Genomic DNA, 115343 nt, shown 5'->3' with positions numbered 1-115343 from the left:
CATTTCGAGGGGCTTGCAGCGGGCCGCTCCCACACGCAGGACGACGCTAGGCCAGGCAGATTTCGCCAGTATGTGCCGAATGTGACGAAATGTTTCGTTAACCCTCTCCATTGGGATGAGGGGGCCGGCAAACCGCCCGGCCACCCCCGTGTCAGAACCTGGGACAACACGCCGCGGACTGATCCGCAGGCGACAAACCGGCGTACTGGACAAGAATTGCGGGTGACTTATGTTGCCACAAAACAAAATGGCTGGCCGTTGGCCGCCTGCCGTGCCCCGGAGTACCCATGACATTCCAGTTCTCGCCCAAGATGCCGGCCAATGCCGCCGAAGAGATGCGCGCCGTGCGCCTGCCCGGGGATCACCCGCAGGTGAAGACGGGCAAGATCGGCGTGCTGATCGTCAATCTCGGCACGCCGGACGGCACGTCCTACTGGCCGATGCGCCGCTACCTGCGCGAGTTCCTGTCCGACAAGCGCGTGATCGAATGGCCGAAGGTGCTCTGGTACCCGATCCTCTATGGCATCGTGCTGATGACCCGGCCGAAGAAGTCCGGCAAGGCCTATGACGAGATCTGGAACAAGGAACTCGATGAGTCGCCGCTGCGCACCATCACCCGCAACCAGTCCGACAAGCTTGCCGCCCAGATGGGCGACCACGGCGGCCGGCTGGTGGTCGACTGGGCCATGCGCTATGGCAACCCGTCGATCCGCTCGCGCTTGGAAAACCTGAAGGCCGAGGGCTGTGACCGGATCCTGATCTTCCCGCTCTATCCGCAGTATTCGGCCGCAACGACCGCGACAGTGAATGACGAGGTCTGCAAGGCGCTGCTCGACATGCGCTGGCAGCCGGCGATCCGCACCGTTCCGCCCTATCATGACGATCCGGTCTATGTGGAAGCGCTGTCGCAGTCGGTGGAGCGCCATCTGGCCGGCCTCGATTTCGAGCCGGACGTGATCCTGACGTCCTACCACGGCATTCCGCAGTCCTACTTCAAGAAGGGCGACCCCTACCACTGCCACTGCATGAAGACGACGCGGCTGATGCGCGAGCGGCTTGGCATGGACAAGGAGAAGCTGCGGGTGACGTTCCAGTCGCGCTTCGGCCCGGAAGAATGGCTGCAGCCCTACACCGACAAGACCGTCGAGGCGCTGGCAAAGCAGGGCGTCAAGAACATCGCCGTGATGAACCCGGGCTTTGTCGCCGACTGCCTGGAAACGCTGGAGGAAATCGCCGGTGAAGCGGGCGAGATCTTCCATGAGGCCGGCGGTGACAACTTCACCCACATCCCCTGCCTGAACGAAAGCGACCTGGGCATGGCCGTGCTTGAGGCCGTGACGCGCCGGGAACTCTCCGGCTGGCTGTAACGGCAGTCCGATCCCGACCTTTTCGCGCGCCGCTCCTTTGAGAATGGGAAGCGGCGCGCAGGTACCTGTCGCATTTCAGCCTTTGCCGCTGGCCCTTGGGCGCGAACCGTCGCATACTCCGCCCGTTTTCCGGACGCGGAACACGGGAGCCCGGTATGCCGCAGATTGCTGGTTTTGATATTGCCCTGATCGTCCTTTTCCTTGTGGTGGTGCTGCTGTTCTTCGCCGGTGTGAAGACAGTGCCGCAAGGCTACAGCCTCACGGTCGAGCGCTTCGGGCGTTACCGCCGGACGCTGACCCCCGGCCTCAACATCATTGTTCCGGTGATCGACAAGATCGGCCGCAAGCTGAACATGATGGAGCAGGTGCTCGACGTTCCCTCGCAGGAGGTCATCACCCGCGACAACGCCACGGTCACGGCCGATGGCATCACCTTCTATCAGGTGCTGGACGCTGCCCGCGCCGCCTATGAGGTGGCAGGTCTCGAGAATGCCATCCTCAACCTCACCATGACCAACATCCGCTCGGTGATGGGCTCGATGGACCTGGACGAACTCCTCTCCAACCGCGACGAGATCAACACGCGCCTGCTGCGCGTCGTCGATGCGGCGGCAGAGCCCTGGGGCGTGAAGATCACCCGCATCGAGATCAAGGACATCAACCCGCCGCGCGACCTGGTGGATTCCATGGCGCGCCAGATGAAGGCCGAGCGCGACAAGCGTGCCTCGATCCTCGAAGCCGAAGGCAAGCGGCAGTCGGAGATCCTGAAGGCCGAGGGCGAGAAGCAGGCGCTGATCCTGCAGGCCGAGGGCCGCCGCGAATCCGCGTTCCGCGATGCAGAAGCGCGCGAGCGCGAGGCGGAAGCCGAGGCCAAGGCAACGAAGATGGTCAGCGAAGCCATCTCCTCCGGCGACATGCAGGCGATCAACTATTTCGTCGCGACGAAATACATCGAAGCCTTCAAGGAACTGGCGACCTCACGCAACCAGAAGACCCTGATCCTGCCGATGGAAGCAACCGCGCTGCTGGGATCGCTGACCGGCATTGGCGAGATCGCCCGCGAGGCCTTCACGCGCGACGGGGACAAGAGCAACGGCACTGGCAGTGGCACCGCGCCGCGCGTGCCGACGGTGCCGCCGAGCAGCGAGGCCTGAGCCATGGGCCTTGTGGAGCGGATCCTGTTCGAACTCGGTCCCTGGAGCTGGTGGGTGCTGGGGCTGGCACTGATCGCGCTGGAAGTCGTGCTGCCGGGAACCTTCTTCCTGTGGTTCGGCATCGCCGCGATGCTGGTCGGCGTCCTGGCGCTGATGGTGGACCTGTCGTGGCAGGTGGCGCTGGGGCTGTTCATCTTTCTCGCCCTGCTCAACCTGGTCGTCGGCCGCCGGCTGCTGCGCAAGGGCGAGGCCGTTGTCGGCGACCCGCATCTGAACCAGCGCGGCAGCCGCTATATCGGACGGGAGTTCGTGCTGGCCGAGCCGATCACCCAGAACGGCGGCAGGCTCTCCGTCGATGACACCGTCTGGCGCATCACAGGGCCGGAACTGGCCGCCGGAACGCGGATCCGCGTGACCGGCATCGACGGCGCACAGCTGGTGGTCGAGACAATCTGACCGGACGGACGGCCGCCGGCCTTCGCTCAAGGGTTATGGCCGAGCGGCAGCGGCGGCTCTTCCGACATCAGAAGAATGCTGACACGGCGGTTGGCAGCCAGGAACGGGTCGTTGGGGAAGAGCGGCTCGCTGTCCGCTTTGCCAACGACGGAAAAGATCTGGTCCTGCGGCACGCCATATTCGGTGAGAACCTGACGCGTGACATTGGCACGGTCGCTCGACAGCTCCCAGCTGGTGTAGGCCGGATCGACGGCTGAACTGCCGGTCGTTGTGTGGCCGGTGATCTGGATGCGGTTTGGCATCTCGGCCAGGACCGGAGCCATCTTGGTCAGGAGCTTGCGGGTGGTTTCATAGGGGTACTTCGCCCCTTCACGGAACATCGCGCGGCCATCCTGATCGACGATCATGATGTTGAGACCTTCCTCGGTCTCCTCGAAGATGATGTTCTGCGAAATCTCGGTGATTTCCGGCATTTCCTGCAGGGCCTGACGCAGGGAAGCTGCAGCCGTGGCGAACTGGCGCGACCGCTCGATGTCGGCTTCCAGCGTGTCATGGGTATTGGCTTCCGGGCCCTGCTTGCTCTTCTGCTCGTGGGCTTCGGAGGCGAAGTCGGAATCCATTTCCTGTTCGTTCTGGCTAACATTCTTCAGATAGTCGCGAACCGGAATGCCTTCGGACTCGATGATCCCGCTGCGGCGGGACGTTTCCTTCACGCCGAACGCATCCTTCATCGACCCCGAGACGATCTGCAGCTTCTGCTGGTTCTGGGTCGAGAAGGAGATGATGAGCACGAAGAAGCACACCAGAAGCGACATCAGGTCGGCGAAGGTCACGAGCCATTCGGGTGCGCCGCCGCCGCCTGATGGTTTTTTCCGGGCCATATCAGATTTCCTTAGGCATCAGGCTTCAAGCCGCATCAGCAAGGCTCGCCCTTGCCTTCTCCGGCAGGTAGGCAAGCAGCATTTCCTTGATCAACGCGGGCGACTTGTTTTCCCGGATCTGGCAAATGCCATCGATAAGCAGGGTCTGGTTGATTTCCTCGGTTTCCAGCTTGTCGTCGAACTTGTCGCAGAGCGGCAAGCAGACCACGTTGGACACGAGCGCGCCGTAGAGCGTCGTCAACAGCGCGACGGCCATGGCGGGACCGATGGCAGACGGATCGTCCATGCCGGCGAGCATCTGCACCAGACCGACCAGCGTTCCGATCATGCCGAAGGCCGGGGCACTGTCGGCCAGCGCCTTGTAGAAGCGCTTGCCCTGGGTCAGGCGAGTCAGCGTCAGATCACGCTCACGCTCCATGGACTCGCGGATGAAATCCAGTTCATAGCCGTCAGCGATGTACTGGGCACCCTTGGCAAGGCCCGGGTCAGAGACGTCAGCATTCTCGAGACCGAGCGGGCCGTTCTTGCGAACGATTTCTGCCAGACGGACGATCTCTTCGACCATGTCGCGCGGGTTCATGCCGCGTGACATGAAGCCGACCTTGACGCCGGCGCCTACGGCCGCACCGAGACCATTGAGCGGAAAGCGGATGATCGTTGCGAGAAAACCACCGCCGAACACGATGGCGATGGACGGGATGTCGATGAACTGACTGATCGTGCCACCGAACATGATGGCCCAGATCACAACGGCAAAACAGCCGACAATGCCGATGATTGACGCAAAATCCATGAGAGACCACACCCGGACTGGGGGCGAACATCGCCCATTCACGTGCGGCCAAATCTATGGCGGGTTTAGCTAATCAATCGCTAATGCTGTTGCAGATCGCAGTGAAGTGATTGCGCTGCGCACCACGATTTTTGCGGGGTCGCAATCTGCGCGGCGTCATGCCGCGCCGATGCGCAGAAGATCGTGCAGATGCAGGATGCCGACAGGGCGGCCGTCGTCGACGACAAAGACCGAGGTGATCGACGATGCGTTGATGAATTCGAGCGCGGCCGCCGAGAGCAGGTCGCCGGAAATCGACTTCGGCTTGCGCGTCATGATCTCGTCGACGGACTTGTCGAGGAAATTCGTCGAGATGTGCCGGCGCAAGTCACCGTCCGTGACGATGCCGACCAGTTTTCCGTCCTGATCGATCACACCGACGACGCCGAAGCCCTTCTGGGTCATCAGCACGATGGCATCACGCATCAGCGAGCCGAGCCGGATCAGCGGAACGCTGTCGCCGGAATGCATGATGTCACGAGCCAGACGCAGGCTGGCGCCCAGTTTGCCGCCCGGATGGAACACGCGGAAATCCTGCGCCGTAAAGCCGCGCGCCTCGAGCAGGGCGACGGCAAGGGCGTCGCCGATGGCGAGCTGCAGCAAGGTCGAGGAGGTGGGAGCCAAGCCATGCGGACAGGCTTCGGTCACCTTCGGCAGGGCAAGAACGATGTCGGCTGCCTTGCCCAGCGCGCTGGTTTCCGACGAGGTGATCGCCACCAGCGGCACACGGAAGCGGCGGGTGTAGGCGATGATGCTGGCGAGTTCCGTGGTTTCGCCCGACCAGGACAGGGCAAGCACCACATCATCCTGGGTGATCATGCCGAGATCGCCGTGGCTGGCTTCGCTGGCATGAACAAAGAACGCGGGCGTACCGGTGGAGGCGAGCGATGCGGCCATCTTGGTGCCGATATGGCCGCTCTTGCCGATGCCGGTGATGATGGCGCGGCCCCGAATGCCGCGCATCAACGCAATCGTGCGGGCAAAGGGATCGCCAAGACCGTTGCGCAAGGCAGCCCGCAAAGCGGTCAGCGCGGCAATTTCGGTCTCGATGGTGCGGTCTGCGGATGCAAGGCTTGCCTCTGCATCTGCGGCTGACACGGCATCCTGCGCCGGAAGATGTGCACTCTGCATCTGTCCTGTCCCGTTGGCTTGTTGTCGCCCTGGCCCCCGCCGTAACGAGGTTGTCTAAGCCAGCCGGACGTTTCAGGCAAGGGCCGCGCCTAACCGGCAAAGCATCCGCCTGCCGCGCCGCGTGTCAAGCGGTGCCATCCGCAGGCTTCAGGCGCGGCGCTTAACTGGTCAGCACATCTCGCCTGCGCGACGGCGTTCGCCGAACCAGCCCGCCAGAAAGTCGACGAAAGAGCGCACCTTGCCAGACAGATGGCGCCGGTGCGGATAGACCGCATAGATCGCAGGGCCGTCATGGTCGAAGCCCTGCAGCAGCGGGACCAGACGGCCCGACTGGATGTCCTGGTGCACGAACATGCGCGGCGTGCGCAGGAAGCCAAGGCCGCACAGCGCCGCATCGCGGGCGGCCGAGGCGCTGTTCACCTCAATCCGGCCACGCACGGGCACGGCAAAACGGTCGCCGTTTTCGGCAAAGTGCCAGTTGGACTTGTGCCGGTAATTGGTGTCGATGATGCAGGGCTTGCCGGAGAGTTCGCTCGGGTGTTCCGGGGTGCCGTGTTGGGCAAGCACGTCCGGCGTGGCGCAGACGACCGTGCTGAAGGGCGCGATCTTGCGGGCAATCAGACTGGAATCCTCCAGGTCCGTAACGCGGATGGCAACGTCGAAGCCTTCTTCCACCAGATCGACGAAGCGATCATCGAGGCGCAGGTCGATGGTGATCTCAGGCTCGGCGACGAGGAACTCCATGATCGCCCGGTTGATGAGGCCATCGCCCATTGACCGAGGAGCCGACACCCGCAGGCGGCCGCGTGCCTCGTGATGGGTGGACTGGACAGAGGCCTGCAGGTCGTCAATCCGCTGCAGGATGTCGGAGGCTTCCTTGTAGTAGGCCTCACCCACTTCGGTCAGCGAGATCTGGCGCGTGGTGCGGTTGAGCAGCCGGACGCCAAGTTCGTCTTCCAGTTCGCCGATGTATTTCGAGACCAACGCCTTCGAGCGGCCCATTTCCCGGGCTGCGGCGGAAAAGCCGTTGCTGTCCACCACCTGGATGAAGCAGCGCATGCGCGTGATGGCGTCCATTGCCTCGTCTCCCTTGCCCGTTCAGGTCGTCATCAGGCCGTCGCTGCGCCGCCGTCCGCGCGCGGGTCGTGTGCGCCTTCCAGCCCGCCCCGCGCATTGCGGATGATCATGCCCGCGTGGCCCATCGTATCGGAATAATCCTCGCCAAGCACCACCACCTCGTGACCGGCACGCTCCAGCGCCCGCACCAGATCGGGATCGAACCGGGCTTCCAGACGCAGCGCCGTCGTCGCATCGCCCCAGGTGCGGCCAAGCAGCCAGCGGGGTGCGTCGATTGCCTCGCCCAACGGCATGCCGTTGAGAATGGCGCGGGTGAAGATGGCTGCCTGGGTCTGCGGCTGCCCCTCCCCGCCCATGGTACCATAGGTGACCACGCGGCCATCGGACAGGCGGGCCAGCGCGGGGTTGAGGGTGTGGAACGGCAGCCGTCCCGGCTCCAGCGCGTTCAGCGCCTCGGGGTGCAGCGAGAAACTGGCCCCGCGGTTCTGCCAGAGGATTCCGGTTTTCGGCAACAAACAGCCGGAGCCGAACTCCCAGTAGACCGACTGGATGAAGGAGACGGCGCAGCCCTTTGCATCGACTGCCCCCATCCAGATGGTGTCGCCGAGCGCCGACTTGACCGGCCAGTCCAGGGCGCGGCTCAGCGAAATGCCGGCCGCTTCCGCATCGAGCCAGGCGGCATCGAGGAATTTGGACGGCGGTTCGGGCAGACGGTCCGGATCGGTGACGATGCGATCCCGGACAAGGAAAGCGCGTTTCGTCGCCTCGACAAGACCATGAAGCATCGGGAACCCTTCCCGTGCCGGGACGTTCAGCCGGTCGTAGAGGCCAAGGATGATCAGTGAGGCGAGCCCCTGCGTCGGCGGCGGGGCGTTGAAGATTGTACCTGCTTTCGTCTGCAGCTTCAGCGCATGGCGGATGCGGGCCTCGTAGCGCTCCAGATCGGCCTTGGTGACCGGCGCGCCGATGCGCTCCAGATCGTCGGCAATCGAGGCGCCGACGTCGCCGCGATAGAAGTCGTCAAAGCCGGCGACAGTGAGATGATCCAGCGTGTCGGCCAACCGCTCCTGGCGGATCACGTCGCCGGCCTCCGGCGCCTTGCCGTCCTTCAGGAACACGGAGGCAAATCCCGGCTGGGCTTCGAGCTCGGCCAGCTTCTCCGCCGTCAGATGCGCCTGGCTGCGCGAGACAGTAATGCCGTCCTTGGCGTGGGCGATGGCTGCCTGCATCAGCTCGCGGCGCGGCATGCGGCCGCCGAGGCTGGCGGCTGCCTCATAGGCCTTCTGCCAGCCACCGACCGTGCCGGCAACCGTGAGCGCGGCAAGCGGTCCGCGCGTCGGCACAGTGCCGTGACCTGCACGGTTGTAGGCGGCAATGGTGGCTTTTGAGCCAGCCGGACCACAGGCGGCGATCACCTTGGGGTCCTCGCCCGGAGGGGCAATGAGCCAGAAACCGTCACCGCCAATGCCGTTCATGTGCGGATAGACGACCGCGATGGTGGCGGCTGCCGCGATCATAGCCTCGATGGCAGAGCCGCCCTCGGCGAGGATCTCCGCCCCTGCCCGTGCCGCAGCCATGTGCGGAGCAACAACCATTCCGCCCGATGAGGTGACGGTATCCATCCTAGTCTCCGTTCAGGATTGAGGTCGGGGATCAGCGGGGGCGCGGAACCAGAACCCGCCAGAGCCCGCGCAGGAAAGCCCCGATGAGCCGCAAGAGACCGACACCGGCGAGACCGCCGACGAGAGCCGTGACGATGCCTTCTGCCGTTGCCGGAACAGCCGGTTCGAAGTCCTGATAGGTCCCGCGCACGACATCGGCATCGGATGTGGTCAGGAACAGAAGGATGCGTCCGAACTGATCGGACTGGTCATAGGCATCCCGTTCGGCGCGCATGTCGGCGAGACGTTCGCGCATGTCTTCAAGCGAATGACCCTGGGCTGCGACGAGCGGATCACTGTTGCGCTTCAGCCGGGCCAGCGCCCCATCCACATCCAGACCGTTGCGCGCCGCATCTTCAGCGGTGACGGCCATGACCTGCTGCAGGGCATCAATGGCCCCGCCAAGCCGCTGCCGGTACTGCTGGGCAAATTCGGGCAGCTGGGATGTCGTCACACCCGCCAGAATGCCAACGGCGATCACGAAAGGCCTGGCGAGCATGGTGATCTCCTCACTCCAAAGCGATGACGCCAGCTTCGCCGTCCTCGGTGCCAAAGGCAATGCGCAGTCCGTCCCGGTCCCAGGCAAGGGACGACACCGGAGCCTTGCCGGGCCGACGCATGAGAACTTCCGCGTTGTCCGAGAAGCGGCACAACAGGATCATGCCGTCCTGATAGCCGACCACGGCAACGTCCTCCTTGGGATGACAGGCCACTGCCGTCACCAGGGAATCCGACCGTGTGCCAAGCTGCAGCGGCGCCTGGCCCATCGGGCCCGTCTTGCCGAAGAAGGGCCAGACAATCGCGGCATTGGCGCCAGAGGTTGCGAGATACTTGCCCTTTTGCGACCAGCTGACGGACTTCACCTTGGCCGGATACCCGGTCATGCGCATGTCCTGGCCATCCGACAGCCGCCAGCCATGCAGGGCACTTTCCTGCATGGTGGTGACAACATACTTGCCATCGGGCGAGAAGGTGACCGCATGATGCGCGCCGGGCCAGTCGAGCTGCTGCGGCGCGCCTTGCGTGTTCACCCACCACAGGGTCACGCCCTCATAGCGGGCGACAGCCAGACGCAGGCCCTTAGGCGCGAAGGCAAGGCCGCCGACCGCGCGGGCATGAGCGAATTCCTTCTCCTTGCCATCGGAGAGGCGGACGAAGGCCGTGCGGCCACTGGCGAAGGCAACAGCGCCCGAAGGACCGCAGGCGACCAGATCGATCCACTTGCGCGGACGCTCAGACAGGACCGTGACGGATCCGTCTGTCCGGACCTCGACGACCCGGCCATCGTCACCGCCAGTCACCAGACCCGATCCGTCCGGGCGTTCATCAGCCGCCAGCAGGCCGCCGGAATGGGCGGCCGCGTGGATCTGGGTTCCGGCAAGAAACACGACCTCTCCGCCACCAAGGGCGAAATAGGGCGTGTCCTTGAGAAAGCCGGCCCGGACAACGAAGCCCGAGACGTCAGCCGCAGCAAGCGTCGTCACGTCGAATTCTCCCGTCAGACCGCGCAGGCGGCGAAGCCCTGCTTCAGGGCATCGAAGTCCAGCTCGCGGCCGATGAAGACCAGGCGGCTCTCATGCGGTTCGCCTTCCTTCCAGTCGCGCTGGTGATCGCCCTCGACGATCATGTGCACGCCCTGCAGCACGTAGCGCTGCGCGTCATCCTTGAAGGCCAGGATGCCCTTGAGACGCAGGATCTTGGCGCCGTCTTCCTGGGTCACGCGGTTGATCCAGGGGAAGAACGTGTCCGGATCCAGCTCGCCGGCGCGCAGGGAAATGCTGCGGACGGAATGCGGGTCGTCATGGTGGTGGTGATCGTGATCGCAGTCCGGGCCGCAGACGTGATCATGGTCATGGTCGTGGTCATGGTGATGATCATGCGCGTGATGCCCGTGATCATGATCGTGGTGGTGATGATGGTCATGCGTGCAGTCTGGGCCGCAGGCATGGTCGTGATCATGATGATGATGGTCGTGGTCGTGACCATGATCGTGGTCATGATGGTGGTGATGACCGTGACCGGTGTTCAGGAATTGCGGATCCAGCGACAGGATGCGGTCAAGGTCGAAGGCACCACGGTCCAGCACCTTGGCGATGTCGATGGCGCAGCGCTCGGTGCGGTGACGCACGGCATATGGGTTGATCTTGTGGATCCGCGCCTCGACGGCGGCAAGTTCCTCCGGTGACACGAGGTCGGTCTTGTTGAGAAGGATCACGTCGGCAAAGGCGATCTGGTCCTCGGCCTCGCGGGTGTCGGCGAGGCGCTGCAGCACGTGGCGGGCATCGACGACAGCGACCACCGCATCGAGGCGCGAGGCGGCGCGCACGTCGTCATCCATGAAGAAGGTCTGGGCCACCGGGGCCGGATCGGCAACGCCGGTGGTCTCGACGATGATGGCATCGAAGCTGCCGCGGCGCTTCATCAGGTTCTGCACGGTGCGGATCAGGTCGCCGCGCACGGTGCAGCAGATGCAGCCGTTGTTCATCTCGAAGATTTCCTCATCGGACTCGACGAGAAGATCGTTGTCGATGCCGATCTCGCCGAACTCGTTGACGATCACGGCATAGCGCTGGCCGTGGTTTTCCGAGAGGATCCGGTTGAGCAGCGTGGTCTTGCCGGCGCCCAGATATCCAGTCAGCACGGTCACCGGAATCTGCTTGGTCGGCTCGGGTGCGGCAGTAGTCATGTGAGTGGGTCCTGAGATTGGTCCTGTGCGGCGACCGGATGGCGGTACACCGCCGATCCGATTCGCAGCGCGGAAGCTGAGGTCGAATTTGGACGCAATATAGGGTGTTGCGCCGCGAAGTTCACGCCTTTCGCATCAAACGTCCGCAGCCTTCGAAAAAACACAGATGCACCGCCATGCTTCGCCATCCGACCGCATCGGACCAGTTAGGGCAGGAACTGGGAATTCGACCTGAAAGGATGCCGCGCATGACCGTTCATGATTCCCAAGCCCCAGCCCCGTCTTCCGCTCCCTCGCCGCGCAGCGCCGCATGGTTGCGCCTGACCGGAGCCGGCCTTGCCGCCGGAACGGTTGGACTGATTGTGCTGCTTGCCCCCTGGCAGAACCGCGGAGCAGATCTGCCCTTGCCGATGCCGGAGCCGCAACCGGTCACCGACGCCATCGCCCCGCCCATGCCGCTTCCCGTGGCTCCCTCCGGCCTGACACGGGAACTGGCGGCTGGCAGCAGCGGGTTGACGCCGATGGCGGTGCAGAGCGTGTCCAAGATGGGCAAGCCTGCGGCCCCGGCGCCGGGCGTAGCCTATGAGGAACAGGGCCGCGACCGGTTTCCACAAGCCGAGGACAACCCGGTGCACCGCGTGGCGGAAACCCCGGTCTCGACTTTTTCGGCCGATGTGGACACGGCCTCCTATGGCGTGATGCGCGCGGCGCTGATGGACGGTGTGCTGCCTCTGCCGGACGCAATCCGCACCGAGGAGCTGATCAACTATTTCAGCTATGACTATCCGGCGCCGGCGAAGGACGCAGCGCCCTTTGCCACCAGCCTGTCCATCGCACCGACGCCCTGGAACAAGGACACGCGGCTGTTGCGGATCGGGCTGAAGACGGCCTTGCCGGATAGCAGCGCGATGCCGCCGGCGCGGCTGGTATTCCTGATCGACACCTCCGGGTCGATGGATGCACCCGACAAGCTGCCGCTCCTGAAGAACGCCTTCCGCCTGTTGCTGACGACGCTGAAGCCGGAGGACACGGTGGCGATTGTTGCCTATGCCGGCAGCGCGGGAACGGTGCTGGAGCCGACACAGGCCAAAGAAGGAGCCAAGATCCTAGCCGCACTGGAGCGTCTGGACGCCGGCGGCTCCACGGCGGGCGGCGAAGGCCTGCGCCAGGCCTATGCGCTGGCGGAAGCCGGCAAGGCGGACGGCAGCGTCAGCCGCGTGATCCTGGCGACCGACGGCGACTTCAACGTCGGCTTCACGGAAGTCGCCGATCTGAAGGCCTTCGTCGAGCGGCAGCGGGCGAGCGGCGTGACCCTGTCGGTGCTGGGCTTCGGCCAGGGCAACTACAATGACGAACTGATGCAGGCGCTGGCGCAGAACGGCAATGGCAATGCCGCCTACATCGACAGCTTGACTGAGGCCCGCAAGGTTCTGGTGGAAGAGGTCGGCGCGACCCTCTTTACGGTCGCGAGTGACGTCAAGCTGCAGGTCGAGTTCAATCCGGCCGAAGTGAAGGACTACCGGCTGATCGGCTATGAAACCCGCGCCCTGCGCCAGGAGGATTTCAGCAACGACAAGGTGGACGCTGGCGACATCGGCGCGGGGCACACGGTGACAGCGCTGTATGAATTTACGCCGGCGAGCGTGACCGGTGGCCTGACCGAGCCCTTGCGCTATCAGGTGACGCCGCCAGCAGCGCCGGCCGGTTCCCCGGATGAGCTGGCATTCCTTCGTATCCGCTACAAGACGCCCGGCGAAAACGAGAGCAAGCTGATCGAGCAGCCGGTGACACAGGCGATGGCCGTCGACAGCTTCGAGGCAGCCGACGCGGACTTCCGCTTTGCCAGTGCGGTTGCGGCCTTCGGCGACATCCTCAAGGGCGGCCGTTTTACGAGGGACTACCGGCTTGAGGATGTTGCCGCCCTGGCCCGCAGCGCGAGGGGCGATGACAGCGCCGGCCACAGGGCAGCCTTCATTGGCCTCGTCGATCTCGCCAAGACCGCAAGGCCTTTGGCGCCGTTGCCGCAATAGTCGCTACCCTCACGCCCCGAGGCGGCGGCCGTGGCGGACGCCAGGAGGTGGGGAGGAGTCGCGGATCTTCACGTCCGGTTCGATCAGGTGGCGGGTGACGAGGACGTCCTCGCCGCCGATCTGGCGCAGCATCAGGGATGCCGCCATGGAGCCGATGCGGTCGGCATGGCTGGCAACTGTGGTCAGCGACGGGGTCCGCGCGGCGGCACCATCGACATCATCATAACCGGTGACGGCCATGCCAGGCCCGGGCTCGACACCGGCCCAGCGCAAGGCTGGCATCATGCCGAGCGCGACCATGTCATTGAAGCACATGACCGCCGACGGACGCTCCGGCGCCGCCAGCAGACGCGGCACCACCGACTGACCGTCGGTCTGGTTCATAAGCTCGGGGATATCGAGCTGCGAATCCGGATCGATGCCGGCTGTGGCCAGCGCCCGGCGCCAGCCGGCGTTGCGGTCACGGCCCGTCGAGGTTTCGCGCCGCCCGCCTGCCATGGCGATGCGGCGATGGCCCTGGCGGATCAGATGCTGGGTGACGAGGAAGGCACCGGTCTCATCGTCGCCGCGCACGATGGGGGCGTTCGCGCCCTCGACATCGCGGCAGATGAGGGTGACGGAAATGCCCTGATCGATCAGACGGTTGATTTCTTCCGGGGTGGTGCCGACCGACGCGCAGAGGATGAGGCCATCGGCACGGTGCTGCAGCAGCGTGTCGATGAACACGCGCTGACGCTCGACGTTGTCGCGGTGATTGCAGATGAAGACCATCTGCCCCTGTCGCTCCAGCTCGTCCTCCAGGGTGGAGAAGATCTCGGCGAAATAGGGGTTCATGATGTCATGCACGGCGACGCCGACGATCTGCGTGCGCGAGGTGCGCAGCGAGGCGGCGGAGCGGTTGTAGATGTAGCCCACCTGCCGCGCCATGTCCTTGACCTTGTCGCGGGTGGTCTTGGCAACAAGCGGAGAATCGCGCAGCGCGAGCGAGACGGTGGCGGTTGAGATGCCGAGCCGCTCGGCGATGTCGCCCAGCGTCAGGCGGCGGCCGCGCGGTTCGTCGGGGTGAACCCCTGAACCAGAACCCGGATTGTCGCTCATGCGCGCCACCTCAAACGTTCCCCGTGCGGGGCCTATCGCTGGCGCAGATACTCGCGCCGTCGTGATTCCCGCAAGGTGAAAGTGTGCCGCGCGATTGTTGCCGGTGCAACCGATGCCGCAACCTTAGCGCTGCGGCGCGGTGTCGTCATACTCTTCGCGCAGGTTGACGGTAACACGCCGGTTGAGCCGGGTGCACTCGGCAGGATCACAGTCCGTCTCCGGCCGCTCGATGCCATAGCCCTTGATCCAGATCCGCTTCGCCTCGACGCCCTCGGCGATCAGGAGGTCGTAGACGGCCTTGGCGCGGCGTTCAGACAGGCGCTTGTTGGCAGCCTCCCCGCCCGGTTCATCGGCATGGCCCTGGATCTTCGCCAGCCAACGCGGGTTGGCCTTGAGCCATGCCGCCTGGCGCAGAGCGATCTCGCGACCCTTCGCGTCAAGCTCGGCCACGCCTTCGGCAAAGAAGATGCGCCGGCCGATGTCGAGCATGAATTCTTCCTCGGTGCCCGGTGCAAAGCCGGCAGCCTGCGACGGGGTCTGCGGCTTTTCAGCTTCACTGATGGCCTGACAGCCGGACAGGATCCCGAGGCCGAGAACAAGCACGGCAAGGAAGCCGAAGCGGACTTGCGCAAAGTCATTCATCTTACGAACCGCCTGCATGTTCGCCCCCCGAAGCGCAAGCCTGAAATGTGGCGACATTTGGCAAGGCGATGGCAGCCGCGTCAACTCCAGAAGGGACGATCAGCTCACCTCTTCTTCACCACCTGCTCACGATAGAGAATGTAGAGCCCGGAGGCGACGACGACGCTGGCGCCGATGATGGTGGAGCTGCCGGGAATGTCGCCGAACACCAGGAAGCCAAGTCCGATCATCCAGATGATCTGCAGATAGGTGAAAGGCGCCAGAAGCGGTGCGGGCGCGCGGCGGTGCGCTGCGATGAAGATCCAGTGGCCAAGGCCACCCCAGACACCGGTCGACAGCAGCAGCACCCAGTGGAACAGGTCCGGCGGATTGACCCAGACGGCGAGCCCAGGCCCGGTCATGGCGATGGACGAGATGACGGCGGGGATGACCAGCATGCCGATAGTGGAGTTGGTCGCGGTCAGCATGCGTGTCATGAGCGCATAGAGCGCGTAGCACAGCATCGAGGCGACGGAATAGATCACCGCCCAGTGCATTGCCCCGCTGCCCGGCTGGACGATGATCAGCACGCCGATGAAGCCAACGAAGATTGCCACCCAGCGCCGGATGCCGGCCCATTCGCCGAGCAACGGCCCTGCGAGTGCGGTGACGACAATGGGACCGGCAAAGAAGATCGACATGGTTTCGGCCAGCTGCAGGTACTGCACGGCCAGGAAGTTGAACGAGGTGGTGCCGAGCATGGTCAGGCCGCGAACGAACTGCAGCCACGGACGGTCGGTGCGGAAAATCTCCGGATGCGCCCACATGCGGAACATGAAGAAGGCGATGACCAGATGGCTGACGAAGCGCAACCAGACAATCTGCAAGGGCGGCAGATGGCTGTAGGTGGTCAGATACTTGGCGGTGGCATCCAGGATGGAAAAGCACAGGCAGGTCAGCAGGATCATGCCGATGGCAATGAGCTGCGAACGCTTTTCCGCCGCTGCCTCGCGGTCGGTTGGCGCAGGCGGCGTAACAGGCTCGGTCATGGTCTTGTGTCCGCAGACGGGAGGGCGGGTCATCCGGCAGCGCAGAATGGCCACCGGATGAGTCTCACACTAGCCCTGTCCCCGCGCAGCCGAAAGATCTTGCGGGGCAAAAGCGGTACGCTGTGACCGCAAACCTGTCTCAGGCCTCGACAGCCAGCGGCACCACTGTGGCGATCGGCGCATCGTCGTCGAGATCGTCGGTGTCGTTGTCGAGTTCCGGATCGATCTCGGTGGTCAGCGACAGGTTCTTCTCGATCTGTCGCAGCAGCTTGCGCAGCTTCTTGCGATCCTTGTCGTCGAGACCGGCGATCGCTTCCTTCTCAAGGCGCTTCCAGGCCTTGTCCACGGACAGGACCCGGTCGCGGCCCTCATCAGTGAGGAAAACGCGGGCGAGACGGCCATCGGTCTCGGAAACCTGACGGCGAACGAGACCCTGGGCCGACAGCCGGGTCACCATCTTGGTGACGGTGGGCGGCTGCACGCCGAGAGCGAGAGCCAGCTGGCTCATCGTGCGGCCGTCCACGTCGGACAAAACCTTCAGCACCAGTTCCTGCCCCGGGTGCAGGCCAATGCGCATCAAATGACCGCCTGAGCGAGCCCGCTGGGCCTTGGCCGCCTGCAGCAGACGGAAAGTCACGCTCTTCTTGTAACTGAATGCCATCGTCGATCACTCCACTGCCGGTTGGCAAAGCCTAGCTTGCGACCACGCGGGAACCCAGTCCCGCGCGATTCGTCGCGACACTAGCCGCGTTCCTTAACCGTCAAATGACAACCGCGTGGCGGCGGCTCAAAACCGGGCAAGTTTCCTGCGAACCTTTTCAAGGTACTGCGCCCGGCTTGCCGGTGTCGAGCTGTCCATCGTGTAGTGAGCCAGATAAAGGGTCTTGCAACGGGGGGCACACAGGACGCGCATGCCGCGCAGGAGCGTCTTGCGGCCAGGCTCACCCATCAGCTTGGACACCCACCAGGTCGCACCGCAGGTGGTCACCACGGCAATCTTGCGGATGTGCTGCATCTTCGGCCGCATGCCGGTCGTCTCGGTCGGCATCTCGAAGGTGACATGCGGCACCCAGACCCGGTCGAGCCAACCCTTCAGCATGGCCGGCAGGCCGAACCACCAGGTCGGGTAGACGAAGGTGATCATCTCGCACCACAGGATCGCCTCGACGTGGCGCTCGACAGGGCGCACGTTGTCACCCTCGTCGTGATAGCCCCGCCGCTCGTCTGCACCCATGGCAGGCTGGAAATTCTCGCCATAAAGGTCAATGACCCGGAGCTCATGCCCGGACGACACAAGCGTCGAGAGCACGGTTTCCTTTACGGCGGCGTTGAAACTTTCCGGGCAGGGATGGCAATAGACAACCAGCACCCGCATGTTCAGAAGACCTCCATTGTCTTGCGGACTTTCATGAGAAAGGCGGACCGGGCCGCATCGGTTGCCCGGTTCATGTCGTAGAGCGCGAGATAGCGCATGCGAGCGAGGGGATGGATGACGGCCCGCAGAACGCGGGTGCCGAGCTTGCGCGGCGGATCACCAACAAGGAAGGCCCTCAGCCGCGAGCCGCCATAAGTGGTGACGATGGCCAGCTTGCGGATGTTGGCGAGCGCCGGCACGACCTTGCCGTTTTCCATCCGGAAGGACACGCCGGGCAGGAACACCCGGTCAAAGAAGCCCTTGAGGATTGCGGGATAGCCAAAATTCCACACCGGATGCACGAGGACCAGCGCTTCGGCGGCCAGAAGCCGCTGCACGTAAGGCGCAACGCTGTCCCGGTTGTGTTCCAGGTCGTGATAACCGAGCCGCTCTTCCCGCGTCAGGCGCGGATCGAAGCCCTCGGCGTAAAGATCGCAGTCGTCCACCTCATGTCCGGCGCGTTCGAGCGCCCCGCGCACCTCGGCATGCAGGGCCGCGGCGAAACTGGTCTCGACCGGATGCGCATAGAGCAGGAGCACTTTCATCAGACCACTCCAGGCGGGATCATTCTCGACTCGGCCTTGCGGGGAGCAAGGCACTGCTGCGGCCAGCCGTCAGGGACGGCCCGGATCCGGCGGGACCCAGGGCGGCCGTCTGACGGGACCGGACCGAAGGGTCAGGCCGGGGTGAGGCCTGAGAACAGGAAGACCTTGCCGGAGGTGAAATCGTAGGACGGATCTTCCCACGCGATCATCTTGCCCGGATTGAGCAGACCCTTGGGATCGGCCTCGCGCTTGAAGGCGAGCTGAACCGCATCCGTCTGCTTCATGCCGCCTTCTTCCAGCGTGTAACGATGCGGGTTGAAGATCGGGCAGCCTGCCTCCTCGTGCAAGCGGATGATCTCGTCGAGCCTTGCCTCCGTGGTGTAGCGCACGACCGGCAGGCCGAAGCAGGTGATCTTGCCATCAAAGCGCACGAACTCCAGATGGCCCGGCACCTCGTCGCCGAAGAGTTCGGTCATCTTGCGGACTTTGGCCACCTGGTCCGGATAGGGATAGAGAACCTGCAGATAGGTAATGGCCGGATCGACGCGCAGGCCGCGCAGGGTGGTGTGGTTCCACGCAAGTTCATAAGCCGGAGGCAAGGTCTTCAGCGTCGCCTCGTCTGCCTCGTCAGAGCGATAGAGGATCGAGGCGCGGCCATGCGAAGCCGTGAAGGTGGCGAAGGCATCCATCGCGAAAGGCGCGACCATGATCACCACGACCGACTGGTCCTTGCGGATGAACTTCTGGTGCCGGAGAAAATACTCATGCGGCAGCGGCGCGGCGATGGGAGCAAGCTGTTTCAGCAGGATGCCATCCTGATTGGCCAGCGCATCGGCATAGACGACGCCATCCATGAAGTCGTCGAAGCCAACGATGACATCGACCCAGTCATAGGCCGAGGTCAGCGGCATCTCGACCTCGGTGATCACGCCGTTGGTGCCATAGGCGTGCATGACCTTGGACAGGTCCGCGCCCTTGAGATGCAGCACCCGCGGTTCGGCTTCCATGGTGATGACCTTGAGGCCCAGCACATTGCCGAGATCCCTGAGGCCGCCCCAGGAAATGGAGCCGACCCCGCCAGATCCGCCAGCGATGAAGCCGCCGATGGTCGCGGTGCGATAGGTCGAGGGATGCAGGCGCAACTCCTGACCGGAATGGGCGCGGGTTTCCTCGTCAATCTTGGAGATGATCGCGCCGGCTTCGGCCACGACAACGCCCGGGCGAACCGACAGGATACGGTTCATTTCAGCCAGGTTGAGGATGACGCCGCCCGACAGGGGCATGGCCTGGCCATAGTTGCCGGTGCCGGCGCCGCGCGTCGTGACCGGAATGTCGAGGGCATAGCAGGCCTTCAGCACCCGGATGACCTCGGCCTCGGACCTTGGCGTCACGACGAGGTCGCCGGTGACGTGATCGAGCTGCTGTTTCAGCACCGGCGAGTACCAGAAGAAGTCACGGCTCTTCTGCTTAACGATCTGCGGATTGTCCTCGATGGCAAGGCCGGCCAGCTCGGACTTCAGGGTGTCGATAGCGCTCATCAGGCAACTCCTGCCAAGGCTTTGGCCAGGGCTTTGGGACGCGCCGCAAGGACGGCGTCCAGTTCACGGTAATCGGGCAAGGTCCGGTCGATGGATCGGCCGGAGCGGATGACGGTGCGCGGGCCGGACGGGCGGGCCAGCAGTTCGCTCCAGTCGCGGGCGCGGAACAGCATCAGATTGGCGGGAGCGCCCTCCCTGAGGCGGCCCTGTTCCGGGCGGCCGAGCAGCTCGGCCGGGGTGGTGCTGACAGTGCGGATCCAGTCGCCGACCGGATGATCCAGCTGCAGGATGCGGGTTGCCTGGGTGTAGACCTCGACCAGATCGAGATCGCCATAGGCGTAGAAGGGATCGCGCGTGTTGTCGGACGAGACGGCAACGGCAATGCCCCGCGCTTTCATCTCATGCAGCAGGGTGACCCCGCGCCAGCGCGGCGTGCGGCCGGCCTGCCGGTCCTGAAGATACATATTGCACATGGGCAACGAGACGATGCCGAGCCCGGCCTTTGCGACCAGATCCAGCGTGCGGTCGATCTCGTCTGGCTGCTGGCGGGCTAGCGAGCAGCAATGACCAACGACGATCCGGCCCTCGAAGCCATTGCGAATGGCGGCCTCGGCAATGTGATGCAGGGTGCGGGCGTTGCAGTCGCCGGTCTCGTCGGCGTGGAAGTCCAGGTCGAGGCCGCGATCCGAGGCGGCCACCATCATTGCATCGAGGTGTTCGTCAAGACGCGGGATCATGTAGGTGACGGCGCCCAGCACGCCCCGCGCCGCTGCGACCCTGTCGGCAATGGCGGTCAGGAACCCGTCATCCGTGTCCAGCCGGTCTATGCCAAACAGGCATGCGGCCTGCAGGTCGATCCGCTCGCGCCAGTCGGCACGCACTTCCTCGAACACGGGCCAGGAAATGCTCTCCTGCGGCGGGATGCTGTCGAGGTGTGTGCGGATGAGCGACGTGCCATGGGCAAAGGCGCAGCGGAGCGAGAACTCCATGCGGGCGCGCACATCCTCTGCAGTCCAGTTGGCGGTGCGATCCGCGCCAACCGCGGTGAGCGCCCCCATGAAGGTGCCATCCGGATTGGGCTGGCGCGGGCTGATATGCCCCTTGTCGAGATGGGTGTGCATGTCGACGAGGGTTGGCAGGACGAGGCCGCCGTCGAGATCATAACTGTAATCACCACAGACCGGTGCACGGCTGCCGGCGGGCGTGATCGACAGGATCGAACCGTTTTCGAACTCGATATCGACCAGAATGAGGGCGGCAGGATCAGGCCCGGCCACGGCTACCGGCAAAAGCGCGGCGGGAACGCGCGCCTGCCTGAGACAGGCGGTGCCGCGAATGGGAACAGCGAGGACTTCGCTCATCTCTCAATTCTCCCGGCGGATGGCACTTTCATGCCACCGGCGCAACAGAAGGTGGGAAATCGCGCTGGTGAGCGCAAAAATGACGACGCCCGTCAGGGACAAGAGCAGCAGGGCCGCAAACAGGCGGGGAATGTTGAGGCGGAACTGGGATTCCAGCAGCCGGTAGGCGAGGCCCGACTGGGCACCGGCAGAACCGGCGGCAAACTCGGCCACCACGGCGGCAATGAGCGCCAGGCCGCCGGCGATCTTCAACCCGGCGAGAAAGTAAGGCAAGGCGGCAGGGAGCTTGAGATAGCGCAGGGTTTGCCAGCGGCTGGCGCCATACATCTCGAACAGGTTGAGCAGGTTGTGATCCGTCGACTTCAGCCCTTGCGTCGTGTTGGACAGGACAGGAAAGAAGGCGACAATGAAGGCGCAGATGAGCAGGGCCGTCTGCGTCGTCGGGGCATAGATCAGGATCAGCGGCGCGATGGCCACGATCGGTGTCACCTGCAGGATGACCGCATAGGGGTAGATCGCAAGCTCGACCCAGCGCGACTGGGTCATGAGGATGGCGAGGCCAACGCCGCCGATGAGGGCAAGACCCAGCGCCATGAAGGTGATCTTCAGCGTCACCAGAAGCGCCGCCGAAAGGATCGGCCAGTCGTTGACGAGCGACTGCGCCACGCGTGCCGGGCTTGGCAGGATGTAATGCGGCACCTGATAGGCCGCGACATACCAGGCCCAGACCACCACCAGCAGCCCGAGCATCAACGCGGGAATGGCAAGACGCAGCAGCCGTTCGGCCAGATCATCGGAGCGGACGGGCAAGGGCGGGGTATCGGCAGAGGCGAGCACGGCACCCGTTTTCGGGCCAGACATTGGGCCAGACTTTGGGCCGGGAGCGGACCCGGCCTTTGCAGGATCAAGCAGGGTCATAGATGGTCCCTCGCATCCATGGCGGCGTGCAGCGCGGCCGATGCCTGACGGCAATAGTCATTGTAAACGGGAGAGGTGCGGAAATCCTCGTCCCGCGGGTAAGGCGCATCGATGCGCAGGTCACTGACCACACGCCCGGGACGCGCCGCCATGACGACGATCCGGCTGGAGAGATAGACGCTTTCGTAGACAGAGTGCGTCACGAAGAGCACGGTCCAGCCAAAGCGTTCCCACAGGCGAAGAAGATCATTGTTGAGCTTGAAGCGGGTGATCTCGTCGAGGGCGGCAAAGGGCTCGTCCATCAGGAGCAGCTTCGGCCGGGTGACCAGAGCGCGTGCGATGGAGACCCGCATCTTCATGCCGCCTGACAGCTCGCGCGGATAGGCATCGCGAAACTGATCCAGACCGACCATCGACAACGCCTCCATCACCGGTTCGTCTGCGGCCTTGCGCGACGCGCCCTTGAGGCGCAGCGGCAGCCAGACATTCTCGAACACGGTGGCCCAGGGCATCAGCGTCGGCTCCTGGAAGACAAAGCTGATTTCAGGCTCCGGCTGACCGACCGCATTGTGCTCGGAGGTTGGCCAGTCGAGGCTGCCGGAAGAGGTCTCGCCCAGCCCGGCAATGATGCGCAGGGCTGTGGACTTGCCGCAGCCGGAGGGGCCGAGAAGACTGATGAATTCGCCCTGCCCCACATCAAGGGTCATGTCCTTGAGGGCGATGGTGCCGTTGGAGAATGTTTTCGAGACACCGCTTAGACGGACAAGCGGACGGGATGACGCCATCACCGGCCCGGCGGCAGCCGGGCGGGAGGCTTCAGGAACTGCGGACATGAGACGCTCGGGCTCCGGTTGACCAAAAGCGAGGGAGGCAAAGGCAGCTCCGGCGGATCGAATCCCCGCCGGAGCTCACATCATCTCACTTCTTCAGGTTCATGCCGACGCCCTTGCAGACGAACTCGGTCGTGTAGATCTGCTTGACGTCGATGCCTTCCTTGAGGACGCCCGACTTGACCATTGCGTCATAGAAGGCCTGCTGCTTGGCGTCGGTCATGCAGCCGATGCCCTTGTCCAGAGCCTCGCCGGATTCAACCAGGCCAAAGGACTTCATCGTGGCGATCGAGAAGGCGATCTGGTCATCCGTCATCTCCGGATTGTCCTTCTTGATCAAGTCGTTGGCAGCCTTGTTGTCGCCATAGAGATAATTGTACCAGCCTTCGATGGTGGCATCGACAAAGCGCTGGGTGAGGTCCTTATTGCCTTCCACATAGTCCTTCCGCGCCTCGATCAGCGTGGAATAGGTCTCGAAGCCGGCATCCGCGAGCAGGAAGAGTTTTGGCTTGAAGCCACCCTCCTTCTCGATGCCATAGGGCTCGGACGTGATGTAGCCCTGCTGCGCCGACTGCTTGTCAGCGAGGAACGGACCCGGATTGAAGGCATAGGGCTTGTACTGCTCATCCTTGAAGCCCGGATAGGCGGATTTCATCCACTGGAAGTAGGACGCAAAGCCGTCCGTTCCCATGAAGATGGTCGGCAGTTTGGCGAGGTCCTCGAACTTGTCGATGCCGGTGTCCGGATGGGCGATGAGGACCTGCGGGTCCTTCTGGAAGATGGCGGCAACTTCCAGGACCGGAATGTCCTCCGCGAGCGCGCTGAGCGGCTGGAGCATGTTGCCGGCCATGTAGAACTGGATCTTGCCGGCAAGCAGCAGCGCCCGGTTGGCCGCCTGCGGCCCGCCCTGCACGATCTCGACCTTGAGGCCATATTTCTCGTAGGTGCCGTCGGCGACCGCCTGATAGTAGCCGCCGTGCTCGGCCTGGGCGAGCCAGTTCGTGCCGAATTTCACTTCGTCAAGAGCAAGAGCACTGGCGGTCAGGCCAGCGGTGAAAGCCAGGCTGGCGCCCAGGCCTGCAAGAGAAGTCATGATACGCATGTTGTCTTCCGCCTCCGTGTGCTTTTGTCAAAGCTCTGCCGCTGTGCCTCCTCAGGCCCTGGGAGCGGTTCAGGCAATCACGCTGAACACCTTTTGCAAGGCACGTGCCATATTCGCCTCACAGCAAGCTGCAGCCACCCTTGTCGCGGGACCTGCGGAAAAGTGCCGTGGCCCCTTGGTCAACTGTGCATAATTTCCAGTCATATGCCACTCACTTCGGCATGCCCACGCCTTGCGCAGCGCAGCATCCGTCCCTAGCCTTCGGTCAGGTTTCTTGCCATGCGCCTGCAACGCAAGGCATTTATTGCTTCGCACCGCAACCAACCAGAACTGGGCCCGTATGATGAGCCGCGCCGTGACACCGACGACAATCCGCCCGCCCTTTGCCCGCTACAGCCATGCCATGGAGGTGCCGGTCGGACACAGGCTGGTGTTCTGCTCCGGCCAGCTTGGCATCGGTGCCGATGACGTGATCCCGGCGGGCGTCGAGGCCCAGACCCGGCTGTGCTTCGGCAACATACGGCACATCCTGGAAGCGGCCGGCATGACGCTGGCCGACATCGTGCGGATCAACGCCTATGTCACGGCCCGCGACCACATGGCCGGCTACATGAAGACCCGGGACGAGTTCACCGCCCTGCCCCCGCCCGCCTCGACGCTGATGATCGTCGGCGGCTTCACGCGCGAGGACTTCGTCGTCGAGGTCGAGGTCATCGCGGCAAGGGCGGAGTGAGAAACGCCCATGTTCAACGAAAGTTATTTTTTGTTGAACATGGGAAATGGTGATATGTTCAACGAACATCCAATTCGTTGAACACGCGCGCCATGCTCAGGCATTCTCCGATCAGCCACGCTGCCTACCACGATCTCCTGCGCTCCCTGCTCGATGAGGCGGTAGCCGGGATCCGGGGCACGCCCACGCGTGTCGTCCGCGGCGGCAAGGCCTACTGGTACGACACCTACCGGGTCGGCACCGACGTGCGCAAAAGCTACATCGGAGAAGACAGCGAGGCCCTGCAGGCGCGGATTGCCCGGCATGGCGCGCTGAAGGAAGAGGCGGACGCGCGCAAGAAGGAACGGGCGCGGCTGATCCGGCTGCTGCGCGCGGAGGGCTTTCTCGGGACGGACGGCGCGACGGGCAGCCTTCTGGCGGCGATGGCGGGCGCAGGCGTGTTCCGCCTTGGCGGCACGGTGATCGGCACCCACGCCTTCCGTCTCTATGAGGGCGAACTCGGGGTCCGCTACCGGTTCGACCAGACGGCGATGACGCAGGATATGGACATTGCCAGTTTCGAGCGGCTGTCCCTGTCCCTGTCGCAGGACGATCAGGTGTCCACCTCGATGCAGGATGTGCTTTCCGGCTTTGCCTTTGATCCGGTGCCGAGCCTGGAGCCGGGCCAGGTGTGGCGCTGGCGGCAGACCCGCAACGACACGCTGGTGGAGTTCTTGACCCCGTCCTTCCGTCCCGAGGAGGATATCCGTCCGCTGGAAGCTCTCGGGGTCAGTGCCCAGTCGCTGCATTACCTGAACTACCTGATCGCGAGCCCCATCCCCGCTGCCGTGCTGTATCGCTCCGGCGTGCTGGTGCAGATCCCCAGGCCGGAACGCTTTGCCCTGCACAAGCTGATTGTCGCCGACCGGCGGCGGGAAGGCATGGACAGCCTCAAGTCCCGGAAAGACCGGCGGCAGGCCGAGTTCCTGATCGCGATCTTGCTGGAGGATCGGCCGGATGATCTGGCCGAGGCACTGGAAGACCTGCGCAGCCGCGGCCCGCAATGGAACGTCCGGCTTGACCGGAGCCTTGCCCGGATCCCGGAGACAGCGGCGCGGCTGCATGCTCTGGCAGCATGACCGGAGTGCGAGGATCGCCTCCCCCGCTAATGGAAGTCCCGGCTTTTAGGCAGGATGCGGACATCGCGGGGGTGGACGTGGCGGGGCGGGACGGCGAGCGTTGAGGTTGGGTGGGCAGCGGGTCGGACCGGCCGGCCCGGACCCTGCGACCGCGGCGGCTGCGGCGGGATCACCTCCGAGCCGGGGGCTTCGGCCGTCCACAGGGTGCCGAGCAGGGCGCTGCGGTCGATGACATTGCTCAGCATGAGATGGATCACCCCCTCGGCGGAACGCTGCACCCGGCCCTCCACCAGCATCAGCCGTGAGCCCATGACGGCCCCGCGCAGGGCCTCGAACCGGCGCGCCCAGAGCACGCAGTTGACGATGCCGGTCTCGTCCTCCAGCGTGATGAAGATGGCATTGCCCTTGCCCGGGCGCTGGCGCACCAGCACGAGCCCGGCCATGCGGGTGAAGCGCCCTTCGGCCCGGCGGCAGGTCTCGGCCGCGCTGCAGACCCCCTCCCGCGCCAGCCGCTCGCGCAGAAGCAGCATGGGATGCGCCTTCAGCGACAGGCGCAGGGTCTGGTAGTCGGTCGCCACCTGCTCGCCCAGCGCCATGCGCGGCAAGGCGGCATCGGCTTCCGCGCCCAGCTCGCGCGCATCGACGGCGGCAAAGAGCGGCAGCGGGTCATCCTGCGGCAGGCGGCGGACCTCCCACAGGGCCGAGCGCCGGTCGAGCCCGATCGAGCCGAAGGCATCGGCATCGGCCAGCGCGCGCATTGGCTAGGCCATAGAGCCGGGCCCGCCGCGCCACGTCCTCCACCACGGCAAAGCCGTTCTGGCGCGCGGCGACGAGACGACGGGCCTCCGCCTCGTGAATGCCCTCCGCCTGGCGGAAGCCGAGACGCAGGGCGAGCCGGCCGTCGCGGCCGCGCTCCAGCGTGTTGTCCCAGTAGCTCTCGTTGACATCGACGGCCCGCACCTCGACGCCGTGCTCCTGCGCGTCGCGCACGATCTGCGCCGGGGCGTAGAAGCCCATCGGCTGGGAGTTGAGCAGGGCGCAGGCAAAGATCGCCGGGTGATGGCACTTCAGCCAGGACGAGACATAGACCAGCTTGGCAAAGGAGGCGGCGTGGCTTTCGGGAAAGCCGTAGGAGCCGAAGCCCTGGATCTGGCGGAAGCAGTTTTCGGCAAACTCCCGGTCATAGCCGCGCGCCACCATGCGCTCGACCATCAGTCCCTCGAACTCACCGATGGTGCCGACATTGCGGAACGTCGCCATGGCGCGGCGCAGCTGGTTGGCCTCCACATCGGAGAACTTCGCCGCGACCATGGCGAGCTGCATCGCCTGTTCCTGGAACAGCGGCACACCCTTGGTCTTGCCCAGCACCTGATGCAGCTCGTCCGCCGGTCCGTGTTCGGGTGCGGGCGAGGGAAAGACCACGGCCTCCTCGCCGGAGCGCCGCTTCAGGTAGGGATGTACCATGTTGCCCTGGATCGGCCCGGGCCGGACGATGGCGACCTGGATGACGAGATCGTAGAACACGCGCGGCTTCAGGCGCGGCAGCATGTTGATCTGCGCCCGGCTCTCCACCTGGAAGACGCCGATGGAATCGCCCTTGCACAGCATGTCATAGGTGGCCCGGTCGTCCTGCGGCACATCGGCGAGCGTCATGTCGAGGCGCTCGTGATCCTTGAGCAGCTCGAAGGCCTTGCGGATGCAGGTGAGCATGCCGAGGGCCAGCACGTCGACCTTCATCAGGCCGAGCATGTCGATGTCGTCCTTGTCCCACTCGATGAAGGTGCGGTCCGCCATGGCGGCGTTGCCGACGGGCACCAGCTCGTCCAGCCGGTCACGCGTCAGCACGAAGCCGCCGACATGCTGCGACAGGTGGCGGGGAAAGCCGATGAGGCGGCGGGCAAAATCCACCGCCCTCGCGATGAGCGGATTGTCGGGATCAAGCCCGGCCTGGCGCACCTGGTTTCGTGTGATGTCGGAGCCCCAGCTGCCCCACTGGGTACCGGACAGAGCCGTGGTCACGTCCTCCGGCAACCCCAGCACCTTGCCGACCTCGCGGATGGCGCTCTTCGGCCGGTAGTGGATGACGGTGGCGGCCAGACCTGCGCGCTCGCGGCCATAGCGGGCATAGATGTGCTGGATCACCTCCTCGCGCCGCTCGTGCTCGAAGTCGACGTCGATGTCCGGCGGCTCCTTGCGCTCCTCGGAGATGAAGCGGGCGAAGAGGACATTGTGCTCGGCCGGATCGACCGAGGTGATGCCCAGCACATAGCAGACGGCGGAATTGGCCGCCGAGCCGCGCCCCTGGCAGAGGATGCCCTTCTCGCGCGCCACCTGGACGATGTCATGGATGGTGAGGAAATACGGCGCGTAGTTGAGCTTGGCGATGAGCGCCAGCTCCTGGTGCAGGAGCCGCTCGACCTTGGGCGGAATGCCCGCCGGGTAGCGCCCGGCCGCATGGCGGAAGGTCAGTTCCTCCAGCCAGGACTGCGCCTGCCAGCCGGCCGGCACCGGCTCGTCGGGATACTGGTAGCTGAGCTGGCCAAGGTCGAACTCCACACGGGCGAGAAGACGCTGCGTTTCGAGGAGGGCGGACGGGTGGTCGGCAAAGAGGCGGGCCATCTCGGCCGCGTGCTTGAGGTGGCGCTCGGCATTGGCCTCCAGCAGCCGGCCGGCATTTTCCAGCGTGCGGCCAAGGCGGATGCAGGTGAGGATGTCCTGCAGCGGGCGCTGCTGCGGATCGGCATAAAGCACGTCATTGGTGGCCAGAAGCTTCACGCCGGCCTGGTCGGCAAGGGCGCCCAGGGCTGCCAGCCGCATGGCGGTCATCGCCCCGGCGCGGCATGGCCGCCCCGAGCCAGACAGCGCCCGGCGCGGCCGCCTCGAGCTTACCAGGACCTGCGCCAGCGCCGGCTCGAGCGGGCGGCCGGGCATGACGAGGAAGAGCAAGCCGGCGGGATCCTCGAGCAGATCGTCGAGCGTCAGGTGGCAGGAGCCCTTCACCGCGCGGCGGTTGCCGGTGGTCAGGAGGCGGCAGAGCCGGGCCCAGCCGGCACGGTGCTGCGGATAGGTGACGATGTCCGGCGTGCCGTCGGCAAAGCAGAGCCGGGCCCCGGTCACGAGCCTGAAGCGCTGCGCGCGGGCCTGGACCTCTGCCCGCAGCGCCGCATCCTCACCGCCGGGAACGAGGGGCCGCAGCTCGATGCGGTAATCGCCCGGACTGCCGCCCTGGCGCAGCTTGAGCGGCGGCAGCGCGCCGCCCTCGCGCAGCTCGCGCAAGGTGCCCCAGGCCCGGACCACGCCGGCCACCGTGTTGCGATCGGCAATGCCAAGCCCGGTGTGGCCCAGCAGCAGGCTGGTCAGCACCAGATCCGCCGCCGGCGAGGCCCCTTGCAGGAAGGAGAAATTCGTCGCCGCCGCCAGCTCGGCATAGGCGCCGTGCAGCGGGAGACGGGCCGGGGCGGAACGGCTCATGCGAACAGCCCGTGCAGGAACCAGCGCGGCGGTGCGGCCGGATCCTCGTAGAAGCCTTCGCGGAACAGCCAGAAGCGCAGGCCCCGGGCATCCTCCACCCGGTAATAGTCCCGCGTCACGGGTACCGGCGCGAGGTGCTGCGCACCCGGCAGAAGCGGCAGGCGCCACCAGTCCGGCGCGATCCGCTCCGGCCCTTCGGCCCGCGTCACCTCATGCAGCACATGGCGCCAGCGGAACCGGAGCGGCGGACTGTCCGGCACCTCGGCCATGACCTCGATCGGCTGCGGCTGGCGGAACAGGGTGAGCGGGCGCAGGGGCACCTGCTCCTCCCCGCCTCCCGGGGCGGCAAGCTCCCAGGAGGCGCTTACCGCCGCCGACAGGTAGGGCACCACGGCGGCGGCGAGCGCCGGATCATGCGTGTCACGGGCCACATGGCGTTGCACGGCCTCGCGGCCAAAGCGGGCCATCAACCGGTCAACGAGGGCCGCGACCTCCGCCGCCTCGGCGGCAGCGACGCTGGAGCCGTCGAGCTGCGCCTGCTGCGGGGTGAGCGGATCGCTGCGCAGGACGGCGAGGCGCAGGGCGTCGAAGCCGAAACCGGGGTCGAGCGGATCGGCGAGGGCATCAATGCGCAGTTCCAGAAGGCGCACCAGCCGGACCGCATCGCGCAGGCCCTGCGCGGTTTCGAGACTGACCCGGCGCACCTCGCCGTCGCTGCGGAAGAAGGCCGCCTCGAAGGCGCGCCCGCCCGCCCCGCGCCGCTCCAGCGCGGCCATGGCATCGCCGGCGAGCGTGCGCAGCGCCTCAAGCAGCGCTTCGAGACCGGTGACCGGCTCGGGAAAATGCTTCTCCGCCATGATTTCGGGCGGCAGGCGCAAGGGCGTGAGGCGCAGGTCCTCGCGCCCCAGCACCCGGCGCAGCGCAGCCGGCAAGGCCTCCCCGAAGCGGGCGGACAGCATGTGCGAGGGCCGCTCGTCCAGATCGCCCAGGCTGCGGAACCCGGCGCGCTGCAGCGCCAGCGTGGTCTCCGCATCCTGTTCGAGCACGGCAAGAGGCAGGCCGCGCAGCAGGGCCTCCTCCTCCGGACCGGGCCGGGTGACCGTTCCCGGCTTTTCCCGCGCCAGCGCCCAGGCCGCCTGCGGCGTGCCGGCAATGGCGGCGCGGACAGTGAGCCCCAGCCGCTGCAGCCGGCGCGTCGCCCGGGTTCCAAGCCCGACCTCGCCGCCGAAGAGATGGGCGCAGCCGGTGATGTCGAGCAAGAGCCCCTCGTTGCCCCTCAGGGCCAGAAGCGGGGTGAACATCTCGCAGGCCGAGGCGGCGGCGGCCAGAAGATCCGCATCCGCCTCCGGGGCCGCCTCGCCAGTGAGGAGACCCGGCAGGACGGCACGCGCCTCCGTCAGCGCCATGCCGGTGCGCAGGCCAAGCCGCGCGGCATTGGCGTCGAGCGCGGCAAGACGCAGCGCCCCGCGCGCCTTCTCGACCAGCACGAAGGGACGCGTGTCAGCCGGCCGCGCCGCTGCGGACCTGATGGCGGCGTGCCCTGTCGGTCGACAGGAAGGGAAACCACAGCGCCAGGTAGCGCCGCCCGGCGTCGGGCTGCGGCGCTGGAGCCGGTTTCGAGGTCGCGGTCCGGGGCAATGCCGGTGAGCGGCCGGGAGACGAGTTTTGAGAGAGCACGATCCCACTCCACATGATAGCGCAGGCCCTCCTGGCCGTTGCGGGCCCGCAGAAGGGTCAGGTCGAAGGCCGGACGTCCCGGCGCATTGGCCGCAAGGGCAACCGAGGGCAGCGCGCGTACCTGCCAGCGGGTTTCCGCAGCGCTTGCCACAGCGGCAGCACCCACCCGCAGCACGAACACGGGCACGCCGGAATTGCGGGCGGCGAGCGCCAGACGGCGGCTGGCGGTCAGGTCATAGGCCCGGACCTCGCCCCACAGCTCGACGATCACCGCGTCCAGCGCCGCGCAGGCAGCCCCCTCCAGCGCGGCCTGCAGCACGGCCACGGGATCACGCAGGCGGACCGGCAAGAGGCGGGCCGGATCAAGGCCGAATTCGGCCAGACCCATGCCATGCAGCGGGCCGGTCTCGCCCTCGGCCAGGCTGCGCCCGACATGCAGCAGCGGACGCCGGCGGGCCGGACTGGGCCGCAAGCCCGAGCGCCAGCCCGGACAGGCTGACCGCATCGGCGGCTGCGGCATGAAACTCGTGCAGCCCCCGGGAGGGCAGCCCGGCGCTGGAGGGCCCGCTGCCTGCGGGCCTCGGCCCGGCATGCTGGCGCATCATCCGGGAGAGGGTCTCGAAGTCATGCATGGCGCAAAACCGGGTTGTTCCGGCCTTTCACGGGGGACGTGAAGGCAGGTCTGTCAACGTCAATGTTCCTATTTTGTTCTTTATGCGCCTGCCCTCCCCGAGAGTCAACGCCGCCCCCGGGGACAAGGTGAAGATTCCTTGAACCCGGACAAAAGCCGCCGTAAGCCCTTGAGAAACATGACAAGGACAAAGCGGGACGGAAACGAGAGGGCGGGTCAGCCCGCACTTCCCCCTTGCGCGGAAGCCTGTGGCAGACGAAGACTGGAGCCGCAGTCAGGTGACCCTGTGCGGAACTCGGGCGGTGAAATTGAGCACCGCTATCAAAGCCTGCAGGTCCAGATCATATCCCGATCAGAAGGACCGGATTTATCATGCGCTTGTGGATCAAGGACCCGATCGCCATCCTCGCTGAGGGCGCGGAACGGGGGATTGTCATTGAGGACGGCGTCATCGCCGAGCTGGTGGGGCGCGGCCGCACGCCGATGCTGCCGGTGGACGGCACCTTCGACGCCGGACGGCATGTCATCGTGCCCGGCCTCGTCAACACGCATCATCACTTCTACCAGACCCTGACCCGGGCTCACCCTGAGGCGATCAACAAGGAGCTGTTTCCCTGGCTGCAGGCGCTTTATCCGATCTGGGCGCGGGCCGTGACGCCGGAGACCTTCCGCCTCGCCACCCGTCTCGCCCTGACGGAGCTGATGATGTCGGGCTGCACCACCGCTGCCGACCACCATTACCTCTATCCGGGCGGGCTGGAAGCGGCGATGGACATCCAGGCCGAGGAGGCCGAGCGGGTGGGCCTGCGCATGACGCTGACGCGCGGGTCCATGAACCTCAGCCAGAAGGACGGCGGCCTGCCACCCGACAGCGTGGTGCAGGACACGGACACGATCCTGGCCGACTGCGAAAGGGTGCTGGCGAAATACCATGACCGGTCGAAGGGCGCGAAGCTGCAGGTGGCGCTGTCACCCTGCTCGCCCTTCTCGGTGACGCGGGAGCTGATGAAGGAAAGCGCGGTTCTGGCCGAGCGGCACGACTGCCGCCTGCACACGCATCTGGGCGAGACCCACGACGAGAACGCCTATTGCGAGGCCAAGTTCAACTGCCGGCCGGTGGATTATCTCGAGGACTGCGGTTGGCTGACCAGCCGGACCTGGCTGGCGCATGGCATCCATTTCAACGACGACGAGGTGCGCCGGCTTGGTCATGCCTGCGTCGGCGTCTGCCATTGCCCGACCTCGAACATGGTGCTGGCGTCGGGCCAGTGCCGGACGAAGGAGCTGGAGGCGGCCGGATCGCCGGTGGGCCTCGGCGTCGACGGCTCGGCCTCCAATGACAATTCCAACCTGATGGAAGGGCTGCGCCACGCGCTGATGATCAACCGGCTGACCTATGACGCAGCCTCGGTGACGCACCTGGATGCCTATCGCTGGGCCACGGAAGGCTCGGCCCGGTGTCTTGGCCGGGACGACATCGGCGCGATCGCCATCGGCAAGATGGCGGATCTGGCGTTCTACAGCCTCGACGAGCTGCGCTTCTCCGGTGCGGGAGACCCGCTGGCGGCATTGATCCTGTGCGGCGCGCACCGGGCCGACAGGGTGATGGTGGGCGGCGCATGGACGGTGACCGACGGCGAACCGGTGACCATCGACACCGCCCGTCTGCGCCACGAGCATGGCGAGGCAGCACGGCGGTTCCTCGAAAGCCTATGACGGAGGCAGGCCAGCGGGAGCGCCGCTGGCCTTGCCCTCATACGTCGCGGCGTTCCTGCCGGCGGCCGAGGAAGGCGAAGACGGCAATGAGGAACGACAACACGGCAATGAACAGGAACGAGGCCCGCAGCGACGAGGCTTCGGCAATGAAGCCGATCAGCGGCGGGCCGAACAGGAAGGCGCCGTAGCCGAGGGTGGAAACGGCGGCCAGCGCCTCGCCCGGCGACATGTCCGGATCAGCGGCGGCGCGGGAAAACGCGATGGGGAAGATGACCGCATTGCCGAGGCCCATGATGCCGCAGCCGAGCCAGATCACGTAAGGATCGCTGCCGAGCACGAAGATCATGGCGCCGATGCCGGCGGTGATGCCGCTGGCAATCGCGGTGTTCATCTGGCCGAAGCGGGCGATGATGAAATCTCCGGCAAAGCGCATGCCGACCATGGCCACCGAGAAGACCGAGAAGCCGATGGCGGCCATCGACGGCTCGATCCCCAGTTCCTGGATCTGGTAGAGCGCGGCCCAGTCGACGGCCGAACCCTCGCTGACGGCGGCACAGAAGGCCATGCCGCCGATGAAGATCAGTCCCCCGCGCGGCAGGGCCACCAGCGGCGGACGCTTGCCCGTGGTCTCGTGCGTTTCGGAGGTCCAGGGCACGCGGACGAAGATGAGGCAGATAACCGAGAGGGCGGCGAGCACGACCCAGATATGGGTCGTCACGCTCCAGCCTAGCGAAATCGTGAGACCACCAAAGCCAGCGCCCACGCCTGCGCCCAGACTGTACAGGCCGTGGAACGACGACATGATCGGCTTGGCCATGGCCTTTTCCACCTCGGCGGCCCAGGCGTTCATGGCCACGTCCGACGCGCCGATGATGGCACCGAAGGCGGCGAGGATCGGTGCGATCACCCAGACCGATCCGGCCAGCGGCACCAGCGCAAAGATGGCGAAACAGACCGCAACGCCCACCCGCGCACCGGTGACGCCGCCAAACCGGTCAATCGCCCGGCCGGACAGGGGGAAGGACAGGATGCCGCCAACCGCCATGATCAGGAGCAGCACCCCGAAACCCGCTTCGGACAGGCCGAGGTAGGACTTGATATCCGGAATGCGCGAGGCCCATGTGCCGACCAGACTGCCGACAGCAAAGAACACGATGGCCACGGCGAGCCGGGCGCGGGCGAGATGGGACATGGCGGGAATCCGGATGAGCGCAAAAGGAAGGCAAAACACGTATCGATGCTAATTGCGGCCAAGGGGTGACAAACTCAAGCGCCAGATGGCAGAAACAATCAGAACCAGTTGATCTCAGGCGAAAATACCCGTGCCTGCCGCAAGCCGGCCGGCCTCCACCAGCCGGTCTGCCGCCTGCCGATAGGCGCTGGCCGTCTCCTGCGAGCGGCGCTCCGCGGCATCCGAAGTGGGCCGGCTTTCAGCGTCTGCGGACCTTTCGTTGTCCTCATTTGAAGACTGACGCGATCCGGACGGCTCCGACTTGTCCGCAGGGGCAGTGGCTGTGGTCTGGCTGGTCTGCGCTACCCCTTCGCCCTCCCCTTCCTCGCCGCGCAGCTCGGCGGCGGCCTCGGTCCGGGCCTGCGACTGTGCTTCCTGCAGCTGCGAGCGGGCGAGCTGTGCCACGCGCAGATCCTGCGAGGACGGCTCGGCAGGGGCGAGCGCGGCACGGATGACAATCTGCATCTTGCGGACCGTGGCTTCCGGTTCGCTTTCCGGCGAGGTATCGATCTGGACCTCGCCGCCGATGGCATAGCGGCCACCGTCCGGCCCTTGCTGGAACGTATAACTGGGTGCACCGGCATAGGGGCCGCCGACCCGGGCATGCGCCTGCTCATGCGCCCGCACCTCGCGGTCACGCCGCTTCAGCTTTTCGACCTGGTCCTCTTCTTCCTCGGTCAACCCGTCCTGGTCCGGGTCTTCCTCTTCTGACGGACTGCCGGCTTTCTCTGCCGACGCCTCCAGCCCGGAAGACTGTGCAGTCGCGGTCTCGCCTTGCGGGCCGGATTGGCCAGCAGACGCATCGGACACGGGCGCGCTGGATTCCTTCGTCTTGCGATCTTCCTCCGGCTGCAGGGCTTCGCTGTCCTGCAGCGCCTGAAGGGCCGCAGCCGAGAAGGTGGCGACAGCGCCCGAGCGTTCAGCCTGGCGGACCGGATCGCTTGCACTTTGCCGGGCAGACACGACGGTGCCGTCCCGGTCACGCGGATCATGCGTGAGCGGTCCCGACTGGCCCTGGGTTCCACCCCGCTGGGTGGCCCCGACCGAAAGGGCAGACAGTGCGGTCAGCATGCAGCTGACTTTGCGGAAGGTACATTTCCAATCGGTTAACGGCGATTAACGGCTTTGATCAGTTTTGCGTGAGCCGCCGGGAGAGGCACGGACGCCGCAAGAACAGGCATGACGGCAGGGGATCAGGCGGCTAATCTCGGCGGACCTTCCGATTGCTCCAGCGAGGCCTTCCATGACCGCCCTGCCGCGCCGCTTCTGGCACGAGATGACCACGACCGATTTCTCCGGCTCCGACACCAGCGGCTGGATTGCCGTGCTGCCGGTGGCCGCGATCGAACAGCACGGGCCGCATCTGCCGGTCTGGACGGACACGGCCATCGCCAAGGGGCAGATCCGCCGCACCGTCGAGCTGCTGCCTGACGACCTGCCGGTGACCTTCCTGCCGGTGCAGCAGATCGGCAAGTCGAACGAGCACATCTCCTCGCCCGGCACGCTGACCATCTCCTGGGAGACGTTGACGCGGGCGTGGATCGACATCGGCGAGAGCGTCGCCCGCGCCGGCATCCGCAAGCTGGTGCTGATCAATTCCCACGGCGGCAATGTGCCGATCATCGACATCGTGGCGCGGGAGCTGCGCATCAGCCACGAGATGCTGGTGACGGCCACGGCCTGGTCGCGCTTCGGCCAGCCGGAGGGCGTGTTCCCGGCCGAGGAATTCACCTATGGCATCCACGGCGGCGACATCGAGACCTCGATCATGCTGCATCTGCACCCGGAGCTGGTGCGCATGGACAAGGCCATCGACTTCCCCTCGACACAGCAGGATTTCATCAAGGAGTTCAAATATCTGCGCGGGCATGGCCAGCAGCAGTTCGGCTGGAAGGCGCAGGACCTCAACCCGGCCGGTGCCGTGGGCAATGCCGCCCGCGCCACGGCAGAGAAAGGCAAGGCCTCGCTGGACCATGCGGCAGAAGGCTTTGTGGAGCTGCTGAAGGATGTGCATGCCTTCGACATGTCCCGGCTGTGGACGCCTGGTCAGTAGGCAGGCCGGAGTTCGTTCCGAAGGTCATCCCCGTGCGGGTGCGGAGGGGCGAGGCAAAGACGCTAAACTCTGGCAGCCGTCATGCCGTGGTCGAGCCATGGCATGACGAAGACATCAAGGTATCACCAGGCAGTGGGTACCAGGGTGAGGATGACGGGCTCGCCAAAGGGGAGACCCGGCCAGAGGCACCAGACCAGAGCCACAAGGGCGAGCGGCACCAGGAACACCGCCGCCCCTTCCGTGAATTCCGCAGGCTGTGACCGGGCCAGTCCCTGGATGATCAAGAGATTGAGCCCGGAGGGCGGCAGCACCAGCGCCGCCTGCAGCAGCATGACGAAATAGACCGCCAGCCACACCGGATCGAGACCCAGCACGAGCGCGGCCGGCAACAGCACGGGCAGGACCACCAGCAACAGACCGAGCCCGTCGAGCAGGAACGCCAGCACGATGACCAGCAGGCTGAGCAGGACGATGAAGATGGCGACACTGGAAAGACCGCCGGCAAGGCCGGTCAAGGCCCCCGGGAAGCCGGTCACCGACAGGCCGAGCAGCAGGGCCTTGGCCCCGGCGGCGATGGCCAGCAGGGATGCGGCGCCGAGCGTGCTTTCAAACGCCGTGTCGGCAAGCTGGCGCAGCGACAGGCGGCGGTAGACACCGCAGACGACCAGCACCGCGAGGGTGGCGGCGATGGCCGCCAGTTGCGCCGCCGCCAGCTCGCCAAAGACTGCGATGGACATCAGCACGCCGATCAGCAGCAGAAGAGGGACGCCGCCAATGAGCGCTTCCCGGCGGCGGGTCACCGGCATTTTCTTGTGCCGGCGGCCAAAGCGAGCCCCGAGGGCCATTGCCATCACGATAAGCACCAGGGACAGAAGCAGCCCGGGATAGGCCCCGGCGAGCAACAGGTCTCCGGCGGGTTGATCCGTGACAAGCCCGAGCATCATCAGTGGCATGGAAGGCGGCAGCAGCAGGGTCAGCGTGCCGCTGCCGGCCATGAGCCCCAGCACGAGCCAGCGCGGATAGCCGGCGGCAAGCAGGCCCGGCAAGGCAAGGGCGGCGAGCGAGGCCGTTGCCGCAACGCCCGATGTCGTGACGAAGCCGAGGAGAACGCTGGCAGCGACAGCGGCAACCAGAAGCCCGCCGGGCCAGTGCCCGGCAATGGCCTGACAAAAGCGGAGAAGCGTGTCAGCCGCAGCGCCTTTCACCATCACATGCGAGAAGAACAGGAACAGCGGAATGGCAAGCACGTCCTGCCGGTCGAGCGTTGTCAGCATCGCGGCCGGAATGCCGCCGAACGGCGCGCCGGCAATGCCAAGGAGCAGCACTCCGACCAGCAGCAGCGCGATGGCCGCCGGCATGCGCATGAGCAGAAGCGACACGAGAAAGAACAGGCCGCCCAGGCCAGTCATGGCATCCACTGTCATCGCGGAGCCTTGCGATTGACAGCAGGCGGGGAGCCAAAGCGGTGCAGCATCGTGTCCGAGACGGCCTGCAGGCCAAGCAGGGCAAAGCCCGCCGGCAAGGCCAGCGTGGCGAGGAAAGACCAGCCGCCATCAGCCGCGGCGCGGCCAAGCTGCACCGCGCCGATGCCCGTGACCCCGAGCGAGACAACAACGACGAGGATCTGGATGAAGCGTGGACCCGGCTTCAGCGAGCGCCGCCGCGCCGCACCGCGCCCCACGGGCTCGTTGAAATGCTGCGGCCCCCAGATCCGCCGGGAACTGTAGAGGAAAGCCAGGGGAAGCAGCGCACCCCAGAGCCCCAGCAATTGCGCGGCATCGACCGCATAGGGAACGGGACGATGCACGATGAAGCCTGACAGACCATCCAGCGCAAGCAGCAGCCCGGCTGCTGAAAACAGGATTACCGCCAGCCAGGCCGCGCCAACGGACAGACGGTTCATGAGGTCGGGCAGGCTCGGCATGCTTACTCCCGCGCCGGAAGCGGCCTGCTGCCCTGTCGTCTGGACACCCCGCCCCGGGCTTGTCGGCACTTTGTCAAAGCTCACAGGACCGGTCAACCACAGCGCGAACGGCAAGTCCTGCCGAAGGCCTTGCAAGCGCAGGCGCGCTGGTCTGTTATGCGGTCCTTGCCAGCGATCCGCCCGAAGGACATCTCCATGAGCCGCCCCGACATTCTCGTCCCTGCCCCGATGCGCGACATGATTCTCGACGGGCTGGAGCCGCATTTCACCCTACACAAGCTGTATGAGGCTGAGGACCGGGACGCCATGCTGGCCGAGGTTGCCGAAAGGATCCGCGGCGTCGCCATCTCGTTCCGGCCTGTCGACAAGGCTCTGGTCGACAGGCTGCCGAAGCTCGAGATCGTCGCCAACTTCGGCGTCGGCTACGACAATGTGGATGCGGCCTACTGCGGCACGAAGGGCATCATCGTCACCAACACGCCGGACGTGCTGACGGATGAAGTGGCCGATACGGCGATCGCGCTGATGATCATGACCATCCGCGAACTGCCGGCCGCCGAACGCTGGCTGCGGCAGGGCAAATGGGTGAGCCAGGGCGCGTTTCCCCTGACACGCGGCACCTTGCGCAGCCGCACGCTGGGCATTCTCGGCCTTGGCCGCATCGGCAAGGCGATTGCCGAACGGGCCGAAGCCTTCGGCATGGCGGTCCATTATCACGGCCGCAACCGGCAGGAAGGCGTTGCCTATACCTATCACCCCAGCCTCGTCAGCCTGGCCGAAGCCGTCGACACGCTGATGCTGGTCGCCCCCGGCGGCGAGGAAACGCGCCATATGGTTGGGGAGCGAGTGCTCGAAGCCCTCGGACCGCAGGGAGTCGTGATCAACATTGGCCGGGGATCGGTGGTGAACGAAACGGCGCTGGCCGAAGCGCTGCGCAAGGGAACGATCCTGGCGGCGGGGCTCGACGTGTTCGAGAACGAACCGCATGTGCCGCAGGCGCTGCTGGACCTGCCAAACGCCGTGCTTCTGCCGCATGTGGGCTCGGCGTCCGAGGCAACGCGCAACGCGATGGGGCAGCTGGTCGTCGACAACCTGACCGGCTGGTTCCACCAACGCCGGGTGTTGACGCCGGTCGCGGAGACCCCGGTCGGCTAACTTCTTCCGCAAGGGAAGTTTTGCGCAAGGTTCACGCAAGCCTGGCAGCGCAAGTTGCAGATCGATCTACGGTGCCACTGTTGCAGGCATCGGCGACACGGTTCGGCAGCGCGACCTGCCGGGGAGGCTTGCCATGCGATCTGTTTCCGCAGCGACCAAAGACCTGCGCCGTCATCCGCGCCAGCGCACGCGCCTCAGGGCTGGACGGCTGGCCGATGCCGACAACCGGTTCCTGTGCGATTGCGGCATCTATGACGTGTCGGCGGGCGGCGCGCGACTGACTGTCCCGGAGGGGATCACCCTGCCCGAGGAGCTGGTGCTCTATGACGAGCTCGACAACACCGTGGCGCTGGCCACGATCCGCTGGCGTGCCGGAACGCGGGTCGGCATTGCCTATGACGTCGCTCCGGCCAAGATGAAATACTTCTCCTCACCGAAGTTGCGCGCCTTGTCGCAGCGTTACTACGCGCTGGCCGATTGAGCCTTGGCTTGACTTGCGCCCGCTCCTGCCCCCAATTCGGGACAGAGCAAGGACCCATGGCCATTCCTGGCCTGCGACGTGAAGAGGCGCATTGATGTTCAAGCGAATTGCAGCGGCCCTGCTGACGATCTTCCTGGCGTTTCCCGCCGCAGCAGAGGAGTTGCAGATGAAGGACCTGATCGTAGGCACCGGCGAGGAAGCCGATGTCGGCATGACCGTGAGCGTGCATTACACAGGCTGGCTGATGGACGGCACCAAGTTCGATTCCAGTCTCGACCGGGGTCAGCCTTTCAGCTTCACCCTGGGCGAGCGCCGAGTGATCGCGGGCTGGGAACAGGGCGTGGTCGGCATGAAGGTCGGTGGCAAGCGCGAGCTGATCATTCCGCCGGAGCTGGCCTATGGCGAGCGCGGCGCTGGCGGCGTCATTCCGCCGAATGCCACGCTGAAGTTTGAAGTCGAGCTGCTGGGCGTGAAGAGCAAGAGCTTTTCCGAACTCACCAACGACAAGCTAAAGGAACGGATGGCCGCAGGCGCCACCGTGATCGACATCCGCACGCCGCAGGAATGGACCGAAACCGGCGTTATCGCCGGCGTCAATCTGGTCACGTTCTTCGATCCGGCCGGTCAGGTGAACCCGAACTTCGGTCCGGAACTGCAGAAGCTGGTCGATGATCCGTCGAAGGAACTGATCCTGATCTGCCGCTCCGGCAACCGCAGCTCGGTTCTGGCCAAGTATCTCGCCGACGACATCGGCTTCAGCAACGTTGGCCATGTCACCGCCGGCATGAACGGCTGGCTTTCCGCCGGCGGCCCGGTGGAAGCCCCGAAGATGCCGGAAAACTGCTGGCTCTGCTGAGAGGGTGGTTCTCGACATGGAAAAGCCGGCGCATGCGCCGGCTTTTTTGTTTCAAGGCAAAAAGACCAGAGGTCTCAGAGGACGCTGCTGAGCTTCATGGCGACGCCCATGGCGCCGGCGACCTTGATCTTGCCGGACATGAACGCCATCGTCGGGTTCAGGTCGCCAGCCAGGAGGTCAGCCAGGTTGTCGGCGGAAATGGTGATGGTGCAATCGGCGTCCGCGTCGTCATTGGTGACGTTCGTGCCCTGCATGACGATGACGCCGGCGTCGCCGAGGTCGAACTTCACGCTCTCGTCGATGCCGCCACCGGCGACCTTGCCACGCACAGCTTCCGTCAGTTGTTCCAGCGTCATGTCTCATCTCCCGAATGCCCGGCGCCTCTCGCCGGTTTGCACGGACCCAAGCATACCCTTTACGTAATCGTCAAGTGAGCTTTGCCTGTTGTCTGCAGATTACCGGGGAAGTGTAAGAACGGGATTACCAACCGGGGCGAGGAACTCCCGGCACGACCTGCTTACAGACCGCACCGGGAGGGATCCTGATCAGTGGTTGTTGCGCGGAAGTCCCTTGCTGTGGGCCACGTCCTGGTAGGCAACGGCCGGCTTCAGCACCATGCCCTTGTCGAACTGCTCGACCATGCCGCGCTGGATTTCCTGCCAGGGCGTCTGGCTGGGCGCATAGGGGAAGCCCCCCTTGGCCATCAGATCAGCCTTGCGGCGGGCCAGTTCCTCATCGGACACCAGCATGTTGGCCGTGCCCCGACCCAGATCGATGCGCACCCGGTCTCCGGTCTGGATCAAGGCCAGACCACCCATGGCGGCAGCCTCCGGCGCGGCGTTGAGGATCGACGGGGACCCGGACGTCCCGGACTGGCGGCCGTCGCCGATGCAGGGCAGCGCGGTGATGCCGCGCTTGATCAGGGCTGCCGGCGGCTGCATGTTGACCACTTCGGCCCCGCCCGGATATCCGATCGGGCCCGTGCCCCGGATGAAGAGCATGCAGTGCTCGTCGATCTCGAGCGCCGGATCGTCGATGCGGTGGTGGTAGTCTTCCGGCCCCTCGAACACGATGGCACGGCCATCGAAGGCCTCCGGATCGTTCGGGTTGGAGAGATAGCGGTCGCGGAACTCCTTCGAGATCACGCTCGTCTTCATGATGGCGCTGTCGAAGAGATTGCCCGAAAGATTGATGAAGCCCGCCTTCTCCTTCATCGGATTGTCGAAGCTGCGGATCACGTCCGGCAGATCGGTCGTGACGTGGCCGCAGTTATCGCCGATGGACTTGCCGTTGACGGTAACGGCATCGGGATGCGGCAGCTTGCCGTTGCGCATCAGCTCGGCAACGACGGCCGGAACACCGCCAGCGTGGTGATAGTCCTCGCCGAGGTAGGCGCCGGCCGGCTGCAGGTTGACCAGCAGCGGCACATCGAGACCCACGGCCTGCCAGTCATCATTGGTCAGGGTCAGGCCCAGGTGCGCGGCGATGGCGTTGAGGTGGATCGGCGCGTTGGTGGAGCCGCCGATGGCCGAGTTGACGACGATGGCGTTCTCGAAGGCCTTGCGGGTCATGATGTCGGAAGGCTTCAGGTCCTCCCAGACCATGTCGACGATGCGCCGGCCAGTCTCGTAGGCGATCTGGCCGCGCTCGCGGTAGGGCGCGGGAATGGCTGCCGAACCGGGCAGCTGCATGCCGAGCGCCTCGGCGAGCGAGTTCATCGTCGTGGCCGTGCCCATGGTGTTGCAATAGCCGACGGAGGGCGCGGAGGAGGCGACGAGATCCATGAAGCCGTTGTAGTCGATCTCGCCGGCGGCGAGCTGCTGGCGCGCCTTCCAGACGATGGTGCCGGAGCCGGTGCGCTCGCCCTTGTGCCAGCCGTTGAGCATTGGGCCGACCGACAGGGCAATGGCCGGGATGTTGACGGTTGCGGCTGCCATCAGGCAGGCTGGGGTGGTCTTGTCGCAGCCGATGGTCAGCACGACGCCATCGATGGGATAGCCGTAGAGCAGCTCGACGAGGCCGAGATAGGCAAGGTTGCGGTCGAGCGTGGCGGTCGGACGCTTGCCGGTCTCCTGGATCGGATGCACCGGAAACTCGAAGCAGATGCCGCCGGCCGCGACGATGCCCTCGCGCACGCGCTTGGCCAGCTCAAGATGATGCCGGTTGCAGGGGGAGAGATCCGAACCGGTCTGGGCGATGCCGATGATCGGCTTGCCAGACTGCAGCTCCTCACGGGTGATGCCAAAATTGAGGTAGCGCTCGATGTAGAGCGCGGTCATGCCCGGATCGGACGGATTGTCGAACCAGGCACTGGAGCGCAGGGGGCGGCGCTTGCTCTCGGTCATTCCAGTCTCTCCCTCAGAGTTTGCCCGAGGCGTCAGGCCGGGCGGTCGTGTCGGATGATCAGGTCAGGGACGGCCGCGCCGTCCCGCGTTGCAGGGCGATGGCGGTGTCGCGCTCGCCAAGGTCGAGGATATGGCCGGAGGCCCTGCGGGCGGCTGCGCTGTCGCGCAGGCGCAGGGCTTCGACCAAGGCGCCATGGGCCTCAATGGCTTCACCGGGAAGATCTGCCACCGCGTTGGAGGCATGCAGCGACAGGCGCATGGCGGTCTCGATGATGCCGGCCAGCTGCAGGAACACCTGGTTGCGGCTCGCCTTCAGGAGGGCAACGTGGAAGGCAACATCGGCTTCGGTGAAGCGCTCGAGGTCTCCGCCGGAGTCACGCATCGCAGCAAAGGCATGCTCGACATCGGCAATGTCCTGCAGCGTTGCCCGCTGCGCGGCGAGATCTGCGGCTGCGGGCTCGATGGCCCGGCGGGCTTCGAGGACATTGGTCAGAAGGCCGAAATCAAGGATCTGCGCGCCGATCCAGTCCAGCACCTCGGCATCCAGAATGTTCCAGGTTTCCCTGGCGCAGACCTGTGTGCCGACGCGCGAGCGGGTCACGACAAGACCCTTGGATTCCAGGGTCTTGAGCGCCTCGCGGATCACCGTGCGGCTGACGCCGTAGCGCAGGCACAGGTCATTTTCGGTCGGCAGCGTGGCACCGGGCGGAAATGCGCCGCCGCAGATGTCAGCGGCCAGCGCGCGCGTGACAATCTTGCGCACGCGCGGGCGGCGGGTCGGCGTCTGATCGTCATCGATCTCGGCAGCAGCGGGGCGGGAACTGGGCAGCACGAGGCGTTTGATCCTGTTGATCTGAATAGATCATACAGAAACAGTCATTCATCATACAAATGAAATCTCATGCACCGAGGGATCGGGCACGGCGTCCCATCCCCGTCAGCGCTTGCCCGGCTTCCAGCGGCGCAGCAGGCTGGCGTTGGTCACCACGGAGACGGAGCTGAGCGCCATGGCAGCCCCGGCCAGCGCAGGGGACAGAAGCCCCATCGCCGCCAGGGGAATGCCGATGACGTTGTAGGCAAAGGCCCAGAACAGGTTCTGCCGGATCTTGGCGAAGGTCGCTCGCGACACGGCAATGGCTTCAGCCACCATCAGCGGATCAGACCGCATCAAGGTGATGCCTGCGGCCTCCATCGCAACATCCGCGCCTGATCCCATGGCAATGCCGATGTCGGCCGCCGCCAGCGCCGGGGCATCGTTGAGCCCGTCACCAACCATGGCAACAGCACCGCCGGCGGACTGGCGCAGGCTGGCAATTGCCTCCGCCTTACCCTCCGGACGGACGCTGGCGCGGACGTCGTCCAGCCCGATGCGAGAGGCGACAGACCGGGCGACGGCTTCGGTGTCGCCCGTGACCATGGCGGTGCGGATGCCCTGGGCCTTCAGCGCCTCCAGCGCGCCGCGCGCCGTCGGGCGGATCTCGTCCGCCATGGCGATGACACCAACGGCGCGGCCATCCAGCGCGACGATGACGCTGGTCTTGCCGTCGGCCTCAAAGTTGCGGCGCAGGGAGTCTGCCGTGAACCGGTCGATCTTCAGCTGGTCCATCAGCGCCTCGTTGCCGATGGCCAGCGCGTGACCACCGATGACGGCGACAAGCCCCTGCCCTGGTACGGCTTCGAATTCCTTCGGCGCGGCCAGCGGCAGATTGCGCGCCCGGGCCGCATTGACCATCGCATGGGCGAGCGGATGTTCGCTGGCAAGCTGGGCCGAGGCGGCAACCGACAGGAGCCGGTCGGTGTCCTTGTCGAAGGCAACCACATCCGTCACGACCGGGCGGCCTTCCGTCAGCGTACCGGTCTTGTCGAAGGCGACGACCTTCAGCCGGTGCGCCACTTCCAGGGCCTCGATGTCGCGGATCAGAATGCCGGCCCGGGCCGCAGCGCCAGTGCCCGCAACAAGCGCCGTCGGCGTGGCAAGGCCAAGCGCACAGGGGCAGGCGATGACCAGCACGGCAACCGCCGTGGACAAGGCCGCATCGAAGTCCCCGGCGAGGAACCACCAGGCGGCGAAGGTCAGGGCGGCGAGGACCAGCACGACCGGGACGAAGATGGCAGAGACCTGATCGACCAGCTTCTGCACCGGCGCACGCGAAGCCTGCGCCCCTTCGACAAGGCGAATGATCCGGGCGAGCGTCGTGTCCTCACCAAGCGCGCCGACATCAACCTGCAAGGCACCGGAGCCATTGACGGTACCGGCGGTGACCCAGTCACCGCTCTGCCGGGTGACCGGCAGGCTTTCCCCGGTGATCAGCGCTTCGTCCAGCTCGCTGGTGCCGCTGAGGATCGTGCCATCCACGGGCACACGCTCGCCCGGGCGGACAAGAACACGGTCGCCAAGACGGATTTCGCTGAGCGCGACCGTTTCGACGTCATCCCCGACCATCCGGTTGGCTGTGTCGGGCCGGAGGGCAGCAAGCGAGCGGACAGCGGCTGACGTCGACCGCTTGGCGCGGGTTTCCAGCAGCTTGCCAAGGAGAACCAGCGTCAGGATGACGGCCGATGCCTCGAAATAGAGATGCCCTGCCCCACCGGGAACGAACACCCGGTAAAGGCTGTAGCCAAAGGCGGCGGAGGTGCCGAGGGCAACCAGCACGTCCATGTTTGCCCCGCCCGACGCAAGGGCCTTCACCGCGCCGCGATAGAACCGCGCACCAACGAAGACCTGCACCGGCGCCGCCAGCAGCAGCTGCGTCATCGGCGACAGCATCCAGTGAATGCCGAAGGGCATCAGGACCATGGGCACGACAAGCGGCAGGGTGAGCAGAACGGCCATGACCAACAGCAGCACGGTGCGCCGTTCGTCAGCCCGCTGACCGGCTTCCGCCTTCTCACGCTCCTGCCTTGCGTTGACGCCCGGTTCATCATGCAGCCGCGCCTGGAAGCCGGCCTGTTCGACCAACGCAATGAAGGGCGCCGGCGACATTTTCCGGCGCAGGGTCACAGTGGCGCGCTCGAGTGCGAAGTTCACATTCGCATCGCTGACGCCCTCGGCTGACGCGAGCGTGCGCTGGAGACGCGCGGCGCAGCCACCGCAGGTCATGCCGGTGATATCGAGCGTTACGGTCGGGGCGGTCGCGGCGCGGTGCGGAGCCATGGTCGGGATCCTAGCTGACGAGAGGCATCTGGTGGGGCGGAGGCGAACCAGCGAAGCAGTTCAACATCTCCTGATTGGCCCCAGATAGGGCTTCCAGTCACTGGAAGGTCAAGCCCCTTCCGAACTGCACGACATTTTGGCGCGGAGGCAGCTGTTTTGCTGACAATTTGTGCAGCGCACCCCTTTCAATCATGTTGCAATGCGGTATTCTAACCATACGGAATTTGAGTTGACCCGATGTATTTAAGGGCCAAGCAAATGTTTAGATGATTGCACCGGGCGTTGTAAGTGAGGGGAGAGACGGGGGCGTCTCTCCCCTTTTCTTTTGTCCAACTTAGAGCTTGTGATCGAGCGCAACTTCAGGCCGAGCAAGAAGCACCATCGACGGCATCATGGCAAGAAACTGCTGCATACAGGGGCGAGCCGGAACTGCGAAGACTTGATCTGCCCCCTGCCCAATTGAAGGGGATCCAGAGTGGCCCGCGCAGTGAGGCTGATGCGCTACCTCAGTTTCGGATTGAGCGCATCACGCAGGAAGTCGCCCAGGAGGTTGACCGCCAGAACCAGGATCGCAAGCGCTGCCCCGGGGAAAAGGGCGATCCACCATTCACCGCCATACAGAAAGTCATTGCCGGAGGCGATCAGCGTGCCGAGCGAGGGCTGGGTGGGCGGCATGCCAACGCCAAGAAACGACAAGGTCGCCTCGGTGACGATGGCGACGGCCAGATTGATCGTGGCGATGACCAGAACCGGACCCAGTACATTCGGCAGGATATGGCGCATCAGGATCAGACGCGCGGGCAGGCCCATGATGCGGGCGGACAGAACATAGTCCTTGTTCCGCTCCACCATGGTGGCACCGCGCACGGTCCGGGCATATTGCACCCAGAAGGAGAGCGCGAGGGCGGACACGAGGATCCAGAAGGCGAAGACCTCCCGGTCCAGCCGCCCGAACAGGCCATTGGCCGCGCCATCAATGAGCAAGGCGATGAGGATGGCGGGAAAGGTCAGTTGCACATCGGCGATGCGCATCAGAATCGCGTCGATCCGGTCGCCGAGATAGCCGGCAACCAGTCCGAGGCTGATGCCGATACAGGCGGCTGCCAGCACCGCCGTGATGCCGACGCCGAGAGAAATGCGCAGGCCGTAGAGGATGGCCGAAAGAATGTCGCGCCCCTGGTCATCCGTGCCCAGAACAAACCGCGGGTCGCCGCCCTCCATCCAGACCGGCGGCAGGCGGGAATCGAGGATGCTGATTTCGGCAAGGTCGAACGGGTTCTGTGGCGCGATCAGAGGGGCCAGCAAAGCCCCAAGCACGAACAGCAACACGAGCACGGCCGCCGCGATGGCAACGGGGGAACGGCAAAAATCATAGCACAGGTCGCTATCAAGAAGCCGTGTCAACCAGGCGCGAGCCGCAGGCATGTTCATCGCCCCCTCCTCATGCACTGGCCCGCAGGCGCGGATCGATCAGGAAATACAGGATGTCGACGATGAAATTGATCGTGACGAACAACAGCCCGGTCAGCATCAGATAGGCGGCCATGATCGGGATATCGACATTCTGCACCGCCTGCAAAAACAGCAACCCCATGCCCGGCCACTGGAACACCGTTTCGGTGATGGTGGCAAAGGCGATGATGGAGCCCAGCTGAAGCCCAGTGATGGTCACGACCGGGACAAGCGTGTTCTTGAGCGCGTGACGGAAGTACACGAGGCGGTCAGGCAGCCCCCGCGCGCGGGCAAAGCGGATGAAGTCGGCCCGCACCACCTCTAGGATCTCGGCCCGGACCAGCCGCATGATCAGCGTCATCTGGTAGAGCGCCAGGGTGATGGCTGGCAGGACGAGAGCTTTCAGCCCCGACACGGTGAGAAACCCGGTCGTCCACCAGCCGCCAAGATCCACCACATCGCCGCGCCCGAAGCTGGGCAGCCATTGCAGGCTGACCGCGAAGATATAGATCAGCAGCATGCCGAGGAAGAAAGTCGGCAGCGAAATACCGACCAGCGACAGCGACAGGAACAGCCGAGCCAGCACGGTCTCACGCCTGAGACCGGCATAGACGCCCATGGGAACGCCCACCGCCAGAGCGAGCAGCGCTGATGTGAAAGCCAGTTCCAGCGTCGCCGGAATGCGCTTGGCAAAGAGATCGGCGACCGGCTGGCGGAACTGGTAGGACGTGCCGAAATCAAACCGGGCGGCATTGCCGAGGAAACGCACAAACTGCAGCGGCATCGGGTCGTTGAGGCCCAGCTGCTCACGCAGGGCCTCACGTTGCTCGGTCGAGGTCTCGACCCCGACCATCTGGTTGACCGGATCGCCGACATGACGGAACAGCGAAAAGGAAATGAGCGCGACGACGAACATCACCGCGCCGGCCTGCAGCAATCGCCTGAAGGCAAATCCGATCATTGCCAGCCTGTTCCCGCTTGCCAGTCTCGTTCGGGTTTCGTGACAGCCGGGCGCTTGCCGCCCGAGCCGTTCAGTTCTTGGTGATGTAGCGGAACAGCAAGGTGTCGTCAGCGCGCTGTGCGACAACCATGCGGTCGGATACGCCCCAGGCCAAGCCCTGCTGATGCAGCGGAATATGCGCAACGTCCTGATGCTGCAGAGCGAAGGCGCGGAAGATCAGCTCGTCGCGGCGAACAGGATCGTTCTCGGCCATGATCTCCTTGACCAGCGCATCGGAGGCGGGGTTACAGTAGCCGCCGATGTTGAAGGCTCCGCCCTTGCCCGCGTCATCGCGGCAACTGGTCAGGTTTTCCAGCACGTTCCAGCTGTCGAGTGAGCCGGGTGTCCAGCCAAGCAGGAAGAACGAGGTCTCGAAGCCGCCGGAGGGCAGGATCCTGGCGAAATACTTTGCCTTCGGCATGGCGTTGACAGTGGTCTTGACGCCGACCTTGGTCAGCATCTGCGCCACGGCCTGGCAAATCGCCTCGTCATTGACATAGCGGTCATTCGGGCAATCCATCACCAGTTCAAAGCCATCCGGGTAACCGGCCTCGGTCAGCAGGGCCTTGGCAGCCGCAGGGTCATAGGCAAAGCGCTCGATTTCACTGGCACGGCCGAACAGATAGGGCGAGATGAGCAGCGCGGTCGGGGTGGACATGCCACGCATGACCTTCGCCCGGATCGCCTCGATGTCGATGGCCTGATACAGCGCCTTGCGCACGCGGACATCCTGGAAGGGGTTCTTGCCCTTGACGCTGGAGAACAGGAGTTCGGACCGCCGCTGGTCCATGCCGAGGTAAACCGTACGCAGTTCCGGCCCGATCAGGGCGCGCGTGCCGGCGGTCTCATTGACCCGTTTGATGTCCTGCACCGGCACCGGATAGACCAGGTCCAGCTCGCCCGATAGCAGTGCTGCAACCCGCGTCGCATCGGAGGCGATCGGGGTGAACTCGACCCTCGTCAAGTTGTGCAGGGCGACATCCCACCAGCCGGCATAGGGCTCGAAAACGGTCCTGACGCCCGACTCGTGGCTGGTGATGCGGAAGGGGCCGGTGCCATTGGCATTGAGCCCGGCAAAGTTGACGGTCGTGTCGGACGCAGAGGTGACTGCGACGGCGTTGTTCGCCTCGGTCCACTCCTTGTCCATGATGAACCAGGTCTCCCACTCTGCATGGAGAATGGGATTCGGGGCATCGAGCAGGAAGTCGACGGTGTAAGGATCTACGACCTCGATACGGGCGCTTTCGTCAATGCGCTTGCCGAGGTCGGAGCCTTTCGAGCGAACGCGCGCGGCGGAAAACACCACATCGTCGGCGTTGAACTCATTGCCATTGTGGAACTTGACGCCCTTGCGCAGATAGAAACGCCAATGGGTCGGCGACAGGATCTCCCAGCGCTCGGCCAGCGCCGGCTCCAGCTCGAGCTGCGCATTGCGGCGGACAAGACCCTCGTAGACATTGGCGAGCATCGAGAGGGAAAAGCTCTCGTTGAGACTGTAGGGGTCGAGCTGGTTGACGGCCCCCTGATAGGCGAACTTCATCGTCTCGGCCTGTGCCGATACCGGGATCGCCACATTCGCAGCCAATCCCGCAGCAAGACTCGCAGCCAAAACCAACCGACGCAGCATCATTCCGGCCCCCTGCCCAGATGCAAGTGCTTCATGCGACCTGCATATGAAGTCCGACGCGAGCAAAAGCTGTCCCGCCCGGAACTCTTGTGCATATTTACAGGCACAGCGCAGCCCTGCCAGAGCTAAATTTCTGTCTTTCTTGACATATTTCCGTCGTTGCCGCGTTGGGTCAACCTATTTGGATTGCACAGACGCGCGCATTCATGCGGCCGCTGCACGTTCCAGCGCCGCCAGAATTGGTCCAGCACCTGCCGGACAGGCAACGTCGAGCGGGGCAACACGGCCCCGGATCGGAACCTGCAGCAGGGGCAGGAAAGGATCGAGCCCGGCACCGGACGCCCTGAGTACGTCAAGCGAAATGGCGGCCAGTGCATTCTGCTCCTTGGCAACGCCTTCAAGGCGGCTGGCGACGTTGACGACATCGCCCAGAGCCGTCAGGCCAGAGGCCACGCCGTTGCGCCCGTCCAGACCGATGCGCCCGAGAATGGCGGAGCCGCCATGCAGCCCCACTGCAATGCGCAAGGGCGCAGACAGCTGCGCCGCAAGATCCCGGTTCACGCGCTTCAGCTCCTCGGCGAGATCGACGATGGCCGCAAGAGCGGAGCGGGAACCGGCCGCCATGCCGCTTTCGACGCCGAACAGCGCCATGATGCCGTCGCCCATGACCTTGTCGATCATGCCATTGTGCTTGCGGATCACACGAACGACGCTGTCGACATAGCGGTTGAGAATGAACACGACATCGAAGGGCAGGCGCCCCTCGCTGAGGGCGGTGAAGCCGCGCAAGTCGACGAACATCACCACGACCGGCTGCTCTGTGCCCCAGCGGTAGCGATCCTGCAGCCCTTCGCGCGGGACGACGGAGCCTCCGTTCAGGAGCGGCCGGACGACGAGATCAGCCCCTGGACGCACCTGACAAGCGAGGCGGACGTTCTTGCCGGCGTGGATGCGTTGCAAGACCTGCTGCTCGGTCGGTCCGGGCTGCGCGAGGTTGCCCGCGCCCGAGACGATCAGCGTGCGACAGGTGGAGCAGCGGGCGCGGCCACCGCAGACGGACATGTGCGGCACGCCCTTCATGCGGCTGATTTCCAGCAATGTCGGACCAGGCCGGGCGCGGACTGATTTCTCGCCGAGGTAATGCACGGTAATGGGCCGGCGGCCGACCGTGCCGAACTGGCGCAGCAGCGAAACGGCAATCGCAAGGGCCAGCAGGGCGAAGAACACGATGCGTCCGGCATCGGCCAGAATCTGCAGTTCCGCGGTCTGAGCCGGGGTGACCTTGAGCAGGAACTGGCCCTCCAGCACGAGGCGGCGGGCTCCATTGATCCAGCCCGTCAGCGATAGCACCGGCACGGCGACAGCCAGCGTCAACAAGGTGCCGCGCCAGTTCGGATACCACGGCTTCAGCCGCAGCCAGTAATGCAGGCCGATGCAGCCATGCAGCCAGACGATAATGAGAAGGAGGCTCTGCGTCAGCCCGGACCCCGGCCACAGCACCGACAGTTCGTGCTGATAGTCGACCACGGCATCAAACCGGGTGGCGGCACCCCGGGTCATGAGGATGTGGCGGATCAGGAGATAGGGGATGGCGAGACCCAGAAGGATCTGCAGCGCCTCCCAGACGGGCATGCGGAACGTGCGCCGCATGGCGATGCGATAGAGGGCAAAGCCCACATGCAGCAGCAACGCGCCATAGAGAACCACCGTTCCCGGCAGCGATTGCCAGACCAGCGCCCTGAGGTCCTGTCCCTTCTGCGCCCAGTCGAGCGAGATGTTGCCCAGGGCGTGGTTGAGGAAATGGGTCGCGGCAAAGGCAAACAGGATCAGCCCGGCATAAAGCCGGACTTGCTGCGCCAGCGGTCCTTTTCCGGGCGGTGTGCGCGTGTCCTGCCGGGCCATGGCCGTCTCCCTGATGCGGGGGCGGCTCAACCACCCCGTAAGACCACCTATGCCGTTCCGGTTGCAATCCCGCAAGCCTGTCCACAAGGTGCAGGCCGCCTGCCCCTGCCCTCCCGCGTCAACAGGGGTGGATTTTACCGGCCGGGTGGCGCATCTAGGGCCTCAGAGCACACGACGCTGACGCGAGGATGGAATGATCGTTTACGGCATCAAGAACTGCGACACGGTGAAAAAGGCGCGCGCCTTTCTCGAAGCGGCCGGGCTTGCCTATACCTTCCACGACTACAAGAAGGAGGGCGCCGATGCGGCGACGCTGAAGGGCTTCATCGACACCTTCGGCTGGGAACAGGTCGTCAACCGCAAGGGCACCACGTGGCGCAAGCTGCCGGAGGAAGAACAGGCCGAGGTCAAGGACGCCGACAGCGCACTGGCATTGATGCTGGCGCAGCCGTCCGTCATCAAGCGGCCGATCGTCGTGGCGAAGGGCAAGACGCTGCTCGGCTTTGACCCGGTCTCCTGGGAAATGGCGATGGAAATGGGCGAACTGGCCTGAGAAGGCGTGCCTTCATGACAGGTCCCGGCACAGGGCCGGGACAGCCTGGTGAAGATACGGCCGCGGCGGCGTTGCCTACCAGGTGCGGCGCGGGCCGGTGTCGATGTGATAGTGGCCAAAGGCATAGCGCTTGTAGCCACCGACCTCCGGCTGCGCCTTCAGGAAGGCGAGGATCGCGCCAGGATCGCCGCGCACCGTGAAATCAACGGCCTTGCAGTCGAGGTGGTACGAGTTGCTCGCCCCGCCTTTCCACCAGTTCTCCAGCCACCAGCGCTTGGTCGAATGCACCGTCACGCGGCCGTACCGGTCGGCGACCCGGTTCAGGACTTTCTTCAGGCTGCGGGGCACGCACCATTCCGTGTCGTTGTAGACGATCTTGTCCGATGATGACGTCATCCAGCCGAGCCCGGTGATGCCGGACAGCGAGCCGCAGCCCGACAACAGCAGGGCCGGAAGCAGAACGCCACAGAGGACAACAGGCCGCAAACGCACGGCGAAACCCTTTCGCAAAGGGATGAAGACCAGCCCCAAGGGTCCGCCAACTTGTTTAAGATTGTCGTGAGAAACAGGGTTAACGGGTAACCAGCACGGTTCCGCTTGCCGCTCTCACTTGCCCCGGCGCGGACGCTCTCCGACGTAGGTGGCGCGCGGCCGGATCTGCTCGGGAACCGTCATCTGTTCCAGCGCGTGCCCGATCCAGCCGACGATGCGGCCGGCGCAGAACAGGATTTTCGCCGCATCTGCCGGCAGCCCGAGCGCTCGAACGACGACGGCCAGGGCGAAGTCAATGTTGGGCCCGGCTCCGAACAGGTCCGCCGCCTGCGCAATCAGGGCCGGCGCCATCGCCAGCTGCCGGTTGCCGGGCAAGAGCCGATTGCCCAGCGCCAGCAGGCAGGTGGCCCTCGGATCAGCGCCGCGGTAGACCATGTGGCCAAAGCCCGGCAACGGGTCGCCGCGCTGAAGGCGCTGCTGAAGGACGGCGGGAATATCCTCAGCCTCGCCAATATCCGACAGCCATGCCCCGACCCGGTCAGCGGCGGCACCATGGCGCGGACCGCTGAAGGCACCGAGACCCGACAGGAGCGCGGCATGCAACGGCGCACGGGTCGACGCAGCGCAGCGCACGGCAAAGGCACTGGTGTTCAGTTCATGGTCGGCAGACAGCACCAGGGCAGCCCGGATCAACTCGCTGCCAGCGTCGCCGGTCAGGCCGAAGGCGGCAGCGAACTGGCGATGAATCGGATCGGCACTCGGCGCCGGCTGGCCAAGCAGAGCGGCGACGCCAAGGCGCAGCAGCGCCGCCCCCTTTACCGGCAGCAGGGCCGGCGCGCGGGTGTAGGCGGCCGGGTCCAGCAAGGGATAGGCCGCAAGCGCCAGCATCAGCCGCTCAAGTGGCGCACTTCCCGCCGGCAACTCGGGCAAGGGGCCGGGCGATGGTGCGGCGAACGGATCGCTGTCGCAGGCCCAGAGCAATCCGGCAACGGCTTCCAGGGAGAAACTCTCCGCCAGCGCCAGCGCCGAATGCCCACGGTACCAGGGGCCATCCTCGGCGATCAATGTCAGACGCGTTTCGAGCACCAGGCCACCGGTCAGGGGCGACGTGGCGGCCGCGTCAGGCCGGTCCTTCTGCGCCGCCAGGGCGCGGATGTCAGCCGCATCATAACGCTTCTGCTTGCCGGGCCCGGGCATCGAGCGGATCAGGCCCCGGCTGACATAGGCGTAGAGCGTGGCGGGCTGGACGCCCAGCTCGGCGGCAGCTTCACGGGCGGAGAGATAGAGCGGCGTGTTCATATATTGATTGTATCTATCAATATTGACCGCATCAAGCAGGTGACGCGACACTTTGCCGGAACGACAGACACAGGAGCGTCCCATGACCATTCCCTTTTCCACCGGCACCTTTCCGGCCAGCGCCGCCACGGACGCCGCGCGCAGCCCGGGCCTTGAGGGGGTTGTTGCCGCCGACACGATCCTGAGCGAGGTGGACGGCGCGAGGGGCCGGCTCATCCTGCGCGGGCGGGCAATCGAGGATCTTGCCGGTCAGATGAGCTTCGAGGCGGCGGTCGCGTTTTTCTGGCAGGGGCTGCTGCCGTTGCCGTCCAGCGGCGATCTGGCCGCTGCCTTTGCCGAGGCCCGTCTCAAGGCCCATGCCATCGCGGTGCCGGTCATGCAGAGCGCCGGGCCGGGGCTTGGCAGCTATGAACGCATGCGGCTGGGGCTGGCTGCCCTGTGCCGGGACGATGCGGCAGAAGATGCCCTCACCATGACCGGCGCGATGCCCGTGCTGCTGGCCGCTGCAGCGCGGATCGGGAGAGGCGAAAGCCCGATTGCCCCAAGTGTGGCGGCAGGCAGCGCAAGCGATCTGCTGGCCATGCTGACCGGAACAGAGCCATCGGCGCGTGCGGTCGCGGCGATTGACCGCTACCTGGTAACCATTCTCGACCACGGCTTCAACGCCTCTACCTTCACCGCCCGGGTGATTGCCTCGACGGGCGCGGACATGGGCTCGGCGGTGCTGGGCGCAATGGGAGCGCTGAAAGGCCCGCTGCATGGCGGTGCGCCGGGTCCGGTGCTCGATATGCTCGATGCCATCGGCACGCCGGAACGGGCCGTCGGCTGGATTTCCGCTGCGCTCGCAAGGGGCGAGCGCCTGATGGGCTTTGGGCACCGCATCTATCGGCAGCGGGATCCGCGCGCGGATGTGCTGAAGGCCGCTCTTGGGCAGCTGGAGGCAGCCGATGGGCGCGTTGCGCTGGCCGAGGTCGTTGAGCGGGAGGCGACTGAGGCGCTGGCACGGCACAAGCCCGGCCGCCCCTTGCACACGAATGTGGAGTTCTACACGGCTGTGCTTCTGGAAGCCGCAGGCATTGACCGCAGCCTGTTCACGCCGCTGTTCGCGACCGGACGGGTGGCCGGCTGGTGCGCCCATGTTGCCGAACAGCGCGCCACCGGCCGGCTGATCCGCCCCGGCGCCCGCTATGTTGGCCCCCAGCCGGCGGGCTGAGCCCCCAAGCAAAAGGCCGGCCCCACGCGGGCCGGACTCAGACTGCTGATAAACCTCGACCTCAGCGTCGTCATCCCGGCCAAGCGCAGCGCCGAGCCGGGACCGGAGAGTCGAGGCCTCAAAATTTCAACCAGCTAACCCCTGAGAGACCTTGGCTCTCCGGTCCCGGATCTCCGCTTCGCTGCGTCCGAGATGACGATAGAGGGTTTGTCATCAACCTTAGGCCGGCCCTCGCGGGCCGGCCTTTTCGTATCTAGTATCGGGAGTTACTTGTTCAGGATCAGTTCCGGCCCCATCAGGGTGTAGGGCAGCCAGGTGGACAGTACTGGAACGTAGGTTACCAGAATCAGGAACAGGAACAACACGCCCACCATCGGCAGGGAGGCGCGCACCACCTGAATGAGGCTCATGCCCGTGATGCCCGAAGTGACGAACAGGTTCAGGCCGATGGGCGGCGTGATCATGCCGATCTCCATGTTCACCACCATGATGATGCCGAGATGGATAGGGTCGACACCAAGCGCCATGCCGATCGGGAACACCACCGGCGCCACGATCAGCAACAGACCCGACGGTTCCATGAACTGGCCGCCGATGAGCAGGATGATGTTCACGGCGATCAGGAAGGTGAACCAGTTGAAGCCCGCACCTACCATCACGTCGGTCAGGATCTGCGGGATCCGCTCCGATGTCAGCACGTGGGCAAAGAGCAAGGCGTTGACGATGATGAACATCAGCATGATCGTCGTCTTGCCGGAATCCACCAGAACCTTGCGGGTCTCGGCGTGGAAGAAGCCGGGAATGAAGTTCACAGCCGTCAGCCACAGGTTCCGGCCGATGGCAGCGCCGATGGTCTCCCCCGGCTTGCGCATGGGCACGCCCTTCAGCGGACCCATGTCGCGATAGATGAAGACCGCGATCAGGAAGGCATAGACGGCGGCAACGGCGGCGGCTTCCGTGGGCGTGAAGATGCCGCCATAAATGCCGCCGAGGATGATCACGATCAGCAGCAGGCCAAAACCTGCCTCGCCGGCGGACGAAAGAAGCTCGCCGAAGCCCGCAAAGGATTGCTTCGGCATGTTCTTGATCCGGGCGTTGATATAGATGGCGGCCATCAACATCAGGCCAGCGACAAGCCCCGGAATGACGCCGGCCAGGAACATGCGCCCGACCGACACATCGGTTGCCGCCGCATAGACGACCATGACGATGGACGGCGGGATGAGGATGCCAAGCGTGCCGGCATTGCAGATGACACCGGCGGCGAATTCCTTGCTGTAGCCGACCTCGCGCATGCCCGCGATGGCGATGGTGCCGATGGCGACCACGGTCGCCGGCGAGGAGCCGGACAGGGCAGCAAACAGCATGCAGGAGAACACGGCCGCGATGGCCATGCCGCCCCGCACGTGGCCGACGCAGGCAATGGCAAACCGGATGATGCGCCGCGCCACGCCGCCCGTGGACATGAAGCCCGAGGCAAGAATGAAGAACGGAATGGCGAGCAGCGTGTAGTTCTGCGACGCCGTGAACAGCTGGATCGCAACCGACGAGACGGAATCGGTCGAGAACAGCGCGATGGTGAGGACGCTGGACAGGCCCAGCGCGATGGCGATCGGCACCCCGAGGAACAGGAGCCCCAGCACCAGGATAAAGAGAATGGCAGCTTCCATGGTGATGACCCTCAGTCCTTCAGGACGTCCTTGTTTTCGGCAACGAGGTCTTCGGCCTCATGCGACGCGATCATGATTTCGCGCTGGCCGGAGAAGATCTGCCAGGCTGCCTGCAGGCAGCGGAAGGCGAGCAGGAAGAGGCCGACGGGCAGGATCAGATAGGCGATCCAGCGCTGGACCCGTTCCTTGGTGCCAAAGGCTTCCTGAATGAACTCGGGATAGCGCAGGTCATCGAGGCCGATGCCCACCTTGTACATCTTCGACCAGTACTCGATGGCGCCGCCGCGCGCGTCGGCCCCGAAGAACTGCAACCAGTCGGCAGACAGCAGGACCACCGCATAGAGGACGCCGCACACCGCGCCGAAGACCGCAAAAAAGCGGAAGACGGGACGCGGAAACAGGCGGATGATCGCATCGACGCCGAGATGGGCGCCGATCTTCACGCCATAGCTCATGCCGAACAGAATCAGCCAGGCGAACAGGATGCGGGTGAATTCAAGCGCGCCGGTCCAACCGGAGTTGAAGCCGTAGCGGGCCACCACTTGTGTAAAGGTGACGAGGGTCATCGCCGCCATGAGGAAGGCAATCACCCCTTCCTCAAAGCGGGTGACCAGGGAATCGAGACGTTGCATGGACGTGCCCCCAGGATAAAATGGCCCTGCCCCGGCGGCGTGAAACCGTCAGGTGACCGGAGGGAGAATCCCTCCGGTAGCCTTTCTTGCTGTGTGCTTTGCTTAGCTGCCGCCGTTGGCAGATACGGCGGCGTTGATCAGGTCAGCGCCGATATCGCCTTCAAACTTGGTCCAGACCGGCTTCATGGCTTCAACCCAGGCCTGGCGCTGCTCCGGCGTCAGTTCGCGGATGACGGTGCCGGTGGCCTTGATGCGCTCGCGGTTCTCGCTCTCGATGCGGGCGACGCTGGCGTTGGCCGAGACAGTCACTTCGTTGACGATCTTGAGGAACTGCTCCTTCACGTCCGGCTTGAGGCTGTTCAGCCACTCGTCGGAGGTGACCAGCAGATAGGCGAGGAGCTGGTGGTTGGTCTCGGTGATGCCGTCCTGCACCTCGAAGAACTTCTGGGTGTAGATGTTGGACCAGGTGTTTTCCTGACCATCGACCACGCCGGTCTGCAATGCGCCGTAGACTTCCTTGAACGCCAGTTTCTGGGCGTTGCCACCCATGGCGGAGATCATGGCTTCGGCGACGTCCGAGGTCTGGATGCGGAACTTGAGACCATTGGCATCGGACGGCAGCTGCAGCGCCTTCTTGGCCGAGAACTGCTTCAGGCCTGCATTCCAGTAGCCGAGGCCGAGGAAGCCGACATCGGTCATGGAGCTCAGCAGGCCCTTGCCGGCATCGCTGACAAAGAAGCGGTCAACCGACGCGGTGTCCTTGAACAGGAATGGCAGGTCAAACAGGCGATACTTCAGCGTGTAGGCTTCGAACTTGGCCAGCGACGGCGCTGCCAGCTGGACGTCGCCCAGCAGCAGGGCTTCCATCACCTTGTCGTCGTCGAACAACTGGGAGTTCGGGAACACCTGCATGCAGGCCTTGCCGTTCATTTCCTCGTTGATGCGCTTGGCGAGCAGTTCGGCTGCCTCGCCCTTCGGATGGCCGGTAGCTGCGACGACATGGCTGAACTTGATGACGACTTCGCCGTCCTGGCAATCTTCAGCCAGAGCCGGCGTCGCAAGCATCACCGTGGCCGCAACGGCAGCCAGCAACATCTTCTTCATGGGTGTCCTCCCAGACAAACTCTTTGTGACCGGACTGACGTGCCGGACAAGCGCCCTATCGCAACAACCGTGCCAAGCCGCCACACACAAAACAAGAGACTGAAAACAATAAACTTTTTGTTCACTAAGCTTAAACCTGCCGCAACAGCAGATTACAGATGTGTCGGGTTCGACACATGGGATTCAGCCCCGATGGGTCGAACCCGACACATGGCGTGAAGGCGGTCAGAGGTCGCCATCCAGATCCCGGCCCAGACCGTATTTGCGCATCTTTTCGTAGAGTGCCTTGCGCGACAGACCCAGCGCCTCGTAGGTCGCCTTGATGCTGCCGGACTGCCGGGCCAGCTCGGCCTGGATCAGCGACTTCTCGTAGGCTGCCACCCGGGCGAACAGTCCATCCGGTCGTGGCGCACCGCTGTCCTCGAACCCCTCGAGACCGAGCACGAAGCGGTCCGCCATGTTGCGCAGCTCGCGCACATTGCCCGGCCAGTCCCGGCTCATGAGATCCGCCATATAGTCCGGCGGCATGTCCGGGATCTCGCGCCGGTAACGCGCCCGCGCCTCCCGGGCCAGATGGAAGAACAACAAGGGAATGTCCTCCCTGCGCTCGCGCAGCGACGGCAGCGTCAGGGTCACCACGTTCAGGCGGTAGACCAGATCCTTGCGGAAGCGCCCTTCACTGGCCGCCTTCGCAAGGTCTTCCTTCGTCGCGGCGACGAAGCGGACATCCAGCGTAATTGCCTTGTTCGAGCCGAGACGTTCGATGGTCCGGGTCTCGATCACCCGCAACAGCTTGACCTGCAGGTCCAGCGGCATGGACTCGATCTCGTCCAGGAACACCGTGCCGCCGTGGGCATATTCCAGCTTGCCGATGCGCTGGCCACTGGCGCCGGTAAAGGCCCCCTTCTCGTGGCCGAACAACTCGGACTCGATGATGTCAGCCGGCAGTGCGCCGCAATTCAGCGCGACAAACGGACGGTCCCGGCGCGGACCATGCTCGTGCAATGCGCGGGCCACCACTTCCTTGCCGGCCCCCGTCTCGCCGAGGATCAGGATGTCGGCGTCGGTCGGGGCAAGCGCGAGCACCTGACGGCGCAGCCGCTCCATCGCCGGCGCCCGGCCAACCAGCCGGCTGTCGAGATCCGAACTGTCGGCAAGCCTTTCGCGCAGGGCACGGTTTTCCAGCACCAGCCGGCGCTTCTCCATCGCACGCTCGATGACCGCCGCCAGATGGCTGACGGCAAATGGCTTCTCGAGGAAATCATAGGCGCCCGAGCGCATGGCCTCGACGGCCAGCGGCACGTCGCCATGGCCGGTGATCAACACCACGGGGAGCGCCGGATCGATTTCCAGCGCGCGGCGCATCAGCTCGAAGCCATCCATCTTCGGCATTCGGATGTCGGTCACCAGAACGCCATAGGCATCGCGGCCGAGGGTTTCCGGCACCCGCTCGGGATCATCAAAGGTGAGGACGTGGTGCCCGGCAAGCTCCAGGCCCTGCGCAAGACCTGACCTGAGGTCCTCCTCGTCATCCACCAGATATACGGTCGCCTGATCCATGGTCACTCCGCTGCACGGCTCGCCGCCTCGACAAGCGGCAAGCTCATACGGAAAGAGGCTCCCCCTTCCGGACGGTTCGACGCCACGAGGCTGCCGGAAAAGTCATGGACGATCTTGTAGGCAATGGAAAGCCCGAGGCCCAACCCTTCCCCGACCGGCTTGGTCGTGAAGAAGGGATCGAAGATCTGGTCCATGACCGCCTCCGGAATGCCAGGGCCATTGTCGAGCACTTCGAGGATGACCTCGTCGGCGAGTGTCAGACGGATCTCGATCATCGGGTCAGGTTGACCGGCGACAGCATCCAGCGCGTTGGTCAGGAGATTGACGACGACCTGCTCCAGCCGGATGCGCCCGCCGGCAACGATGACATCCTGCTCCGGCTTCACGACCTTGAGCGGCACACCATTGCGCTTGGCTTGTGGCATCACAAGAAGCAAGGCCTCCTCAACGACCTGGCACAGGGAGACAGGCTGCACATCCGTGCCGGCGCGGCGCGTAAAGCCTTTCAGGGTTCGCGCGATTTCCGCCATGCGCTGGACCATGGCCGTAATACGGTTGAGATTGTCATGCGCCTTGTCGGCCTGTCCGCGCGCGATCAGCAGGCCGGCGTTTTCCGCGTGGGTCGAGATCACCGCGAGCGGCTGGTTGAACTCGTGGCTGAGGGCGGCCGACATTTGCCCCAGCGTCGCCAGTTTGGCCGCCTGGACAAGATCGGCCTGGGTCCGGCGCAGATCATCCTCGGCCTGCAGGCGCTCCTGCACCTCATCGGCCAGCAAGGCATTGGCCCGTGTCAGCTCCCGCGTCCGGCTGTGCACCCGGCGCTCGAGCCACAGTGCCGCCGCCCGGTCGCTGCGCAGGCGTCGCACCATTGCATCCTGCCGCTCGATCACCGACCAGAGAAAGCCGCCGGCAATGATGCAGACCAGAAAGGCGATCAGCATGGCGTTGGCAGTTTGCGTTTCAGCTTCGGCCGTATCGGCAAGCAGGTACACACGCCAGCCGAGGATCGGCAGATCAGCGCCAAGGGCCATTAATGGCCGGCCGCCCTGATCGCCTGGACCGCGCACAAGCAGGAACTGGCGGATGAAGGTGCCTGGCTCAAGGCCGAAGAGCAATGACGCTGTACGGCGGTCGTCGGTCGGGCGATAGGTCAGTCCGCGCCAGTCATGGACATTCGAGGCGACAATGCGTCCGGCGCTGTCGATGGCGACAAGCGCATCAAGGCTTAGGGCCCAGGCACGTTCGATGTCCTCCAGGCTGACCCGCACGGCGACCGCTCCAATGAGCCCGCGATCCCCGCGCACACCGGAAGCGAAGACATAGCTGTCAGCATCACCGGCCCGCCCGGGCAACACCTCGCGGCCAAGCTGACCAGCCATCGCGGCCCGGAAGGCATCGGTGATGTCCGGCGGCGCAGGTGCCGGAAAGCCGTCAGGCGGCGGGCTGACGGCGACAGGAGCGCCGGCGGCATCGAGAAACCAGACCTCGCGGGCGCTGGACATGGCCGCAGCCACGGCTGCGATACGGTCGCCCTCGACCCGGTCACCGGCTTCGATCATCCGGGCAATGTCGGGGCGGCGGGCAAGCAACGGCGTCATCAGGCGGTATTTGTCGAGAAGGCTCTCCAGCGCACCGGCTTGCACCGCCAGTGCCGCCTCCTTGCGCGTCTTCAGGTCGCCCAGAAACACGCGCAAGCTGGCAACGCCGGTAAGCCAGACCACAAGCCCGGCCACCAGCACCAGGCCGGCGACGACCACAATCCGCTGGCGCGCGCCCCGGCGCCGTCTCATGAAACGCTGCGTCATGAACGGACACTAGCAGCAAGGCAGGGTGTTGGCACCGGTCATGCGACCGCGCGGGCTCCAAGGCCGGCCCTGCGATCCTCGCGGATCATGGCGGCGCCCTTGTCGGCGATCATGACGGTGGGCGCGTTGGTGTTGCCGGACGTGATGAGCGGCATCACCGACGCGTCGACCACGCGCAGGCCGGAGAGGCCCCGGACCCGCAGCCGTTCGTCCACAACGGCGCGGTCGTCGACGCCCATGCGGCACGTGCTGGTCGGGTGGAAAATGGTGGTGCCGATGTCACCGGCGGCCCGGGCCAGATCTTCATCACTCTCGAACCGCGATCCCGGCAGGTACTCGGACGGGCGGTACCGGGCCATGGCAGGCGCCTGCATGATTTGACGCGTCAGGCGGATGCTGTCGGCCGCGACCTTGCGGTCACTGCCGGTGGAGAGATAGTTCGGACGGATTTCCGGCTGGTCGGATGGATCCGGATTGACCGCGTGCACATGGCCACGGCTGTCTGGCCTCAGATTGCAGACGCTGGCCGTGATGGCCGGGAAGGAATGCAGCGGCTCGCCGAACTTGTCGAGAGACAGCGGCTGCACGTGGTACTCGATGTTGGCTGTCTCAAACGAGGGATCAGAGCGGGCAAAGACACCGAGCTGGCTCGGCGCCATCGACATAGGGCCGGAGCGATTGAGCGCATAGCGCAGGGCAATCTTCGCCTTGCCGAACAGGTTGCCAGCCATCTGGTTGAGCGTGACGGCACCCTCGACCTTGAAGATGGTGCGCAGCTGCAGGTGATCCTGAAGGTTTTCGCCAACGTCCGGAATCTCGTGCCGGATCTCGACGCCGATGCGCTCCAGGACGGCAGCCTTGCCGATGCCCGACAGTTCGAGAATATGCGGCGACTTCACTGCACCGGCGGCAAGAATGACCTCACCGGCGGCGCGCGCCACAGCGGGCTGACCTTTCAGCTTCAGGGACACGCCGGTCACCTGACGTCCATCGAGGGTCAAGGACTGGACTTCAGCATGGGTCAGGACCTTGAGATTGGGCCGCTTCATCGCCGGGCGCAGGAACCCCTTGGCCGTGTTCCAGCGAATGCCGCGCTTCTGGTTGACCTGGAAATAGGACGCGCCGAAATTGTCGCCGCGATTGAAGTCGTCGACCTTCGGAATGCCCGTCTCGGCGCAGGCATCGCGGAAGGCATCGAGCACCTCCCAGGACAGGCGCTGTGGCTCGACACGCAAGCCGCCGCCCTGGCCATGCAGATCATCGTTTAGCGCGAAATGATCCTCCGACGCGCGGAAATGCGGCAGCACGTCGTCCCAGCCCCAGCCCGTCAGCCCCAGTTGCCGCCAGCCGTCATAGTCGCGCGCCTGGCCGCGCATGTAGATCATGCCGTTGATGGACGAGCAGCCGCCCAGCACCTTGCCACGCGGATAGTTGAGGCTGCGGCCATTGAGGCCGGATTCGGCGGCGGTCTTGAAGCACCAGTCCGTGCGCGGATTGCCCATGCAGTAGAGATAGCCGACGGGAATGTGGATCCAGTGGTAATTGTCAGGACCGCCCGCTTCCAGCAGCAAAACCTTGACATCCGGGTCGGTGGACAACCGGTTGGCCAGCACACACCCGGCCGAGCCGGCGCCGACGATGATGTAATCCCACGTGCCCAGATCCTGCATGATGCCTCCCGACGCGCAGTGTTGCCTGCACTTTGCTCAAGGAGACATCCAGCCGCCCTGCCGGTCAAGGCGCAGGCCCGCACAACGGACCTGCATTTCTTGGCATGGCAAAGAATTCCGGTTGTCAGGCCCGCGTCGCCCGGGCGGCGTAGCAGCCGCGCGTTGCATAGTGGAAATGCAGGTAATCGATCGCCGGATCGGCAAACAACCGTTCGATCTCGCCGCCGAGTTCCTTGCCGCTGACAATGCTTGCATCGACAATCCGGTGCGCGGCATTGAAGGCACGGACCGACAGCGCAGGAACGCGCAGGGACTCGGGAACCGTATCGACATCGGGCCGCACGCTTTCCGCGTCCTGGCAGACATAGATCGCATGCGAGGCGCGGTAGGGCGTGTCCTCGGCCAAGTGCTCGTAATTCACGAGCAGCAGCCGTTCACCGATATCGGCAAAGCGGAGGCCAAGGCGGCAGGGATAGGCGGGCTTCTTGTCGGCGATGTGGATATCGATGTTGCGGGCTGCAAGTTCGGCATCCGAAAGCGAGAAGAGAGGGCGGAAGCTGTCAGCGGAAAGCGGTTCGATCTGGAATGCCATGGGGGTCTCCTGTCCGGATGATCTCATCCGGACAGGACCCTGCCAGCGGGCAGAACAGCGAGCCACCCGATAGGCGAGCGGCGCGGAAACTCCGCGCCGCGCAAGCAGCAAACCTGTCGCCGTCAGGCGAGTTCGGCTTCCTTCACCGCGTTCTCGATCTCGGCAACCAGGGCCGGATCGAGATCGAGCCGGGCTGCCAGCATCTGGAGATAGGCCTGCTCGGCGCGGTGATCGGGATCGATGGCGAGACGCGAGGCAGCATAGATCTCGGCAGCGGTCTCCGGCGTGGTTGCGCTGGCGACGATCTTGTCGAGGTCCAGGGGGGAACGCAGCTCGTCCATCAGGAACGCCTTGGCTTCGTTGTCGAGGCCGGCTTCATCCATCTTGCCGAAGATGCGGCGCTGTTCGTCTGCATCGATGTGACCATCCGCCTTGGCGGCCGCGATCATCGCGGTGAGCAGGGTCACAGCCACCTGCTGGCTGCCACCCGGCGCGCGATCGGGATCGAAGGCCGTGCCACGCGGGGCTTCCAGTTCGAGCGGTGCACGCGACCAGGGACCGGAGGTGCCCATGTCGGACGATGCACCCGTCTGGCCTGTGTTTGTGCCAGCATTTGCGCCAGAGCCCTGACTGCCGGGTTGCTGACCGGCCTGATAGTCCTTGTAGGCCTTGTAGGCGAGGCCGGCGACCAGGGCGAGACCGCCATAGGTGAGCGCCTTGCCGCCAATCTTGCGACCGGTCTTGCTGCCCAGAAGAATGCCCGCAAGGCCGCCAGCCGCGAGACCGCCGGCATTGGACGACAGGAAGTCCTTGCCCTTCTGCATCAGGTCGCCACCGGACCCACCAGACCGGCCCTTGCGTGGGTCGAGCTGGCCCTGAGCGGAACCGAGGAACTGGTCGAGAAGCGACTTGGCATCAAACATCGGGGCACTCCGGCAGCAAAAAAACGGATGCTGGGAACATGGGAGTGGCTGAGGCGCGATGCAAGCGACATGGAGGAATTGTCATGTTCCGCGGCCAGGCACCACCCCGCCGCTGCCCAGGGGAAGCTGATTGTCATCCTTCAGCGTGTCCATGGCGATGGACGAGCGCACATGCTGCACCGCCTCATGCGGCAAAAGGTCATCGTTGATCACCCGGCTCAGCGCCTTCAGGTCCGGCACCACGATCTTCAGCATGTAGTCGACATCGCCAGTCAGCGTATGCGCCTCCTGCACCTCCGGCATGGCCTGGACCATGGCGCGGAAGCGGCGGGCATTCTCGCGGCTGTGCGCGCCCAGCGTGACACCGACAAAGGCCGTAACGGCGAAACCGAGACGTTCGGTGGCCAGATCCGCGCGATAGCGGCGGATAATCCCCTCCCCTTCCAGCGTCTGGCGCCGGCGCGACACCTGGCTCGCCGAGAGGCCGATCCGCTCGCCGAGCTGCTGGTTGGTCAGTGCGGAATTCTCTTGCAGTGCACCCAGAAGGCGCAGGTCAAAGCTGTCCAGTTCCATTTTCGTGCACCAAAAAGTCAAACGACGCGCAGTTTGTGCGAAGCAGACGCCGCTGTCACGTCCTTTGCACACACCTTGCACGTGGGAAGGCGCACTCTGGGCCTACGTGTAAGTCCAGAGGAGGAGACATCATGGGACCCTTTCCGCACAACGCCCCCCCGGCGGTGATCAGCGACGCCAACCCGGCCGGCACCGACGGGTTCGAGTTTGTCGAGTTCTCGCATCCGGAGCCGGAAAAGCTGGACGAGCTGTTCCGCAAGATGGGCTATGTCCCGGTCGCCAAGCACAAGACCAAGAACATCACCCTCTACCGTCAGGGCGATGTCACTTATGTGCTGAATGCCGAACCGGGCTCCTTTGGCATGCGTTTCGTCGAGGCACACGGCCCCTGCGCTCCGGGCATGGCCTGGCGCGTTGTCGATGCCAAGAAGGCGTTTGACCATGCGGTGAAGATGGGCGCGACGCCCTATGAAGGCGACGACAAGGCACTCGACTTGCCGGCCATCATCGGCATCGGCGGCTCGCTGCTGTATTTCGTCGACACCTATGGCGACAAGGGTTCGGCCTATTCGGCTGAATTCAACTGGCTGAACGGTGCAAACCCGAAGCCGGAAGGCGTCGGCTTCTATTATCTCGACCACCTGACCCACAACGTCTATCGCGGCAACATGGACAAGTGGTGGGACTTTTACCGCAACCTGTTCGGCTTCAAGCAGATCCACTTCTTCGACATCGACGGCCGCATCACCGGCCTGGTCAGCCGCGCCATTACGTCGCCTTGCGGCAAGATCCGCATCCCGCTGAACGAGTCCAAAGACGACACCAGCCAGATCGAGGAATACCTGCGCAAGTACAAGGGCGAAGGCATCCAGCACATCGCCGTCGGCACGGATGACATCTATGGCTCGACGGACAAGCTGGCCGACAACGGCCTGAAGTTCATGCCGGGTCCGCCGGAGACCTATTACGAACGCTCCCATGCCCGCGTGAACGGCCATGACGAGCCGCTCGACCGCATGAAGAAGCACGGCATCCTGATCGATGGCGAAGGCGTCATCGACGGCGGCATGACCAAGATCCTGCTGCAGATCTTCTCCAAGACCGTGATCGGCCCGATCTTCTTCGAGTTCATCCAGCGCAAGGGCGACGAGGGCTTCGGCGAGGGCAACTTCCGCGCCCTGTTCGAATCGATCGAGGAAGACCAGATCCGCCGCGGCGTGATCAAGGTCGACGCCGCCGAGTAAGCGCGGTCTAGATTGTAATTTTTACGAGGGGCGCAGAGTATCTGCGCCCCTATTTTTGCGTGCGGCGGTCGGTTTCGACACAACCTTTGGCCAGTCCAGAGAATCCGCCTGGAAAAACCCAGAGAAAATTAAGCCTTACAGGAGAGGTTGGAAATGAACGCCAACGGAAGCTGAAAAGCCGGCAAAGCCGAATGAAAGCCACGACAGAGACAGAAGCCCACGCGCCGCCCCCGGCCAGGGTGCTGGACCTGAAGCCAGCGAAACTGGGCAACTACTCCTTTGCCGCCCTGCTCGTTGGCATGTTTGCAGCGATCGTGGCCGCCTTCATCTTCGTCCTGTCGGCCATCCTCATCTACGAACGCGAATCGGCTGTTCGCGAAATCAGTTCCGTCGAACGGGCCTACGAAAACCACAAGCTGAGGCTGCTCGAACAGATCGAGCGCTATGCCGCCTCCAACGCGGCATATGTGAATACGGACACAGCCTTTGACCCGGAGTGGGTCAGATCGCGCTTCGGCCGGGCGCTGGCCGTCCGCGAGGGTTACGATCTGGTGGTCATCCTCGACCGGGATCTCAACGAAGCCTTTTCCTACCTGCCCGAGACGGCGCCAACAGAGCTGGGTCTTGCCTCGATCCTGTCGCCGCAGGTTGCCAGGCTGATTACCGATATCCGGCAGCGCTATGTCGCGGGCCTGGTGACCGGGCGCAATGGTGACACCTATTTTTCCGGCACGATGAATGACGTGTCCGCGGTGACAGAAGTCCAGATCGGCCAGCGCATCGCCATCGTTGCCGCTATGGCAATCTTTCCGGATCCCGGTGGCATTCCGATGCGCCGGGACGTCCCGCTTGTGCTGCTTGCGGTCAAGCAGATTGACGCGCAGGCGCTCTCCGACATGCTGGCGTCGCTGTCGCTGACCAACCTGTTCCTGGACCGGAAAATTCCCGCCGGCATGAACGGAACGGCAATTGTCGACGAGGATGGCGCTCCGCTTGCCTATCTGACCTGGGATCCGATGGCGCGGGCCTCGCAGATCATTCTGGCCTCCGCCCCCGTTCTCGCCATCGCCCTTTTCATTATCCTCGCCATCGCGCTTCTGGTCCTGCGCCGCAACACCGCAGCCTACCGCGAGCTGGAGGTCCGCAAGCGCGATGTGCTTGAGGCCGCAAGACACGACGGACTGACGGGCCTTTTGCGCCGGGATTTCTTTCTGGCGGCCGCAGACGAGTTGTTGGACCAGCCGGCCGCCAGCACCGGAACACTGGGCGTGCTCTACGTTGACATCGACGGCCTGACCCAGATCAATGATGCCTTCGGTCATGTGGTTGGAGACCACCTGATCCAGCATGTCGTCTCAGTGATGCAACGGAAATGCAGGCGCACCGACATCATCGGCCGGATGGGCGGCGACGAGATCGTGCTGATCCTCAGCGGACGGGCCTCCGCCGATGTGCTGGTGGAGGATGTGCGGACACTTGCGACCGCCCTCAACAAGACGGCCATACTGGACGATCACGCCATCGAGGTCTCCTGCTCGATCGGCGTGGCTATTCGCCCAGATCACGGGACACGGATGCCGTCGCTGCTGCGGGCAGCAGATGTCGCCCTGCAGCGCTGCCGAGCCGGAGGGCGCCGGCAGTTCAAGCTCTTCGACTGCGCCATGGACGAAGAGATCCGCGAACGCCGCCGGCTGCGCGACGGGATGCGCCAGGCGCTGGAGCGGAACGAGTTCGACCTTTTCTACCAACCCATCGTCGATGCCCGCGACGGCAAGGTACGCCATCTCGAGGCGCTGCTGCGCTGGCATCACCCCGAGCGCGGACTGCTGGCGCCCGGAGCGTTCCTCGATGTTGCCGAGGAAACCGGGCTAATCGATCCGATTGGCGCCTGGGTGCTGCAACGCGCGATCCGCGACGCGAGCACCTGGGACGGGGCCGGAGTATCCGTCAATGTCTGTGCCACGCAGGTCGGATCCGGAACCTTGCCGCAGCAGATCGAGGCCCTGCTGGCAGAAACCGGACTGCCGCCCTCGCGCCTGACACTGGAAGTGACAGAGACCGTGATGATGGAACGGTCAGAGGTTATCAACGCGACGATCACAAGGCTCTCGTCGCTGGGAATCGGCATTGCCATCGATGATTTCGGCACAGGCTATTCAAGCCTGAGCTATCTCCACCAGTACCGGTTCCAGACCTTGAAGATCGATCGCAGCTTCGTTGCGCGCCTCGGCACGGACCCCAAGGCGCAGGCGATCATTCGTTCGCTGGTCGAACTGGCCCGAACACTGGACATGACCGTGGTTGCCGAAGGCGTCGAGACCGAAGAGCAGAAGGTCATGCTCGCCAGCGCCGGATGCCAGATGCTGCAGGGCTATCTGTTCAGCCGACCAAAGCCGGTGCTGGAGCTCGCGGATCAGGGTTTCATTCAGCTGATGCCCAAACAGGGCGCCATGCCCGAGGTTTCGACAGGTTCCTCGGGCGCACTGGCAGGCTGATCGGCGCAGAAACTGGACTTTGCCGACGCGGGGCGTTTGCCGAGCTCAAAAAACCGAGCCAGCGGCGTCATCCCGGCCGAGCTACGCGAGAGCCGGGATGACGCCGGGAGGTTTGTCAAAGGCATGAAGGGCGCACCGATGAACAGTGCGCCCTTCGCTTGAACGGTCTGGCTGACCCGCTTACTCCGCCGCCTGCAGGGCGTTGGGGTTGTTCGGGTGGGTCGTCCAGTTGGCGTAGTCCGGATTGACGGCCTTGCCCGTACGCGGGTCAACGCTGCCAGCGGGCATCGCCTCCATGGTGATGCAGTTCTCGACCGGGCACACCGAAACGCAGAGATTGCAGCCGACGCATTCCGCGTCGATGACCTCGAACTTGCGCGCGCCGTCGACCAGGTTGGTGATCGCCTGGTGCGAGGTGTCCTCGCAGGCGATGTGGCAGCGGCCGCACTTGATGCAGAGATCCTGATCGATCTTCGCCTTGGCGATGTAGTTCAGGTTCAGATACTGCCAGTCGGTCACATTCGGCACGGCCATGCCGGAGAAGTCGGAAATGCGCTCATAGCCGGCCTCGCCCATCCAGTCCTTCAGGCCTTCGATCATCTCCTCGACGATCTTGAAGCCATAGGTCATGGCCGCGGTGCAGACCTGGACGTTGCCGGCACCGAGGGCAATGAACTCGGCCGCATCGCGCCAGGTGGTGATGCCGCCGATGCCGGAGATCGGCAGGCCGCGTGTCGCCGGATCGCGGGCAATCTCGGCCACCATGTTGAGCGCAATCGGCTTCACGGCCGGGCCGCAATAGCCGCCATGCGAGCCCTTGCCATCGACAGTCGGCGTCGGCGCCATCCGGTCGAGGTCAACGCCGACGATGGAGTTGATCGTGTTGATCAGCGAGACCGCGTCCGCACCGCCGCGCTTGGCCGCCTGGGCCGGCTTGCGCACATCGGTGATGTTCGGCGTCAGCTTCACGATCACCGGCATGCGGGTGTACTGCTTCACCCAGCGGGTGACCATCTCGATATACTCAGGCACCTGGCCAACGGCCGCGCCCATGCCGCGCTCGCTCATGCCATGCGGGCAGCCGAAGTTCAGCTCGACGCCATCGGCTTCCGTTTCCTCGACCCGCTTCAGGATCGCGGCCCAGTTGGCCTCCTCGCAGGGAACCATCAGCGACACGACGAGCGCCCGGTCCTTCCAGTCGCGCTTGACGCGCTTGATTTCCTGCAGGTTCACCTCGAGCGGACGGTCGGTGATCAGCTCGATGTTGTTGAGGCCGATGAGCTGACGGTCCTTGCCATGGATCGCGCCATAACGCGGCCCGTTGACGTTGACCACGTTCGGGTCCTCGCCGAGGGTTTTCCAGACGACGCCGCCCCAGCCTGCCTTGAAGGCGCGGACGACGTTGTATTCCTTGTCGGTCGGCGGCGCGGAGGCCAGCCAGAACGGGTTGGGCGACTTGATGCCGATGAAATCTGATCTCAGATCAACCATGATGGGATCTCCCGAAAAACGGCTGGCTCAGGCGCTGAGCGCCCGGTGAATGGCTTCGGCGGCAATCTTGCCGTCCTCGACTGCAGCGACCGTCAGGTCCTCGCCACCGGCAACACAGTCACCGCCGGCCCAGACCTTGGGCAGCGAGGTGGCGCGGTCGGCGTCGACGACGATGCGGCCCTTGTCGAGGGTGAGGCTGGCAGCAGAGCCGTTCAGGCCATTGGGATTGAGCTTCTGGCCGACAGCCTTGAACACCATGTCGGCAGCCAGCGTCACGGTTTCACCGGCGCTGACCAGCTTGCCGGCATTGTCCAGTCGGGTCCGTTCCAGTTCGATGCCGGTGACCTTGCCGTCGGCACCATGGATTGCCTTCGGTGCGACCCAGTGCAGGATGCGCACGCCATTGGTCTGGGCGAGATCCTGCTCGAACTCGCTGGCGTTCATGTGTTCCTTGCCACGGCGATAGGCAATGGTGACATCCTCGGCGCCGAGCAGCTTGCTCTGGACCGCGATGTCGACAGCCGTCATGCCACCGCCGATGACAACAACGCGGCGGCCAACCGGCAGGCGGGACAGGTCCGGGGCCTGGCGCAGATCGGCAATGTAGCTGACCGCATCGACGACGCCCGACAGATCTTCACCGGGAACGGACAGCCCGTTTACACCGGCAAGGCCGATGGCGAGGAAGACCGCGTCATATTCCTGCTGCAGCTGATGCAGCGAGAAGTCCTCACCCAGCGTCTGGCCGCTGACCACCGAAATGCCACCGATCGACAGGATGAAACGGACTTCGCGGGCGGCAAAGTCGTTGACCGACTTGTAGGCGGCAATGCCGTATTCATTCAGGCCGCCAGCCTTTGACCGGGAATCGTAGAGCACAACGTCGTGGCCATAGGACGCCAGACGATGGGCGCAGGACAGGCCGGCCGGGCCGGCACCCACCACCGCAATGCGGCGCAGCGTCGGCTCGCCCCGGGTGAACGGGGTGGTGTCGTGGGTGTCCATGTAGTGATCGGTGGCAAAGCGCTGCAGCTCGCCGATCTTGACCGGCTTTTCCTCGGCCTCGTTGCGCACGCAGGCCTGCTCGCACAGCGTCTCGGTCGGGCAGACGCGGGCGCACATGCCGCCCAGGATGTTCTGCGCGAAGATGGTGCGCGCGGCACCGTTGGTGTTGCCAGTCGAGATCTGGCGGATGAACAGCGGAATGTCGATGCTGGTCGGACAGGCCTTGACGCAGGGGGCGTCATAGCAGAAGTAGCAGCGATCCGACTCGACCCTCGCCTCATGCGGATCAAGCCGCGGGTGAAGATCACAGAAGTTCCTGGCGTATTGATCCAGCGACAGGCGCGCGGGCGCGATGTCAGGACCTGTCTTGGTCTGAGTCATGAGAGGATCTCCGGAAGGTGGCGACCTATGTCTGGTGCCCGTTTCTTGTCCCGAACAGGCTTTCCGGAAAGCATTGAAGGAAAATTTGTCCAAACAGTCAAATATTTTTCGAAAGAACAATTATATGAAGATGATAGTCAGGATTATGCGCCTGCTAAGATACTGAATTTCCTCAAGGCAAGGCAGAGCACGCCGGCGGGCCGCCAGCGCGTTCAGGTCGTTCCGGAGCGGGAAATCGGGTTTAGTCCTCGAAATCGCCGAATGTGTCCTGCAGCGCCGTCAGCCGGTCGACCCGGGCGTTGACGCTGTCGCCGAGGGCGACGATCAGGTTGGCGATGAGAAGATCGAACACGGCGACCATCATCACGGCACCATCCCAGAGCGGACCGCGCGCACCGGGCATGATGATCGGTATATCGGCGCAGTCATCGGCGAAGGTGCAGGCGTCGTCGGAAATCAGCAGGACGGTCACGCCCGCCTCCCGCGCCGCGCGGGCCAGGGGCTGGGCCTTGGCGGCAAAGCGGCGGACGTCGGCAAGGATCAGCAGCCGGTTCGGCACACTGCCATCCAGCAGCTCGGCGTAGGTGCCGTTGAGCCCGTCGACGAACTGAACGCGCGGCCGGGCATAGGACAGCTGCGCCGCGAAATACTGGGCAACGCCGCGCACATTCTGATAGGCCGCGACGTAGATCTCCTCGGCCGCGACAATGGCCTCAACCGCCTGCTGCCATTGCGGCGCGGTGGTGATCTCGTACATGCGGGTGAGATCATCAACCTGCTGCTGGATCAGCTGCGCCAGAAGCCGGCCGTCCTGCGCATCCTCCTTCAGCCGGTCAAAGCCGCCGCGCACGTCCCAGGCGGTGCGGGCGGAGCCTTCGCGCAGATCCTGCTTCAGCTCCTCAAGTCCACTGTAGCCAAGGCGGCGCAAGAACCGGCCGACGGTCATCTGGCTGACACCGACACGTTCGGCAATCGACTTGGCGGTTTCAAACGGAACCTCGGCAAGGTTCCGCTCCAGATAGTTGGCAATGAGAATGTCCGACTTGGTCTGACGCGCGTCGGGCGATCTCAGCCTTGTCAGAACGACCGGTGTCATGGGCTACTCTCGATCTTGCCTGAAAGGTCAGCCACGGCAGACGCGCCGCCGTGACTGACATGTTGCATACTCGGCTAAAGACTATTGCGCCGTCTTCACCTGCGTCCACACCCGATCGACCTTGCGCAGGTCAGCCCCCAGATCCTCGAAGATCTGCAGCTTGGCCATCACCTCGGCCGGCGGGTTGATTTCCTTGGAGTTCTTGATGTTGTCCGGCGTCAGCGAGCGCGCCGGGGCATTGGCGGTGCCGTTGGTCTGCTGGGCGATGTTGAGCGCCACGATTTCCGGCTTGGTGTAGAACTCGAGGAACCGGCGCGCATTGTCCTTGTTCGGCGCGCTCTTCAGGACGCAGATGTTTTCCTGGTACATGGTCGCGCCTTCCTCCGGGATCACGTAGCCGAGTTTCTCCGGTGCGCCAAAGACATCGACCATCGCGCCCACGAAGAAATGCCCGGCGGCGACGTCGCCCGCCTGCACCATCGGGCGGGCGTCATAGGTGAAGGCCGCCACGTGCGGCTTCATCGCGATCATCGTATCAGCCGCCAGCTTCAGGTCCGCCGCGTCGGTGGAGTTGACCGACTTGCCGTTCAGGATGAGACCAACGCCCAGCACTTCGCGCATGTCATCAAGCAACGTGAACTTGAGGTTCTTGGCGCTGACGGTGGCGAGGAGATCCTTCCAGCCGGTGACGTCCTTGCCTAGAACCTCGCGGTTGTAGACGATGCCGACGCTGCCCCAGGCATAGGGCATGCAATATTCGCCCTTGGGGTCTGACTTGGCGCGCAGGAACGTCGGCTCGATGTTCTTGAAGCCTTCATAGGTGTTGATGTCGGTCTTCTCGAGCAGATCGAGCTTGGCCATGATGTCCTGCATGTGCACCGACGGGAACACGATGTCGTAGGTAGTGCCACCTGCCTGGACCTTGGCCAGCATTTCCTCGTTGGAGCCGTAGGTGTCGAGATTGACCTTGATGCCCGTCTCAGCCTCGAAGGCCTTCAGCACTTCCGGATTGATGTATTCGCCCCAGTTGTAGAGGTTCAGCGTGCCCTGCGCGGCGGCGGAAAACGTGCCTGCAAAGGCAAAGGCAAGGCCAAGTGCGGTGCTGGCAAGCGCGCGGCTGGGCAGGCGGCGATTGATGGTCATGTTGCAAAACTCCCCTGTTGAATTCAGCGGTCGCGGCTGCCGCCCCTGTTCCCCAATGGGCCAGCGGTCCGGTTCGCCGAACTCGCTGCATTGACATCCGCATCCAAACGATATCATGATAACTAAAATATGGAACAGGTACTTCAATAACAAAACCTGTTCAGGGGAACATCAGTGGCGGAGTCCGGACCATGGACCACAGCAGCGTCAGACTTGACGGGGCACGAAAGAGTTTTGCCTCACCGGAAGGAACTCTGGTAACGGCCCTGGCCGGTATCGACCTCGGCGTCAAACCCAGCGAATTCCTGACCCTTCTCGGCCCTTCCGGCTGCGGCAAGACCACCTTGCTGCATGCGATTTCCGGCTTCGTCGAGTTGGATGCGGGGCGCATCTTCATCGATGGCGAGGACATGACGCACAGGCCGCCCAACAAGCGGCCGGTGAACACCGTGTTCCAGAGCTATGCGCTGTTCCCGCATATGAGTGTGGGCGACAACGTCGGCTACGCCCTCGATATCGCCCGTGTTGCCCGGCCCGAGCGCAATGCCCGCGTCGGGGCGGCGCTGGAGATGGTCGGCCTTGGCGGGCTGGAAAAGCGCCTGCCGCGCCAGCTGTCCGGCGGCCAGCAGCAGCGCGTCGCCCTCGCAAGGGCCATTGTCGCCCGGCCGAAGCTGCTGCTGCTTGATGAGCCCCTGTCGGCACTGGACCGCAAGCTGCGGCAGGCCATGCAGATCGAGCTGAAGACACTGCAGCATGAACTGGGCATCGCCTTCGTCTTCGTCACCCATGACCAGGAAGAAGCGCTGACCATGTCGGACCGGATCGCCGTCCTGAACGGCGGTGAGATCCAGCAGCTGGCCAGCCCCGGTGAGGTCTACAATCGCCCGGCCAACGGGTTTGTCGCGTCCTTCATCGGCGCCAGCAATCTCTTCACCGGCAGCGGATCGGGCAGCGGGGCCGAGACCATCGTCCGCACCAGCGCCGGCCTGACGGTCCATGCCCGCATGGCCCTGCCCTCGAGCGGACCGGTGACGGCGCTGATCCGTCCGGAACAGTTTGCACTGGCGCCGGACAGCGGCACCCACGGCCTGTCCGAGCTGCCGGTGAGCATCGACCAGGTGGTGTTCATGGGCATGGTGTTCGAAATCCACGGCCGCACGGACGATGGCCAGAAGGTGGTCGCGACGCTGCCCGCCTCGCAGCAGTCGCGGATCGCGGAAGCCGAAGGGCGGCGCCGCGCAGTGCTGACCTATGACCCGGCATCGGTGCATCTGTTCCCGGCCGTCAGCGAGGCGGCATGAGCACGCTGAAGGCCCGCAAACGGCAGCAGCTTGCGCTGTTGCTCGGGCCCGTCACGCTGTTTCTCGGGATCTTCCTGCTGCTCCCGCTGGCGATCATGGTCGTCTACAGCTTCCTCATGCCGGGCCTCTACGGCGGGGTGGAGTGGACCTACTACCCGCACAACTACGGCCGCATTCTTGGCTTTGCCGATCCGGAGTTCGAGGTCTTCGATCCGGTCTATCTGTCGATCTTCGCGCGCTCGGTGAAGATTGCGCTGATCACGGTCGCCTTAACGCTGCTGGTCTGCTACCCGGCCGCCTTCCAGATCGCCGCCCTTCCGGACCGCTGGAAGAACTTCGCCCTGTTCCTGATCACGCTGCCGTTCTTCGCCAGCCTGATCGTGCGGCTGTTCATCTGGGTGCTGATCCTGCGTCCGACCGGCTTCATCAACGAAACGCTCGGCGCGCTGGGGCTCATCGACCGTCCACTGGATCTTCTCTACACCGAAGGCGCGGTGATCCTGGGGATGGTCTACATCTACATCCCCTTCATGTTCCTGCCGCTCTATGCAAGCGTCGAGAAGCTCGACTGGACGCTGATCCGCGCCTCGCAGGATCTGGGCGCCGGCGCGTTCGACACGTTCCGCCGCATCATCCTGCCGCTGACCCTGCCGGGCATTGCCGGCGGCTGCATCATCGTCTTCATCCCGGCGCTTGGAAACTTCATCGTGCCGGCCGTTCTGGGCGGGGCAAAGTCGATGATGCTCGGCAATCTGATCGAGCAGCAATTCCTGGCTGCCCGCAACTGGCCCTTCGGCTCGGCGCTCGCCATGCTGGTGATGGCCGTGGTGCTGGTGCTGCTGTTCATCGCCATCCGCCAGGAACGGGCCGATCAGCCCGGTTCCGGCCACGCCTGAGGGAGAGGACCCATGTTCAGACACCTCGGGACAAAAGCGCTGCTGGCTTTCACCGTCCTCTTCTTCGCCTTCATCTATGTGCCGATCGCGCTGATCGTCATCTATTCGTTCAACTCGGATCCGGTGAACATGATGCGCTGGTCCGGCTTCACGCTGGACTGGTACCGGCAGATCCTGGGGCTTCGCAACGCTGCCTCGGAGGCCGCGCTCTACATCGAGACGACGGAACAGCTGCTTGCGGCCGTGAAGAACAGTTTCATCGTCGCCTTCGCCACAACCGCGATCTCGACCGTGCTGGGCACCAGCGCCGCGATCGCGCTCTACCGCCACCCCTTCGCGGCCCAGCGTTTCTACCGGGTGCTGCTGTTCGTGCCAATGTTGATGCCAGACATTGTTCTCGGCATTGCCTTGCTGATCTTTTTCGTCGGCATCGGCGGACAGCTCGGGCTCGGCACGATCATCACCGGCCAGACAACGTTCCTCACGTCGTATGTCTTCATCGTCGTCTCGGCCCGGCTCGCCGGCATGGACCGGAGCCTCGAACAGGCATCGGCGGACCTTGGCGCCAGCGAGTGGACGACGTTCCGCCGCATCCTGATCCCGCAGCTGATGCCGGGGATCCTGGGCGGCGCGCTGCTCGCCTTCATCATCTCGATGGATGATCTGGTGATCACCTATTTCATCTCCGGCACCAACACGCAGACCCTGCCGATCTACATCTTCGGCATGCTGCGGCGGGGCATCAAGCCGGAGGTCAATGCGCTGGCCGTGATGATGCTGGTGTTCTCCTTCGCCATTGCCTTCGCCGGGCTTTACCTGCGCAACCGCAAGCGCTGAACCACAAAGACGTTCCAAGGGAAACGCCCCATGACCCATACCGCGTCTTCCGCGCCCCGCAGCCCCCGCGCGCGCGATCTTGGCCTCGACCTGCCCGGAACGCCTGGCCCTTTCAACGCCATCACCGATGTGCCGGGCGTCGAGGTCGGATTCCGCACCGTGATTGAGGATGCCCCGCGTCCCGGACGCCGCCGGCCGGTGCGCAGCGGCGTGACCGCAATCCTGCCACGCCCGCGTGAGGCCGATCCGTCACCGGTCTATGCCGGCATTCACCGCTTCAACGGCAATGGCGAGATGACCGGCAGCCACTGGATCGAGGATGGCGGTTTCTTTGTCGGTCCGGTGCTGATCACCAACACCCATGCGGTCGGCGCGTGCCATCAGGCCGCGATCCGCTGGATGCTGGAAAGCCATCCTGAAACCTACAATGCGGGCGACCATCTCTGGCTGATGCCCGTCGTCGCCGAGACCTATGACGGCGTACTCAACGACATCAACGGCCTGCCACTGACAGAAGCCGATGCCCGGGCGGCGCTGGACGCGGCCCGGCCAGGGCCGGTGGCCGAAGGAAATGTCGGCGGCGGCACGGGCATGATCGCCTATCGCTTCAAGGCAGGAACCGGCACCGCCTCGCGCAAGGTGACCTTTGACGGCACCGACTTCACCGTCGGCGTGCTGGTGCAGGCGAACCATGGCATCCGCGAGTGGTTCTCACCGCTCGGCGTGCCGGTTGGCCGGCACATGCCGATGGCAGACAGCGACGGCCCGGAAGACCACGAGCGCGGCTCGATCATCATCATCATCGCCACCGACCTGCCGCTCGCCCCGCATCAGCTGAAGCGTCTGGCCCGGCGCGGGGCACTCGGCATCGCGCGCGGCGGCACCGCCGGCGGCAATTCCTCCGGCGACATCTTCCTCGCCTTCTCGACGGCCAATGCCCGGCCGCTGCCGCACAAGGCCCCGGCCCGCTACGCGCTGGAGATGGTGAACGACGACCTGCTCGATCCCGTCTATCAGGCGGCGGTCGAAGGCGTGGAAGAGGCCGTGCTCAACTCCATGATCGCAGCGCGCGACCTGGGTGGCACCGAACACGACATCGCACTGGTGAAGGCGATCGACCACGATGCCTTGGTGGACGTCATGCGCCGCTATGGCCGGGTGAAGGACTGACGTCCGCGCAACAGAGGTTCTAGTCCGGAGCATCACCGGACGAGGCCAGCGCGACGGACTTCAGCACCACGTGGCAGGGCTCACCGGGTGCAAGGCCCAGCGCAAGGGCAGAACGTTCGGTCAGGGACGCAAGCAGCCGGTCGGAACCAAGCTGCAATTGCACCAGAACCCGGCCCGGTCCGGCAGGCTCAAGCCCCAAAACCTCAGCCGGGAGGATGTTGAGCGCGGAGAGGCCGACGGGTGCCTGCCGCGACAGGATCACGTCTTCGGCCGAGATGCGCAGGCGCACGGCAGATCCGGGAGCAGCCGTGAGGCGCGGCAGCAGCAGGGTGCCTGCCGCGATGCGGACTTCGGTCAAGCCGTCGGCTGTATGGCAAAGCACGATGCCTTCCAGCAACGCGCCAGACCCGGCAGCGCCCAGCGTTCCGGCCGCCAGCGGATCTGACAGGACGGCGGAAGCTGGCCCTGCGCGGACCACCCGGCCCGCATCCAGCACCACCACATGCGCCGCAAGACGCGTGACTTCGGCCAGCGAGTGGCTGACATAGAGGATCGGCACCTCGCTTTCGCGGGCAAGGTGTTCGAGATAAGGCAGGATTTCCGCCTTGCGAGCCTCGTCCAGCGCGGCAAGCGGCTCGTCCATCAGGAGGAGACGCGGGCGCGCGAGCAGGGCCCGGCCAATCGCCACGCGCTGCTTCTCGCCGCCGGACAAGCTTGCCGGCGCACGGTCAAGAAGGGCCGCAATCCCGAGAAGGTCGACCACCCGCGACAACTCTGTCGCCGTGCCACCGCCGGTAAACCAATGGCCGTACAGGAGGTTCTGGCGGACGGAGAGATGGGGAAACAGGCGACCCTCCTGGAACACATAGCCCATGCGCCGCCGATGCACTGGAACCTCGATCCGCCTGGCCGTATCCAGCAACTGCGCATCTGCGAGCGTGATCTTGCCTTCATCCGGCCGCAGCAAACCGGCAACGGCCTGCACGATGCTGGTCTTGCCGCAGCCTGAGCGCCCGAACAGCGCTGTTACGCCTCCCGGGCTGCGGAAGGCGACATCGAGGTCAAATCCGGCAAAGCGGTGCTTGAGGCGGACATCAAGCGTCATCGTCCGGAAATCCTCCGCGCCACACGCTGGGCGACCACCTCCGACAGGAGCAACGCCAGCATGGCGATGGACACCGAAATCAGCACCAGCCGGAAGGCAGCCGCATCGCCGTCAGGAACTTGCAGGAAGGAATAGATGGCGGAGGGGAGTGTCTGGGTTTCCCCCGGGATGTTGGACACAAAGGTGATGGTGGCACCGAATTCGCCCATCGCCTTGGCAAAAGCGAGAATGGCGCCAGCAACGATGCCCGGCAGGATCAGCGGCAGGGTAACCGTCAGGAATACCCAGACCCGCGACGCACCGAGCGTGGCTGCCGCCTGTTCCAGCTTCGGATCCACGGCCTCGATCGACAGCCGGATCGCCCGGACCATCAGCGGAAAGGCCATGACCCCGGCAGCCAGCGCCGCCCCGGTCCAGCGAAAGGCAAAGACGATGCCGAAGGCCTCGTACAGGAACGAGCCGACCGGCGCCTTGCGTCCGAAGGTCAGCAGAAGCAGATAGCCGGTCACAACCGGTGGCAGGATCAGCGGCAGATGCACAAGACCATTGAGCAGCTGGCGTCCGGGAAACCGGCCCCGCGCCAGCGCCAGCGCGACAAGAATGCCCAGCGGCAGGCTGACCAGCGTGGCCCAGAACGAAACCCGGAGCGACAGCACCACAGCCTGCCATTCCTCCGCACTCAGCCACCCTGGTTCCATGCGCCTGTCAGTTCCTCACTTGCCCAGAACCTTGAAACCCTGCCGTTCGAAGGCGGACCTTGCTGCCTGACCCTGAAGATAGGCAAGGAAAGCCGCAGCGCCGTCTTTGGCCTCAGCCGTCAGGGCTGCGGGATAGACGATAGGATCATGGCTGCTGGGTGGGAAGGTGCCAACGACGCTGACGTTCTTTTCGGCAACAGCATCTGTCGCATAAACAATGCCAAATGGCGCTTCGCCCGCCGCAACCAGCGCCAGTGCCGCGCGGACATTGTCCGATTGAGCCACCTTCGCTTCAACCGAGGGCCACAGGCCAAGCGACGTCAGCGCTGCCTTGCCATAGACGCCCGCCGGAACGCTGTCCACCAGCGCCATCGCCAGCCTGTTGTCACCCAGGAGCGCGGCAAGATCGAGCTTGCCTGTGATCTCGACCTTCGGCGCATCGGCCCCATGCGCCACGAGAACCAGCGTGTTGCCAAGAAGGTCGACACGGCTGTCTTCCTTGATCAGCTTGGCCTTGGCGAGCTTGTCCATCCAGTCAGTGCTGGCCGAAATGAAAATGTCTGCCGGCGCGCCTTGCTCGATCTGCTTGGCCAGCGCCGAGCTGCCGCCATAGGAAACGATCACCTTGTCGGAGCCACCCGCCTGATACGCCACAACGATGTCGTCCAGCGCTGTTTTCAGCGACGCGGCCGCAAAGACAGTGGTTTCCGCCGCCTGCGCAGCTGGAACAGGCACCAGGTTGATCGTGACGGCAAGGGCTGCTGCTGCAAAGACGGCATTGAGCGTCTTACGGCCAAGGAACGAGGTGATGTCAGGAAGCGGGCGCATGAAATCCTCCGCATGCGTTATATCCGACCGGAAACATCGCAAGCCGGCCGCCGCTGCGCAAGCGTTATTTCTCGTCAGACATATCCCGTAGCAGCGAGCGGATCGTGTCGATTTCGGAGGACCCGGCTTCCGCGATCCGGTCTTCCAGCTTGCGGTACTCCGCAAGGACGCGCTCGCCTGTGGCGGTCAGCTGGGCGCCGCCGCCTTTTGCCCCGCCCCGGGAGCTGTCGACCAGCGGCTCACGGAAAGCGGCGTTGAGATGCTCGACCAGCATCCAGGCCCGCTTGTAGCTCATGTTCATGCGCCGGCCCGCCGCTGCAATCGACCCTTCCTCGCGGATGAACTCAAGCAGCTCGACCTTGCCAGGCCCAAGCATGGCGTCGTCGCCAAAGACAAGCCGCAGGCGCAGTTTCGGCCAGGGCGCAGACGCGGGCTCAGGTGCGGGCATGGGCGATGGGCTGGTCATGACTATCTGCTTTCATTGCCTGGGGCAGGACGACGCTGGAACCACTCACCAGACTTTCACGGTGAGGTGTAGATCCGGCAACTGGGCAAACTGTCTGGAATGCACCATATCTGGGTCATTGATGACGGAGGTTTGAACATGGCGCAGTACAAGAAGTCCGAAGAAGCCATTGCCCGGCTGTCACCGGAACAGTATCGCGTAACCCAGCAAAGTGGAACCGAGCGTCCCGGTACTGGCGAATATCTCTACAACAAGGAGCCAGGGATCTACGTCGATATCGTCTCTGGCGAGCCACTTTTTGCCTCTTCAGACAAATACGAATCCGGGTGCGGCTGGCCGAGCTTCACCAAGCCGATCGAGCCGGCGCATGTGACCGAACTCACCGATACCACGCATGGCATGATCCGCACGGAAGTGCGCTCCGCCCACGGCGACAGCCACCTCGGCCACGTGTTCCCGGACGGCCCGCGCGACCGCGGCGGCCTGCGCTACTGCATCAATTCGGCAGCCCTGCGCTTCATTCACCGCGATGACATGGAACGCGAGGGCTATGGTGCCTATCTCGACCAGGTGGAGGACATCTGACATGAGCGAAACTGCAATTCTCGCCGGCGGCTGCTTCTGGGGCATGCAGGACCTGATCCGTAAGCTGCCCGGCGTGCTGGCGACCCGCGTTGGCTACACCGGGGGCGATGTGCCCAATGCGACCTACCGCAACCACGGCACCCATGCCGAGGGCATCGAGATCGTGTTCGACCCGGCGACGATCAGCTACCGCAGCCTGCTGGAATTCTTCTTCCAGATCCACGACCCGACCACGCGGAACCGCCAAGGCAACGACATCGGCCTGTCCTACCGCTCGGCGATCTACTACGTCGACGAGACGCAGAAGCAGGTCGCACTGGACACCATCGCCGATGTCGATGCCTCCGGGATCTGGCCGGGCAAGGTGGTGACGGAAGTCGAACCGGCTGGCCCCTTCTGGCAGGCCGAGCCTGAGCACCAGGACTATCTGCTGCGTTACCCCAATGGCTACACCTGCCATTTTCCGCGTCCCAACTGGGTTCTTCCCCGACGGGCAGCGGCCGAGTAACCCGACTGCTGGCAAGTTTGATCGACGGAATTAACGCTGCGTTCATCAGCGCAACCGATTGCGGGTGCGCTGATGGCGCCAGATGGACTTGCGGGCGTGACCAGCTGGCGAAGACGCCTTAGATTTGATGAGAATTTTAGGGATCGGATCGTCCGCATGACGCACGCCACATTCGTCTTCGACAACAGCTATGCCCGTGACCTCGACGGCTTCTATGTGTCGTGGCAGGGCGATGTCGCCCCGGCTCCGCGCCTTCTGAAGCTCAACCGCGCCCTGGCGCTGGAGCTTGGTATTGATCCCGACGGCTTGAGCGACGAGCAGGCAGCGCGGCTGTTCTCCGGCAGCCAGATGCCCGAGGGCGCAGCGCCGCTGGCGCAGGCCTATGCCGGCCACCAGTTTGGCGGCTTCTCCCCTCAGCTGGGTGATGGGCGAGCCTTGCTGATCGGCGAGGTGATCGATCGCAACGGACACCGCCGCGACATTCATCTGAAGGGCTCGGGCCGTACTCCATTCTCCCGCGGCGGCGATGGCAAGGCGACCATCGGCCCGGTGCTCAGGGAATACATCATCGGCGAGGCAATGCATGCCCTCGGCATTCCCACGACGCGGGCACTGGCGGCGGTCGCCACTGGCGAACAGGTGCTGCGCGACACGATCCTGCCTGGGGCCGTGTTGGCCCGGGTGGCGTCCAGTCACATCCGCGTCGGCACGTTCCAGTTCTTTGCGGCAAGATCCGAAGTCGGACGTCTGCGCCAACTGACCAGCTATACGATTGCCCGTCACGATCCCGACCTTCTGGAGAACGGCGACATCACGGGCACGGCGGTGCTCGGGTTCCTGTCCAGGGTGATCGAGCGGCAAGCGAAGCTGGTGGCGCAATGGATGCTGACCGGGTTCATCCACGGCGTCATGAACACGGACAATATGACCGTCTCTGGCGAGACCATCGACTACGGTCCTTGCGCCTTCATGGAAGCCTACGATCCGCGAACCGTATTCAGTTCGATCGACACCCACGGCCGCTATGCATTCGGCAATCAGCCGGCCATCGCCCAGTGGAACCTTGCCCGGCTTGCCGAGGCATTGCTGCCCCTGATCGATGACAACGAGGCCGCCGCAATCGAGCGGGCAACCGAAGCGATCAACGGTTTTCCGGTGCGGTTCGAAGCGGCTTGGGCCGCCGGCATGCGCGCCAAGATGGGGCTGGAGAGTGCGGAGGACGGCGATGCAACGCTGGGCGCTGAGCTGTTGAGCTGCCTGCAGGCGAGAGAGCAGTCTCCCGCGCTCGACTATACGCTGGCGTTCCGACGGCTCGCCGCCGTGGCTGGCGGGCTGGCCGACCACCCCGGTCCGACCGGCGAAGACGGCGCGCGCTTCAAAGCCTTCACGCAGGCCTACAAGGCGCGGCTTGACCGGGATGCCATGCCGGCAGAACGGCGCATAACGGCAATGCTTGCCGTCAATCCGCTGTACATCCCACGCAATCACGAGGTCGAGGAAGCTCTGGCCGCGGCGGTCGCGGGCGATCTTGCGCCGTTCAACCGTCTGCTGGATGTACTGTCCGATCCCTTCACTGAGCGCGCAGGTCTTGAGGCCTTCGCTGCACCGGCACCAGCAGACTTCGGCCCGTATCGTACGTTCTGCGGCACCTGATCGACGAAGCTCTGTGACGCGTACCGCAGCGGCGTCCTGTCGACGATCTGTGATAAAACGGACATGCTGCCATCTGGTCGTTCGCGTAAGGTCAGTGGACCGTCCCCCCGCGCAACGGAGCGACTGACGTGACACGTCCGGCAATTCTACTATTTGGTCTCGCCTGTCTGCTGATGGCGCCCCTTAGCATCGCGACTGCGCAAGAGACACGGAGCGAGCGGGTCGAATTCGCGCGCGGCCAGTCCTCGGCCGAAATTGCCGGGCGCCTGCGTGGCCGGGAAAGCATCGACTACGTTCTGAACGCCCGTGGCGGGCAACGGCTCAGTGTCGACCTCAGCGCGGACAACGCCTCGACCTATTTCAATATCCTGCCGCCACGTGGCGACACCGCGATCTTCATCGGCCCGTCAGAGGGCAACCGGTTCTCCGCCGTCCTGCGGCAGAGTGGTGACTATCGCATTCAGGTCTACCTGATGCGCAACGCGGCCCGGCGCGGCGAAACAACCCGGTTCACCCTGTCAGTGGCGGTGCGCGGCGACGGTCCTGCCCGTCCGTCCCCGGAAATCGGAGGACGCGGCAGCTGGGTGGTGACGGGCCTGCAGCCCGGCGACAGGCTGAACATGCGTGCAGGTCCAGGCCAGCGCTTTGCCGTGCTCGAAGAGCTGCCGAACGGGACCCTGCTGCGCAATCTCGGCTGTGAGGCCGGCGGACAGACAGAGTGGTGCAAGGTTGCGCTCGGCAACGACGAGGGCATCAGTGGCTGGGTGAACCGGCGGTTCATCGCCGAAGTCCGCACATCACCCGCCCAGCCGCCGCAGCCAGCGCCGCAACCCGACTTCGCCGATGGACTGGCCGGCGGCCCAGACTACTGGATGGTGACCGGCCTGTCCGGCGCCGACACCCTGAACATGCGCAGCGCACCCGGCGCAGGCAATCCGGTCGTCGGCCAGCTTGCCAACGGCATGGTGGTGCGCAACCTGGGATGCCGGATGGCCGGTGGTGGCCGCTGGTGCCAGATCGCGACAGGCCTGGATGAACGGATGACCGGCTGGGTCAGCGGGCGCTTTCTTGTGGAGGCCGGGTCACCTGCCGGCCCCGGCGCGCCGGTGCCCGTGCAGCCACAACGCCCGCGGCCCCCGCAGGAGATCACCGGCCTCTTGCCCTGCGCAACCGCGCTTGGCCAGCCGACGGGAACCTGTCCGTTCCGGGCGCAGCGCGGGGAACCTGGCAACGCGGCAGTCTGGATCTCGCTGCCATCGGGGCGCGAACGCTTCATCGAGTTTCGTGGCGGCCGGGTGGTGGCGACAGATCCAGGACTGAGTTTCGCGGCCGAACGAGTCGGCGACCTGACACTGATCCGGATTGGCGGCGAACGCTATGAGATCGCCGACGCCCTGCCGTTCGGCGGCTGACGAAAGCGTTGTGTCTCTTGCACAAAAGAAAGGCCCGGCACGCGGCCGGGCCAGGTTCGACGGGAGGGACCAGGCTTGTTGAGGGACAGGCGGTGTGGGGCCGCCTCTCTCAGCGCACTGGTTCGTGTGCGCCCTTCGCCGTGTGTGGTTCAGTGGAACACTGACACCACCTGCGTCAGGCGAGCAGACCGATGCGGGAAACACCGCTCCGGCCAGCGTTCAATCCTTCTCCAAGCCACGGCCATCGCGGCGTGACATCAGGCCAGCGCATGCGGTTTGTCGCGCGCGAGCGTAATGTTGAAACGACGCACCAGCGCAGATCCGTCCGAGCGGAAAACATGGCAACAGGCAGGGTCGATGCCGATATTGACCGGTTTGCCACGGGCGAGATCTGCCAGCCCACCAGCCACGAGATTGACCGAAATGCCACCTTCGGCATCGGCGTAGCAGATCGACACATTGCCAAGCCGCTCGATCACTTCAGGAATGACCTGGATACCGGGGGCATCTGAGGGAAGCAGGTCATCCGGGCGGATACCGACCGTCAACACCTCACCGGCAGCGACCACGCCGTCGACGGGAACGACCAGCTCCAGCCCGTTGAACAGGCGCAGCTGCACACCGGCCTCGGTCGTTCCGACGCCCGTTGCCGGCAGGAAGTTCATCTTCGGATTGCCGATGAAGCCGGCGACAAACTGGTTTGCCGGCTTGTGATAGAGTTCGAGCGGCGTGCCGACCTGCTCGATCACGCCCCCTTGCAGAACCACGATGCGATCCGCCATGGTCATGGCCTCGACCTGGTCATGGGTGACGTAAATCATCGTGTTGCCGAGCTGGGCATGCAGGCGGGAAAGTTCCAGGCGCATTTCGGCGCGCAGAGCCGCGTCAAGATTGGACAGCGGTTCGTCGAACAGGAACAGGCGCGGCTCGCGGACGATGGCCCGGCCGATGGCGACGCGCTGGCGCTGGCCGCCGGACAGCTGGCCGGGTCGATGCTCCAGCCGCGTGGTCAGCTGCAGCACCTCGGCCGCCTGACGGACCCGACGATCAACTTCGGCCTGCGGTGCCTTGGCGACGCGCAAGGGGAAGGCAATGTTTTCGTAGACGGTCATATGCGGATAGAGCGCATAGGACTGGAACACCATGGCAATGCCGCGCTCGACCGGCGCCAGATCATTCACCACCCGGCCATCGATCTCGATCGTTCCGCCGCTGACGTCCTCAAGGCCTGCAATCATGCGCAGGAGCGTGGACTTGCCGCATCCAGACGGTCCGACGAAGACGACGAACTCCCCGTTGGCAATGTCGAGCGTTGCGCTCTTGATGACTTCGGCCGACCCGAAGCGCTTCACAAGGGCGTTGAGTTTGAGCTGTCCCACCTGTTTCTCCCGTGATGGGACGGGAAGCAGAGCCTCCCGTCCCGGTCCGATTCCGGATCAGTTGTTGAGGTCGGCAAGCGCCTCGGCAGCCTTCTTGACCGCGTCCTTGGCAGCAACCTCACCAGTCACGACGGACTGGATCGCCTCGTTCATGGCGTCCTGCATGGCAATGTAGTCGACCATCAGCGGCTCCGGGCCACCGGTCGGGATGGCATCGATGAACACGCTCCAGGACGGATCCTTGGCGACGATGTCCTTCACGCCTGCAACATTGCGGATCGGGGTCCAGCCACCGGCCACGTCGATCTCGAACTGGCGCTCGGGCGTGGTGAGATACTTGGCAAGGCTGAGGGCTGCGTCCTCGACGCCCGTGCCCTTGAACACGACGATGCTGTCGGTGATGAGCAGGGTGGACTTCTTGCCGCTCGGGCCGGCCGGGATCATTTCAAGGCCGAAATTGACGTTGCCGGCCTTCTTCCGGCCCCAGCCGCCGTTGGTGTACATGGCGATGGCACCTTCGGCGAAGAGAGGCTCGAGCTTGGCGCGGTCATAGGCGACCGGGCCCGGCTGGGCATACTTGGCCAGCTCGCCGTAGAACTCGAGTGCCTCAACGTTTTCCTTGCTGTCGAAGGTGACCTTGCCTTCGGCATCAACGACGCTGCCGCCGTTGGAATAGAGCCAGTTCAGGAACTCATGCATCGTGTTGTCGAACGAGGCGGCCGGAATGCCGAAGCCTGCGGCGCCGGTCTTTTCCTTGATCGCCTTGGCAGCAGCGAGCACTTCCTCGAAGGTCTGCGGGCCCTTGTCGGTCGGCAGGCCAGCCTTGGCGAAGAGATCCTTGTTCCAGTAGAGCGCCTTGGTGGAGAAGGCGCGCGGCAGGCCCCATTCCTTGCCATCGAAGGAGACGGTGGCCAGAACCGACGGCTCGTAGGAGGACTTTTCCTCTGCCGACAGGCTGACCGGGACAATCATGTCGGCTGCGCCCAGCATCCGCACGGTGCGCGAGCCCATGTAGGCCAGAGCGGGGGCATTGCCGGCACCGGCGAGCGTGGTGGCGCGCTCCTGGCACTGGCCCCAGGGCAGGTATTCTTCAGCGACCTTGAAGTTCGGGTTGGCCTTTTCCCATTCGGCAATGTGCTTGGCCTGGACAGGAGCGGTCGGATCATCCTTGCCGCCGCAGTTGATGAAGGTGAGCGTGGTCTGCGCCTGGGCCGCAAAGGCGACGCCGGACAGGACGCCAGCAAGCAGGAGCGTCTTGAGTTTCATTTCATCCTCGGAAAGTTGACCATTATTCTTTCACCGCGCCGGAGGTCAGCCCGGCGACGATGTGTCTTTGCAGGAACAGATAGACGAGGAGCACCGGCAGGATTCCTGTCAGGCTTGCGGCCATCAGTTCATTCCACAGCACGCGTTCGCGGCCGAAGAATTGGTAGAGTCCCATGGGCAGCGGGTTGTATTCGTCGACCGCGTTGAAGGTCAGGGCGAACAGGAACTGCTGCGCATAGGCGGCGATGAACGTGGTGATGGCGACGACCATGATGCCTGGCAGGGACACCGGCAGGATCACGCGCCACAGGGTGTAGAGACGCCCGGCGCCATCGACATAGGCCGCTTCCTCCAGCTCGCGCGGGATGCGCAGGAAATAGCTGCGCATGAGGAAGATGCCGGTGGGCACGGAGAAGGCAGCACCCGGAATGATCATCGCCAGATAGGTGTTGAGCAAACCGGCCGAGAGCATCAGCTTGTAGAGCGGAATGATCAGCACGGCGGCGCCGATCATGTTGATGCCGAGGAAAGCGGCGAGGATGGCGTCGCGGCCAAAGAAGGTGAAGCGCGAGACCGCATAGGCAGCCGGGATGATGCAGGCGAGCGCCAGCACCGTCACTGACACGGCAATGAAGAAGCTGTTGAAGATGTAGAGCGGCAGGTCCGGCACACTGCTCCACATCGCGACATAGGCATCAACGCTCATGTCGTCGGTGAAGAAGCGATAGGGAATACGGAAGATCATCTCCAGCGGCCTGAGGCTGACCATGAAGGCTTCCAGGAACGGCGCCAGCAGGAAGATGAGTGTGAGCAGGATGCCGGCGTAGATGAGGACCAGCTCGTACCAGCGGTAGCGGTCAATCATGGGTGCCTCCCTTCCGCGTCAGACGCAGCAGCAGGTAGACGTAGACAGAGGTGAAGGCCGACAGGAACAGGAGGATCAGCACCGCCCGCGCCGCGCCTTCGCCGTAGCGGAAGCGGCTGATCGCGGTCTTGTAGGTGTCGATGATCATTGTCGTGGTGGCCCCGCGCGGACCGCCCTCGGTGAGGATCCAGATGATGTCGAAGCTGTTGAAGGTCCAGATCGCCGACAGCAGCGCCATGGTGGCGATCGACGGTAGGAGCAGCGGCAGCGTCACCCGCCGGAACCGGTAGAGGCGGCTCGCGCCGTCCACCCAGGCAGCCTCGTAAAGTTCCTTGGAAATGCCCTGCATGGCAGCCAGGAAATAGAGCGAGACGAGCGGAACGCCGATCCAGACATCCGTGACGACCGTGGCGATGAACGAGCTGGTGCTGTAGGCCATGAACTCGAAGGGTTCGCTGATCAGACCGAAGCGCTGCAGCAGGCCTGAGATCATCCCGAACTGGCCATTGTACATCCAGCTCCACATGAACACGCCGATGGCGATCGGCACGATCCAGGGCGGCATCACCAGGATGCGGAACAGCGCGCGACCGGGAACGGCGGCGTTCAGCAGCACGGCCACGAGCAGGCCGAGCAGGATCTTCAGTGACACAGACAGCGACGCCCAGAGCAGCGTCCGGCCGATGATCTCTTCAAAGCCGCTGCGAAAGATCTTCGCGTAGTTGGCAAAGCCGACATAGGTAGTGACCGGCTTCATCGAAGCATCGGTGAAGGAGAGCCGGAATGTCTCCGCCAGCGGCCAGGCCACGATGGCAAGGGTCAGCGCCAGCGCCGGCAGCAGGAGAAGATAGGGGAAGAGATCACGCCGGCGGGTCATGCGGCCTTCCCTGCCAGCGCGGCATCGAAGTCCTGCCAGAAGCCGGTGAGGTCGACAACACGCCCCTCGCGCCGGGCCTCATCCATGGTGAGCGCGGTGACACCCGCCTCCAGCGCATCGATCACGGACACAGGCAGGCTGGTCTCTTCCCCGCGCACATAGGCGAGGATGTCGCGCGCCATGGCGACATCGGCGCCATAGTGATGGGCATTGCCGCCGCTGCCGAGTTCGACCAGCTCTGTCAGCCGTTCGCCGCTGTCGGAAGCAGTCACGCGGAAGGAGTTGCGGATGAAATCTCCTTCCGCCATGCCATCGCGCCCGACGACGCAGAAGCGACGGAACTCGTCCGGGACATTGAGGTTGGTGTGGAAGGCCATGGTCGCGCCATTGGCGTAGGACACGATGGCAGTCTGGTAGTCGACGAGATCACCCTCACCGGAAAAGGCGTCGGTGGTGCCGTTCCAGCGCGGCGACATCACCGTCAGATAGGACGGATCCGTCGCCGGGCGGTGGGCCGGCAGGAACTTCTTGCGACCACCGAAGCTGGCGATCTGCACCGGGCGTGCACCGACCACGCCCTGGTAGAGGTCGAGGTCATGGCAGCACTTCTCCAGCATGAAGCCACCGGACAGCGCCGAATCGCGCCGCCAGTCGCGCATGAAGAACGACCCGTGATAGGGAGCGATGTGCTCCGACGCCTCAATCGACATGATTTCGCCGATCTGGCCATCCGCCTGAGCCTTGCGCAGGGCGCGGTAGAGCGGGGCATAGCGCAGCACAAGCCCGACCACCAGCCGGCGCGCACCATCGTGCTTCGCCATCAAGCGGGCGATCTCAAGCGTTTCGGCCTTGCTGATCACCACCGGCTTTTCGACAAAGATGTGCTGGACGTCAGTCTCAAGCGCTTCGCGGATATGGCCGAGATGGAGATGATTGGGCGAGCCGATCATGATCATGTCGAGCTTTTCGGCCGCATAGAGGCTCGGCGCATCGGCGTAAGCCTTGGCAGACATGCCCAGCGCCGTCAGTTTCTCAACACGGTCCGCGCTCGGATCCACATAGGCGACCACCTGAAAATCCGGCGCAACCGACACAAAGTCGGCCATCAGTTTCGCCAGACGCGCACCCAATCCGATTACAGCGACCTTCATTCCACCCTCGCAAAGCTGCAAAAAGCCCAAACACACCAAGAACCATCTTGATATTTGTGCAGGGCACAAGCCTCCCCCTGGAGAAAGTTGAGTCAAACCAACACAGATTTTAGGCGTGCGCAACTAATTTTTTTGTTGCAGCTAAAAATTTTAGTTTCTATTTTAGCCAAGCAAAAATTCATACCACCCCTTTCGATCTCAATCGACAGGCGGCGGGCTCAACAGGCGGAGACCATGGCAGGACAGGTGCGAGACATTCTGGCGGAGATCGAGGCAAACTATGCCAAGCTCACACCCAAGCTGCGCGGGATAGCCGACTATGTCCGCTCCGAGCCGGAATCCTTCATTCGCCTGACCTCCCGCGAGATCTGCGCTGCGCTTGGAACGAGCGAGCCAACGCTGATCCGCTTCTGCAAGGACTTCGGGTACAGCGGCCTGGCCGAGTTCCGGATCGATCTGGCCCTTGCCCTGGCGGGCGCCAGCGGCAGCGAACCACGCTTCATCGAGCCCGTCCTGCAGGACCGCCGGACGATCAATCTGGAGAGCAAGCGCCGCATTGCCCGCGCTGCCGCCCCGTTGATCGCCGGCGACAAGGCGATCCTCATCGACAACGGCTCGACCGTGGAACTGCTCGCAGCCCTGCTGGACAAGGCGGATCCGCTGACGGTGATGACCACGGACCTGAACGTGGCCCAGACGCTGATAAGCCACGGCCGTCACGACGTTATGCTGACAGGCGGACGGATCCGCCCCAATGCAAGATCCCTCACCGGGCGGCTGGTGGAATCCTCGCTGGCCGGCATGCGCTTCGACACCTTCATCATGGGCGCAACCAGCCTCGATCCAATCAACGGCCTCTCCACATTCCGCGAGGATGAGGCGCACCAGACCCGAGCCATGTCACAGGCGGCCGAGCGCGTGATCGTTCTGGCCGACCGGTCGAAATTCATGAAGCCGAGCCTGCACCGGATCTGCACCTGGGAAGAGATTGACGTGCTTGTCACCGATCTCGACCCCGAGGATCCCGTCGCCACGACCATTGCGGACCTCGGGGTCCAGCTCGTCTTTGCCAAGGACAAGGAAGCCGCAGAATGACCGAACTCTCCCGATGGCACACCTGGCGCGAGATTCACGCGCAGCCGGACATCTGGCGCGGCTTCGCCGATGAACTGGCCAGCCAGGCACGCGAGATTGCCGGGTGGATCAACCGCCGCGGCATCGATGAGGTCTGGCTGTGCGGCGCGGGAACCTCGGCCTTCATCGGCCAGATCCTCGCCGCCGAAATGACAAATGGTCCGCGCCTTGTGGCGGTGGCCACCACGGATTACGTGGCCGCACCAACGACGATCCGCCCGACGGGCAAGCGCCTGCTGGTGGTGCAGTTCGGCCGCAGCGGCGACAGCTCGGAAACGGTCGGCATGCTGGACCTGATGGACCAGCTGTTGCCCGAGGCCGACCGGCTGCACATCACCTGCAACGCTGACAGCGCCCTGGCGACCCGGGCAGCTCCCGGGCCCGGCGAACAGCGCGTGCTGGTGCTGCCCGAGGCAACCCATGACCGCGCCTTCGCCATGACTTCCAGCTTCTCCACGATGCTGCTGTCGGCCGCCGCGATCCTGGGCCACGGGAGCGTTCCGGCACAGATTGCGACACTTGCAACGGAGCTGGAGAGCATTCTCGGCCGGGCGGCGAAATTGGATCAGCCACGACCGGAACGGGCAATCTTCCTCGGCTCCGGCGCGCTGACCGGTGCAGCCCGGGAATGCGCCCTGAAGGTGCTGGAGCTCACCGCCGGCCAGACCATGACGCAGTGGGACAGCACACTCGGCTTCCGGCACGGTCCGAAGGCGGCGATCACGCCGGGCAGCGACATCTACGTGCTGCTGCACCCCGATCACCACACCGCGCGTTATGACGCCGACATTGCCGCCGAGATCCGCCGGCAGTTTCCGGACAACAGGGTGCTGACGATTGGTCCGGCCGGAGATATCAGCATTGCCGGAACAGGCGTCGCGGCTGTCGATGCCGTGCTCTATGTCGGCGTTGCGCAGGTTCTGGCGACCCGCTGGTCGGACAGCCTTGGTCTCAACGTCGACAACCCGTTTGCCGGCGGTGCGCTCAGCCGCGTCGTCTCCGGCGTGAAGCTTTACGCGCTCGCCCGATGATCTGCGGCGGCATCGACGTTGGCGGCACGAAGATGGAGGCGCAGCTCTTCGATGAAGGGATGCGCCTCGTCGCAAGCCGCCGCAGCCCGACACGGCACGAGGATTTCGACGCCTTCATCGCGGGTCTCGCAGAGGAGGCGCGCTGGCTGATCACCCAGTCCGGCCGCGCCGACCTGCCGATCGGCATCGGCCTGCCCGGCATCGTCGACCCGATGAGCGGGGCCTCGACCGCCTCGAACATCCCGACCTCGGGCCGCGACATTGCCGCCGCGCTGCAGGCAAGCGTTGGCCGCAGCTTCATTTATGGCAACGACTGCGCGTCCTTCGCGCTGTCGGAAGCCAATGGTGGTGCAGGCGAGGGATTCCGCTGCGTGGTCGGGCTGATCATCGGCACCGGCGTCGGCGCGGGGATTTCCATCAACGGGACAACGCCACCACGGCACAACCAGCTGGCCGTCGAGATCGGGCATGTCGGCATTCCCGCACGCACGCTCCGCCGGCACGGCCTGCCGGAGTGGCGTTGCGGCTGCGGCCGGAGCGCCTGTTTCGAGCCCTACATGTCGGGCAAGGGGATTGCGAACCTTGCCCGCTGGAAACTGGGGGAAGAGGTGAGCGCGGCCGAGATTGCCGCCCATCCGCGCGGCGGCGAGGTGCTCGACATCTGGGCCGATGTGACGGCGGAGGCGCTGGACACGCTGCAGCTGCTGTTCGACCCGGACTGCATCACCTTCGGCGGCGGTGTCTCCCGCCTGCCCGACCTCACTGCGCGGCTGGAGCAGGCACTGCTGCGGCTGCGCCTCGGCACCAGCCGGCCCCCTGCCCTGCGCATCGCCCAACATGGCGACAGCTCGGGCGGACGCGGCATGGCGCTCATCGCTCTTCGCGCGGCCTCAAGCCCTTCGGCCTGAACGCCCGCCAGCATAGGACTGACAGATGGACAAACTGACGAGTTTCCTGCGCGCAAACCGCGCGGGATCGGGGAAGGCCATGCCTTCCGTCTGCTCCGCGCATGAACATGTGCTGATGGCCGCGCTGATGATGGCGCAAAGCCATCAGCAGACGATCCTGATCGAGGCCACCAGCAACCAGGTGAACCAGTTCGGCGGCTACACGGGCATGGAGCCGATCGACTTTGCGAACTACATCGAGCTGATTGCCAAGTCGGTCGGAGTAGACATGGATCTGGTGATCCTGGGCGGCGACCATCTGGGCCCGCAGGTCTGGCGGTCCGAACCGGCGGATGTGGCGATGCGCCATGCGGCGGACATGATCCGCGACTATGTGAACGCCGGGTTCCGCAAGATCCATCTCGACTGTTCGGAAGGCTGTGCCGGCGAACCGGCACAGGTGGGCGACGCACTGGCCGCCGGCCGCGCCGCACAGCTGGCGAAGGTCTGCGAGGAGACCGCCCCGGGTCAGGTACTCTATGTCATCGGCACCGAAGTGCCACCCCCGGGCGGTGCCCGTGCCGACGAGCACGGCATCACGCCGACCTCACCGGAGCGGGCGAGGGCAACGCTGGAGGCACACCGGCAGGCCTTTTCCGCCTTGGGACTGGACTCCGCCTTTGCCCGTGTCCGGGGGCTGGTCGTGCAGCCCGGGCTGGAGTTCGCCCCCTCGCATATCGACCATTTCGACCGGATGCAGCCTGACCTTCTCAGCGCCGCGCTGGACGGCTATCCGGACCTCTGCTTCGAGGCGCATTCGACCGACTACCAGCGCAACGATGTCTATCCGGATCTCGCCCGCCGTCACTTCGGCATTCTGAAGGTGGGCCCGGCACTGACCTTTGCCTGGCGCGAGGCACTGTACGGCCTGTCGCATATCGACAGCTGGCTGCACGGCAAGCCGCATATCAGCCAGACCATGGAAAAGCTGATGCTGGCAAACCCGAAGCCGTGGCAAGGGCATTACCCCGATGACCGGGCGCTGCGCCACTTCGGCTATGCCGACCGCATCCGCTACTACTGGAACGAACCGAAGGCGCGGAAGGCGATCAACGCCATGCTCACGCGGCTGGCAGAGAGCAGCATCCCCGAGCCACTGCTGCATGCCTATATTCCGAAATTCACGGCGACCCTGGCCGGGATCATGACCCGGCGCGGCATCCCGTTGAGCAAGGCGATCCTGCTGGCGAGCGTGAAGCTGGCGCTGGAGCCATACATGGAAGACCGGACGAGCTGGCTGGAAGCGCAATGACACAGATGATTGCACCCGAGCTTGTCTACCTTGACGGCGACCTGCTGCGCGAGCAAGTCGTGGAGGTGACCGACGGCAGGGTTACCGCCGTGCGGCCCCGCCGCAGCGATGACGCGCGCCCGGATGCCGAGCCTTACCTGCTGCTGCCCGCCCTGACCGACCTGCAGGTGAACGGCGGTGGTGGGGTGATGCTGAACTCCGAACCGACGCCGGAGGGCATGGCTGCGATCATCGCCGCGCACCGTGGCCTCGGCACCGGCTGGATCCTGCCGACGGTGATCACCGATGCACCCGAGGTGCTGGCCCGAACGGTCGAGGCGGCGCTGGAGATGAAGGGCACGCCGGGCTTTCTCGGCCTGCACATCGAGGGCCCGCACATCGCCCCGGCGCGACGCGGCACGCACAAGGAAGCCTTCATCCGGCCGCTGGACGACACGACGATCCACCACTGCGAACGGCTGCGGGCGGCCGGTATTCCCGTGTTGCTGACCCTCGCACCGGAGCGCACGGCCCCCGAGACCATCACCCGGCTCGCCGACCTTGGCGTCATCGTTTCGGCCGGCCACACGGAGGCGGACGCCCCAACAACGGACAGGGCGCTGGCGGCGGGGCTTTCTGCCTTCACGCATCTCTTCAATGCCATGCCGCCGATGACCTCCCGCGCGCCGGGGATCGTGGCGGCGGCGATCCGCTCGCGCGCCCATGTCGGGCTCATCGCCGACGGCATCCATGTCGACTGGCGCATGGCCCAGATCGCCTGCGCCGCCCGTCCGGAGAAGAACCGGACCTTCCTCGTTTCGGACGCCATGGCGACCGTGGGCGGGCCTGATCATTTCACGATCTATGGCCAGGACATCTTCGTCCGCGACGGAGCACTGGTGAATGCGGAGGGCTCACTGGCCGGAGCGCATATCGACATGGTGACGAGCCTTGCCAACGCGCATCACCACATCGGCCTGCCGCTGGCCGAATCGATTGCCATGGCCACCGACGTGCCGCGCACGGCAATGAAACTGCCGCCGCTCGGCATCGCAACTGGCCTGCCGGCGGCCGACCTCCTCGCCCTCGACGCCTCATTGCAGCGTGTGAAGATCTGAGCCGGCGTCCCTCTTGCAAAAAGGCACGATGGACGCTGCGAAACCTCTTGCAACTTTGTCAGACATTGTTCAATCTTTGTCTGACAAAGAAGCTACCTCTTGGAGGAGCGCAAGGGAGGTTCGGACCGCGTGGCTGCAGCATCGCAAAAGGAGACGGGATCCCGTGCAGCGCTTGATGCGCTGATTACCTTGATCGAGGCGCGCGGCCTTGGCGTCGGCGACCGGCTCCCGCCGGAGCTGGATCTGGCCGCTGCCCTCGGCTGTGGCCGCTCGACCATCCGGGAAATCCTGAAAAGCTGGGAGAACCTCGGCCTCGTCTCGCGCAACAAGGGCGCGGGCACCCGGATTACGGCGGAGATTTCCAACCAGTCGCTGCTGCTGCCGGTGACGGTCAAGATCGAGGCCGACAGCCTCTACCGGACCCTTGAGGTGCGCCGGCCGCTGGAGATCGAGGCCGCCCGGCTCGCCTGCCTGCGCGGCACCGACGAGGATCGCAGCCACATCGCCCAGCGCGCCAACGAGCTGCTGGCCGACTATCACGCCGGCCTCGACTGGCGCCCGGCCGACCACCGGTTTCACGCCGCGATCCACGCCGCCAGCCACAACCCGCTGTTCGCCCAGATCATCCGCCAGGTCCACAAGGCCTTCGACACGCTCTACGAGGCCCCTTTCGGGCGGCCGCATCTGGGCCAGAGCAGCATCCCGATCCACCGGGACCTGGCCGATGCGGTGATCGCCGGTGACGCCGAGAAGTCCGAGGAAATCATGGCCGCCATTCTGGACATTACGCACGAAGAGGCCCGCCGGGTCGTGGAGGACGGGCAATGAGTGACGATTTCACAACCCTCGAAACCCTGTTCGCCGCCGCCCACACCGGCCCCGGCGGTTCCGTGACCCCGCCGATCGTGCAGACGTCGCTGTTCACCTTCGGCAGCTATGCCGAGTTCGAGAACCGCATGGCCGGGCTCAGCGACGATCCGCTCTACACACGGGTGCAGAACCCGACCGTCGCTGCCTTCGAGGAGATGATGGCCAAGGCGGAAGGCGGCGAGGCCGCCGTGGGCTTTGCCTCCGGCATGGGTGCGATCTCGGCAACGGTGCTTGCCTTCGTCAAGCCGGGCGACCGGATCGCCTGCGTCGAGCATGTCTATCCGGACGCCTACCGCCTGTTCGAGCGGCTGCTCCGGCCCTTCGGCGTCGACATCACCTATCATCCGGTAGCGGAGTTCGAGGACAACCCGGATCTCCTTCGCGGCGCGGCACTCGCCTATCTGGAGAGCCCGACCTCGGTGATGCTGCAGGCCATGAACCTGCCGAAGGTGGCGAGCCACGCCCGCAAGGCCGGCGTCCTGACGATGATCGACAATTCCTGGGCAACGCCGGTGTTCCAGCGCCCGATTGAGGTGGGCATCGACATCGTCGTCCACTCGGCGTCCAAATACATCGGCGGTCATTCCGACACCGTGGCCGGCGTCGTCATTGCCAGCAAGGCCAACATCGGCCGCATCCGCGACCTGACCTTGCCGCTGCTCGGCGCCAAGCTTGCCCCCTTCGAGGCCTTCCTGCTCTTGCGCGGGTTGCGCACCTTGCCAATCCGCATGCGCCAGCACCAGGCGGCGGCCAACCTCTTCGTCGATCGTCTGTCGGCACTGCCGCAGGTGCGGCGGGTCAATTCTCCCGGAGCCAATTCCGTGCCGGGCCTCGGCGGCCGCTCCGGGCTCCTTTCCATCGAGTTCGACGAGACGGTTGATATCCGCAAGCTCGCCGAGGGCCTGTCGCTGTTCCGCCTTGGCGTGTCCTGGGGCGGCTTCGAGAGCCTGATCCTGCCGGCCGGGATCAGCCTCGCCCAGTCGATGCCCTTCAATTCGATGCAGCGTTTCGGCGTGCCGCGCACCCTGGTGCGGCTCAGCCTCGGACTTGAGAACGAACAGGATCTTTGGGCCGATTTCCAGACGGCCCTGGAGAAGAGCGCCGCCTGAAGCGGCGCCAGATTGGGGAACTGGAGGACAATATGATGAAAAAGAGCGTGGGGCTCGCTGCCCTCGTCGGACTACTCATGTCCACTGCAGCCTATGCCGAGACCCTGAAACTGGTGGAAGTGATCACCAGCCCGGAGCGCACCGAAGTGCTGAAGGGCATGGTGGAAGAGTTCAAGAAGGCCAATCCCGGCACAGAGGTGGAGATCGTCTCGCTGCCCTGGGGCCAGGCCTTCGAGAAGCTGGCGACGATGGTGGCCGGTGGCGACATTCCCGATGTCGTCGAGATGCCGGACCGTTGGGCCGCGCTTTATGCCGGCTCCGGCCAGTTGATGAACCTCGAAGACAACATTGCCAAGTGGCAGTACGGCGGCAACCTGACCCAGAAGACGCTCGACATGGGCCGTCTTGCTGGCGGCAAGGCCTATATGCTGCCCTACGGCTTCTATCTGCGGGCGATGTTCTACAACAAGAAGCTGCTGGCAGAGGCCGGCGTCGCCAACCCGCCTGCCACGATGGAAGAGTTCATGGCCGCCTCGGCTGCGGTCTCCAAGCTGCCGGGCAAGTCGGGCTACTGCCTGCGCGGCGGTCCGGGCGGCCTCAACGGCTGGATCATGATGGCCGCCACCATGAACGGCACCAACGAGTTCTTCACCGCCGACGGCAAGAGCCGCATCAACGAGCCGGGCTCTGTCGCCGGAATCCAGTTCCTGATCGACATGTACCAGAAGGGCTATGCCCCGAAGGACTCCGTCAGCTGGGGCTTCAACGAGATCGTGGCCGGCTTCTACTCAGGCACCTGCGCCTTCCTGGACCAGGATCCGGACGCACTGATCGCCGTGCAGGAGCGCATGAAGCCGGAGGACTTTGCCGTCGCGCCGATGCCGCTCGGCCCCGCTGGCAAGGCCTTCCCGACCATCGGTTTCGCGGGCTGGTCAATCTTCAACACGACCAAGTCGCCGGACAAGGCCTGGGAGCTTGTTGCGACCCTGTCGGCCCCGGACGCCAATGCCACCTGGGCCAAGCGTGTCGGCGTCATTCCGATCCACAAGGGCGCGGAACAGGATCCGTTCTTCCGCACACCGCAGTTCGCAGGCTGGTTCGAGGAGCTGAACAGCGACAAGTACGTGCCGACGACCATGCCGACCTATCTGGAGCAGTTCGGATATTTCGCCGACTCCATCGCGCTGGAGACCAGCCAGCAGGCGCTGCTGGGTGAAAAGACCGCGCAGGCCGTGGCCGACGAATGGGCCGAATTCCTCACCGAGGAATACGGCAAGTGGAAGGCCAAGCAATGAGCGCCAGCGCGCGCCGCGTGCCCGGGGAAACCCGGGCACGCCCCAATTTCATCTGGCGCCACCTGATCGAGCCCTATCTCTACATCTCCCCGGCCCTCGTGCTGATCGCGCTGGTGATGGTGGTGCCGCTCGTCATCGGCCTATCCTATGCCTTCCAGTCGGTGGTGCTGCTGCGGCCCTCGGCCGGCGGCTGGGTGGGGCTCGCGAATTTCGCGCAGCTGTGGGGCGATGCCCGGTTCTGGCGGGCGCTCGGCAACACCTTCTGGTGGACCTTCGGCACGCTGGTGTTCCAGTTCGCCTTCGGGCTCGGGCTGGCGCTGCTGCTCAATACGCAGTTTGCCGGCAAAAGACTGGTGCAGGCGCTTGTGTTCCTACCCTGGGCCGTGCCGACCTTCCTCACGGCGCTGACGTGGTCGTGGCTGTTCAATCCGGTGATCGGTCCGCTGCCACACTGGCTGGCCGCGCTCGGCATCCTGTCGGAGCCCTTCAACATCCTCGGCGATCCGGCGCTGGCCATGTGGGGACCGATCACGGCCAATGTCTGGTTCGGCATTCCCTTCTTCGCCATCACGCTTCTGGCGGCGCTGCAGTCGATCCCCGGAGAGCTGTATGAAGCCGCCGAGATCGACGGGGCGACGCCCTGGCAGGCCTTCGTCAAGATCACCCTGCCGTTCCTCGCGCCGATGATCGCCATCACCGTGATGTTGCGCACCATCTGGATCGCCAATTTCGCGGACCTGATCTTCGTCATGACCGGCGGAGGCCCGGCCAACTCGACCCAGATCCTGTCGTCCTACATTTTCACCACGGCGTTCCGGAAGCTCGACTTCGGCTATGCATCGGCGCTGGCCATTGCCCTTTTGGGCCTGCTGCTCGCCTATGCCGTCGTGCTGCTGGCGCTGCGCCGCCGCTTCGTGAGGATCTGAGCCCATGGCCCGCCGCACAGCCTCGCCCCTCCTCTCGACTGCCAAGTATCTGGCCCTGGCCGCCTATCTCTTCCTTCGCGCTGTTTCCGCTCTACTGGCTGGTGAAGATCGCGATCACGCCGGACCAGCTGATCTTCACCGAAGGCACCCGGCTGTTCCCCTCGGAAACCAGCTTCGGCAACTTCGCCAAGGTCATCACCCAGACCGACTTCCTGGCTTATTTCGGCAACAGCCTGATCGTGTCGCTCGGCACTGCGGGCGTGACGACGCTGATCGCCGCCGGCGCCGGCTATGCCTTCTCGCGCTTCGACTTCGCCGGCAAGCGGGTGCTGGTGGGCATCATGCTGGTGACGCAGATGTTCCCGCTGCTGATGGTCATCGCGCCGATCTACAAGATGGTGGCGGCGCTTGGCATGCTGAACTCGCTGACCAGTCTCATCGTCGTCTACACCGCCTTCAACATCCCCTTCGCCACCTTTCTGATGCAGTCCTTCTTCGACGGCATCCCGCGGGATCTCGAAGAAGCGGCGATGATCGACGGCTGCACCCGGTTCCAGGCGCTCAGGCGGATCATCGTGCCGCTGACCCTGCCCGGGCTTGGCGCGACGCTCGGCTTCGTCTTTACCGCCGCCTGGAGTGAACTCCTGTTCGCGCTGATGCTGATCAACTCCAACGACGCGATGACCTTCCCGGTCGGGCTGCTCACCTTCGTGTCGAAGTTCTCCGTCGACTGGGGACAGATGATGGCCGCCGGCGTGCTGGCGCTGGTGCCCTCCTGCCTCTTCTTCATCTTCATCCAGCGCTACCTCGTGCAGGGCCTGACCTCAGGCGCCGTCAAGGGATAGGAGACGTCACATGGCCCGAATGGAACTGTCCTCTCTCGCCAAGCGCTATGGTCAGGTCGAGGTGCTGCGCGAGATTGACCTCACGATTGAGGACGGCGAGTTCGTCGTCCTTGTCGGCCCGTCGGGCTGTGGCAAGTCCACGCTGCTGCGGATGATCGCCGGGCTGGAGCCAATTTCCGGCGGCGAGCTGCGCATCGACGGCCGGCGCGTCAACGAAACGGCACCGCGCGACCGGGACATTGCCATGGTGTTCCAGTCCTATGCGCTCTACCCGCACATGGATGTGGCTCGGAATATGGGGTTCTCGCTGGAAATCCGCGGCAAGCCCGAGACCGAGCGGCGCCCGCGCGTCGCAGCGGCCGCATCGACCCTGTCGCTGGAGCCTCTGCTGGCGCGCCTGCCAAAGGCGCTCTCCGGTGGTCAGCGCCAGCGTGTCGCCATGGGCCGCGCCATCGTGCGCCAGCCCCGCGCTTTCCTGTTCGACGAGCCCCTGTCCAACCTCGATGCGGCCTTGCGCGTCGACATGCGGCTGGAAATCGCCCGGCTGCATAAGCGGCTGGCGGCGACGATGATCTATGTGACGCATGACCAGGTGGAAGCAATGACACTGGCGGACCGGATTGTGGTGTTGAACGGCGGCGACGTGCAGCAGGTCGGCTCTCCGCTCGATCTCTACGACCGGCCGGCCAACCGGTTCGTCGCCCAGTTCATCGGCTCGCCGACCATGAACATCCTGCCTGTCACGCTTGATGACCGGGGGCTGCCCCGTCTCGCCAACGGCGCCGCCGTGCCGCTCGAGGGCCTTGCCCCGGAGGGCGTTGCCGGGCGGATCGCCGAGATCGGGCTACGGCCCGAACATCTGGTGCCGGGCGCGGCCGAAGGCGCGCTGGTCAGCGGCACGGCAGATCTCGTCGAGCATCTGGGTTCGGACACAAATGTCTATGTCCGGACAGAGGACTACGGGACTTTGGTGTTGCGCGTGCATGGCCACCACCCGGTGCGCTCCGGTGACGCCTTGCATCTGCACGCAAGACCCGGCGCCGTGCATGCCTTTGACCGAGATGGCCTGGCCTTGCCGCGCCGGAGCCGCTGAGGCAGCAGCCCAGGTCCGACGCGTGGAAAACCCTGCATCGAGATGCAGGTGTCGACGCGGATCGCGAGGACGACACCGAAGCCAGGGAATGAAATCCCGACCCCAAATATAATTCCGCGGCGGATCCAGCTGCCGGTACCGGGGACATCGGCCTCTCACGTCAGGAGGCCGATGCACTCGGCTTTATTTTGGTCAGGCGTGCTCCACTGCCGCCGGGCTCAGGAGGTCCGTACCATTGTTTGACCGGACACCGTCAAAAACTGCACGTTCAGTCAAGTTTCAACCTATTCAAGTTACTTGAATTTAAATTCATGCATCTTTACCGTGCGGGATGTACCTGCCGCGGCGCTCGCTCGTCAGGTGCTGGGGGAGGGTTACGGACATGGCGCGCCATCGCTTGCTCACGCGCGTTGCACCGCACGTTCCCTCATCGGAGGGGAAGTGATTTCGTGCGTCAAAAAGCGGAGGGAGCCACATCATGAAGACTACACGGCGACAATTTCTTGCGGGTACGGCAGCCGTCGGCGTCGCGGGAGCCATCGGCGCGCCCAACCTGTTCTCGCAGGCCTTTGCACAGGCCTCCAACACGCTGGTCTTCGCGGCCGCCGGCACGGTGACGGGCTCGTGGACCCGAGCTCGCACACGGTCGCGCCGCAGATCACGGCGGAAGGCTTCCTGTTCGGCCGGCTGACCCGCTGCCCAATGACGCCCGCGAACCCGGGCGAAATCCTGCCCGACCTCGCGGTGTCGTGGAGCCAGATCGACGCGCACACGCTCGAGTACAAGCTGCGCGCCGGTGTCACCTTCCATGACGGCCAGCCGTTCACCGCAAGGGACGTGAAGGCGACCTACGAATACGCCTCCGACCCGAGCCGCCCGGCTTCGGCCTGGTATCCGGGCCGCGTCGATGTCGAGGTCGTCGACGATCTCACAGTGCGACTGTCCACCAAGGCGCACGGCTACCCTGCCCTGAACTTCTGGTATGTGTCCTCGTTCCTGCCGATCCTGTGTGCGGACGACGTCGCCAACCCGGAGAAGCTGAAGCAGCGCCCGAACGGCACCGGCCCGTTCAAGTATGTCAGCACCACCGGCGACCAGATCAACTTCCAGGCCTTCGACGGCTATCACGGCGGCAAGCCGGCGATCGAGAACCTGGTCTGGGCCTATGTGCCGGACGCCAACACCCGGGTGCTCGGCCTGCTGAACGGCCAGTACCACCTGACCGAACGCCTCGAGCCCGAGCAGTATGTCTCGCTGTCGAAGGAAGCCGGCATCAAGACCGACCGCTCGCTGTCCAGCGAGAACAAGTACCTGCACTTCCGCTGCAACAAGCCGCCGTTCGACGATGTGCGCGTACGCCTCGCCGCCTTCCACTCGATCGACAGGGATCAGGTTCTCGCCATCGTCGGCGAGGCAGGCCAGGCGTCCAACTGCCATCTTTCGCCGGTGAAGTTCGGCTTCACCGACGTCGAGGGCTACCCGGAATACAATCCGGAGAAGGCGCAGGCGCTGCTGGCCGAAGCCGGCTACCCGAACGGCCAGGGCCTGCCGGAAATCGAGTACATCACCTCGGTTGGCTTCTATCCGAAGACGCGCGAATACGGCGAGCTCATCTCGGCGATGCTGCAGGAGCAGGGCTTCCCCGTGAAGCTCACCACGCTGGAACCCGCCGCCTGGGAAGAGCAGCTCTACCGCCGCGCCGACGGCCAGGGCCCAGGCCATATCGTCGATGTCGGTTGGCTCACCGGCTCGCCCGAACCTGATCTGGTGTTGCGCCCGAACTACCATTCGAGTTTCGCGCTGATCAACGGCATCAATGATGCCGAAATTGACGCCTCGCTCGACAAGGAGCGCAACGCCCTGACGCAAGAAGAGCGCCTGAAGGTGCTGCAGAGCGAAACGCTGCCGCTGATCGCCGCCAAGGCGCCGAGCATCTCCCTGTTCTCGAGCGTGTTCCTGCGCGCCATGAGCAGCAAGCTCGACGGCGTGACGTTCTTCCCGAACGGGCCGGTCGACCTGAGCAAGGCGACCCTCTCCTGAGCCTGTCTCTCGCCAGACAGCGGACTGCCGGCCGGATCATCCGGCCGGCAGCACACCCCGTCGTGTCCGTTTCAGGCCCCGGCCCTGCCAGGAATCCCGTCTATGGCATTTGCAATCGAGTTCTTCGTCAGGCGCCTGAGCCAGGGACTGCTGATCGTCCTGCTCGTTGCCTTCGTCATCTTCACGCTGCTGCGCATCGCGCCAGGTGACCCGATCCGCATCATTCTCGGACCGATGGCGACGGCGACGGCCATGGAGGAGACGGCGCGCGAACTTGGCCTGCGCGACCCCATTCCCGTGCAGTTCGGCCGCTTCATCGTGCAGGTCGCCAGCGGCGACTTCGGCCACTCCTTCATTCGCGGCAAGCAGGGCGGGGCGAGCGGCGGCTCTCAGGACGGCGCGCCGGACCTGTCGCAGCGCGCCCCGGTGATGGACCTCATCCTCACCGCCTTGCCCTACACGCTGATCCTCGCCAGCCTCGGCCTGATCTTCGCCTTCCTGATCGCCATCCCGATCGGGCTCGCCGCCGGCCTCAATGCCGGACGTTGGCAACAGAAGCTCGGGCTCTACATCTCGTCCTTCTTCGTCTCGCTGCCCAACATCTGGGTCGGCGTGGTGCTGATCTACCTGCTGTCGGCGAAATCCGGGCTGCTGCCGGCCATCGGCTATCGCGGCATCGCCTATGCGATCATCCCGGCCATCGTCGTGGCGATCGAGATGTCCCCGGTCCTGATCCGCGCCATCGCCGTGTCGATCGCCGCGAACGTGCAGGAAGGCTATTTCAACGTCGGCCAGGTGCGCGGCATCCCGCGCAACAAGATGATCTACCGGCACGTGGTCCGCAATGCAGCCGTGCCGCTTCTCAATGTCTTCAGCGCGCAGATGATCGGCATGCTGCTCGGCGGCCTGTTCGTGGTCGAATACATCTTCTCGTTCCCGGGCATCGGGCTGCTGACCATCAACGCCGTGTTCCAGCGGGATTTCCCGATCATCCAGGCGGTTGCCATCCTCGCCAGCGCCGTCCTGGTGCTGATCAACATCCTCGTCGACTTCGCCTCGACGACGATCGACCGCCGCCTGAAGTTCTGAGGACCCCGGATGACTGACATCGCTCTCTCTGCCCGGCCCCGCAGCCGTTCGGTCGCCCACCGCATCCTTGCCGGCGCCTGGGCGACGACCGAGATGAAGGTGGCCTTCTTCATCTTCGCAGCCCTCGCCGTGCTGACAGTGGTCGCCCCGTTCGTCATCGACGCGTCGGCCACGAAGATCACGGTGGCCGACCGCTTCCTGCCGCCGATCTTCATGGAGGGCGGGCGCTATCCCTATCTGCTCGGCACCGACCAACTCGGCCGCGACCTGCTGCTGCGCTCGCTGATCGGCCTGCGCAACGCCTTCGCCATCGGCATCGTCTCGGTGGTCGTCATGTTCGTGATCGGCTGCGCCATCGGCATCTACTCCGGCTATCGCGGCGGCTGGGTCGATGTCGTGCTGATGCGCATCACCGACGTGCAGATGTCGATCCCGGTGGTCATCCTCGCCATCACCATCCTCGGCATGTCGCGGCCGAACGCCTTCACGGTGATCGCCGTTCTGGTGCTTGCCAGCTGGCCTGCCTACGCCCGTGTCGCGCGCTCGGTCACGCTCGCCGAGCGTCAGAAGGAGTATGTGCGCGCGGCGAAGATCCTCGGCGCATCGGACCTGCGGATCATGGCGCTGCACATTGCCCCGTCGATCCTGCCGTCGATTGCCTTCGTTGCCGTGCTGGACATCGCGCGGATGATGATCTTCGAGGCGATCTTCGGCTTCATCGGCATCGGCATCCAGCCGCCGACGCCTACCTTCGGCACGATCATCTCGGCCGGCACCCAGTATCTGCTCAACGCCTGGTGGATCACCATCGTGCCGGGCTTCCTGCTCGCCCTCGCCCTCACCAGCCTCAACCTGATGGGCGGCGTGCTCGAGCGCTCACGCAACCTCGTGCTCCAGGGGCAACTGTGATGGCGACCGAACCAATCATGCGGGTGGAGAACCTGTCGGTCGTGCTCGACAGCGCGGCCGGATCCCGCCCGATCCTCTCCGATGTCAGCTTCGACGTGGCGCCGCGCTCCGTGCTCGGCATCATCGGCGAAAGCGGCTCGGGCAAGACGGTGCTCTCGAATGCGCTTATCAACTGGATCCACAAGCCGCTGCGGCTCACTGGCGGCCGTGTCCTCTATCAGGGCCGCGACCTTCTCGCCCTGCCGGAACAGGCGATGGCGAATCTGCGCGGCCGCGAGATCGCCTATATCGGCGCGAACCCGACCATCGCGCTCGACCCGACACTTCCGGTCGGTCACCAGATCGTCGAGAAACTCAAGGAAGTCGAGCCCGGCATCTCCGAGGCGAATGCCCGCAAGCGCGTCATCGACACGCTCGATGCGGTGCGCATCCCCTCGGCTGTTCGCCGGTTCGACGAGTACCCGTTCCAGTTCTCCGGCGGCATGATGCAGCGGGCGATGATCGTCGACGCGCTGGTGTCCAATCCGAAGCTCCTGATCGCCGACAACATCACCCAGCCGCTGGACGTCACGGTGGCGGCCCAGATCATCCGGCTGCTGCGCGACCTGCAGAGCGCCTTCGAAACGTCGATCGTCTTCATCTCCTCGTCGCTCGGCGTCGTTACCGACACGGCCGACGATGTCATCGTCATCAATGCCGGCCGCATCGTCGAACGGCAGCCGGCAGCGCGCCTCACGGCCGCGCCCGAGCATGCCTATACCCGTGAGCTGATCGCCAAGGTGCCCCGGCTCTGGGCCGAGGCTGAAACCCCGGAACCGAGCCCGGCCAACGACATCGTGCTGGAAGTGCGCGACGTCGAGCGCACCTATGTCGTGCGCGACCGCACCCGGCTCTTCGGCGAGAACCGCGTGCGCGCCGTGCGCGGCGTCAGCTTCGATGTGCGGCGCGGCGAGAGCTTCGGCCTGATCGGGGAATCGGGCTGCGGCAAGTCCACCCTGTCCCGGCTCCTGTCCTCCATCGAGCAGCCGGACAAGGGCTCGATCAAGGTCGAGGGCCGCGACATTGCCGGGCTGAAGGGCACGCCGCTGCTGGCGATGCGGCGGCGGTTCCAGCTGCTGTTGCAGGACCCCTACAACGCCATCCCCGCCCATGCCTCGATCGGCCGCACCATCGAGGAGCCATTGCGCATCCACGGGCTGGCGCGCGGCGCGGCGCTGAAACAGCGCGTGCGCGACGTGATGACCGAAGTGGGACTGTCACCGGATCTCTATGACAACTTGCCGGTGGGGCTTTCGGCCGGCCAGCGCCAGCGCATCAACATTGCCCGCGCCCTGATCCTGGAACCAAGCCTCATGATCCTGGACGAGACGCTGTCGGCGCTCGACCAGGTGGAGCAGGCGCGGCTTCTCGCCCTGTTCGAGACACTGCAGAAGCGCCACGGCATCACCTATCTCTACATCTCGCATGATCTTGCCATGGTGCGCCGCGTCTGTGCCCGCATCGGCGTGATGTATCTCGGCCGCATCGTCGAGCTTGCCGACAATCACACGATCTTCGAGAACCCCGCCCATCCCTATACCCGCACGTTGCTGAGCTCCGTCCTGACGGTCGAGCCCAAGCCTTTCCTGCCGGAGACCTACCTGATGGAAGGCGAGCCGCCGGATCCGATCCATATCCCGGCCGGCTGCACGTTCCGCACGCGGTGCCCGTTCGCCTCCGCCCGCTGTGCGACCGAGGACCCGCATCTTCTTGCCACTGCGGAGGGCAACGGGGCGGCCTGCCATCTCGAGCCCGGTCACCTGCCGCCGTCTTCCCTGCTGCCCGCCCCTGCCGGCCGCGCCGCCGCCTGCCTCGAGACGTGACCATGACCCGAGAAATCCCGGATCCGACCCGCTTCCTCACCGAGCGACTCCCGATCTACCGGGACTGGCGCCAGCATCTGCACCGCCACCCGGAGACGGCCTTCGCAGAGCATGAGACCGCCGCCTTCGTTGCCGGACGGTTGCGCGACATGGGGCTTGAGGTGGCCGAGGGCCTGGCGGGCACCGGCCTTGTCGCCACGCTGCGGGGCACAGGGCCGGGCCGCACGATCGGCCTGCGCGCCGATATGGACGCGCTGCCGATCCCCGAGACGGGCATCCTGCACTGGCGGTCGCTCCGACCCGGGGTCTCGCATGCCTGCGGCCATGACGGCCACATGACGATGCTTTTGGCCGCCGCCGATTATCTGAGCCGCCAGGCAGATCTGGCCGGCACCATCCATTTCGTGTTCCAGCCGGCGGAAGAGGCGGCGGGCGGCGGGCAGAAGATGGTCGAGGACGGCCTTTTTGACCGGTATCCGATGGACAGCATCTTTGGGCTGCACAACTGGCCGGGCCTGCCGCTGGGCCAGGTCGCCGTCCGGCCGGGTGCCATGATGGCGGCGATGGACCTGTTTTCCTTCCGGATCAGGGCGCGGGGCGTGCATGCAGCGATGCCGCATCTCGGCACGGATTCCATCGTCGCGGCCGGCGCGCTGGCCGGAAGCCTGCAGAACATCGTCTCGCGCGCCATCGACCCGCACCATCCGCTTGTGCTGTCGCTGACCCAGATCCATGGCGGCCAGTCGCTCAATGCCCTGCCCGACCAGGTCGACCTGCAGGGAACGCTGCGCTACTTCGATGACGCAGCCGGTGCCATTGCCCACCGGCGCATGCGCGAGATCGCCGAGGGCATCGCCCGCAGCCACGACGTGGCCATCGATCTCGACATCAAGCCGGCCTATCCGGTGACGCTGAACGAGACAACCGCCACGGCGACGATGGTCAGGGCCGCCCGGCGGCTGCCAGGTGGTCTGGACATTGTCGAGCAGTTCACCCCGAGCACGGCGTCGGAAGACTTCGCCTTCATGCTGCAGGCCCGGCCCGGCGCCTATGCCTGGATCGGCAACGGCCGCGACACGGCGCTGCACAATCCCGACTTCGACTTCAACGACGACCTGATCCCGATCGGCGCACGCTACTGGATCGAGGTCGCCAGCGAGGCACTGGACGCCCCCGGCGCCAGCGCGCGCGCCTGACACAACCCGGTTCAAGGAGACAGGACATGAGACTTTCCGGCAAGCGAGCCCTCCTCATCGGTGCAGCGACCGGCATCGGCCGGGCTGCGGCCATCGAGTTTGCCCGCAATGGCGCAAGCCAGGTGATCGCAGACATCAATAAGGATGCAGCAGAAGCCTGCGCGGCGCTGTGCCGCGAGGCCGGCGGCGCGGCAATCGCGCTCCAGTGCGACGTCCGCGACGAGGCGTCGGTGCAGTCGGTCGTCGAGACGGCTGAAGCGACACTCGGCGGGCTCGACACGTTGGTCTACCTGGCCGGCCTGCAGCGCACCGGGCTGATCGAACAGTTCGATGCCGAGACCTGGGACGCGATCTTCGACGTCAATGCCCGCGGCACGTTCTTTGCCGCCAAATATGCAGGTCCGGCGATCGCGCGGGCGGGGGGGGGTGCCATCATAACCACCTCGTCGCTGGCTGGTCTGCGCGGCGCTGCCGGTATGGCATCCTATGCCGCAGCCAAGGGCGCGGTGATCGCCTTCACCGTGGCCCTTGCCCAGGAGCTGGCCCCGCACAACATCCGCGTCAACTCGGTGCTGCCGGGCTGGATCGACACGCCGTTCAACGCCCCTGCAATCGACCTGATGGGCGGTGTCGAGGCCCATGCCGAGATCGTGCGCCGCGTCGTGCCGCTCGGCCGGCAGGGCACGCCGGAAGATGTGGCACCGATCTATGTGTTCCTCGCATCGGAGGAAGCGCGCTATATCACGGCAAAATCGATGATGGTCGATGGCGGCATGGCGCACTGACGCGGCAACATGCCGGGGGATAGTGGCATCTGCCTCGCGTTGCGGCAGTTGCGCCCCCGAACGCATCTGCGCTTATATCGCCGCCTGTGGCAGCCTGGGGGGATACTCCCTCGGCCCGCCGCGCAGTGTGGAGGCGGCGCATCGGCGCGCCGGACATCATCTCCGTAAGGGGACATGAGAATGACACGAAGCAAGGCTGCTTCAGCGGTGGATCTCGGCGACGCGCGCCGCAATCTGGGCATCAAGCTCAAGCTAGCGCGCCAGACCAAGGGCTTTACCCTGAAGGAGCTTGCCGAGCGCGGCGACTGTTCAGAGAGCCTGCTCTCGAAGATCGAAAACGGCAAGGTGATGCCGTCGTTGCCGCTTGTGCATCGGCTCGTGCACGCGCTGGAGACCAACATTTCCTGGCTGTTCGAGGAGCAGGGACCGCAGGACAACGTGGTGTTCCGCAAGGGCGAGCGCCCGTTCATCTCGCTGGAAAAGAGCAACGGACGCACCAGCGGCGTCATGCTTGAGCGCATCATTCCCTACAAGGAAGGCCATCTTCTGCAATGCAATATCCACCATCTTGAGGTGGGCGGCCGTTCTGGCGGGTCGATCACGCATGAAGGCGAGGAAGTTGGGTATGTGATTGCGGGGCAGGTTGCGCTCGATCTCAACGACCAGACCTATGCGCTCGAGGCCGGTGACGGGTTCTGCTTCCGCTCGAATATCCCGCATTCCTACCGCAACATCGGCAGCGAACCGGCGAGCATCCTGTGGGTCTGCACACCACCGACCTTCTAGAGTCAGCGTCGGTCCTAGATTGAAGCCGATGGGGGCATTCGCCACCGTGTGTCTGGCGGGGTTGGTCCGGTCGGCTTGAGTGGCTGTTTCTATACACTCCCCCGTTCTTGGCCCCCGTATCTTGGGTCTTTGCCCAGCACATCCTGCTCACCGAGTTTCTCCTGTCGACTGGTTTTCGGCGGGAGTTGATGCGGGAATGGGGACAGATTCAAGGAGGAGATGTATCTGGCAAGGGTCGATTGGTTATCCGGCGTGAGGAGTAGTCAGGGCTCGGGCAACTCACTCCTGCGACGCTCTGCCAAATGTTCCCGTTTTGTTCCTGCGCAGGCGCATTTTAATGCGCGACGAGCGTTTTTTTCTTTGGCTGATTTGGTTGCGGGGGCAGGATTTGAACCTGCGGCCTTCAGGTTATGAGCCTGACGAGCTACCGGGCTGCTCCACCCCGCGTTGAGGTGTTTGGCGGATTTTCCGCGGGTGTTATGTCTTGAGTGTTGAGAGGTTTGTCTGGACTTTGCAGGCCTGGCGGCGACCTACTCTCCCGCGTCTTGAGACGAAGTACCATTGGCGCTGGGGGGTTTCACGGCCGAGTTCGGGAAGGGATCGGGTGGGGGCCCCCCGCTGGGGCCACCAGGCCGGCGAAGTGCAGACAGATGAGGAACTGGTCTTTTTGCCTTTTGAGGCATCGATGATTTTGGCGCATTTCCCTGACTATCGAGGGACTTGACGGACCGAAGGTCCGCAAGCGCGACGCGCGCCGGCCACGTTTGGCCGCCCTCGCGGAGGGCAGCGCCCGTGAGCGCTTTAGAATGGAATGGACATTGATTAATGAGAGTGATCAAGCCGAACGAGCTATTAGTAAGGCTCAGCTTCACGCGTTGCCGCGCTTCCACATGCCTCCTATCGACGTGGTGGTCTACCACGGCTCTTCAGGGAGAACTTGTTTTGAGGTTAGTTTCCCGCTTAGATGCTTTCAGCGGTTATCTATTCCGAACATAGCTACCCTGCACTGCGGCTGGCGCCACAACAGGTCCACCAGAGGTTCGTCCATCCCGGTCCTCTCGTACTAGGGACAGATCCTCTCAATTCTCCTACACCCACGGCAGATAGGGACCGAACTGTCTCGCGACGTTCTGAACCCAACTCACGTACCGCTTTAAATGGCGAACAGCCATACCCTTGGGACCTGCTCCAGCCCCAGGATGCGATGAGTCGACATCGAGGTGCCAAACAACCCCGTCGATATGGACTCTTGGGGGTCATCAGCCTGTTATCCCCGGCGTACCTTTTATCCGTTGAGCGATGGCCCTTCCACGAGGGACCACCGGATCACTATGGCCGACTTTCGTCTCTGCTCGACTTGTCAGTCTCGCAGTCAGGCAGGCTTATGCCATTGCACTCGACGACCGATTTCCGACCGGTCTGAGCCCACCTTCGCGCGCCTCCGTTACCATTTGGGAGGCGACCGCCCCAGTCAAACTACCCGCCACACACGGTCCCGGATGCTGTTACATCGCGGTTAGATATCCATGACGACAAGGGTGGTATTTCAAGGATGACTCCACGAGAGCTGGCGCCCTCGCTTCAACGTCTACCACCTATCCTACACATGTCGACACGAATACCAGTGTGAAGCTGTAGTAAAGGTGCACGGGGTCTTTCCGTCTGACCGCAGGAACCCCGCATCTTCACGGGGAATTCAATTTCACTGAGCCTATGCTGGAGACAGCGGGGAAGTCGTTACGCCATTCGTGCAGGTCGGAACTTACCCGACAAGGAATTTCGCTACCTTAGGACCGTTATAGTTACGGCCGCCGTTTACCGGGGCTTCAATTCGGAGCTTGCACACCTCCTCTTAACCTTCCGGCACCGGGCAGGCGTCAGACCCTATACGTCGTCTTGCGACTTCGCAGAGCCCTGTGTTTTTGATAAACAGTCGCCACCCCCTAGTCTGTGCCCCTCCTGGCTGGTTGCCCAACCAGAAGGCTCCCTTCTCGCGAACTTACGGGAGCAATTTGCCGAGTTCCTTCAGCATAGTTCTCTCAAGCGCCTTGGTATGCTCTACCTGTCCACCTGTGTCGGTTTAGGGTACGGTCTATACGCGGGGGCTATTTCCCGGGACACCTTCACCGCATCCCCAATCCAGTAAGGGGATACGATACACGGCATCCGTCACCACCCGCAGGCTGCAGAATATTAACTGCATTCCCATCGACTACGCCTTTCGGCCTCGCCTTAGGGGCCGGCTAACCCTGCTCCGATTAACGTTGAGCAGGAACCCTTGGACTTTCGGCGAGCGGGTCTCTCACCCGCTTTGTCGTTACTCATGTCAGCATTCGCACTTCCGATACCTCCAGGAGCCCTCACGGGTCTCCCTTCACTGGCTTACGGAACGCTCCGCTACCGCGCACTTACGTGCACCCGCAGTTTCGGCACATGGCTTGAGCCCCGTTACATTTTCGGCGCGGAACCCCTTATTTAGACCAGTGAGCTGTTACGCTTTCTTTAAATGATGGCTGCTTCTAAGCCAACATCCTGGTTGTTTTGGGAGTTCTACATCCTTTCCCACTTAGCCATGATTTGGGGGCCTTAACTGGCGGTCAGGGTTGTTTCCCTTTTCACAATGGACGTTAGCACCCACTGTGTGTCTGCCGACTAGTACTCCTCGGTATTCGGAGTTTGGTTAGGATCAGTAAGACGGTAAGTCCCCATAGCCCATCCAGTGCTCTACCCCCGAGGGTATTCGGTCGACGCTCTACCTAAATAGATTTCGCGGAGAACCAGCTATTTCCGAGTTTGATTGGCCTTTCACCCCTAGCCACAACTCATCCCCGACTTTTTCAACAGGCGTGGGTTCGGTCCTCC

98 protein-coding genes, 1 tRNA gene, 2 rRNA genes and 2 pseudogenes (1 of these 103 running past the window's edge) are annotated in these 115343 nt (G+C 64.6%); 41 read left to right on the top strand and 62 right to left on the bottom strand.

Translation table 11 applies throughout. From position 1 onward, the window contains the following. The first annotated feature begins 311 nt into the window (after positions 1-311). From hemH to OVA12_RS01750, 3 genes are all read left to right on the top strand, one after another. The gene (gene hemH, locus OVA12_RS01760) at positions 312-1367 is read left to right on the top strand and encodes a ferrochelatase (RefSeq protein WP_442793838.1); all 1056 of its coding nucleotides are present in this window, start codon (positions 312-314) and stop codon (positions 1365-1367) included. Positions 1368-1531: 164 nt separating this feature from the next. Further along, complete coding sequence (locus tag OVA12_RS01755) at positions 1532-2521, top strand: SPFH domain-containing protein (protein ID WP_268136960.1); 990 nt, start codon at positions 1532-1534, stop codon at positions 2519-2521. A gap of 3 nt (positions 2522-2524) precedes the next feature. Further along, positions 2525-2977, top strand: a complete 453-nt coding sequence (locus tag OVA12_RS01750) for an NfeD family protein (protein WP_268133917.1) — start codon at positions 2525-2527, stop codon at positions 2975-2977. 26 nt (positions 2978-3003) lie between these two features. Here the strand turns inward: OVA12_RS01750 and OVA12_RS01745 are convergent, their stop codons facing one another. The 8 genes from OVA12_RS01745 to OVA12_RS01710 form a co-directional block, all read right to left on the bottom strand. Then, positions 3004-3858: an OmpA/MotB family protein gene (locus OVA12_RS01745; protein ID WP_268133915.1), complete on the bottom strand. Its 855-nt coding sequence runs from the start codon at positions 3856-3858 to the stop codon at positions 3004-3006. A gap of 25 nt (positions 3859-3883) precedes the next feature. Beyond that, positions 3884-4651, bottom strand: a complete 768-nt coding sequence (locus OVA12_RS01740) for a motility protein A (protein ID WP_268133913.1) — start codon at positions 4649-4651, stop codon at positions 3884-3886. A 156-nt stretch (positions 4652-4807) separates the two neighbouring features. Further along, a complete protein-coding gene (locus tag OVA12_RS01735; protein WP_268133911.1) occupies positions 4808-5821 on the bottom strand; it encodes a KpsF/GutQ family sugar-phosphate isomerase in 1014 nt (337 codons plus the stop codon). Between the two features lie 168 nt (positions 5822-5989). Then, entirely contained in the window at positions 5990-6898 is a 909-nt protein-coding gene (locus OVA12_RS01730) for a LysR family transcriptional regulator (RefSeq protein ID WP_268133909.1), read from the bottom strand. A gap of 32 nt (positions 6899-6930) precedes the next feature. After that, positions 6931-8520: a gamma-glutamyltransferase family protein gene (locus OVA12_RS01725; protein WP_268133907.1), complete on the bottom strand. Its 1590-nt coding sequence runs from the start codon at positions 8518-8520 to the stop codon at positions 6931-6933. 31 nt (positions 8521-8551) lie between these two features. Continuing rightward, a complete protein-coding gene (locus OVA12_RS01720; protein WP_268133905.1) occupies positions 8552-9058 on the bottom strand; it encodes a DUF2937 family protein in 507 nt (168 codons plus the stop codon). A gap of 10 nt (positions 9059-9068) precedes the next feature. After that, positions 9069-10043: a WD40 repeat domain-containing protein gene (locus tag OVA12_RS01715; RefSeq protein WP_268133903.1), complete on the bottom strand. Its 975-nt coding sequence runs from the start codon at positions 10041-10043 to the stop codon at positions 9069-9071. 14 nt (positions 10044-10057) lie between these two features. Continuing rightward, the gene (locus tag OVA12_RS01710) at positions 10058-11245 is read right to left on the bottom strand and encodes a CobW family GTP-binding protein (protein ID WP_268133902.1); all 1188 of its coding nucleotides are present in this window, start codon (positions 11243-11245) and stop codon (positions 10058-10060) included. A 248-nt stretch (positions 11246-11493) separates the two neighbouring features. Here OVA12_RS01710 and OVA12_RS01705 point away from each other — a divergent pair, with 248 nt between their 5' ends. Then, positions 11494-13275, top strand: coding sequence for a vWA domain-containing protein (locus OVA12_RS01705; RefSeq protein WP_268133901.1), 1782 nt, complete (start codon positions 11494-11496; stop codon positions 13273-13275). 9 nt (positions 13276-13284) lie between these two features. Here the strand turns inward: OVA12_RS01705 and OVA12_RS01700 are convergent, their stop codons facing one another. The 11 genes from OVA12_RS01700 to OVA12_RS01650 form a co-directional block, all read right to left on the bottom strand. Then, positions 13285-14373: a LacI family DNA-binding transcriptional regulator gene (locus OVA12_RS01700; RefSeq protein WP_268133900.1), complete on the bottom strand. Its 1089-nt coding sequence runs from the start codon at positions 14371-14373 to the stop codon at positions 13285-13287. Between the two features lie 123 nt (positions 14374-14496). Beyond that, positions 14497-15033 (bottom strand): OmpA family protein, encoded by a 537-nt coding sequence (locus tag OVA12_RS01695; protein ID WP_268133899.1) that lies wholly within the window; start codon positions 15031-15033, stop codon positions 14497-14499. Between the two features lie 86 nt (positions 15034-15119). Beyond that, the gene (locus OVA12_RS01690; protein ID WP_268133898.1) at positions 15120-16043 is read right to left on the bottom strand and encodes a DMT family transporter; all 924 of its coding nucleotides are present in this window, start codon (positions 16041-16043) and stop codon (positions 15120-15122) included. A gap of 139 nt (positions 16044-16182) precedes the next feature. Beyond that, a complete protein-coding gene (locus OVA12_RS01685; protein ID WP_268133897.1) occupies positions 16183-16704 on the bottom strand; it encodes a MarR family winged helix-turn-helix transcriptional regulator in 522 nt (173 codons plus the stop codon). 126 nt (positions 16705-16830) lie between these two features. Then, on the bottom strand, positions 16831-17418 hold the full coding sequence (locus tag OVA12_RS01680) for an NAD(P)H-dependent oxidoreductase (protein ID WP_268133896.1): 588 nt from the start codon (positions 17416-17418) through the stop codon (positions 16831-16833). A gap of 2 nt (positions 17419-17420) precedes the next feature. Continuing rightward, the gene (locus tag OVA12_RS01675) at positions 17421-18002 is read right to left on the bottom strand and encodes an NAD(P)H-dependent oxidoreductase (protein ID WP_268133895.1); all 582 of its coding nucleotides are present in this window, start codon (positions 18000-18002) and stop codon (positions 17421-17423) included. A gap of 131 nt (positions 18003-18133) precedes the next feature. After that, the gene (locus tag OVA12_RS01670; protein WP_268133894.1) at positions 18134-19540 is read right to left on the bottom strand and encodes an FAD-binding oxidoreductase; all 1407 of its coding nucleotides are present in this window, start codon (positions 19538-19540) and stop codon (positions 18134-18136) included. Next, entirely contained in the window at positions 19540-20901 is a 1362-nt protein-coding gene (locus OVA12_RS01665; protein ID WP_268133893.1) for a cytosine deaminase, read from the bottom strand. Before OVA12_RS01665 ends, OVA12_RS01670 begins: the two co-directional genes overlap by 1 nt. Positions 20902-20904: 3 nt before the next feature. Continuing rightward, on the bottom strand, positions 20905-21762 hold the full coding sequence (locus OVA12_RS01660; protein ID WP_268133892.1) for an ABC transporter permease: 858 nt from the start codon (positions 21760-21762) through the stop codon (positions 20905-20907). Positions 21763-21815: 53 nt separating this feature from the next. Beyond that, positions 21816-22652, bottom strand: coding sequence for an ABC transporter ATP-binding protein (locus tag OVA12_RS01655; RefSeq protein WP_268133891.1), 837 nt, complete (start codon positions 22650-22652; stop codon positions 21816-21818). An 85-nt stretch (positions 22653-22737) separates the two neighbouring features. Beyond that, the gene (locus OVA12_RS01650) at positions 22738-23742 is read right to left on the bottom strand and encodes an ABC transporter substrate-binding protein (RefSeq protein ID WP_442793837.1); all 1005 of its coding nucleotides are present in this window, start codon (positions 23740-23742) and stop codon (positions 22738-22740) included. 352 nt (positions 23743-24094) lie between these two features. Here OVA12_RS01650 and OVA12_RS01645 point away from each other — a divergent pair, with 352 nt between their 5' ends. Next, the gene (locus OVA12_RS01645; protein ID WP_268133889.1) at positions 24095-24484 is read left to right on the top strand and encodes a RidA family protein; all 390 of its coding nucleotides are present in this window, start codon (positions 24095-24097) and stop codon (positions 24482-24484) included. Between the two features lie 92 nt (positions 24485-24576). After that, positions 24577-25602, top strand: a complete 1026-nt coding sequence (locus OVA12_RS01640; protein ID WP_268133888.1) for a nucleotidyltransferase family protein — start codon at positions 24577-24579, stop codon at positions 25600-25602. A 26-nt stretch (positions 25603-25628) separates the two neighbouring features. Here OVA12_RS01640 and OVA12_RS01635 read toward each other — a convergent pair whose 3' ends face one another. Genes OVA12_RS01635 through OVA12_RS01620 form a run of 4 tightly spaced genes read right to left on the bottom strand, consistent with a single transcriptional unit; the run spans position 25629 to position 31255 of the window. Then, entirely contained in the window at positions 25629-26360 is a 732-nt protein-coding gene (locus OVA12_RS01635; RefSeq protein WP_268133887.1) for an OB-fold nucleic acid binding domain-containing protein, read from the bottom strand. Further along, positions 26269-29073 carry an error-prone DNA polymerase gene (locus tag OVA12_RS01630; protein ID WP_268133886.1) on the bottom strand — a complete coding sequence of 935 codons (2805 nt, stop codon included), beginning with the start codon at positions 29071-29073 and terminating at the stop codon, positions 26269-26271. Before OVA12_RS01630 ends, OVA12_RS01635 begins: the two co-directional genes overlap by 92 nt. Beyond that, entirely contained in the window at positions 29070-30560 is a 1491-nt protein-coding gene (locus OVA12_RS01625) for a Y-family DNA polymerase (protein ID WP_268133885.1), read from the bottom strand. The genes OVA12_RS01630 and OVA12_RS01625 overlap by 4 nt, the downstream gene beginning before the upstream one ends. Next, entirely contained in the window at positions 30470-31255 is a 786-nt protein-coding gene (locus tag OVA12_RS01620) for a hypothetical protein (protein ID WP_268133884.1), read from the bottom strand. Before OVA12_RS01620 ends, OVA12_RS01625 begins: the two co-directional genes overlap by 91 nt. Positions 31256-31753: 498 nt before the next feature. Between OVA12_RS01620 and OVA12_RS01615 the strand changes: the two genes are divergently transcribed. Beyond that, a complete protein-coding gene (locus OVA12_RS01615) occupies positions 31754-33097 on the top strand; it encodes an 8-oxoguanine deaminase (protein ID WP_268133883.1) in 1344 nt (447 codons plus the stop codon). Between the two features lie 37 nt (positions 33098-33134). Here the strand turns inward: OVA12_RS01615 and OVA12_RS01610 are convergent, their stop codons facing one another. Both OVA12_RS01610 and OVA12_RS01605 read right to left on the bottom strand, forming a co-directional pair. Then, positions 33135-34289 (bottom strand): MFS transporter, encoded by a 1155-nt coding sequence (locus tag OVA12_RS01610; protein ID WP_268133882.1) that lies wholly within the window; start codon positions 34287-34289, stop codon positions 33135-33137. 114 nt (positions 34290-34403) lie between these two features. Then, positions 34404-35399 (bottom strand): putative metalloprotease CJM1_0395 family protein, encoded by a 996-nt coding sequence (locus tag OVA12_RS01605; protein ID WP_268133881.1) that lies wholly within the window; start codon positions 35397-35399, stop codon positions 34404-34406. Between the two features lie 172 nt (positions 35400-35571). Between OVA12_RS01605 and OVA12_RS01600 the strand changes: the two genes are divergently transcribed. Next, positions 35572-36381: a creatininase family protein gene (locus tag OVA12_RS01600; protein ID WP_268133880.1), complete on the top strand. Its 810-nt coding sequence runs from the start codon at positions 35572-35574 to the stop codon at positions 36379-36381. 122 nt (positions 36382-36503) lie between these two features. Here the strand turns inward: OVA12_RS01600 and OVA12_RS01595 are convergent, their stop codons facing one another. Both OVA12_RS01595 and OVA12_RS01590 read right to left on the bottom strand, forming a co-directional pair. After that, positions 36504-37805 (bottom strand): TRAP transporter large permease subunit, encoded by a 1302-nt coding sequence (locus OVA12_RS01595; RefSeq protein ID WP_268133879.1) that lies wholly within the window; start codon positions 37803-37805, stop codon positions 36504-36506. Then, the gene (locus OVA12_RS01590) at positions 37802-38305 is read right to left on the bottom strand and encodes a hypothetical protein (RefSeq protein WP_268133878.1); all 504 of its coding nucleotides are present in this window, start codon (positions 38303-38305) and stop codon (positions 37802-37804) included. The genes OVA12_RS01595 and OVA12_RS01590 overlap by 4 nt, the downstream gene beginning before the upstream one ends. Before the next feature lie 195 nt (positions 38306-38500). Here OVA12_RS01590 and OVA12_RS01585 point away from each other — a divergent pair, with 195 nt between their 5' ends. From OVA12_RS01585 to OVA12_RS23935, 3 genes are all read left to right on the top strand, one after another. Beyond that, positions 38501-39460 (top strand): 2-hydroxyacid dehydrogenase, encoded by a 960-nt coding sequence (locus tag OVA12_RS01585; RefSeq protein WP_268133877.1) that lies wholly within the window; start codon positions 38501-38503, stop codon positions 39458-39460. Positions 39461-39593: 133 nt separating this feature from the next. Next, positions 39594-39941, top strand: a complete 348-nt coding sequence (locus OVA12_RS01580) for a PilZ domain-containing protein (protein WP_268133876.1) — start codon at positions 39594-39596, stop codon at positions 39939-39941. A gap of 94 nt (positions 39942-40035) precedes the next feature. After that, complete coding sequence (locus tag OVA12_RS23935) at positions 40036-40797, top strand: FKBP-type peptidyl-prolyl cis-trans isomerase (protein WP_442793798.1); 762 nt, start codon at positions 40036-40038, stop codon at positions 40795-40797. A gap of 74 nt (positions 40798-40871) precedes the next feature. Here the strand turns inward: OVA12_RS23935 and OVA12_RS01565 are convergent, their stop codons facing one another. The 8 genes from OVA12_RS01565 to OVA12_RS01530 form a co-directional block, all read right to left on the bottom strand. Next, the gene (locus OVA12_RS01565) at positions 40872-41153 is read right to left on the bottom strand and encodes an SCP2 sterol-binding domain-containing protein (RefSeq protein ID WP_106751548.1); all 282 of its coding nucleotides are present in this window, start codon (positions 41151-41153) and stop codon (positions 40872-40874) included. A 189-nt stretch (positions 41154-41342) separates the two neighbouring features. Then, entirely contained in the window at positions 41343-43142 is a 1800-nt protein-coding gene (locus OVA12_RS01560; protein ID WP_268133875.1) for an IlvD/Edd family dehydratase, read from the bottom strand. A 58-nt stretch (positions 43143-43200) separates the two neighbouring features. Then, positions 43201-43974: a FadR/GntR family transcriptional regulator gene (locus tag OVA12_RS01555; protein ID WP_268133874.1), complete on the bottom strand. Its 774-nt coding sequence runs from the start codon at positions 43972-43974 to the stop codon at positions 43201-43203. Positions 43975-44079: 105 nt separating this feature from the next. Then, positions 44080-46296, bottom strand: a complete 2217-nt coding sequence (locus tag OVA12_RS01550) for a heavy metal translocating P-type ATPase (RefSeq protein WP_268133873.1) — start codon at positions 46294-46296, stop codon at positions 44080-44082. Between the two features lie 501 nt (positions 46297-46797). Then, complete coding sequence (locus tag OVA12_RS01545) at positions 46798-47727, bottom strand: ABC transporter permease (RefSeq protein ID WP_268133872.1); 930 nt, start codon at positions 47725-47727, stop codon at positions 46798-46800. A 10-nt stretch (positions 47728-47737) separates the two neighbouring features. Then, positions 47738-48709, bottom strand: coding sequence for an ABC transporter permease (locus tag OVA12_RS01540; RefSeq protein ID WP_268133871.1), 972 nt, complete (start codon positions 48707-48709; stop codon positions 47738-47740). 70 nt (positions 48710-48779) lie between these two features. Continuing rightward, entirely contained in the window at positions 48780-50378 is a 1599-nt protein-coding gene (locus OVA12_RS01535) for an ABC transporter substrate-binding protein (RefSeq protein WP_268133870.1), read from the bottom strand. Positions 50379-50579: 201 nt separating this feature from the next. Then, a complete protein-coding gene (locus OVA12_RS01530; RefSeq protein ID WP_268133869.1) occupies positions 50580-52277 on the bottom strand; it encodes an adenylate/guanylate cyclase domain-containing protein in 1698 nt (565 codons plus the stop codon). Between the two features lie 193 nt (positions 52278-52470). Between OVA12_RS01530 and OVA12_RS01525 the strand changes: the two genes are divergently transcribed. Continuing rightward, positions 52471-52830, top strand: coding sequence for an ArsC family reductase (locus tag OVA12_RS01525; RefSeq protein ID WP_268133868.1), 360 nt, complete (start codon positions 52471-52473; stop codon positions 52828-52830). A 75-nt stretch (positions 52831-52905) separates the two neighbouring features. Here the strand turns inward: OVA12_RS01525 and OVA12_RS01520 are convergent, their stop codons facing one another. Together OVA12_RS01520 and OVA12_RS01515 are read right to left on the bottom strand one after the other, a co-directional pair. Then, entirely contained in the window at positions 52906-53322 is a 417-nt protein-coding gene (locus OVA12_RS01520; RefSeq protein WP_268133867.1) for a YcbK family protein, read from the bottom strand. Positions 53323-53436: 114 nt separating this feature from the next. Beyond that, positions 53437-54621 (bottom strand): citrate synthase family protein, encoded by a 1185-nt coding sequence (locus tag OVA12_RS01515; RefSeq protein WP_268133866.1) that lies wholly within the window; start codon positions 54619-54621, stop codon positions 53437-53439. An 82-nt stretch (positions 54622-54703) separates the two neighbouring features. On the opposite strand from OVA12_RS01515, the gene OVA12_RS01510 reads away from it, so the two are divergent. Next, on the top strand, positions 54704-55834 hold the full coding sequence (locus OVA12_RS01510) for a citrate synthase/methylcitrate synthase (protein WP_268133865.1): 1131 nt from the start codon (positions 54704-54706) through the stop codon (positions 55832-55834). A gap of 266 nt (positions 55835-56100) precedes the next feature. On the opposite strand, the gene OVA12_RS01505 is transcribed toward OVA12_RS01510, so the two are convergent. The 9 genes from OVA12_RS01505 to OVA12_RS01465 form a co-directional block, all read right to left on the bottom strand. Then, the gene (locus OVA12_RS01505; protein ID WP_268133864.1) at positions 56101-57504 is read right to left on the bottom strand and encodes a TRAP transporter large permease; all 1404 of its coding nucleotides are present in this window, start codon (positions 57502-57504) and stop codon (positions 56101-56103) included. Positions 57505-57515: 11 nt separating this feature from the next. Further along, the gene (locus OVA12_RS01500; protein WP_268133863.1) at positions 57516-58136 is read right to left on the bottom strand and encodes a TRAP transporter small permease; all 621 of its coding nucleotides are present in this window, start codon (positions 58134-58136) and stop codon (positions 57516-57518) included. A 102-nt stretch (positions 58137-58238) separates the two neighbouring features. After that, positions 58239-59240 (bottom strand): DctP family TRAP transporter solute-binding subunit, encoded by a 1002-nt coding sequence (locus OVA12_RS01495; protein ID WP_268133862.1) that lies wholly within the window; start codon positions 59238-59240, stop codon positions 58239-58241. A gap of 225 nt (positions 59241-59465) precedes the next feature. After that, a complete protein-coding gene (locus OVA12_RS01490) occupies positions 59466-60800 on the bottom strand; it encodes a sigma-54-dependent transcriptional regulator (RefSeq protein ID WP_268133861.1) in 1335 nt (444 codons plus the stop codon). A 2-nt stretch (positions 60801-60802) separates the two neighbouring features. Beyond that, positions 60803-62590, bottom strand: a complete 1788-nt coding sequence (locus OVA12_RS01485; protein WP_268133860.1) for a sensor histidine kinase — start codon at positions 62588-62590, stop codon at positions 60803-60805. A gap of 53 nt (positions 62591-62643) precedes the next feature. After that, positions 62644-64275, bottom strand: a complete 1632-nt coding sequence (locus OVA12_RS01480; protein ID WP_268133859.1) for a GMC family oxidoreductase — start codon at positions 64273-64275, stop codon at positions 62644-62646. 124 nt (positions 64276-64399) lie between these two features. Beyond that, the gene (locus OVA12_RS01475; RefSeq protein ID WP_106751565.1) at positions 64400-64867 is read right to left on the bottom strand and encodes a DUF1203 domain-containing protein; all 468 of its coding nucleotides are present in this window, start codon (positions 64865-64867) and stop codon (positions 64400-64402) included. Between the two features lie 122 nt (positions 64868-64989). Further along, positions 64990-65790, bottom strand: coding sequence for a tellurite resistance TerB family protein (locus tag OVA12_RS01470; protein WP_268133858.1), 801 nt, complete (start codon positions 65788-65790; stop codon positions 64990-64992). An 81-nt stretch (positions 65791-65871) separates the two neighbouring features. Further along, the gene (locus OVA12_RS01465) at positions 65872-66363 is read right to left on the bottom strand and encodes an Lrp/AsnC family transcriptional regulator (protein WP_268133857.1); all 492 of its coding nucleotides are present in this window, start codon (positions 66361-66363) and stop codon (positions 65872-65874) included. 131 nt (positions 66364-66494) lie between these two features. On the opposite strand from OVA12_RS01465, the gene hppD reads away from it, so the two are divergent. Continuing rightward, positions 66495-67607, top strand: coding sequence for a 4-hydroxyphenylpyruvate dioxygenase (hppD, locus tag OVA12_RS01460; RefSeq protein WP_268133856.1), 1113 nt, complete (start codon positions 66495-66497; stop codon positions 67605-67607). A 191-nt stretch (positions 67608-67798) separates the two neighbouring features. Next, positions 67799-70102, top strand: coding sequence for a putative bifunctional diguanylate cyclase/phosphodiesterase (locus tag OVA12_RS01455; RefSeq protein ID WP_268133855.1), 2304 nt, complete (start codon positions 67799-67801; stop codon positions 70100-70102). Positions 70103-70282: 180 nt separating this feature from the next. Here OVA12_RS01455 and preA read toward each other — a convergent pair whose 3' ends face one another. The 4 genes from preA to OVA12_RS01435 all read right to left on the bottom strand — a co-directional run bounded on the left by preA (position 70283) and on the right by OVA12_RS01435 (position 75218). Then, positions 70283-71593, bottom strand: coding sequence for an NAD-dependent dihydropyrimidine dehydrogenase subunit PreA (preA, locus tag OVA12_RS01450; protein WP_268133854.1), 1311 nt, complete (start codon positions 71591-71593; stop codon positions 70283-70285). A 27-nt stretch (positions 71594-71620) separates the two neighbouring features. After that, complete coding sequence (locus OVA12_RS01445) at positions 71621-72979, bottom strand: NAD(P)-dependent oxidoreductase (RefSeq protein WP_268133853.1); 1359 nt, start codon at positions 72977-72979, stop codon at positions 71621-71623. A 241-nt stretch (positions 72980-73220) separates the two neighbouring features. Next, on the bottom strand, positions 73221-74075 hold the full coding sequence (locus OVA12_RS01440; RefSeq protein ID WP_268133852.1) for a MurR/RpiR family transcriptional regulator: 855 nt from the start codon (positions 74073-74075) through the stop codon (positions 73221-73223). 81 nt (positions 74076-74156) lie between these two features. Then, entirely contained in the window at positions 74157-75218 is a 1062-nt protein-coding gene (locus tag OVA12_RS01435; protein ID WP_268133851.1) for a polyamine ABC transporter substrate-binding protein, read from the bottom strand. Positions 75219-75409: 191 nt separating this feature from the next. Between OVA12_RS01435 and OVA12_RS01430 the strand changes: the two genes are divergently transcribed. Genes OVA12_RS01430 through OVA12_RS01415 form a run of 4 tightly spaced genes read left to right on the top strand, consistent with a single transcriptional unit; the run spans position 75410 to position 79422 of the window. Beyond that, positions 75410-76519, top strand: coding sequence for an ABC transporter ATP-binding protein (locus tag OVA12_RS01430; protein WP_268133850.1), 1110 nt, complete (start codon positions 75410-75412; stop codon positions 76517-76519). Beyond that, positions 76516-77415: an ABC transporter permease gene (locus OVA12_RS01425; RefSeq protein WP_268133849.1), complete on the top strand. Its 900-nt coding sequence runs from the start codon at positions 76516-76518 to the stop codon at positions 77413-77415. The genes OVA12_RS01430 and OVA12_RS01425 overlap by 4 nt, the downstream gene beginning before the upstream one ends. 12 nt (positions 77416-77427) lie before the next feature. After that, the gene (locus OVA12_RS01420) at positions 77428-78252 is read left to right on the top strand and encodes an ABC transporter permease (protein ID WP_268133848.1); all 825 of its coding nucleotides are present in this window, start codon (positions 77428-77430) and stop codon (positions 78250-78252) included. Between the two features lie 30 nt (positions 78253-78282). Continuing rightward, positions 78283-79422, top strand: a complete 1140-nt coding sequence (locus tag OVA12_RS01415) for a DmpA family aminopeptidase (RefSeq protein ID WP_268133847.1) — start codon at positions 78283-78285, stop codon at positions 79420-79422. Between the two features lie 19 nt (positions 79423-79441). Here OVA12_RS01415 and modC read toward each other — a convergent pair whose 3' ends face one another. The 4 genes from modC to OVA12_RS01395 all read right to left on the bottom strand — a co-directional run bounded on the left by modC (position 79442) and on the right by OVA12_RS01395 (position 82519). Next, on the bottom strand, positions 79442-80527 hold the full coding sequence (gene modC, locus OVA12_RS01410) for a molybdenum ABC transporter ATP-binding protein (RefSeq protein ID WP_268133846.1): 1086 nt from the start codon (positions 80525-80527) through the stop codon (positions 79442-79444). Further along, the gene (gene modB, locus OVA12_RS01405) at positions 80524-81225 is read right to left on the bottom strand and encodes a molybdate ABC transporter permease subunit (RefSeq protein WP_268133845.1); all 702 of its coding nucleotides are present in this window, start codon (positions 81223-81225) and stop codon (positions 80524-80526) included. Before modB ends, modC begins: the two co-directional genes overlap by 4 nt. A 15-nt stretch (positions 81226-81240) precedes the next feature. Continuing rightward, positions 81241-82053: a molybdate ABC transporter substrate-binding protein gene (gene modA, locus OVA12_RS01400; protein WP_268133844.1), complete on the bottom strand. Its 813-nt coding sequence runs from the start codon at positions 82051-82053 to the stop codon at positions 81241-81243. A gap of 64 nt (positions 82054-82117) precedes the next feature. Beyond that, positions 82118-82519: a winged helix-turn-helix domain-containing protein gene (locus tag OVA12_RS01395; RefSeq protein ID WP_268133843.1), complete on the bottom strand. Its 402-nt coding sequence runs from the start codon at positions 82517-82519 to the stop codon at positions 82118-82120. Positions 82520-82657: 138 nt separating this feature from the next. Here OVA12_RS01395 and msrB point away from each other — a divergent pair, with 138 nt between their 5' ends. The 4 genes from msrB (at position 82658) to OVA12_RS01375 (ending at position 86677) form a co-directional block, all read left to right on the top strand. After that, a complete protein-coding gene (msrB, locus tag OVA12_RS01390; RefSeq protein ID WP_268133842.1) occupies positions 82658-83104 on the top strand; it encodes a peptide-methionine (R)-S-oxide reductase MsrB in 447 nt (148 codons plus the stop codon). A gap of 1 nt (position 83105) precedes the next feature. Continuing rightward, on the top strand, positions 83106-83612 hold the full coding sequence (gene msrA / locus OVA12_RS01385; protein WP_268133841.1) for a peptide-methionine (S)-S-oxide reductase MsrA: 507 nt from the start codon (positions 83106-83108) through the stop codon (positions 83610-83612). Positions 83613-83768: 156 nt separating this feature from the next. Continuing rightward, entirely contained in the window at positions 83769-85265 is a 1497-nt protein-coding gene (locus tag OVA12_RS01380) for a protein adenylyltransferase SelO (protein ID WP_268133840.1), read from the top strand. Positions 85266-85393: 128 nt separating this feature from the next. Then, positions 85394-86677 (top strand): SH3 domain-containing protein, encoded by a 1284-nt coding sequence (locus OVA12_RS01375; RefSeq protein WP_268133839.1) that lies wholly within the window; start codon positions 85394-85396, stop codon positions 86675-86677. A 257-nt stretch (positions 86678-86934) separates the two neighbouring features. Here OVA12_RS01375 and OVA12_RS01370 read toward each other — a convergent pair whose 3' ends face one another. From OVA12_RS01370 to OVA12_RS01350, 5 genes are read right to left on the bottom strand one after another with little or no spacing between them, the layout of a single operon-like run. Beyond that, the gene (locus OVA12_RS01370; protein WP_326493878.1) at positions 86935-88056 is read right to left on the bottom strand and encodes an ABC transporter ATP-binding protein; all 1122 of its coding nucleotides are present in this window, start codon (positions 88054-88056) and stop codon (positions 86935-86937) included. 57 nt (positions 88057-88113) lie between these two features. Then, positions 88114-89322, bottom strand: coding sequence for an ABC transporter substrate-binding protein (locus OVA12_RS01365; RefSeq protein WP_268133838.1), 1209 nt, complete (start codon positions 89320-89322; stop codon positions 88114-88116). Between the two features lie 22 nt (positions 89323-89344). Continuing rightward, a complete protein-coding gene (locus OVA12_RS01360; RefSeq protein WP_268133837.1) occupies positions 89345-90187 on the bottom strand; it encodes a carbohydrate ABC transporter permease in 843 nt (280 codons plus the stop codon). Beyond that, positions 90180-91064 (bottom strand): carbohydrate ABC transporter permease, encoded by an 885-nt coding sequence (locus OVA12_RS01355; RefSeq protein WP_268133836.1) that lies wholly within the window; start codon positions 91062-91064, stop codon positions 90180-90182. The genes OVA12_RS01360 and OVA12_RS01355 overlap by 8 nt, the downstream gene beginning before the upstream one ends. Further along, positions 91061-92215: a Gfo/Idh/MocA family protein gene (locus OVA12_RS01350; RefSeq protein ID WP_268133835.1), complete on the bottom strand. Its 1155-nt coding sequence runs from the start codon at positions 92213-92215 to the stop codon at positions 91061-91063. Before OVA12_RS01350 ends, OVA12_RS01355 begins: the two co-directional genes overlap by 4 nt. Before the next feature lie 234 nt (positions 92216-92449). On the opposite strand from OVA12_RS01350, the gene OVA12_RS01345 reads away from it, so the two are divergent. The 18 genes and pseudogenes from OVA12_RS01345 (at position 92450) to OVA12_RS01255 (ending at position 112481) form a co-directional block, all read left to right on the top strand. Then, positions 92450-93310: a DeoR/GlpR family DNA-binding transcription regulator gene (locus OVA12_RS01345; protein ID WP_268133834.1), complete on the top strand. Its 861-nt coding sequence runs from the start codon at positions 92450-92452 to the stop codon at positions 93308-93310. Continuing rightward, entirely contained in the window at positions 93307-94380 is a 1074-nt protein-coding gene (locus OVA12_RS01340; protein WP_268133833.1) for an SIS domain-containing protein, read from the top strand. The genes OVA12_RS01345 and OVA12_RS01340 overlap by 4 nt, the downstream gene beginning before the upstream one ends. Continuing rightward, positions 94377-95288: an ROK family protein gene (locus OVA12_RS01335; protein ID WP_268133832.1), complete on the top strand. Its 912-nt coding sequence runs from the start codon at positions 94377-94379 to the stop codon at positions 95286-95288. Before OVA12_RS01340 ends, OVA12_RS01335 begins: the two co-directional genes overlap by 4 nt. Before the next feature lie 25 nt (positions 95289-95313). Further along, entirely contained in the window at positions 95314-96579 is a 1266-nt protein-coding gene (locus OVA12_RS01330; RefSeq protein WP_268133831.1) for a class II D-tagatose-bisphosphate aldolase, non-catalytic subunit, read from the top strand. Continuing rightward, on the top strand, positions 96576-97676 hold the full coding sequence (locus tag OVA12_RS01325) for an N-acetylglucosamine-6-phosphate deacetylase (protein WP_268133830.1): 1101 nt from the start codon (positions 96576-96578) through the stop codon (positions 97674-97676). The genes OVA12_RS01330 and OVA12_RS01325 overlap by 4 nt, the downstream gene beginning before the upstream one ends. A 129-nt stretch (positions 97677-97805) precedes the next feature. Continuing rightward, the gene (locus OVA12_RS01320) at positions 97806-98504 is read left to right on the top strand and encodes a FadR/GntR family transcriptional regulator (RefSeq protein ID WP_268133829.1); all 699 of its coding nucleotides are present in this window, start codon (positions 97806-97808) and stop codon (positions 98502-98504) included. Further along, positions 98501-99655 carry a PLP-dependent transferase gene (locus tag OVA12_RS01315; RefSeq protein ID WP_268133828.1) on the top strand — a complete coding sequence of 385 codons (1155 nt, stop codon included), beginning with the start codon at positions 98501-98503 and terminating at the stop codon, positions 99653-99655. Before OVA12_RS01320 ends, OVA12_RS01315 begins: the two co-directional genes overlap by 4 nt. Before the next feature lie 35 nt (positions 99656-99690). Continuing rightward, entirely contained in the window at positions 99691-100950 is a 1260-nt protein-coding gene (locus OVA12_RS01310) for an ABC transporter substrate-binding protein (RefSeq protein WP_268133827.1), read from the top strand. After that, complete coding sequence (locus OVA12_RS01305; RefSeq protein ID WP_268133826.1) at positions 100947-101876, top strand: carbohydrate ABC transporter permease; 930 nt, start codon at positions 100947-100949, stop codon at positions 101874-101876. The genes OVA12_RS01310 and OVA12_RS01305 overlap by 4 nt, the downstream gene beginning before the upstream one ends. A gap of 4 nt (positions 101877-101880) precedes the next feature. Beyond that, positions 101881-102721, top strand: a pseudogene (locus OVA12_RS01300) (carbohydrate ABC transporter permease). Positions 102722-102731: 10 nt separating this feature from the next. Continuing rightward, positions 102732-103814 carry an ABC transporter ATP-binding protein gene (locus OVA12_RS01295; RefSeq protein WP_326493877.1) on the top strand — a complete coding sequence of 361 codons (1083 nt, stop codon included), beginning with the start codon at positions 102732-102734 and terminating at the stop codon, positions 103812-103814. A 478-nt stretch (positions 103815-104292) separates the two neighbouring features. Beyond that, positions 104293-105854 (top strand): annotated as a pseudogene (locus OVA12_RS01285) (ABC transporter substrate-binding protein). A 102-nt stretch (positions 105855-105956) separates the two neighbouring features. Beyond that, entirely contained in the window at positions 105957-106943 is a 987-nt protein-coding gene (locus OVA12_RS01280) for an ABC transporter permease (protein ID WP_268133823.1), read from the top strand. Positions 106944-106952: 9 nt separating this feature from the next. Further along, positions 106953-107852, top strand: coding sequence for an ABC transporter permease (locus OVA12_RS01275; RefSeq protein ID WP_268133822.1), 900 nt, complete (start codon positions 106953-106955; stop codon positions 107850-107852). Continuing rightward, positions 107852-109714, top strand: a complete 1863-nt coding sequence (locus OVA12_RS01270; RefSeq protein WP_268133821.1) for a dipeptide ABC transporter ATP-binding protein — start codon at positions 107852-107854, stop codon at positions 109712-109714. The genes OVA12_RS01275 and OVA12_RS01270 overlap by 1 nt, the downstream gene beginning before the upstream one ends. A gap of 2 nt (positions 109715-109716) precedes the next feature. Continuing rightward, positions 109717-110910 carry a M20 aminoacylase family protein gene (locus tag OVA12_RS01265; protein ID WP_268133820.1) on the top strand — a complete coding sequence of 398 codons (1194 nt, stop codon included), beginning with the start codon at positions 109717-109719 and terminating at the stop codon, positions 110908-110910. A gap of 26 nt (positions 110911-110936) precedes the next feature. After that, on the top strand, positions 110937-111695 hold the full coding sequence (locus OVA12_RS01260; RefSeq protein ID WP_268133819.1) for an SDR family NAD(P)-dependent oxidoreductase: 759 nt from the start codon (positions 110937-110939) through the stop codon (positions 111693-111695). A gap of 180 nt (positions 111696-111875) precedes the next feature. Beyond that, positions 111876-112481, top strand: coding sequence for a cupin domain-containing protein (locus tag OVA12_RS01255; protein ID WP_268133818.1), 606 nt, complete (start codon positions 111876-111878; stop codon positions 112479-112481). 370 nt (positions 112482-112851) lie between these two features. Here OVA12_RS01255 and OVA12_RS01250 read toward each other — a convergent pair. From OVA12_RS01250 to OVA12_RS01240, 3 genes are all read right to left on the bottom strand, one after another. Further along, positions 112852-112928: transfer RNA gene (locus OVA12_RS01250), tRNA-Met, on the bottom strand. A gap of 70 nt (positions 112929-112998) precedes the next feature. Continuing rightward, positions 112999-113113, bottom strand: a 5S ribosomal RNA gene (gene rrf, locus OVA12_RS01245). 199 nt (positions 113114-113312) lie between these two features. Next, positions 113313-115343: ribosomal RNA gene (locus OVA12_RS01240) — 23S ribosomal RNA — on the bottom strand (it continues 690 nt past the right edge of the window).

It is taken from the genome of Pannonibacter sp. SL95, from assembly GCF_026672425.1.
Classification (GTDB): Bacteria; Pseudomonadota; Alphaproteobacteria; order Rhizobiales; family Stappiaceae; genus Pannonibacter.
Note: the sequence above shows the minus strand (reverse complement) of the source record. Positions and strands in the feature narration are given on the sequence as shown.

Coding starts and splice junctions, on each gene's coding strand:
- OVA12_RS01430 (WP_268133850.1), top strand. CDS start 75,410: ATGGACCACAGCAGCGTCAGACTTGACGGGGCACGAAAGAGTTTTGCC.
- OVA12_RS01480 (WP_268133859.1), bottom strand. CDS start 64,275: ATGCAGGATCTGGGCACGTGGGATTACATCATCGTCGGCGCCGGCTCG.
- OVA12_RS01650 (WP_442793837.1), bottom strand. CDS start 23,742: ATGACTTCTCTTGCAGGCCTGGGCGCCAGCCTGGCTTTCACCGCTGGC.
- OVA12_RS01420 (WP_268133848.1), top strand. CDS start 77,428: ATGTTCAGACACCTCGGGACAAAAGCGCTGCTGGCTTTCACCGTCCTC.
- OVA12_RS01600 (WP_268133880.1), top strand. CDS start 35,572: ATGACCGCCCTGCCGCGCCGCTTCTGGCACGAGATGACCACGACCGAT.
- OVA12_RS01740 (WP_268133913.1), bottom strand. CDS start 4,651: ATGGATTTTGCGTCAATCATCGGCATTGTCGGCTGTTTTGCCGTTGTG.
- OVA12_RS01665 (WP_268133893.1), bottom strand. CDS start 20,901: ATGAGCGAAGTCCTCGCTGTTCCCATTCGCGGCACCGCCTGTCTCAGG.
- msrB (WP_268133842.1), top strand. CDS start 82,658: ATGGCGCAGTACAAGAAGTCCGAAGAAGCCATTGCCCGGCTGTCACCG.
- OVA12_RS01580 (WP_268133876.1), top strand. CDS start 39,594: ATGCGATCTGTTTCCGCAGCGACCAAAGACCTGCGCCGTCATCCGCGC.
- OVA12_RS23935 (WP_442793798.1), top strand. CDS start 40,036: ATGTTCAAGCGAATTGCAGCGGCCCTGCTGACGATCTTCCTGGCGTTT.
- OVA12_RS01590 (WP_268133878.1), bottom strand. CDS start 38,305: ATGCCGAGCCTGCCCGACCTCATGAACCGTCTGTCCGTTGGCGCGGCC.
- hemH (WP_442793838.1), top strand. CDS start 312: ATGCCGGCCAATGCCGCCGAAGAGATGCGCGCCGTGCGCCTGCCCGGG.
- OVA12_RS01615 (WP_268133883.1), top strand. CDS start 31,754: ATGCGCTTGTGGATCAAGGACCCGATCGCCATCCTCGCTGAGGGCGCG.
- OVA12_RS01295 (WP_326493877.1), top strand. CDS start 102,732: ATGGCCCGAATGGAACTGTCCTCTCTCGCCAAGCGCTATGGTCAGGTC.
- OVA12_RS01720 (WP_268133905.1), bottom strand. CDS start 9,058: ATGCTCGCCAGGCCTTTCGTGATCGCCGTTGGCATTCTGGCGGGTGTG.
- OVA12_RS01710 (WP_268133902.1), bottom strand. CDS start 11,245: ATGACTACTGCCGCACCCGAGCCGACCAAGCAGATTCCGGTGACCGTG.
- OVA12_RS01725 (WP_268133907.1), bottom strand. CDS start 8,520: ATGGATACCGTCACCTCATCGGGCGGAATGGTTGTTGCTCCGCACATG.
- OVA12_RS01490 (WP_268133861.1), bottom strand. CDS start 60,800: ATGGATCAGGCGACCGTATATCTGGTGGATGACGAGGAGGACCTCAGG.
- OVA12_RS01630 (WP_268133886.1), bottom strand. CDS start 29,073: ATGAGCCGTTCCGCCCCGGCCCGTCTCCCGCTGCACGGCGCCTATGCC.
- OVA12_RS01535 (WP_268133870.1), bottom strand. CDS start 50,378: ATGATGCTGCGTCGGTTGGTTTTGGCTGCGAGTCTTGCTGCGGGATTG.
- OVA12_RS01260 (WP_268133819.1), top strand. CDS start 110,937: ATGAGACTTTCCGGCAAGCGAGCCCTCCTCATCGGTGCAGCGACCGGC.
- OVA12_RS01685 (WP_268133897.1), bottom strand. CDS start 16,704: ATGGCATTCAGTTACAAGAAGAGCGTGACTTTCCGTCTGCTGCAGGCG.
- OVA12_RS01605 (WP_268133881.1), bottom strand. CDS start 35,399: ATGCTGACCGCACTGTCTGCCCTTTCGGTCGGGGCCACCCAGCGGGGT.
- OVA12_RS01560 (WP_268133875.1), bottom strand. CDS start 43,142: ATGACCGAGAGCAAGCGCCGCCCCCTGCGCTCCAGTGCCTGGTTCGAC.
- OVA12_RS01425 (WP_268133849.1), top strand. CDS start 76,516: ATGAGCACGCTGAAGGCCCGCAAACGGCAGCAGCTTGCGCTGTTGCTC.
- OVA12_RS01635 (WP_268133887.1), bottom strand. CDS start 26,360: ATGCGCGCGCTGGCCGATGCCGATGCCTTCGGCTCGATCGGGCTCGAC.
- OVA12_RS01750 (WP_268133917.1), top strand. CDS start 2,525: ATGGGCCTTGTGGAGCGGATCCTGTTCGAACTCGGTCCCTGGAGCTGG.
- OVA12_RS01730 (WP_268133909.1), bottom strand. CDS start 6,898: ATGGACGCCATCACGCGCATGCGCTGCTTCATCCAGGTGGTGGACAGC.
- OVA12_RS01280 (WP_268133823.1), top strand. CDS start 105,957: ATGGCATTTGCAATCGAGTTCTTCGTCAGGCGCCTGAGCCAGGGACTG.
- OVA12_RS01340 (WP_268133833.1), top strand. CDS start 93,307: ATGACCGAACTCTCCCGATGGCACACCTGGCGCGAGATTCACGCGCAG.
- OVA12_RS01515 (WP_268133866.1), bottom strand. CDS start 54,621: ATGAACACGCCGCTCTATCTCTCCGCCCGTGAAGCTGCCGCCGAGCTG.
- OVA12_RS01330 (WP_268133831.1), top strand. CDS start 95,314: ATGGACAAACTGACGAGTTTCCTGCGCGCAAACCGCGCGGGATCGGGG.
- OVA12_RS01270 (WP_268133821.1), top strand. CDS start 107,852: ATGGCGACCGAACCAATCATGCGGGTGGAGAACCTGTCGGTCGTGCTC.
- modA (WP_268133844.1), bottom strand. CDS start 82,053: ATGCGCCCGCTTCCTGACATCACCTCGTTCCTTGGCCGTAAGACGCTC.
- msrA (WP_268133841.1), top strand. CDS start 83,106: ATGAGCGAAACTGCAATTCTCGCCGGCGGCTGCTTCTGGGGCATGCAG.
- OVA12_RS01585 (WP_268133877.1), top strand. CDS start 38,501: ATGAGCCGCCCCGACATTCTCGTCCCTGCCCCGATGCGCGACATGATT.
- OVA12_RS01255 (WP_268133818.1), top strand. CDS start 111,876: ATGACACGAAGCAAGGCTGCTTCAGCGGTGGATCTCGGCGACGCGCGC.
- OVA12_RS01485 (WP_268133860.1), bottom strand. CDS start 62,590: ATGAGACGGCGCCGGGGCGCGCGCCAGCGGATTGTGGTCGTCGCCGGC.
- OVA12_RS01550 (WP_268133873.1), bottom strand. CDS start 46,296: ATGGCTCCGCACCGCGCCGCGACCGCCCCGACCGTAACGCTCGATATC.
- OVA12_RS01325 (WP_268133830.1), top strand. CDS start 96,576: ATGACACAGATGATTGCACCCGAGCTTGTCTACCTTGACGGCGACCTG.
- OVA12_RS01690 (WP_268133898.1), bottom strand. CDS start 16,043: ATGACCGAGCCTGTTACGCCGCCTGCGCCAACCGACCGCGAGGCAGCG.
- OVA12_RS01305 (WP_268133826.1), top strand. CDS start 100,947: ATGAGCGCCAGCGCGCGCCGCGTGCCCGGGGAAACCCGGGCACGCCCC.
- preA (WP_268133854.1), bottom strand. CDS start 71,593: ATGGTTGATCTGAGATCAGATTTCATCGGCATCAAGTCGCCCAACCCG.
- OVA12_RS01620 (WP_268133884.1), bottom strand. CDS start 31,255: ATGCGGTCAGCCTGTCCGGGCTGGCGCTCGGGCTTGCGGCCCAGTCCG.
- OVA12_RS01500 (WP_268133863.1), bottom strand. CDS start 58,136: ATGCAACGTCTCGATTCCCTGGTCACCCGCTTTGAGGAAGGGGTGATT.
- OVA12_RS01505 (WP_268133864.1), bottom strand. CDS start 57,504: ATGGAAGCTGCCATTCTCTTTATCCTGGTGCTGGGGCTCCTGTTCCTC.
- OVA12_RS01700 (WP_268133900.1), bottom strand. CDS start 14,373: ATGAGCGACAATCCGGGTTCTGGTTCAGGGGTTCACCCCGACGAACCG.
- OVA12_RS01315 (WP_268133828.1), top strand. CDS start 98,501: ATGAGTGACGATTTCACAACCCTCGAAACCCTGTTCGCCGCCGCCCAC.
- OVA12_RS01465 (WP_268133857.1), bottom strand. CDS start 66,363: ATGGAACTGGACAGCTTTGACCTGCGCCTTCTGGGTGCACTGCAAGAG.
- OVA12_RS01670 (WP_268133894.1), bottom strand. CDS start 19,540: ATGAGCGCTATCGACACCCTGAAGTCCGAGCTGGCCGGCCTTGCCATC.
- OVA12_RS01525 (WP_268133868.1), top strand. CDS start 52,471: ATGATCGTTTACGGCATCAAGAACTGCGACACGGTGAAAAAGGCGCGC.
- OVA12_RS01640 (WP_268133888.1), top strand. CDS start 24,577: ATGCTCAGGCATTCTCCGATCAGCCACGCTGCCTACCACGATCTCCTG.
- OVA12_RS01645 (WP_268133889.1), top strand. CDS start 24,095: ATGAGCCGCGCCGTGACACCGACGACAATCCGCCCGCCCTTTGCCCGC.
- modB (WP_268133845.1), bottom strand. CDS start 81,225: ATGGAACCAGGGTGGCTGAGTGCGGAGGAATGGCAGGCTGTGGTGCTG.
- OVA12_RS01265 (WP_268133820.1), top strand. CDS start 109,717: ATGACCCGAGAAATCCCGGATCCGACCCGCTTCCTCACCGAGCGACTC.
- OVA12_RS01530 (WP_268133869.1), bottom strand. CDS start 52,277: ATGGCCCGGCAGGACACGCGCACACCGCCCGGAAAAGGACCGCTGGCG.
- OVA12_RS01695 (WP_268133899.1), bottom strand. CDS start 15,033: ATGCAGGCGGTTCGTAAGATGAATGACTTTGCGCAAGTCCGCTTCGGC.
- OVA12_RS01540 (WP_268133871.1), bottom strand. CDS start 48,709: ATGATCGGATTTGCCTTCAGGCGATTGCTGCAGGCCGGCGCGGTGATG.
- OVA12_RS01335 (WP_268133832.1), top strand. CDS start 94,377: ATGATCTGCGGCGGCATCGACGTTGGCGGCACGAAGATGGAGGCGCAG.
- OVA12_RS01350 (WP_268133835.1), bottom strand. CDS start 92,215: ATGAAGGTCGCTGTAATCGGATTGGGTGCGCGTCTGGCGAAACTGATG.
- OVA12_RS01415 (WP_268133847.1), top strand. CDS start 78,283: ATGACCCATACCGCGTCTTCCGCGCCCCGCAGCCCCCGCGCGCGCGAT.
- OVA12_RS01440 (WP_268133852.1), bottom strand. CDS start 74,075: ATGACACCGGTCGTTCTGACAAGGCTGAGATCGCCCGACGCGCGTCAG.
- OVA12_RS01360 (WP_268133837.1), bottom strand. CDS start 90,187: ATGATTGACCGCTACCGCTGGTACGAGCTGGTCCTCATCTACGCCGGC.
- OVA12_RS01365 (WP_268133838.1), bottom strand. CDS start 89,322: ATGAAACTCAAGACGCTCCTGCTTGCTGGCGTCCTGTCCGGCGTCGCC.
- OVA12_RS01455 (WP_268133855.1), top strand. CDS start 67,799: ATGAAAGCCACGACAGAGACAGAAGCCCACGCGCCGCCCCCGGCCAGG.
- OVA12_RS01495 (WP_268133862.1), bottom strand. CDS start 59,240: ATGAAGAAGATGTTGCTGGCTGCCGTTGCGGCCACGGTGATGCTTGCG.
- OVA12_RS01735 (WP_268133911.1), bottom strand. CDS start 5,821: ATGCAGAGTGCACATCTTCCGGCGCAGGATGCCGTGTCAGCCGCAGAT.
- OVA12_RS01675 (WP_268133895.1), bottom strand. CDS start 18,002: ATGAAAGTGCTCCTGCTCTATGCGCATCCGGTCGAGACCAGTTTCGCC.
- OVA12_RS01470 (WP_268133858.1), bottom strand. CDS start 65,790: ATGTTTGATGCCAAGTCGCTTCTCGACCAGTTCCTCGGTTCCGCTCAG.
- OVA12_RS01610 (WP_268133882.1), bottom strand. CDS start 34,289: ATGTCCCATCTCGCCCGCGCCCGGCTCGCCGTGGCCATCGTGTTCTTT.
- OVA12_RS01745 (WP_268133915.1), bottom strand. CDS start 3,858: ATGGCCCGGAAAAAACCATCAGGCGGCGGCGGCGCACCCGAATGGCTC.
- OVA12_RS01510 (WP_268133865.1), top strand. CDS start 54,704: ATGACCATTCCCTTTTCCACCGGCACCTTTCCGGCCAGCGCCGCCACG.
- OVA12_RS01660 (WP_268133892.1), bottom strand. CDS start 21,762: ATGTCTGGCCCGAAAACGGGTGCCGTGCTCGCCTCTGCCGATACCCCG.
- OVA12_RS01595 (WP_268133879.1), bottom strand. CDS start 37,805: ATGACAGTGGATGCCATGACTGGCCTGGGCGGCCTGTTCTTTCTCGTG.
- OVA12_RS01545 (WP_268133872.1), bottom strand. CDS start 47,727: ATGAACATGCCTGCGGCTCGCGCCTGGTTGACACGGCTTCTTGATAGC.
- OVA12_RS01680 (WP_268133896.1), bottom strand. CDS start 17,418: ATGCGGGTGCTGGTTGTCTATTGCCATCCCTGCCCGGAAAGTTTCAAC.
- OVA12_RS01355 (WP_268133836.1), bottom strand. CDS start 91,064: ATGACCCGCCGGCGTGATCTCTTCCCCTATCTTCTCCTGCTGCCGGCG.
- OVA12_RS01395 (WP_268133843.1), bottom strand. CDS start 82,519: ATGACCAGCCCATCGCCCATGCCCGCACCTGAGCCCGCGTCTGCGCCC.
- OVA12_RS01310 (WP_268133827.1), top strand. CDS start 99,691: ATGAAAAAGAGCGTGGGGCTCGCTGCCCTCGTCGGACTACTCATGTCC.
- OVA12_RS01445 (WP_268133853.1), bottom strand. CDS start 72,979: ATGACTCAGACCAAGACAGGTCCTGACATCGCGCCCGCGCGCCTGTCG.
- OVA12_RS01475 (WP_106751565.1), bottom strand. CDS start 64,867: ATGGCATTCCAGATCGAACCGCTTTCCGCTGACAGCTTCCGCCCTCTC.
- modC (WP_268133846.1), bottom strand. CDS start 80,527: ATGACGCTTGATGTCCGCCTCAAGCACCGCTTTGCCGGATTTGACCTC.
- OVA12_RS01565 (WP_106751548.1), bottom strand. CDS start 41,153: ATGACGCTGGAACAACTGACGGAAGCTGTGCGTGGCAAGGTCGCCGGT.
- OVA12_RS01275 (WP_268133822.1), top strand. CDS start 106,953: ATGACTGACATCGCTCTCTCTGCCCGGCCCCGCAGCCGTTCGGTCGCC.
- OVA12_RS01705 (WP_268133901.1), top strand. CDS start 11,494: ATGACCGTTCATGATTCCCAAGCCCCAGCCCCGTCTTCCGCTCCCTCG.
- OVA12_RS01345 (WP_268133834.1), top strand. CDS start 92,450: ATGGCAGGACAGGTGCGAGACATTCTGGCGGAGATCGAGGCAAACTAT.
- hppD (WP_268133856.1), top strand. CDS start 66,495: ATGGGACCCTTTCCGCACAACGCCCCCCCGGCGGTGATCAGCGACGCC.
- OVA12_RS01435 (WP_268133851.1), bottom strand. CDS start 75,218: ATGACCATCAATCGCCGCCTGCCCAGCCGCGCGCTTGCCAGCACCGCA.
- OVA12_RS01380 (WP_268133840.1), top strand. CDS start 83,769: ATGACGCACGCCACATTCGTCTTCGACAACAGCTATGCCCGTGACCTC.
- OVA12_RS01655 (WP_268133891.1), bottom strand. CDS start 22,652: ATGTCCGCAGTTCCTGAAGCCTCCCGCCCGGCTGCCGCCGGGCCGGTG.